The sequence below is a fragment of the Caulobacter vibrioides OR37 genome, assembly GCF_000372645.1.
In the GTDB taxonomy this organism is placed as follows: domain Bacteria; phylum Pseudomonadota; class Alphaproteobacteria; order Caulobacterales; family Caulobacteraceae; genus Caulobacter; species Caulobacter vibrioides_E.
Genome location: NZ_APMP01000012.1, coordinates 1 through 98,692, shown reverse-complemented (window position 1 = coordinate 98,692; position 98,692 = coordinate 1). Strand labels below are relative to the sequence as shown.

The 98,692-nt window shown below is 68.4% G+C and carries 95 protein-coding genes and 1 tRNA gene; 44 read left to right on the top strand and 52 right to left on the bottom strand.

Annotated features, from left to right (window positions below; all coding sequences use genetic code 11):
* The coding region (locus OR37_RS20755; protein WP_054508545.1) for a TetR/AcrR family transcriptional regulator at window positions 1–963 on the bottom strand (963 nt) is incomplete at its 3' end.
* Here OR37_RS20755 and OR37_RS21820 point away from each other — a divergent pair.
* From OR37_RS21820 to OR37_RS11400, 3 genes are all read left to right on the top strand, one after another.
* Window positions 872–1,165 (top strand): hypothetical protein, encoded by a 294-nt coding sequence (locus OR37_RS21820; protein ID WP_165570599.1) that lies wholly within the window; start codon window positions 872–874, stop codon window positions 1,163–1,165. The two genes, OR37_RS20755 and OR37_RS21820, sit on opposite strands and share 92 nt — an antisense overlap.
* A gap of 48 nt (window positions 1,166–1,213) precedes the next feature.
* The gene (locus OR37_RS11405; RefSeq protein WP_054508544.1) at window positions 1,214–3,499 is read left to right on the top strand and encodes a TonB-dependent receptor; all 2,286 of its coding nucleotides are present in this window, start codon (window positions 1,214–1,216) and stop codon (window positions 3,497–3,499) included.
* A 125-nt stretch (window positions 3,500–3,624) separates the two neighbouring features.
* Window positions 3,625–4,719 (top strand): tyrosine-protein phosphatase, encoded by a 1,095-nt coding sequence (locus OR37_RS11400; protein ID WP_004619801.1) that lies wholly within the window; start codon window positions 3,625–3,627, stop codon window positions 4,717–4,719.
* Between the two features lie 7 nt (window positions 4,720–4,726).
* Here the strand turns inward: OR37_RS11400 and pcaF are convergent, their stop codons facing one another.
* From pcaF to OR37_RS11375, 5 genes are all read right to left on the bottom strand, one after another.
* Window positions 4,727–5,929, bottom strand: coding sequence for a 3-oxoadipyl-CoA thiolase (gene pcaF / locus OR37_RS11395; protein WP_004619799.1), 1,203 nt, complete (start codon window positions 5,927–5,929; stop codon window positions 4,727–4,729).
* Between the two features lie 401 nt (window positions 5,930–6,330).
* Complete coding sequence (locus OR37_RS11390; RefSeq protein ID WP_004619796.1) at window positions 6,331–8,559, bottom strand: TonB-dependent receptor domain-containing protein; 2,229 nt, start codon at window positions 8,557–8,559, stop codon at window positions 6,331–6,333.
* A gap of 95 nt (window positions 8,560–8,654) precedes the next feature.
* Complete coding sequence (locus tag OR37_RS11385; protein ID WP_004619794.1) at window positions 8,655–9,182, bottom strand: DUF6702 family protein; 528 nt, start codon at window positions 9,180–9,182, stop codon at window positions 8,655–8,657.
* Window positions 9,179–11,599 (bottom strand): M1 family metallopeptidase, encoded by a 2,421-nt coding sequence (locus tag OR37_RS11380; protein ID WP_004619793.1) that lies wholly within the window; start codon window positions 11,597–11,599, stop codon window positions 9,179–9,181. Before OR37_RS11380 ends, OR37_RS11385 begins: the two co-directional genes overlap by 4 nt.
* Window positions 11,600–11,693: 94 nt before the next feature.
* Window positions 11,694–13,679 carry a TonB-dependent receptor gene (locus OR37_RS11375; protein ID WP_004619790.1) on the bottom strand — a complete coding sequence of 662 codons (1,986 nt, stop codon included), beginning with the start codon at window positions 13,677–13,679 and terminating at the stop codon, window positions 11,694–11,696.
* A gap of 137 nt (window positions 13,680–13,816) precedes the next feature.
* On the opposite strand from OR37_RS11375, the gene OR37_RS11370 reads away from it, so the two are divergent.
* On the top strand, window positions 13,817–14,872 hold the full coding sequence (locus tag OR37_RS11370; RefSeq protein ID WP_004619788.1) for a sterol desaturase family protein: 1,056 nt from the start codon (window positions 13,817–13,819) through the stop codon (window positions 14,870–14,872).
* Between the two features lie 17 nt (window positions 14,873–14,889).
* Here the strand turns inward: OR37_RS11370 and OR37_RS11365 are convergent, their stop codons facing one another.
* Window positions 14,890–15,837: a UDP-glucuronic acid decarboxylase family protein gene (locus OR37_RS11365; RefSeq protein ID WP_004619787.1), complete on the bottom strand. Its 948-nt coding sequence runs from the start codon at window positions 15,835–15,837 to the stop codon at window positions 14,890–14,892.
* Window positions 15,838–16,069: 232 nt separating this feature from the next.
* Between OR37_RS11365 and OR37_RS11360 the strand changes: the two genes are divergently transcribed.
* The 4 genes from OR37_RS11360 to OR37_RS11345 are packed head-to-tail and all read left to right on the top strand — an operon-like array spanning window position 16,070 to window position 19,527.
* Window positions 16,070–17,008 carry an ABC transporter ATP-binding protein gene (locus OR37_RS11360; protein ID WP_004619784.1) on the top strand — a complete coding sequence of 313 codons (939 nt, stop codon included), beginning with the start codon at window positions 16,070–16,072 and terminating at the stop codon, window positions 17,006–17,008.
* 1 nt (window position 17,009) lies between these two features.
* Window positions 17,010–17,756 carry an ABC transporter permease gene (locus OR37_RS11355; RefSeq protein ID WP_004619782.1) on the top strand — a complete coding sequence of 249 codons (747 nt, stop codon included), beginning with the start codon at window positions 17,010–17,012 and terminating at the stop codon, window positions 17,754–17,756.
* Window positions 17,757–17,758: 2 nt separating this feature from the next.
* Complete coding sequence (locus tag OR37_RS11350) at window positions 17,759–18,925, top strand: sensor histidine kinase (RefSeq protein ID WP_004619780.1); 1,167 nt, start codon at window positions 17,759–17,761, stop codon at window positions 18,923–18,925.
* Window positions 18,922–19,527 carry a response regulator transcription factor gene (locus tag OR37_RS11345; RefSeq protein ID WP_004619779.1) on the top strand — a complete coding sequence of 202 codons (606 nt, stop codon included), beginning with the start codon at window positions 18,922–18,924 and terminating at the stop codon, window positions 19,525–19,527. Before OR37_RS11350 ends, OR37_RS11345 begins: the two co-directional genes overlap by 4 nt.
* A gap of 5 nt (window positions 19,528–19,532) precedes the next feature.
* Here OR37_RS11345 and OR37_RS11340 read toward each other — a convergent pair whose 3' ends face one another.
* The 6 genes from OR37_RS11340 to OR37_RS11315 all read right to left on the bottom strand — a co-directional run bounded on the left by OR37_RS11340 (window position 19,533) and on the right by OR37_RS11315 (window position 26,057).
* Complete coding sequence (locus tag OR37_RS11340) at window positions 19,533–20,507, bottom strand: flippase-like domain-containing protein (protein ID WP_004619776.1); 975 nt, start codon at window positions 20,505–20,507, stop codon at window positions 19,533–19,535.
* The gene (locus tag OR37_RS11335; protein WP_004619774.1) at window positions 20,504–21,706 is read right to left on the bottom strand and encodes a glycosyltransferase family 4 protein; all 1,203 of its coding nucleotides are present in this window, start codon (window positions 21,704–21,706) and stop codon (window positions 20,504–20,506) included. The genes OR37_RS11340 and OR37_RS11335 overlap by 4 nt, the downstream gene beginning before the upstream one ends.
* Window positions 21,707–21,872: 166 nt before the next feature.
* Complete coding sequence (locus OR37_RS11330; RefSeq protein ID WP_081612923.1) at window positions 21,873–22,736, bottom strand: nucleotidyltransferase family protein; 864 nt, start codon at window positions 22,734–22,736, stop codon at window positions 21,873–21,875.
* The gene (gene bcerS, locus OR37_RS11325) at window positions 22,640–23,794 is read right to left on the bottom strand and encodes a ceramide synthase (RefSeq protein ID WP_004619771.1); all 1,155 of its coding nucleotides are present in this window, start codon (window positions 23,792–23,794) and stop codon (window positions 22,640–22,642) included. Before bcerS ends, OR37_RS11330 begins: the two co-directional genes overlap by 97 nt.
* The gene (locus OR37_RS11320; RefSeq protein WP_004619769.1) at window positions 23,794–24,858 is read right to left on the bottom strand and encodes an LptF/LptG family permease; all 1,065 of its coding nucleotides are present in this window, start codon (window positions 24,856–24,858) and stop codon (window positions 23,794–23,796) included. Before OR37_RS11320 ends, bcerS begins: the two co-directional genes overlap by 1 nt.
* The gene (locus OR37_RS11315) at window positions 24,855–26,057 is read right to left on the bottom strand and encodes an LptF/LptG family permease (protein ID WP_035017281.1); all 1,203 of its coding nucleotides are present in this window, start codon (window positions 26,055–26,057) and stop codon (window positions 24,855–24,857) included. Before OR37_RS11315 ends, OR37_RS11320 begins: the two co-directional genes overlap by 4 nt.
* A 352-nt stretch (window positions 26,058–26,409) precedes the next feature.
* On the opposite strand from OR37_RS11315, the gene OR37_RS11305 reads away from it, so the two are divergent.
* Entirely contained in the window at window positions 26,410–26,913 is a 504-nt protein-coding gene (locus OR37_RS11305) for a DUF2141 domain-containing protein (RefSeq protein ID WP_035017279.1), read from the top strand.
* On the opposite strand, the gene OR37_RS11300 is transcribed toward OR37_RS11305, so the two are convergent.
* Window positions 26,901–27,809: a metallophosphoesterase family protein gene (locus tag OR37_RS11300; RefSeq protein WP_004619763.1), complete on the bottom strand. Its 909-nt coding sequence runs from the start codon at window positions 27,807–27,809 to the stop codon at window positions 26,901–26,903. The genes OR37_RS11305 and OR37_RS11300 overlap by 13 nt on opposite strands.
* A gap of 160 nt (window positions 27,810–27,969) precedes the next feature.
* Between OR37_RS11300 and OR37_RS11295 the strand changes: the two genes are divergently transcribed.
* Both OR37_RS11295 and OR37_RS11290 read left to right on the top strand, forming a co-directional pair.
* Window positions 27,970–28,899 carry a diacylglycerol/lipid kinase family protein gene (locus tag OR37_RS11295; protein WP_004619761.1) on the top strand — a complete coding sequence of 310 codons (930 nt, stop codon included), beginning with the start codon at window positions 27,970–27,972 and terminating at the stop codon, window positions 28,897–28,899.
* Window positions 28,896–29,771: a hypothetical protein gene (locus OR37_RS11290; RefSeq protein ID WP_004619759.1), complete on the top strand. Its 876-nt coding sequence runs from the start codon at window positions 28,896–28,898 to the stop codon at window positions 29,769–29,771. The genes OR37_RS11295 and OR37_RS11290 overlap by 4 nt, the downstream gene beginning before the upstream one ends.
* A 58-nt stretch (window positions 29,772–29,829) precedes the next feature.
* Here the strand turns inward: OR37_RS11290 and spt are convergent, their stop codons facing one another.
* The 7 genes from spt to OR37_RS21815 all read right to left on the bottom strand — a co-directional run bounded on the left by spt (window position 29,830) and on the right by OR37_RS21815 (window position 37,500).
* The gene (spt, locus tag OR37_RS11285; RefSeq protein WP_004619758.1) at window positions 29,830–31,044 is read right to left on the bottom strand and encodes a serine palmitoyltransferase; all 1,215 of its coding nucleotides are present in this window, start codon (window positions 31,042–31,044) and stop codon (window positions 29,830–29,832) included.
* Window positions 31,045–31,047: 3 nt separating this feature from the next.
* Window positions 31,048–31,299: an acyl carrier protein gene (locus tag OR37_RS11280; protein ID WP_004619755.1), complete on the bottom strand. Its 252-nt coding sequence runs from the start codon at window positions 31,297–31,299 to the stop codon at window positions 31,048–31,050.
* A 78-nt stretch (window positions 31,300–31,377) separates the two neighbouring features.
* A complete protein-coding gene (gene cerR, locus OR37_RS11275; RefSeq protein ID WP_004619754.1) occupies window positions 31,378–32,316 on the bottom strand; it encodes a ceramide reductase in 939 nt (312 codons plus the stop codon).
* 1 nt (window position 32,317) lies between these two features.
* Window positions 32,318–34,036: a fatty acyl-AMP ligase gene (locus OR37_RS11270; protein WP_165570603.1), complete on the bottom strand. Its 1,719-nt coding sequence runs from the start codon at window positions 34,034–34,036 to the stop codon at window positions 32,318–32,320.
* Between the two features lie 5 nt (window positions 34,037–34,041).
* Window positions 34,042–35,382 carry a lipopolysaccharide biosynthesis protein gene (locus OR37_RS11265; protein WP_004619751.1) on the bottom strand — a complete coding sequence of 447 codons (1,341 nt, stop codon included), beginning with the start codon at window positions 35,380–35,382 and terminating at the stop codon, window positions 34,042–34,044.
* A gap of 102 nt (window positions 35,383–35,484) precedes the next feature.
* Window positions 35,485–36,117: an LPS export ABC transporter periplasmic protein LptC gene (lptC, locus tag OR37_RS11260; RefSeq protein ID WP_004619748.1), complete on the bottom strand. Its 633-nt coding sequence runs from the start codon at window positions 36,115–36,117 to the stop codon at window positions 35,485–35,487.
* A 60-nt stretch (window positions 36,118–36,177) separates the two neighbouring features.
* A complete protein-coding gene (locus OR37_RS21815) occupies window positions 36,178–37,500 on the bottom strand; it encodes a DsbA family protein (RefSeq protein WP_165570604.1) in 1,323 nt (440 codons plus the stop codon).
* Between the two features lie 113 nt (window positions 37,501–37,613).
* Here OR37_RS21815 and OR37_RS11250 point away from each other — a divergent pair, with 113 nt between their 5' ends.
* Window positions 37,614–39,266, top strand: coding sequence for a sulfatase-like hydrolase/transferase (locus OR37_RS11250; protein ID WP_004619743.1), 1,653 nt, complete (start codon window positions 37,614–37,616; stop codon window positions 39,264–39,266).
* Entirely contained in the window at window positions 39,254–40,267 is a 1,014-nt protein-coding gene (locus OR37_RS11245; RefSeq protein ID WP_035017264.1) for a formylglycine-generating enzyme family protein, read from the top strand. Before OR37_RS11250 ends, OR37_RS11245 begins: the two co-directional genes overlap by 13 nt.
* 39 nt (window positions 40,268–40,306) lie before the next feature.
* Here OR37_RS11245 and OR37_RS11240 read toward each other — a convergent pair whose 3' ends face one another.
* Window positions 40,307–40,723, bottom strand: a complete 417-nt coding sequence (locus tag OR37_RS11240) for a DUF1330 domain-containing protein (RefSeq protein WP_004619740.1) — start codon at window positions 40,721–40,723, stop codon at window positions 40,307–40,309.
* The gene (locus OR37_RS11235) at window positions 40,720–41,640 is read right to left on the bottom strand and encodes a haloalkane dehalogenase (protein WP_004619738.1); all 921 of its coding nucleotides are present in this window, start codon (window positions 41,638–41,640) and stop codon (window positions 40,720–40,722) included. Before OR37_RS11235 ends, OR37_RS11240 begins: the two co-directional genes overlap by 4 nt.
* Window positions 41,641–41,726: 86 nt before the next feature.
* Between OR37_RS11235 and OR37_RS11230 the strand changes: the two genes are divergently transcribed.
* From OR37_RS11230 to egtB, 3 genes are all read left to right on the top strand, one after another.
* A complete protein-coding gene (locus tag OR37_RS11230; protein WP_004619736.1) occupies window positions 41,727–42,824 on the top strand; it encodes an MBL fold metallo-hydrolase in 1,098 nt (365 codons plus the stop codon).
* A gap of 58 nt (window positions 42,825–42,882) precedes the next feature.
* Window positions 42,883–43,512 carry a TetR/AcrR family transcriptional regulator gene (locus OR37_RS11225; RefSeq protein ID WP_004619735.1) on the top strand — a complete coding sequence of 210 codons (630 nt, stop codon included), beginning with the start codon at window positions 42,883–42,885 and terminating at the stop codon, window positions 43,510–43,512.
* A gap of 309 nt (window positions 43,513–43,821) precedes the next feature.
* On the top strand, window positions 43,822–45,984 hold the full coding sequence (gene egtB / locus OR37_RS11220; RefSeq protein WP_004619733.1) for an ergothioneine biosynthesis protein EgtB: 2,163 nt from the start codon (window positions 43,822–43,824) through the stop codon (window positions 45,982–45,984).
* Between the two features lie 83 nt (window positions 45,985–46,067).
* Here egtB and OR37_RS11215 read toward each other — a convergent pair whose 3' ends face one another.
* Both OR37_RS11215 and OR37_RS11210 read right to left on the bottom strand, forming a co-directional pair.
* The gene (locus OR37_RS11215; protein ID WP_004619732.1) at window positions 46,068–46,271 is read right to left on the bottom strand and encodes a general stress protein; all 204 of its coding nucleotides are present in this window, start codon (window positions 46,269–46,271) and stop codon (window positions 46,068–46,070) included.
* A gap of 23 nt (window positions 46,272–46,294) precedes the next feature.
* The gene (locus tag OR37_RS11210; RefSeq protein WP_165570602.1) at window positions 46,295–46,450 is read right to left on the bottom strand and encodes a hypothetical protein; all 156 of its coding nucleotides are present in this window, start codon (window positions 46,448–46,450) and stop codon (window positions 46,295–46,297) included.
* Between the two features lie 117 nt (window positions 46,451–46,567).
* Between OR37_RS11210 and OR37_RS11205 the strand changes: the two genes are divergently transcribed.
* Complete coding sequence (locus OR37_RS11205; protein ID WP_004619729.1) at window positions 46,568–47,236, top strand: DUF1345 domain-containing protein; 669 nt, start codon at window positions 46,568–46,570, stop codon at window positions 47,234–47,236.
* Here the strand turns inward: OR37_RS11205 and OR37_RS11200 are convergent.
* From OR37_RS11200 to OR37_RS11180, 5 genes are all read right to left on the bottom strand, one after another.
* A complete protein-coding gene (locus OR37_RS11200) occupies window positions 47,233–47,991 on the bottom strand; it encodes a hypothetical protein (protein ID WP_004619726.1) in 759 nt (252 codons plus the stop codon). The two genes, OR37_RS11205 and OR37_RS11200, sit on opposite strands and share 4 nt — an antisense overlap.
* A 117-nt stretch (window positions 47,992–48,108) precedes the next feature.
* Window positions 48,109–49,539 (bottom strand): ATP-binding protein, encoded by a 1,431-nt coding sequence (locus OR37_RS11195; protein WP_004619723.1) that lies wholly within the window; start codon window positions 49,537–49,539, stop codon window positions 48,109–48,111.
* Window positions 49,536–50,300, bottom strand: a complete 765-nt coding sequence (locus tag OR37_RS11190; RefSeq protein WP_004619720.1) for a response regulator — start codon at window positions 50,298–50,300, stop codon at window positions 49,536–49,538. The genes OR37_RS11195 and OR37_RS11190 overlap by 4 nt, the downstream gene beginning before the upstream one ends.
* A gap of 93 nt (window positions 50,301–50,393) precedes the next feature.
* On the bottom strand, window positions 50,394–51,104 hold the full coding sequence (locus tag OR37_RS11185; protein WP_004619719.1) for an MBL fold metallo-hydrolase: 711 nt from the start codon (window positions 51,102–51,104) through the stop codon (window positions 50,394–50,396).
* A gap of 76 nt (window positions 51,105–51,180) precedes the next feature.
* Entirely contained in the window at window positions 51,181–52,800 is a 1,620-nt protein-coding gene (locus tag OR37_RS11180) for an amino acid permease (protein ID WP_004619717.1), read from the bottom strand.
* 179 nt (window positions 52,801–52,979) lie between these two features.
* On the opposite strand from OR37_RS11180, the gene hrpB reads away from it, so the two are divergent.
* Entirely contained in the window at window positions 52,980–55,421 is a 2,442-nt protein-coding gene (gene hrpB / locus OR37_RS11175; RefSeq protein WP_004619715.1) for an ATP-dependent helicase HrpB, read from the top strand.
* A gap of 143 nt (window positions 55,422–55,564) precedes the next feature.
* Here the strand turns inward: hrpB and OR37_RS11170 are convergent, their stop codons facing one another.
* From OR37_RS11170 to OR37_RS11160, 3 genes are read right to left on the bottom strand one after another with little or no spacing between them, the layout of a single operon-like run.
* A complete protein-coding gene (locus OR37_RS11170) occupies window positions 55,565–56,356 on the bottom strand; it encodes a TrmH family RNA methyltransferase (protein WP_004619712.1) in 792 nt (263 codons plus the stop codon).
* 5 nt (window positions 56,357–56,361) lie between these two features.
* Complete coding sequence (locus OR37_RS11165; RefSeq protein ID WP_004619710.1) at window positions 56,362–57,273, bottom strand: class I SAM-dependent methyltransferase; 912 nt, start codon at window positions 57,271–57,273, stop codon at window positions 56,362–56,364.
* Between the two features lie 17 nt (window positions 57,274–57,290).
* Window positions 57,291–58,724 carry a glycosyltransferase gene (locus OR37_RS11160; protein ID WP_165570601.1) on the bottom strand — a complete coding sequence of 478 codons (1,434 nt, stop codon included), beginning with the start codon at window positions 58,722–58,724 and terminating at the stop codon, window positions 57,291–57,293.
* 201 nt (window positions 58,725–58,925) lie between these two features.
* Between OR37_RS11160 and OR37_RS11155 the strand changes: the two genes are divergently transcribed.
* From OR37_RS11155 to OR37_RS11140, 4 genes are read left to right on the top strand one after another with little or no spacing between them, the layout of a single operon-like run.
* Window positions 58,926–59,561, top strand: coding sequence for a TetR/AcrR family transcriptional regulator (locus OR37_RS11155; protein ID WP_004619704.1), 636 nt, complete (start codon window positions 58,926–58,928; stop codon window positions 59,559–59,561).
* Window positions 59,562–59,565: 4 nt separating this feature from the next.
* Window positions 59,566–60,372: an ABC transporter substrate-binding protein gene (locus OR37_RS11150; protein WP_004619702.1), complete on the top strand. Its 807-nt coding sequence runs from the start codon at window positions 59,566–59,568 to the stop codon at window positions 60,370–60,372.
* On the top strand, window positions 60,315–61,355 hold the full coding sequence (locus tag OR37_RS11145; RefSeq protein WP_035017261.1) for a FecCD family ABC transporter permease: 1,041 nt from the start codon (window positions 60,315–60,317) through the stop codon (window positions 61,353–61,355). Before OR37_RS11150 ends, OR37_RS11145 begins: the two co-directional genes overlap by 58 nt.
* Window positions 61,352–62,107 (top strand): ABC transporter ATP-binding protein, encoded by a 756-nt coding sequence (locus OR37_RS11140; RefSeq protein WP_004619699.1) that lies wholly within the window; start codon window positions 61,352–61,354, stop codon window positions 62,105–62,107. The genes OR37_RS11145 and OR37_RS11140 overlap by 4 nt, the downstream gene beginning before the upstream one ends.
* A 108-nt stretch (window positions 62,108–62,215) precedes the next feature.
* Here the strand turns inward: OR37_RS11140 and OR37_RS11135 are convergent, their stop codons facing one another.
* Window positions 62,216–64,324, bottom strand: coding sequence for a lytic transglycosylase domain-containing protein (locus tag OR37_RS11135; protein WP_035017259.1), 2,109 nt, complete (start codon window positions 64,322–64,324; stop codon window positions 62,216–62,218).
* A gap of 257 nt (window positions 64,325–64,581) precedes the next feature.
* Here OR37_RS11135 and dapA point away from each other — a divergent pair, with 257 nt between their 5' ends.
* Entirely contained in the window at window positions 64,582–65,463 is an 882-nt protein-coding gene (dapA, locus tag OR37_RS11130; protein WP_004619694.1) for a 4-hydroxy-tetrahydrodipicolinate synthase, read from the top strand.
* A 2-nt stretch (window positions 65,464–65,465) separates the two neighbouring features.
* Entirely contained in the window at window positions 65,466–65,921 is a 456-nt protein-coding gene (gene smpB, locus OR37_RS11125; protein WP_004619693.1) for an SsrA-binding protein SmpB, read from the top strand.
* Window positions 65,922–66,108: 187 nt separating this feature from the next.
* Here the strand turns inward: smpB and OR37_RS11120 are convergent, their stop codons facing one another.
* The 6 genes from OR37_RS11120 to OR37_RS11095 form a co-directional block, all read right to left on the bottom strand.
* Window positions 66,109–66,501, bottom strand: a complete 393-nt coding sequence (locus OR37_RS11120; protein ID WP_004619690.1) for a hypothetical protein — start codon at window positions 66,499–66,501, stop codon at window positions 66,109–66,111.
* Window positions 66,502–66,826: 325 nt separating this feature from the next.
* Complete coding sequence (locus OR37_RS11115) at window positions 66,827–67,165, bottom strand: hypothetical protein (RefSeq protein WP_004619687.1); 339 nt, start codon at window positions 67,163–67,165, stop codon at window positions 66,827–66,829.
* A gap of 8 nt (window positions 67,166–67,173) precedes the next feature.
* The gene (locus tag OR37_RS11110) at window positions 67,174–67,365 is read right to left on the bottom strand and encodes a hypothetical protein (RefSeq protein WP_004619685.1); all 192 of its coding nucleotides are present in this window, start codon (window positions 67,363–67,365) and stop codon (window positions 67,174–67,176) included.
* Between the two features lie 177 nt (window positions 67,366–67,542).
* The gene (locus OR37_RS11105; protein ID WP_004619682.1) at window positions 67,543–68,538 is read right to left on the bottom strand and encodes a DUF2891 domain-containing protein; all 996 of its coding nucleotides are present in this window, start codon (window positions 68,536–68,538) and stop codon (window positions 67,543–67,545) included.
* A complete protein-coding gene (locus OR37_RS11100; RefSeq protein ID WP_004619681.1) occupies window positions 68,535–69,491 on the bottom strand; it encodes a DUF979 domain-containing protein in 957 nt (318 codons plus the stop codon). Before OR37_RS11100 ends, OR37_RS11105 begins: the two co-directional genes overlap by 4 nt.
* Window positions 69,488–70,162 (bottom strand): DUF969 domain-containing protein, encoded by a 675-nt coding sequence (locus OR37_RS11095; RefSeq protein ID WP_004619678.1) that lies wholly within the window; start codon window positions 70,160–70,162, stop codon window positions 69,488–69,490. Before OR37_RS11095 ends, OR37_RS11100 begins: the two co-directional genes overlap by 4 nt.
* Window positions 70,163–70,289: 127 nt before the next feature.
* On the opposite strand from OR37_RS11095, the gene OR37_RS11090 reads away from it, so the two are divergent.
* The 3 genes from OR37_RS11090 (at window position 70,290) to OR37_RS11080 (ending at window position 74,315) form a co-directional block, all read left to right on the top strand.
* On the top strand, window positions 70,290–71,066 hold the full coding sequence (locus OR37_RS11090) for a class II aldolase/adducin family protein (RefSeq protein WP_004619677.1): 777 nt from the start codon (window positions 70,290–70,292) through the stop codon (window positions 71,064–71,066).
* A 329-nt stretch (window positions 71,067–71,395) separates the two neighbouring features.
* Window positions 71,396–71,854: a hypothetical protein gene (locus OR37_RS11085; protein WP_326972908.1), complete on the top strand. Its 459-nt coding sequence runs from the start codon at window positions 71,396–71,398 to the stop codon at window positions 71,852–71,854.
* Between the two features lie 106 nt (window positions 71,855–71,960).
* Window positions 71,961–74,315, top strand: coding sequence for a pyruvate dehydrogenase complex, dehydrogenase (E1) component (locus OR37_RS11080; protein WP_004619673.1), 2,355 nt, complete (start codon window positions 71,961–71,963; stop codon window positions 74,313–74,315).
* Here OR37_RS11080 and OR37_RS11075 read toward each other — a convergent pair.
* From OR37_RS11075 to OR37_RS11065, 3 genes are all read right to left on the bottom strand, one after another.
* On the bottom strand, window positions 74,312–74,668 hold the full coding sequence (locus OR37_RS11075) for a nuclear transport factor 2 family protein (RefSeq protein WP_004619671.1): 357 nt from the start codon (window positions 74,666–74,668) through the stop codon (window positions 74,312–74,314). The genes OR37_RS11080 and OR37_RS11075 overlap by 4 nt on opposite strands.
* Window positions 74,643–75,401: a nuclear transport factor 2 family protein gene (locus tag OR37_RS11070; protein WP_004619669.1), complete on the bottom strand. Its 759-nt coding sequence runs from the start codon at window positions 75,399–75,401 to the stop codon at window positions 74,643–74,645. Before OR37_RS11070 ends, OR37_RS11075 begins: the two co-directional genes overlap by 26 nt.
* A gap of 84 nt (window positions 75,402–75,485) precedes the next feature.
* Window positions 75,486–76,007, bottom strand: coding sequence for a c-type cytochrome (locus OR37_RS11065; protein ID WP_004619668.1), 522 nt, complete (start codon window positions 76,005–76,007; stop codon window positions 75,486–75,488).
* Window positions 76,008–76,286: 279 nt separating this feature from the next.
* Here OR37_RS11065 and OR37_RS11060 point away from each other — a divergent pair, with 279 nt between their 5' ends.
* The 3 genes from OR37_RS11060 to OR37_RS11050 all read left to right on the top strand — a co-directional run bounded on the left by OR37_RS11060 (window position 76,287) and on the right by OR37_RS11050 (window position 77,731).
* Window positions 76,287–76,790: a GcrA family cell cycle regulator gene (locus tag OR37_RS11060; protein ID WP_004619666.1), complete on the top strand. Its 504-nt coding sequence runs from the start codon at window positions 76,287–76,289 to the stop codon at window positions 76,788–76,790.
* A gap of 55 nt (window positions 76,791–76,845) precedes the next feature.
* Window positions 76,846–77,061 carry a hypothetical protein gene (locus tag OR37_RS11055; protein ID WP_004619664.1) on the top strand — a complete coding sequence of 72 codons (216 nt, stop codon included), beginning with the start codon at window positions 76,846–76,848 and terminating at the stop codon, window positions 77,059–77,061.
* Window positions 77,062–77,203: 142 nt separating this feature from the next.
* Window positions 77,204–77,731, top strand: a complete 528-nt coding sequence (locus OR37_RS11050; RefSeq protein ID WP_004619662.1) for a MarR family winged helix-turn-helix transcriptional regulator — start codon at window positions 77,204–77,206, stop codon at window positions 77,729–77,731.
* Between the two features lie 274 nt (window positions 77,732–78,005).
* Here the strand turns inward: OR37_RS11050 and arfB are convergent, their stop codons facing one another.
* From arfB to OR37_RS11035, 3 genes are all read right to left on the bottom strand, one after another.
* Complete coding sequence (gene arfB / locus OR37_RS11045; protein WP_004619660.1) at window positions 78,006–78,431, bottom strand: alternative ribosome rescue aminoacyl-tRNA hydrolase ArfB; 426 nt, start codon at window positions 78,429–78,431, stop codon at window positions 78,006–78,008.
* Entirely contained in the window at window positions 78,428–78,889 is a 462-nt protein-coding gene (locus OR37_RS11040) for a YaiI/YqxD family protein (protein WP_004619659.1), read from the bottom strand. The genes arfB and OR37_RS11040 overlap by 4 nt, the downstream gene beginning before the upstream one ends.
* A gap of 20 nt (window positions 78,890–78,909) precedes the next feature.
* Window positions 78,910–78,984, bottom strand: a tRNA-Thr gene (locus OR37_RS11035).
* Between the two features lie 123 nt (window positions 78,985–79,107).
* Here OR37_RS11035 and folD point away from each other — a divergent pair.
* From folD to OR37_RS11020, 3 genes are read left to right on the top strand one after another with little or no spacing between them, the layout of a single operon-like run.
* Window positions 79,108–80,001, top strand: coding sequence for a bifunctional methylenetetrahydrofolate dehydrogenase/methenyltetrahydrofolate cyclohydrolase FolD (gene folD, locus OR37_RS11030; protein ID WP_004619656.1), 894 nt, complete (start codon window positions 79,108–79,110; stop codon window positions 79,999–80,001).
* Entirely contained in the window at window positions 80,001–80,360 is a 360-nt protein-coding gene (locus OR37_RS11025; RefSeq protein ID WP_035017256.1) for a c-type cytochrome, read from the top strand. The genes folD and OR37_RS11025 overlap by 1 nt, the downstream gene beginning before the upstream one ends.
* A 10-nt stretch (window positions 80,361–80,370) precedes the next feature.
* Complete coding sequence (locus OR37_RS11020) at window positions 80,371–81,771, top strand: D-arabinono-1,4-lactone oxidase (RefSeq protein ID WP_004619653.1); 1,401 nt, start codon at window positions 80,371–80,373, stop codon at window positions 81,769–81,771.
* Window positions 81,772–81,885: 114 nt separating this feature from the next.
* On the opposite strand, the gene OR37_RS11015 is transcribed toward OR37_RS11020, so the two are convergent.
* From OR37_RS11015 to OR37_RS11005, 3 genes are all read right to left on the bottom strand, one after another.
* Window positions 81,886–82,374: a hypothetical protein gene (locus tag OR37_RS11015; RefSeq protein WP_004619651.1), complete on the bottom strand. Its 489-nt coding sequence runs from the start codon at window positions 82,372–82,374 to the stop codon at window positions 81,886–81,888.
* A gap of 115 nt (window positions 82,375–82,489) precedes the next feature.
* Window positions 82,490–83,272: an NAD kinase gene (locus OR37_RS11010; RefSeq protein ID WP_004619649.1), complete on the bottom strand. Its 783-nt coding sequence runs from the start codon at window positions 83,270–83,272 to the stop codon at window positions 82,490–82,492.
* A gap of 42 nt (window positions 83,273–83,314) precedes the next feature.
* Window positions 83,315–84,400 (bottom strand): DUF2336 domain-containing protein, encoded by a 1,086-nt coding sequence (locus OR37_RS11005; protein WP_004619647.1) that lies wholly within the window; start codon window positions 84,398–84,400, stop codon window positions 83,315–83,317.
* Window positions 84,401–84,563: 163 nt separating this feature from the next.
* Between OR37_RS11005 and glpK the strand changes: the two genes are divergently transcribed.
* On the top strand, window positions 84,564–86,054 hold the full coding sequence (glpK, locus tag OR37_RS11000; protein WP_004619645.1) for a glycerol kinase GlpK: 1,491 nt from the start codon (window positions 84,564–84,566) through the stop codon (window positions 86,052–86,054).
* 68 nt (window positions 86,055–86,122) lie between these two features.
* Window positions 86,123–87,178 carry an SMP-30/gluconolactonase/LRE family protein gene (locus OR37_RS10995; RefSeq protein ID WP_004619643.1) on the top strand — a complete coding sequence of 352 codons (1,056 nt, stop codon included), beginning with the start codon at window positions 86,123–86,125 and terminating at the stop codon, window positions 87,176–87,178.
* Between the two features lie 43 nt (window positions 87,179–87,221).
* Here the strand turns inward: OR37_RS10995 and OR37_RS10990 are convergent, their stop codons facing one another.
* Window positions 87,222–87,899: a uracil-DNA glycosylase gene (locus OR37_RS10990; protein WP_004619641.1), complete on the bottom strand. Its 678-nt coding sequence runs from the start codon at window positions 87,897–87,899 to the stop codon at window positions 87,222–87,224.
* 3 nt (window positions 87,900–87,902) lie between these two features.
* Window positions 87,903–88,499, bottom strand: coding sequence for a LabA-like NYN domain-containing protein (locus OR37_RS10985; RefSeq protein ID WP_004619639.1), 597 nt, complete (start codon window positions 88,497–88,499; stop codon window positions 87,903–87,905).
* Between the two features lie 50 nt (window positions 88,500–88,549).
* On the opposite strand from OR37_RS10985, the gene folK reads away from it, so the two are divergent.
* From folK to OR37_RS10965, 4 genes are all read left to right on the top strand, one after another.
* Window positions 88,550–89,038 carry a 2-amino-4-hydroxy-6-hydroxymethyldihydropteridine diphosphokinase gene (folK, locus tag OR37_RS10980; protein ID WP_165570600.1) on the top strand — a complete coding sequence of 163 codons (489 nt, stop codon included), beginning with the start codon at window positions 88,550–88,552 and terminating at the stop codon, window positions 89,036–89,038.
* An 89-nt stretch (window positions 89,039–89,127) separates the two neighbouring features.
* The gene (locus tag OR37_RS10975) at window positions 89,128–91,173 is read left to right on the top strand and encodes a M13 family metallopeptidase (RefSeq protein WP_004619635.1); all 2,046 of its coding nucleotides are present in this window, start codon (window positions 89,128–89,130) and stop codon (window positions 91,171–91,173) included.
* A 277-nt stretch (window positions 91,174–91,450) separates the two neighbouring features.
* Entirely contained in the window at window positions 91,451–91,810 is a 360-nt protein-coding gene (gene rpoZ, locus OR37_RS10970; protein WP_004619634.1) for a DNA-directed RNA polymerase subunit omega, read from the top strand.
* 98 nt (window positions 91,811–91,908) lie between these two features.
* Entirely contained in the window at window positions 91,909–94,119 is a 2,211-nt protein-coding gene (locus OR37_RS10965) for a RelA/SpoT family protein (RefSeq protein ID WP_004619631.1), read from the top strand.
* Window positions 94,120–94,317: 198 nt separating this feature from the next.
* Here the strand turns inward: OR37_RS10965 and OR37_RS10960 are convergent, their stop codons facing one another.
* Window positions 94,318–94,743, bottom strand: a complete 426-nt coding sequence (locus OR37_RS10960; RefSeq protein ID WP_004619628.1) for an NUDIX domain-containing protein — start codon at window positions 94,741–94,743, stop codon at window positions 94,318–94,320.
* An 80-nt stretch (window positions 94,744–94,823) separates the two neighbouring features.
* Here OR37_RS10960 and pyrE point away from each other — a divergent pair, with 80 nt between their 5' ends.
* The 5 genes from pyrE (at window position 94,824) to rnc (ending at window position 98,267) form a co-directional block, all read left to right on the top strand.
* Window positions 94,824–95,408 carry an orotate phosphoribosyltransferase gene (gene pyrE, locus OR37_RS10955; protein ID WP_004619627.1) on the top strand — a complete coding sequence of 195 codons (585 nt, stop codon included), beginning with the start codon at window positions 94,824–94,826 and terminating at the stop codon, window positions 95,406–95,408.
* Between the two features lie 5 nt (window positions 95,409–95,413).
* Window positions 95,414–96,175, top strand: coding sequence for a pyridoxine 5'-phosphate synthase (locus tag OR37_RS10950; RefSeq protein ID WP_004619626.1), 762 nt, complete (start codon window positions 95,414–95,416; stop codon window positions 96,173–96,175).
* Window positions 96,172–96,573: a holo-ACP synthase gene (gene acpS, locus OR37_RS10945; RefSeq protein ID WP_004619625.1), complete on the top strand. Its 402-nt coding sequence runs from the start codon at window positions 96,172–96,174 to the stop codon at window positions 96,571–96,573. The genes OR37_RS10950 and acpS overlap by 4 nt, the downstream gene beginning before the upstream one ends.
* A gap of 131 nt (window positions 96,574–96,704) precedes the next feature.
* Window positions 96,705–97,550, top strand: a complete 846-nt coding sequence (gene lepB, locus OR37_RS10940) for a signal peptidase I (protein ID WP_004619624.1) — start codon at window positions 96,705–96,707, stop codon at window positions 97,548–97,550.
* 21 nt (window positions 97,551–97,571) lie between these two features.
* Window positions 97,572–98,267, top strand: a complete 696-nt coding sequence (gene rnc, locus OR37_RS10935) for a ribonuclease III (protein ID WP_004619623.1) — start codon at window positions 97,572–97,574, stop codon at window positions 98,265–98,267.
* The last annotated feature ends 425 nt before the right edge of the window (window positions 98,268–98,692 follow it).

Genomic DNA, 98,692 nt, shown 5'->3' with positions numbered 1-98,692 from the left:
GATGACCGCCCCGGCCGCCGCCAACTCCCGCCGCCGGACCGAGGCCAGGAACAATCGCCGACGACGGATAGCTGGACTGGCCGGACGGTCGCCGGCCGAGTGGAAGCGTAGGGCTTCGAACAGCCGTGCTGGCGTCAGGATCTCGTCTATCGTCGGTGGGGCGTTGGCCACGGCCTCCTCGGTCAGGACCTGGACCTGTCCTCGGATGACCCCGGCGACCAGATCCTCGATCGAGCGGAAATGGTGGGTGACCGAGCCCGTCGTCACGCCGGCGCGATGGGCGACCGCGCGATGGGTCAGGCCCGCCAATCCCTTGTCCTCGACCACCTCGGCCGCGGCTTTGGCGATGCGCATCGCGGCCGGCGGCGCCGAACCGTGCGGCCGTGTTCCAGAAGCGTCCTCGGCTTGCGACAACGCCCCGCGCCATGGACGTAAGGGCGCGCCAAGCCAGACATGGGCGAAGTGCTCCACGGTGTCGGATAGGGCCGCATCCTCAAGGGCGGGCGACCAGGTCGACAGGTGATAAAGGGCCTCCGACTCGAAGAACACGTGCATCAAACGACCGTCTATCGGCGCGAGGCCGAAGCGTTCGGCGACCTCCAGCCAGAAATCCCGGAAAAGGCGAGTCCAGTCCGCGGCCGGGCCTTCGCCTGCCCCCGCCGCCAGGGCCTCCTGGTAGAGCAGGGCCAGACGCCGGCCTTCGGTCGTCCAGCTCCTGAGTCCGTGCAGCAGCGCCCAGGCCGCGCCATCGGGTGAGCCGGGCAGGAGGACGATCTCGGCTCTGCGCAGATCCAGCCAGGCGCGGGTCTCGTCAACAGCCAATGCGAAGGTTGACTGTAACAATCGTTCTATGTTGCCGAAGTTGTAGTTGATGGCGCTGGGCGACGCGGCCGCGTTCGCGGCGATCGCGCGCGCCGACGCGGCCGCGATTCCGTCGCGGGCGACAAGGTCGGCGGTCGCCAAGATCAGGCGTTGGCGAGTGTCGCTGGCGCGTTCGATCGCCAGTCTGGCTGGTGGCGCTGCGCTTGCGGGGCGAGAGGGTGGTCTAACGGCCATGGCGCATATTCTCCTGCGGGCGATCGATCGCAAGTCGGTTGCGGATGTGGACGGGGGTTTCATCAAAATGAAACATAACATTCGTTCTAAAGTCATGCCGCGAGCCTAGATGCGCTCCGAGCCCGACGGTCGGTCGGGGATGCTCGGGGTGAAGATTATGCAACAGGGTTTTGACGCGATGGCCCGGCGCGCGGCGCTGCTGGCGGGCGTGGCGACGCTGGCGCTTTGTGGGGCCGCCCGCGCGGCGGAGGGGCCCGCCCCGGCGGCGGCCGATGGCGCCACCAGCCTGGAAGAGGTCGTCGTCACGGCCCAGAAGCGCCAAACCAACCTGCAGGACACCCCGATCGCCATCTCGGCGATGGACAGCGAGGCCTTGAAGGCTCGTCACGTGCAGTCCGTCGAAGACCTCGGCGACGGCTCCATCCCTTCGCTGCGCGTCGCGCCGTTTTTCGCTCGTAAATCGGCTCTGACGATCGGGATGCGCGGCATCGGCGCCCTGGGTGACGCCAACCAGCCAGCCCGCGACCAAGCGGTCGGCGTCTACGTCAACGGCGTCTATCTGGGCCGCGCCCAGGGCCTTGGCTCGGCGCTCTACGACGTCGAGCGGATCGAGGTGCTCAAGGGGCCGCAGGGCACGCTGTTCGGCCGCAACACCGAGGGCGGCGCGGTCAGCATCATCACCAAGGCGCCGACCGGCGTGTTCGGCATGAACACGACGCTCGGCTATGGCGACTACAACGCCTACAAGGCCGAGACGCACATCGACTTGCCGGAATTCCACGATGTCAGCGTCAAGATCGACGCCTTGGTCTCCAAGCGCGACGGCACGATCACCAACCCGACCACATCGGACCAGCCGGACTTCAACAGCTACGACAAGCGCGGGGTCAGCCTGGAGGCGATGTGGCGGCCGTCGTCGAACTTCACCGCCGACTACGCCTTCGACGCCTCGTATGACGGCTCGACGCCTTACTATGTGCAGCTCGAGAAGAAGGGCGCCCTGGCCCTGGCGCCGCTCGCGCCGGTCCAACCCGATCGCGCCAAGGTCGCCAATGTCGGCGTGCCGCTGCAGCTCAGTGAAGGCGACACCTGGGGGCACCGCCTGAACCTGACCTGGAAACTGGCCGACAACCTGGATCTGAAGTCCATCAGCTCGTACCGCAAGCTGAAGCAGACCCAGTTCGACAACGGTGAGGTGGCCCTGTCGGTATTTGCGCCGAACGCGCCGTTCGGCCGCTACAGCATCGCCCGGGTCTGGCAGGACCAGTACAGCGAGGAGCTTCAGCTGGTCGGCAAGACCGATCGGATCGAGTACGTCGGCGGCGTCTTCTACTTCCGGGAAAAGGTCCGGGACAACGCCCAGACGCCCAACTCGCTGCAGTGGAACGCCACCGGCACGGCCTATACGACGCTGTCTCTGGACTTCAACACGATCCCGCTGGACCGGGCCAGCCACGTGACCACCACCAGCTACGGCGCCTTCGGACAGGCGTCGTGGACCCCGCCGATCTTGGACGACAAGGCTCACCTGACCGTAGGCGGCCGTTTCACGCATGACGCCAAGAAGGGCGACCTGGATGTCGTCAACGGCGCGCCGCCCAGCTATGTCGACGCCAACAAGAACACGATCACCGGCAAGATCCCGCTGGACGCGTCGTGGAGCCACTTCGACCCGCTGGTCACCCTGGCTTACGAGGTGACGCCGGACGTCAATGTCTATGGTCGGTGGAGCACGGGCTATAAGGCCGGCGGGGCCAATTCGCGCTCGTTGACCTACCGCGCCTACGACCCTGAGAAGGTCTCGATGTTCGAGATTGGGGCGAAGACGGAATTCTGGAGCCGTCGCGGCCGCCTGAACCTGGCGGCTTTCACCGGCGATGTGAAGGACGCCCAGGTCGACTTCAACGTCCTGATCCTCAACAACAATCGCGGCACGCTGGAGACCACCAACGCCGCGACCGGCAAGACCAAGGGCTTCGAAGCCGACCTCGCGCTCGTGCCGATCCGGGGCCTGACCCTGTCGGCCAGCTACGCCTATACCGACATCAAGCTGTCCAAGGCGTTCAATCCGTTCACGAACGCCCAGGCGACGATCTATCCGCTGTACACCCCCAAGAACGCCGGCAGCGTCGCGGTGGACTACGAGCACCCCGCCCTCGGCGCGACGTTCAAGGCGCACCTTGATGCAAATGTCGCCGACGCCCAGTACACCAGCACCACCGATCCGACGCTGAGCGACAAGTCCTTCACGATGAACGGCCGCCTGACTCTCGCGGACATCCATTTGGCCGAGGGTGCGCCGGCTCTGCAGCTCTCGGTCTGGTCGCGCAATCTGACCAACGAGTCCTACGCGTTCCTGCGCAACTACAACGCCGCCCTGGGGACCTACGCGATCTTCAACGAGCCGCGCACCTTCGGCGTCGAAGCCAACGTGAAATTCTAGAGCGTGACGCCGAAAGTGGGAACCGGTTTCGGCGAGTGTCACGCTCTAAGTATTTGATTTAGAGCCTCATTATCGCGTCAAAACGATTCCGTTTGACGCGCGAGGCTCTAGGCGAGGGGAGCCCCATGAAATCAAAACCCATCGATCGGCGCGCGTTTCTGGCCTCCGTCGGCGGCCTGGCGCTATCGCCGGCCGCCGTCGCCGCCTCGGCCGCGCTCGACGCCAAGGCCGCTCGAACCGCGCCGGGGACCATCCGCTTGGACTGGACCGGCGCGCAGGCGGTGGCGGTTCTGGTCTCGGACAATCCGGACGCCGCGAAGCGGGCCATGCGCCCGCTGGCCACGGCCTCGGGGGCCAGCGTCGATCTCGCCGCGCCGGTGTCGCCGCGTCCGTACTTCCTGGTGACCGCGGCCGACGGTCGTCAGACGCGGGTGGCCGAGCGCTTGCTGCCGTTGGAAGGCGGACGGAACTTCCGCGATATCGGCGGCTATCGCGCCTTCGACGGTCGCCAGGTGAAGTGGGGCAAGATCTATCGTTCGGGCGTGATGAGCGGCCTGACGATGAACGACATCGCCTACCTCCAGAAGCTCGGCATCGTCGCCATCTGCGATCTGCGCAACCCGCAAGAACGCGCCAGCGAGCCGAGCCCGTTTCTGGGCAAGCCTGGCGCGCCGAAGGTCGTCGCGACCGACTACGACATGAGCGCCTCGATGGCGGCCTTCATGGCGATGAAGACCCGCGAGGACGCCATCCAGGGCTTCGCCGACGCCTATGTCGGTTTCCTGGATCTGCTGGTCCCCCATTACACCGACATGTTCGCGCGCCTGGTCGCCAACCAAGGCCCGCTGGCCATGAACTGCAGCGCTGGCAAGGACCGGACCGGCATGGGGGCGGCCCTGGTCCTGTCGGTGCTGGGCGTCCCGCGCGAGACGGTGCTGGCCGACTACGCCCTGACCCAGGTCTACACGCCGCCGTCGGCCTATATGAAATCCATGGCGCAGGGGCGTTCGACGGGCGGTCTGACGCCCGAGCAGGCCCAAGCCATGGCGCGGCTGCCCACCGAGGTGCTGCAGGTGATCATGGGCTCGGACCCGGAAGTGATGCGCCGCGCGCTGGCCGCCGTGGACGTCAAGTTCGGGGGCCCGGTCGCCCTGGCGAAGGCCCGCTTCGGTTTGACCGATGAGAAGATCGCCAAGATGCGGGCGACCTACCTCATCTAGATCCGCTTCAGAGGCGCTCGATCGCCAGGGCCGCGCCCTGGCCGACGCCGATGCAGAGGGTGGCGAGCGCGCGCTTGCCGCCGGTGGCTTCCAGCTGGCGCAGGGCGGTCAGCACCAGCCGCGCGCCGGACGCCCCCAGCGGATGGCCCAGGGCGATGGCGCCGCCGTTCGGGTTCACGTGCGCGCCGTCGTCGGGCAGGCTCAGTTGTCGAAGCACGGCCAGGCCTTGAGCGGCGAAGGCCTCGTTCAGCTCGATCGTATCGAAGTCGCCGATCGAAAGGCCGGTTTTGGCCAGGAGCTTCCGCACCGCCGGGACCGGGCCGACGCCCATGACGCGCGGCGCGACGCCGGCGGTGGCGTAGCCCACGATGCGGGCGCGTGGCGTCAGGCCGTGACGCTTGGCGGCCTCTTCCGAGGCGATGACGAGGCCGACCGCGCCGTCGTTGACGCCCGAGGCGTTGCCGGCGGTCACCGTGCCGCCCTCGCGGACGACGGGTTTCAGCTTGGCCAGCGCTTCGATCGTGGTCTCGCGCGGGTGTTCGTCGCGGTCGACGAGGGTCGGGCCGGCCTTGCCGGGAATCTCGACCGGGGTGATTTCGCCGGCGAGGAAGCCGTTGGCCTGGGCCGCCGCCGCCCGCTGCTGGCTGCGCAGGGCGAATGCGTCCTGGTCCTCGCGGTTCACCCCGTAGTCGGCGGCGACGTTTTCGGCCGTCTCCGGCATGGAGTCGACGCCATAGGCCTTGCGCATGGCCGGATTGACGAAGCGCCAGCCGATGGTGGTGTCGAAGATCTCGGCGTTGCGCGAGAAGGCGCTGTCGGCCTTGCCCATCACGAACGGCGCGCGGCTCATGCTTTCGACGCCGCCGGCGACGACGAGGTCGTTATGGCCGCTGGCGATGGCGCGGGCGGCGTAACCGACGGCCTCCAGGCCCGAGGCGCACAGGCGGTTGACCGTCACGCCCGGGACTTCGACCGGATAGCCCGCCAGCAGCAGGGCCATGCGGGCGACGTTGCGGTTGTCTTCGCCCGCCTGGTTGGCGCTGCCCAGCACCACCTCGTCGATGGCCGACAGGTCGAGGCCGGGGTTGCGGGCCGCCAGGGCCTTCAACGGGATCGCCGCCAGGTCGTCGGCCCGCACCTTCGACAGAGCGCCGCCATAGCGGCCGAAGGGGGTGCGAATTCCGTCACAGATGAAGGCGGCCTGGGTCATGCGAAGCTCCGACTGAAGCGTCAGCTTGGGTCCTGCCGCGCCTCTCGTCCAGTGCGGGCGGGTCGAACGTTTTCCCACAGGCGCCGCTCTTGCCTGTGGACGGAATCAGTGGGCAGCTTGGGGCGTAATCGGCGCGGGAGCTTTGTCCATGGGGCGAACGAGAAACTGGGTGAGCCGCAACTTTTTCGGTGTGTTGATGGGCGGTTGGGGGCTTATCGCGCTCGTGGCCTGGGGGGTCTTCTTCCGCTAGAGCCCTTTCCGATCTGATTGATCCAATCAGATCGGATAAAAAGGGCTCTAAATCAAAAGTTTAGAGCATTTTTCGATCCGATAACCGTTTCACACTTATCGGAAAATGCTCTAGAGGGAGCGGCGCGTCGATCGACGCGCCACCCGCGCCGCTACATCGGGCCAACGCCGCCCGGATTGGTCTGGAAGTCGAAGGCGGGCGCCTGCGGACGGCGCGGACCGGCCCCCGCGCCGCCGAAGCTGTAGGTGAGGCCGACGAACACGGCCCGCAGGTCCAGGTCCATGACCCGGCGATCGCGCAGGGCCGGCGTGTCGATGATCAGGTGGTCGCCGAAGGTCTTCAGAGAGTCCTGAACGGTGACGACGCCCGAGAGCTTGTCGTTGAACTTGTGACGATAGCCGAGGTTCAACATGCCGGTCGGCTCGTGATAGCCCTGCGGCGTCAGGCGCTTGCCGATCGCGAAGCCGCTGATCTGGATGAAGTCCTTCGGCGTCGGATTGATGTTCAGCGCCGCGTAGCCGGACACCGTGAAGGCCGAGCGGGTCTCGGGTAGGCCGAGCGGCGTGGCGCCGATCTCGTTCCAGGCCGCGTTGCCGCTGATCGTGTATGAGATCTTCGGCGTCAGCTTGGCGTTGGCGACCAGTTCCAGCCCGCCGCTGCGGCCGCGCGCCAGGTTGGCCTTGGTGTTCAGCAGCACGCCGCCGCCCAGATCGCGGACGATATCGGTGACCCCGTCGCGCGACTGACGCCAGTAGAGCGTCCCCTGATAGTAGTTGAAGCCCTTGCGCAGCTGGTAGGCGACCTCGAACGAGTCGGTCACCTGCGGCTTCAGCATCGGGTCGCCCTGACTGTAGGTGTAGGGGTCCTGATAGATCCGATAGGGGTTCAGGTCCTGGGCCTGCGGGCGTTGAATGCGGCGGCTGTAGCTGGCGTTGATCTGGCTCTTGTCATCCAGCTGATACTGCGCGTGCAGCGATGGATAGGCGCGCAGATAGTCGTGGCTTTCCTTCAGCGACGACGTGACCTGGTTCGTGTCGACCAGGACCTCCTCGACCCGCAAGCCGGGCATCACCGTCCACTTGCCCATGGGCTTGTTCCAGGTGGCGTAAAGCGCGTGCACGGCCTGGTCGTAGCGAAACCGGTTGGTCAGCGACGGATCGACCGCCAGGCCCGCGGTGCTGGGCCCCCGCGCGCCGAAGTTGTCGTAGTCGTTGTTGTCGACCTGCAGCTCGTAGCCGGCTGTCAGCTTGCCGCCGCCGACCGGCCGCTTGTACTCGGCCTTCAGGCGGCTCTGGGTCAGTTGATCGCCGATACGAATGTCCTCGGCATAGGTCGAGGCGAGTGGCAGCTGGTTCAGCCCGTTGGTCTGGCTGTTCTGGTGGTCATGGGTCCGCTCGACGCTGGCGTGCAGCGTGAACTCGTGATCGTCGCCGCTGAACTTGTGGCGCAGGTCGCCCGAAACCCCGGCCACCGAACGCTTCATCTGGCGTTCGCTCTGGCGCTGATAGCGGACGTTGGGCGCGCCGGTCAGATCCAGGCCCTGGTAGTCCGAGCCCGAACGGGAGTCGTATTCCATGTCGTTGTAGCGGACCTCGGCGGAGAGACGGGTCTTCTTGTCGAGGTCATAATCGACGCCGGCGCGGGCGTTGTGCGACTGGCCCTTGCTGACGAAGCCGATGGCCTGGTGGCTGTCATAATACTTGCCCGAAGCCGGATCGAGGCGTTCGCGGTCGTCGGTGATCGTGCCCTTGGCCTTGTCGCGGCGCCAGCCGGCGTCGGCCGAGAGGGTCAGCTTCTTGGTGTTGCGGGCAATGCTGACGCTGGCGTTCTTGCGTCCCTCCGTGCCGAGGTTGCCGCGCACCGAGCCCGTCGTGCCGACGCCGCGCTGCTGCTTGGTGATCAGGTTGATGATGCCGCCCGTGCCCTCGGGGCTGAACGCGGCCGACGGGTTGGTCATTACCTCGACCCGCTCGAACTGGCTGGCGGGGATCTGTTGCAGCACCTGGCCGCGATTGTCGCCCTTGAACATGCCCGAGGGCTTGCCGTCGATCATGATGGTGACGTTCGGATCGCCGCGCAGGCTGACATTGCCCTGCACGTCGACCTGCACCGAAGGAACGTTGCGCAGCACATCGGCGATCGAGCCGGTCTGGGCTTGCAGATCCTTGCCGAGGCTGTAGCTGCGGCGATCGATCGAGGTCTTGATGTCCTGGCTGCCCGGCGCGGTGATCGTCACGCCCTGCACTTGGGTGTTCGGCTCCTTCTTCGCCGGGGCGGAAGCGGGGGCGGTCGTCGTCTGGGCGAGGGCGGCCGTGCTCGTGCTCAGGGCGGCCAGGCCCGTGGCGGCCAGAAGGGCGGCGCGGCGGGTCGGGAAGGTCATGGATGGTCTCCTTTGTTGCGAGGACCATGCGACGACGACTCGAAACGTTGCAGTGTTGGCGGTCACACCCTTTAGGTGACGTTTGTCATGTCGGCTCAAGGGCGCGAAGGCGAAGCCGCGTCCACCGTCTGCGGATCACCCGCGTTCGAGCCGTTGAAGATCAGGGTGCGCGTCACGCCCAAGCGGCGGACGTTCACCTGATTGACCTCGTCGCCGTAGATGTCGGCGAACATGGCCGCGCGAACCGAGACCGTCGCCGCGACGTCTGCGGTCGCGACCCTTCCGGCGTACTCGAGCCGGACCTCGTCCGCGCCGAGTGTCATATCCTTGAGCGTGAGCGCGACCGGCTTGTCGGCGACCGTCAGATCGAAGCGCTTGGCCATGTAGCGTTTCAGCGCCTCGACCGCCTCCGGATCATCGAGGCTGGTCTGGGCGTCGGGGGCGATGGCGGCCAGGGCCGGCTCGGCGTCGTGCGCCGGAACGCGGTGGCTGACCGTCACCGCGCCGGTCTTGGCGTCGATCTCCACGACGCTCAGGGCGCCGTGGCCGCGGTGCGCGGCCGCCGGGAGCGGGGCGAGGGCCAGCCCCGCCGCCGCGATCAGGACGGCCGCGCGCCGGATCACTTTGAGCCTTCGTCCTTCTTCGGTTCGGCGCTCGGACGCGTGGCCAGGCTGTCGGAACCGACCTCCAGGTTGGCGTCCTTCATCCGGTTGCCGCCTTCCGGAGGCTTGGCGATCTTGAAGGTCGTCCGCGTGATCGGACCGTCATAGACGTTGTTGCCGCGGTCGGCGTCGGCGGTTTCCCACAGCGGATCCAGCTCGGCGCCCTTCAGTTGCTTGGCCGAGACGTATTGCCAGGTCACTTGCTTGGCGTTGTGACGCCAGATTTCCGCCGGGATCCGGACGGTCTCGGACGTGCCGTCGGTGAAGTCCATTTTCAGGATCACCGGCATGACCAGCCCGCCGATGTTGCGGAACGTGAAGCGATAGAGGTTGTCCTTGAAGTCCTGGGCGGCCTGCTCCTCGGGCGTCAGGTCCTCGCGCGCCGCCTTGGCCTTCTTGCGGGCGCCGTCGAACACCGCGAACTCGTCGGTCTGGTCGTAGAAGTCGCGGGTCTTGGGATCCAGCTCCACGACGGTCTTGCCGGTGTTGCGGCTGGCGGTCAGCGACTCCGGCTCCTTGGCGCGCTCGGCCTTGCGGACGGCGGCTTCCGCGTCCGGATCGCCGCTGTCGACACGGCCCTGGACGATCTTGTCCAGCGCGATGTCGACATGGTCGGTCGAATAGAACCAGCCGCGCCAGAACCAGTCGAGATCGACGCCCGACGACTCCTCCATCGTCCGGAAGAAGTCATAGGGCGTGGGGTGCTTGAAGCGCCAGCGCGTCGCGTATTCCTTGAACGCTCGGTCGAACAGCTCGCGGCCCATGACGGTCTCGCGCAGGATGACCAGGGCGGTCGCGGGCTTGGAGTAGCCGTTGGGACCGAACTGGATCACCGAGTCCGATTGGGTCATCAGCGGCACCTGGTCCTGGCTGACCATGTACTCGACGATGTTCTTGGGCTCGCCGCGACGCGAGGGGAACTTCTTGTCCCACTGCTTCTCGGCCTCGAACTGCAGGAAGCTGTTCAGGCCCTCGTCCATCCAGGTCCACTGACGCTCGTCGGAATTGACGATCATCGGGAAGTAGTTGTGGCCGACCTCGTGGATCACCACGCCGATCAGGCCGTACTTGGCGCGGTCGGTATAGGTCAGCTTGCCCGTCTTCTTGTCCTTCACCGGCCGGGGACCGTTGAAGCTGATCATCGGATATTCCATCCCGCCGACCGGGCCGTTGACCGACTGGGCCACCGGGTAAGGGTAGGGGAAGGTGAAGTCGGAATAGACCTTCAAGGTGTGGGCGATCGACTTGGTCGAATAGGCGTCCCACAGCGGCCGCGCTTCCTTGGGGAAGAACGACATGGCCATCACCACGGGGTGCTCGGCCTTCGGATCCGCCTGCTTCACGCCCATGGCGTCCCAGGTGAATTTGCGCGAGCTGGCCCAACCGAAGTCGCGAACGTTGCTGGCCTGGAAGATCCAGGTCTTCTCGGTCCTGGCCTTGCCCTTCTCGGCGGTCACGGCTTCCTCGGGCGTGACGATATAGACCGGCTCGCTGGCCGTGCGGGCCTTGGTCAGGCGGTCGCGCTGGGCGGGCGAGAGCACCGCCGCCGGGTTCTGGAGCACGCCGGTGGCCGAGACCACGTGATCCGATGGTACGGTCAGGGCGACGCGATAGTCGCCGAACTCCAGCGTGAATTCGCCCGCGCCGAGGAAGGCCTTGTTGTGCCAGCCCTCATAGTCCGAATAGACCGCCAGGCGGGGGAACCACTGCGCGGCTTCGAAGATGCAGTTGCCGTCCTCGCCCTTGCCGGTGAAGCACTCATAGCCGCTGCGGCCGCCGATCACCTTGTTTTCGATGAGCGGCAGGCTCCATTCGATAACGAGCTTGGTCTCGCCGCCGCCGCCCTTGACGGCCTGGGACAGGTCGACGCGTAGCAGGGTGTCCACCACCGTGAACTTGAGGTCGCGGCCCGAGGCGTCCTTCACCGACTTGATCGTGAAGCCACCTTCCCATTCCTTGAAACGCTGGATGCGGCGGATTTCGTTGAGGCTGATGCTGTCGCCCGACACCGTCTCGGTCATCTCGGCGATCGAGTTGCGCTTGGCGTTCTGGTCCAGCAGCAGCCACAGATAGGGCAGGCTGTCGGGCGAATTGTTGCGGTAGGTGATCGTTTCGCGGCCGGTCAGGGTCTTGGTGTCTTCGTTCAGGCGAACGGCGACGTCGTAGTCGACCTTCTGCTGCCAGTAGCGATAGCCCGGGGCGCCCGAAGCGTTGCGGTAGTCCGTGGGCGTTGGCCAGTCCTCGCCTTCCAACTGGCGGAACTTGTCCTCGAAGGGCGCCTTGGTCTGGCGGATGGCGTCGGCGTGAGCGGCGGTGGAAGCCGCGAGCGCGGCGGCGACGACGCCGACGACGGCGTATCGGATGGAACGCTTGGACAAGTTGGAAAGCCCCTCGGATCAGAACCCTGACGAATACCCCAGGATGAGCTTGGCGGGAGCGAGGAGGAAAATCACCCCCTTTTCCGCCCAAACGTCACAAATTGATCTTCAAGCCGACACGAAGCGCGCGCGGTTCGACCGGGTGGAAATGGACGTCGTCGACGCCGCCGGCGGGTTCGCCCGGCAGGCGCGAGGCGTAGAAATAGGCGATGTCGTCGCCCTTGCCGTTGGTCAGGTTCAGGATCTCGACCATCAGGCTGGCGCGGCCAATGTCCTGGACGATGAGCGCGTTGAGCAGGCTGGTGGGCCGTGATCGCACCGAATCGTCCTCGATCAGCGGCGCCGCGCCCAGGCGGCGATAGGTGAGCGACAGGGTCGAGGTCGGGCGCGGTTTCCAGGTCGCGCCGGCGCTCACCACCGAGTCGACGGCGTTGGGGATGCGGTCGCCGTTGGTGAAGCGGGCGTGGGTCCCCGCCCAGGATCCCGTCAGGCTCAAGGTCGAGGTGGGACGCCAGTCGGCCAGCAGTTCGACGCCTCGGCGTTGGGTCGCGCCAGCCGCTTCGGTGAACCCCGAGTCTCCGACATAGACGAGCTCGCTGTCGACGTGCAGCGTCCAGGCGGCCGCCGTCAGCGACAAGCCGCCCCGTTTCAAGCGCAGGCCCAGCTCCGCGCCGTCGGTGGGCGAGAGCAGTGGCGCGCGCCGCGCCGGATCGCCGGTGACGGGATCGACCGTGATCACCGCGCCGCGCGCGTCGTTGGAATGGAAGCCGCGTCCGGCGTCGGCGTAGAGCTCGAACCTCCTGGAGACGCGCCAGGCCAGGGCCAGTTTCGGGCTGAGCTGGGCGTCGCTCACCGTTCCGGCGTTGCGCGGATAGCCGGCCGAGACATCCGCGCCGAAGGCGTCGGCGCGCAGGCCGAAGGTGGCGTCCAGCTTGCCAAACCGCCGAGAGGCCTCGCCCCAGACGGCGGTGGACCATTCGGTCAGGGCGTCCTGCCGCACCGTCCGCAGACGCGCGCGGGCGATGGTGCGATAGAGACCGACCTTGCCGATGTCGTCGACGCGGGCCGAGACGCCCGTCCGCGCGCTCCAGCCGTCGCCCAGGCTCCAACGCTTGGTCAGCGAGCCGCCGTAGATCCAGCGCTGGTCGGCTTGCTCGAACTGATCGCCGTGGATCGGATCCTCGAGGAAGTAGGTGAAGTTCGAATAGAGATCGAGCTTGTAGCGCTGGACATAGACCACAGCGTCCAGGCCGCGCAGGAGGTCGCGGCGTCGGGCGGACAGGATATAGCGCGAGGTTGTCCCCCCGTCGGTTGGGTCGATGGCGTCCAGCCGTCCCAACATCCCGTCCTCGACCGCCCGGCGGGGGATCTGATCGGTGGCGTTCCACTTCGCGTCATAGGCCAGGGCGGTGATCGACCAGCCCCGCACCAGGGCGCGCCCCAGGAGGTTGATCTTTCGCAGGTCCTCCGGCGTCGACCAGGCGCCGCGTGAGCGGGTGATGTCTCCGGCGACCAGGACATTGTCGGTCACGCCCTTGGATCCAACCGCGCGATAGTAGGCGTGGTCTCCGGTCCAGGCCTGGACGCCATCGCCGTGCAGGTGATCGGCGGTTTCGAAGGCCACCGCTCCGGCCGTGGCGAAGTCGCCGTTCTCCGCCGCGTAGGGGCCCTTCCGGAAGCTGATATCGTGGACGAATTCAGGCGTCAGGATGTTCAGGTCCAGATAGCCCTGGCCATGGCCGTGGCTAGGCAGGTTCAGCGGCGCGCCGTCCAGCGAAGCGGCCAGGTCCGTGCCGTGGTCCAGATTGAAGCCGCGCAGGAAGTACTGATTGGCCTTGCCCGCCCCGGAGTGCTGGGTGGCGGCCAGGCCCGGCACGGCCTCTATCAGCTCGCCGGGCCGTAGCAGCGGTCGGGCGGCGAAATCGCTGTATGAGACCTTGCCTTCGCTGGCGGAGGTCGCGCGGCCGATCTCGTTGGCGCGTCGCCCCCAGACCGAGATCGCCTCGACCTCCTGGGCGCGGAGGATCCCCGGCGCCGAAGCGGCCACTAGCAGGAAAAAGAGGGGCGCGTGGCGCTTCATGATCGGCTGTTAGGCTGGCGGAACGGCCGGGGCAAGACGCCGAGGCGCTCGCCTTCTCCTTGCGAAGGCTCGAGCCACACCAAGTTTTAACGGCGCCGCGCCATCTATGCGGCCTGCAACCCATGGAGCGGGACGTCGTGAAACCTGCAGCCCTCAGGCCCGCCAGCGAGATCGGCGCCGGCGTTCTCGACGCCAAGGGCGTGGGGCGATCGGCCTTGGTGATCGGCTTCCTGGCCTATGTCGCCGTGGCGAGCGGCGCCTGGTGGGGCGCGCTGAAGGTCGTTCCAGCCCAGCTGGTGCTGCCGATCGTTCACAAGACCCTGCCGCTCCACGACCACCTGAACAATGTCTTCCTGATTTTCCTGCTGCTGCCGACGGCGCTATGGATCGAGAGCATCGTGGTCGGCTGGAACGCCAGTTCGCTGCGCCAGCTGGTGTTGGCGCCGACGGCGTCCATGAAGACGGACCTGGCCGTCTTCATCCTGGGTCAGGGCCATGTTCTCGACGTGGTGGGCCGCTTGCTGCTGCTGGGCGCGTCGATGATTTCGGGCGGCTGGATCCATGACGCGATCCAACGCGCGACCGGCGTGAACCTGGGGCCCCCGCCGCTGCCGTTCGCGGCGCAGATCCCACTTTATTTCGCGGTCTACACCTTCTTCGACTATTGGACCCACCGAACGGATCACACGAGGCTCTTCTGGCCTCTTCATCGCTACCATCACTCGGCCGAGCAGTTCAGCGTGGTGACGTCGGCGCGGCAGCATCCGGCGCCCTTCACGGCGGTCTTTATCGTCAATCTGCCGCTGGCCGTGCTGGGCGCGCCGCCCGAGGTGATGATTTATGTCAACGTGCTGGTGGTCGGCATCGGCTTCCTGATCCATTCGCGGATAGAGTCCGACTGGGGCTTCGTCGGCCGCTGGCTGGTCCAGTCGCCCAACCATCACCGGCTGCACCACAAGCTGGACATGAGCTATCCGACCGGCCACTTCGCGATCATGCCGCTCTGGGATCGCCTGTTCGGCACCTGGTACGGCGATCATCCCGATCCCAAGCTGGCGATCGGCGTGGACACACCCTATCGCCACGGCTTCTTCGTGCCGCGCGACATGCTGCGCGACTACGCCCACTTCTGGATGGGCTGGTTCGGCCGGCGCAATGACGGGCCGGAGTCCGACCTGTTCCGCAAGCGCTAAGGCTAGGCTCGTTCGGATCAGGCCGCCTTCAGCAGCCCGTCGAAATATTCGATCGTCTTCATCAGCCCCACCTTCAGCGGCGCGGTGGGGGTCCAGTCGAGCAGCTGTTTCGCCAGGGTGATGTCCGGCTGGCGCTGGCGGGGGTCGTCGGAGGGCAGGGGACGGTGGACGACCGCCGATCTGCTGCCCGTCAGCTCCAGGACCAGGTCGGCCAGCTGCTTCATGGTGAACTCGACCGGGTTGCCGAGATTGATCGGTCCCGTCACCTCGTCGCCGGTGTTCATCAGCCGGATCAGGCCGTCGACCAGATCGTCGACATAGCAGAACGAGCGGGTCTGGTTGCCGTCGCCATAAAGGGTGATGTCCTCGCCCTTCAAGGCCTGGACGATGAAGTTCGACACCACACGTCCGTCGTTCGGGTGCATCCGCGGCCCGTAGGTGTTGAAGATCCGCGCCACCTTGATGCGTAGCTTGTGCTGGCGCCAGTAGTCGAAGAACAGGGTCTCGGCGCAGCGCTTGCCCTCGTCGTAGCACGAGCGCAGGCCGATCGGATTGACGTTGCCCCAGTAGCTTTCGACCTGCGGGTGGACGGTGGGGTCGCCATAGACCTCCGAGGTCGAGGCCTGGAGGATCTTGGCCTTCACCCGCTTGGCCAGGCCCAGCATGTTGATGGCGCCGTGAACGCTGGTCTTGGTCGTCTGCACCGGGTCGAACTGGTAGTGCACCGGGCTGGCTGGGCAGGCCAGATTGTAGATCTGATCGACCTCGACATAGAGCGGCATGGTCACGTCGTGGCGCAGCAGCTCGAAGCGCGGGTTGGAGAGGTTCTGCGCCACGTTGAGGCGCGAGCCGGTGTAATAGTTGTCGACGCACAGCACCTCCGCGCCGCTGTCCAGCAACCGGTCGCAAAGGTGCGAGCCGACGAAGCCCGCCCCGCCCGTGACCAGAATTCTCCGCGTGTGCATGGACCGCCCCTCCGAGGACTCAGCGTCGAATCCCATTCGTATCAGGTCCGGCGGCGGCTCCAAGGTCGGGCTTCGAAAGCGGACGGAGCGCGGGCGCGGCGCGTCGTCGCGGACGCTCGGCGAGCCCGCGAACCGGTGAGGTGACGTTTGTCATGCCGGCCTCCTGACGGGCGACACTGACGGGGCGCGCTTGGCGGCGGCATGTTGGCTTCACACTGAGGGAGCCAAACACATGTCACCCGGAACCTACGCGCCGCCGATCGCGGTGCTGCAAAAGACGATCAAGCGGCGCGGAAAGACCCTGGCCCTGGACGGCCTGGATCTCGCCATCCGTCCCGGTCAGTGCGTCGCCCTGCTGGGCCCCAATGGCGCGGGCAAGAGCACCAGCGTCGCCCTGCTGACCGGCCGTCTGCGCCCCGATGCTGGCGAGGCCCGGCTCTTCGGCGTCGATCCGCACGACCTCGAAGCCCGTGGTCGTCTTGGGGTCATGCTGCAGGAAGCCGGCCTGCCGCGCACCCTGACCGTCCGCGAGCAGGTCGCGCTGTTTCGCGGCTACTATGAAAAGCCCCGTCCGCTGGACGAGATCATCCGCCTCGCAGGCCTGGAAGGTCTGGAGCGTCGCCGGTGCGGAGCCCTCTCCGGCGGCCAGCAGCGCCGGGTGCAGTTCGCTCTGGCCATCGCCGGCCGCCCGGATCTTCTGGTTCTGGACGAGCCGACCACCGGCATGGACATCGACGCTCGCCGCGCGCTGTGGACCGCCGTGCGGGGCGAGATCGCCCGGGGCGCGGCCGTGCTGCTGACCACCCACCATCTGGACGAGGCCGAGGCCCTGGCCGACCGCATCGTCGTGATCGACAAGGGGCGGGTCATCGCCGATGGATCGCCCGAGGCCATCAAGGCCCGCGTTTCCGGCGTCGCCATCCGCTGTCGCACCCGCCTGTCGGACGGCGACCTGTCGGCTCTGGCGCATGTCACGGGCGTCAGTCGCGACGGCGGCCGCGTCACTCTGCTGACCTCCTCGGCGCCGGCCACCCTGCGCGAGCTGCTGGCGCGCGACGAGACGATCGACGACCTGACCGTCTCCGGCGCTTCGCTGGAGGACGCCGTCACGCGTCTGGTCCAGACCGGCGCCGCATTTCCCCAAACCCAACGCCAGATCGAGGCCGCCTGAGATGTCGCTCTTTCACACCCTGGCCGTCTATGGCCGAGAAGCCCGCACCCAGATCCTCTCGACCTGGCGGACGCCGCAATTCCTGATCCCCAGCCTGGCCTTGCCGCTGCTGTTCTACGGCGTCATCGGCTTGGGTCTGAGCCACGGCCATGAGGAGGCGGCGCACGCCATGCTGGCCAACTATGTGATCTTCGCCTCGATCGCGCCGGCCATGTTCGGCTTCGGCGCGGCGGTGGCGGCCGAGCGCGAGGCCAAGCTGATCGAACTCAAGCAGATCGCGCCGCTGCCGGCCGGCGCCTATCTGCTGGGACGGCTGGCGGCGGCCCTGGCCCTCGTGGGCCTCGCCGTCGGCCTGCTGGGCGTGATGGCCTATTTCGGCGGCGTGGTCATGACGCCCTGGCGCTGGGCGGCGACCTTGAGCCTGGGGCTGGTTTCGGCCGTGCTGTTCGCCCTGATCGGCCTGAATCTCGGCCTGCGTCTGGGCTCGCAGGGCGCGACGGCCTTCGCCAACCTGCTGTTCCTGGCCTTCTGCCTGTTCGGCGGCCTGTGGATCCCCCTGGACGTCATGCCGTCCTGGATCGGCCATATCGCCGAGGTTACGCCGTCATATCACCTGGGCCAACTGTCGCTGATGCTGTCAGGGCTGAAGCCGATGGCGGACGTGCAAGGCCACCTCTCGGTCCTGGTCGCCATCGCCGTGGCCGCCGTGATCGGTTCGCGGATCGCCTGGCGCCGGCAAGCGGCTTGACCATGCCCGGGACCGCGCGCGACATCGCCGGCATGAACCAAGAGACGGCGAGCCTCCGGAAAAGCCAAGCCAGCGTGTCGGAGCCCGACACGCTGGCGACGCCGGGTCATAGTTTCCGGCGTCGCTGGAGCCTTTTGTTCCTGTCCTACCTGCCATTCTACTTCGTCGGCTGGCTCTTCCGAAAACCTGGAACGTTCGAAGTTGTCGCGTCCTGCCTGGCGGCGGCGGGATTCTTGGCGCTCTTCTGGAAGATCTGGCGTCAGAACGGCCGGCCCCATCTGTGGCAGGTGCTGGCGATCTTCGGGATCGGGGTGTCGCTCTCGCCATTTTACACCGGCTGGAGCGTCTACACGATCTATTCGATGTCCTTCGCCGCGCGGCTCATGCCCCGGCGGCGGGCGGTCCAGACGATGGTGGCGCTGGAGGTGTTGCTGCTGCTCGTCGGTCTCTGGCTCGATCGAAATGCCTGGCCTAATTGGTTCGCGGGTTTGATCTTCGGCGCCATCACGGGCTTCGGCGCTCTGATGCAGGCGGATGTCGAGCGCAAGAACCAGGAACTGTCCGTCGCGCACGAGGAGGTTCGGGCCCTGGCCACCATGGCCGAGCGCGAGCGGATCTCTCGCGACCTGCACGATCTTCTGGGGCACACCCTGACCCTGGTGGCCGTCAAGGCCGAGCTGGCCGCCCGACTGGTCAGTCGCGACGCCGAGGCGGCCGAGCGCGAGATGCAGGCCGTGGCCGCCGCCGCGCGCGAGGCCTTGTCCGAAGTCCGTGTCGCCGTCGTCGGCATGAAGGGCGCCTCTCTCGCGTTCGAGCTGGACAAGGCGCGGCAGGCGCTGACCGCGGCGGGCATCATCGCCGAGATCTCGACCGTGACCATCGACGGCTATCCGGGCCAGGAGGCGGTGCTGGCCATGGCCCTCCGCGAAGGGGTGACCAACGTCATCCGTCATTCCGGCGCCACGCGCTGCGAGATCAGCCTGCGGCCCAGCGGCTCGAACCTGGTCCTTAGCATCATCGACAATGGCAAGGGCGGACGTCTGGTCGAGGGCTCCGGCCTGAAGGGAATGCGCGCGCGGCTGGCCGCGATCGGCGGGGCGCTGGAGATCAAATCCGACAGGAAGGGCGCCCAACTGGTCGCCGCCGCGCCCTTGGAGGCTGTGCAGTGATCCGCGTCGTCATCGCCGAAGACCAGAAGATGGTGTTGGGCGCGCTGAGCGCCCTTCTCGAACTGGAGGGGGATATCAAGGTCGTCGGCCGGGCGGCGGACGGCGGCGAGGCGCTGGAACTGGTGCGCGCCGAGAAGCCCGACGTGCTGATCTCCGACATCGAGATGCCCTATCTGACGGGCATCGATGTCGCCACGCGCCTGAAGGCGGACGGGGCGGCGACGCGCGTGCTGATCGTCACCACCTTTGGTCGGCCGGGCTACCTGCGTCGCGCCATGGAGGCGGGGGTCAAGGGCTACCTGTTGAAGGACGGTCCCTCCAGCGTGTTGGCCGCCGCCGTGCGCACCGTCGCCGCTGGCGGCCGCGCCATCGCGCCAGAGCTGTCCGAGGCCATCTGGGACGCTCAGCCAGATCCGCTGACCGACCGCGAGCGCGAAATCCTGCGGCTGGCCGAGGAGGGGCGTTCGAACAAGGACATCGCCGACATCCTGGACCTCTCGCCCGGAACGGTGCGCAACTACCTCTCCGAGGCGGCTCAGAAGCTGGGCGCGGCCAATCGGGTCGAGGCCGGGCGGATCGCGCGCTCCAACGGCTGGCTCTAACGCGCTCAAGCGGCGGGTTTGGTCGTCCGCCAGAGCACCAGGCCGACGCCGCCCAGCGTCAACTCGCGCAGTCGGCGCAGCAGGGAGAGGGCCATGGCCTGGTCCGGCGCGAGGCCCAAGGCGCCGCCCAGCAGCAGATAGCCGCCCTCCTGAACGCCCAGGGCGCCGGGAATGGCGAAGCCGACGACCTTGGCCGCCTGGGCCAGGCCTTCCACGATCAAGGCTTGGGTCAGCGAGGGGGCCAGACCCAGCGCCCACATCGAGACATAGGTCTCCAGAGCTCCCGCGCCCCAGGCGGCCAGATGCCAGGCCCAGGAAGCGACGATCTGTCGGCGCTGCTGGCCGATGGCCCGGAAGGCCTCGCCCAGTTCCCCGATCCGTTCGGCCATGGCGGTCCAACGCCGGGAAAACTGACCCAGGCGTCGATGGAGACCGGCCCTATGGGCGGCGAAGAGGGGCAGGACCAGCGTGGCGACGATGGCGATCACGGCCAGCCCCGCCTGGGCTAGGCGCGAGTCGTGCAACACGAGCATGGCCACGACCAGGCTGGTCAGGATGAACAACGCCAGGCCCACCGTGCTGGCCAGCACATCCACCACGGCCGCCGCCGCGGACTCCGCCCCCGTCAGGCCATTTCGCGCCGCCAGCCTCGCGCGAACGACGTCACCGCCGACCTGGGCGACGGGAAGCAGGGCGTTGACCGCCTCCTTGATCAGGCGAAGGCGGAACAGGAAGCTCAGGGAGGGGCGGCGTCCTGGCGGCAGCAGCACCGCCCATCCGACCGTGGCCAGCAGGGTGACGGGCAGGTGCGCGGCGACCACCAGGACAGCCCGCCAGCCGACCTGAAGAACGATCTCGCGCACCGCGCCCACGCCGTGGGTCGCCAGCAGGACCGCCAGCAGGGCGACCCCGATGGTCAGCAGCCAGCCGCGCCAGGGCGTCGGCTTGGCGACGTCTTGCCCCGCCTGCTCGATCGTCATGCGGCCGTGCGCGCGCGTCGATCGGAAACCGCGCCGAGCTCGCGATAGACATCCAGCACCGCGCCGCTGATCTCGCGCCAGTCGTAGCGCGCGCTGGAATTGCGGGCCGCTCGGCCCAGCCGCAGGCGACGCATCGGCTCGTCGATCAGGCCTTGCAGGGCGGCCGCGTAGGCGCTGGCGTTGGGCTGATCGACCAGCACGCCGTCCTGGCCGTCGGTGATCAGGGCGCTGGTCGAGGGCGCGCGCGGACAAAGCACGGCCAGGCCGGCGGCCATGCCCTCCAGGCTCGCGTTGCCGAAGGCCTCGGTCAGGCTGGGATTGAACAGGACGTCGGCGCTGGAGACCGCGCGGCCCAAGGCCTCGCCGTCCAGATGGCCGGTATAGACCGCGTCCGGCAGCCGCGATCGCAGAAACTCGCGGGCCGGGCCGTCGCCAATGATCAGGGGGCGGATGGGCTGGTCGCGCATCAGGTTCAGGGTTTCGGCCAGAACGTCCAGGCCCTTTTCCATGACGAGGCGGCCGAGGAAGGCGACCGCGACCTGACTGTCGCCGATGCCCATCGCCCGACGCCAGGCGGTGTCTCGTCCCGCCGGCGAGAACCGCTGGCGATCGACGCCGCGTCCCCAGACGCGGACCCGGTGGCCCATGCCGCGCTCGCCCAGCAGCTCGGCCAGCGGCGCGTTGGGCGCCAGCACGCGGTCACAGGCGCGATAGAAGCCGTCCAGATAGCGTTCGGCGCTGGGGCGCAGCCAGTCCAGGCCGTAATAGGAAAGATAGGTCTCGAAACGCGTATGCAGGCTGGCCACCACGGGCAGGCCGCGCCGCCGGCCCCAGCGACCGGCCTGGACGCCCAGCAGATCGGGGGCCGAAAGGTGGATCAGGGTTGGCTTGAAGCGCTTGAGGTCGTCGCGCAGCGCCGGGGTCAGGCCCAGCGCCAGACGGTACTCCCCGCGGCCGGGCACGCCGATCGAGGGCGCCGAGACGAGGTCTCCGATCGGCTCGAACGCCGGCGTCCGGGTGGTCGGAGAATAGACGCGCACCTGGGCTCCGGCCTCGATCATGAAGCCGGCTAAACGGTTCAAGGCCTGATTGCAGCCGTCACGCGTGTAGTTGTAATTGCCGGAAAACAGCGCCAGGCGCAGGCCCTCGGCGGGGCGTTGTTCCGTGGGGTGACGAATCGATCTCTCGGCGAGTTGCACGACGCCTCCGTAAGAACTGGTCTCGAGGCCCCCGCCCAAACCCTGAAAGTGACAATGGCCATATGGTGGAATGGTTCAGTTTCCGGAAGAGGTCGACCTTAACCCGAGCTAACGGTCCACAGATTATAGCATCCCGCGCGCGACCGGCGCGAGGCGGGACGGTTCGTCAGGCCTCTTCGACCAACTGGCGGACGAGGTCGAGATCGGCGGGCTTGTCGACGTCGATGGCGGTCCGACCGTCGCGAGCGCGAACCGCCGCCGCCTGGACGCCGGCCAGCTTGCCCAGGCGCGCCACGGCCTGGTCCAGCGTCAGCACGCCCAGCAGGTAGCGCGCCAGAAAGCCAGGCCCCAGCATGGCGGCGATCTTCCAGGGCTGCTTGCGCAGCGCCTCGACCTTTCGCCACAGCTGGACCACGCCCATGGCGCTCTCGTCGCGCAGCAGGAAGAGGTTGCAGCCCGAATAGCGGCCGTCGCGGAACTTCAGATAGGTCCGCTGGGTCCCGGGCGCGGCGGCGCGGACGCGATCCTCGGGCGCCAGCAGCACGGCGGCGTTGGCGAAGTCGGGGGTGTCCGCCAGGAACTGGCGAATCCAATCCGATCGAAGCAGGGCGTGGTCGACGGTCGTCACCAGCAGCGGAAAACCCAGCTGGCCGGCGGCGTCCTGGACGCTCTGGCTCGGCCCGGCGGCGGTCGGCAGGAGCCTGACGTCCGTCCCGGCCAGGGCCGCCCGGATGGCTTCGTCATTCGCCGACACGCCGATGCTGGCCGCGCCCGCGCCGCGCGCGGCGTCCAGGACACGCGCCAGGAGCGTGCGGCCCTCCAGCACGATCAGGCCCTTGTGGGCGACGCCGGCGTAGGCGGCGACGGGATCAACCTCGCCGCCGCGCGACCCCGCCAGGATCAGGACGTTGAACGGACGCTCAACGCCTTGACTCACAACGCCTTCTCGTAGACGCGGTAGGTCTTGTACTTCACCCCACCCACGGCCTCGGCGATGCGGGTCATCGGGGTGTTGTCCTCCAGCACCCACGAAATCTCGAACCTGTTGTAACCCAGGTCCACCGCCGCGTCGCGACCGGCCTTCATCATCCAGAACGGCAACATGCGGCCCCGCTGGCTGGTGGCGAACTTGCGCTTGACGCCCATCAGCGGAATGCGCGCCGACTTCACGCGCTTGACCTTGAGCCGCCACAGAAGCTTGGCCCAGCCGAACGGCAGCAGCTTGCCGTCGAGATCGGCGATGGCCTCGTTGACGTTGGGCAGGAAGACCAGGAAGCCGGCCGGTTCGCCATCGATCTCGGCGAACCAGGTCAGCCGCTTGTCGATGACCTGCTTCAGCGCCTTGGCCAGCTGGCGGGTCTCGGCCTCGGTGGTCGGGGTGAAGCCCCAGTTATCCTTCCAGGCGTCGTTGAGGATGTCGGTCAGGGTTTCGACTTCCTCGTCATAGCGGCTCATGTCCAGCTGGCGCAGCACCACGCCTTTCGGCAGGCCGCGCTCGACCCGACGCTGGGCGATGGGCGGGATGTCGCCGTTCTCGTCGGCGATATAGGCGAAGACATCCTTGGCCTTGACGTAGCCCTGCTCCTCGACGCGGCCGCCGACATAGGGTTGGTCGTGACCCATCATCACCATGGGCGGGGTGTCGAAGCCCTCGACCAGCAGGCCGACCTCTTCGTTGATCGAAAGGTTGAAAGGGCCCAGGGCGTGGGTGCGGCCTCGCGCGCGCAGCCAATCCTCGGCGGCGCGGAACAGCGCCTGGAACACGGCCGGGTCGTCCTCGGCCGCGATCATGCCGAAGTGGCCGTCCAGGCGGCCCGGCATGGGCTGCGGGGTCAGCTGGTCGATCTGCGCGCTGATCCGCCCAACGTCCCGTCCGCCCCGCGTGGCCAGGAACATCTGGACCTCGGCGTGGTCGAAGAACGGGTTGGTCTTGGGCGACAGGGCCTCCGTCCGCTCCATGATCAGCGGGGTGATCCAGTTGCGGTCCTTGGCGCTCAGCCGCGCGGGCAGCGCGATGAAGCGCTTCAGTTCATCGGGGGTGCCGACCGGGACGATGGTCAGGTCGGCGTTCGCGGAGTCGAAAGGCATCACCCCTCCAGGGCCAAGAAGGTGCGGACGGCGAGGGCGCCGAAGATCGCGGGAGCGGCCCAGACGGCCAGGAACGGGGACAGGGCGCCGGACTCGCCAAGCGCGGTCAACATGCCGTTGGCCACCAGGAACAGCAGGCCCGCCGCCAAACCGCCCGTCAGCAGGATCGCGCCTTGACCGCTTCGGAAATTGGCCAGGGCCACGGGCGCGGACAGCAGCAGCATGACCAGGGCCACGAAGGGGTTGGCGAAGGCCGCCTGCAGGTGGGTGGCGTAGAAGCTTTCCGGCCGATCCGAGCCGCCGTTCTCAAGCGCCCGGCGGGCGGAGGCGGCGGTGGGCAGGGCGTCGCCGCCGAACAGGCCCTGAACATCCTGAGGGTTCAGCCGGTTGGGCCACCGCGCCGAGTCGGCCGTGGAGGTCTGGGCGATCTCGCCGGTGAAGCGGGTCGTCTTGGGCTGCCGCAACATCCAGCCGCCCCCGGGCTGGTATTGGGCGCTCGGGGCCTCCAGCTTCTCGGTCAGCAGACCCTTGGCGTCGCGACGATAGATGGTGATCTGGCTGAGCTCGCGGCCGTCGGCCGAGGCCTGCGCCGCCGTGACGAGGTCGCCGCCGGCGCGGAAGGTGCGCGGAGCGGGCGTTTTGCGTTCGGCGACCGGGGTGGTGTTCTTCCACCAGTCCGCCAGGGCCGGATCGGCGCGCGGGGCCAGGACCTGGGCGCACAGCACGTCCAGCAACATGACCGCCACGGCGGCGGGCACGGCCATGCCGACGATGCGATAGCCCGAGATGCCGCTGGCGCGCATGGCGACGATGGCGCTTTCGCGGGCCAGGCCGGAGAAGGCGAACAGGCCGCCGGCCAGCACGCTGATCGGCGCCACCTGTTCGAACAGGCGCGGCAGCCGCAGAGCGGCGTAGTAGGCCACGCCCGCGACGCCGAGCCCGCGATCGAGGATGTCGGACGTGACGTCCAGAAGATCCAGGATCTGCAGGATGGACATCAGGATCAGCGCCGCGGCGAAAATCTGGATGGCGACGGTCCGCAGGATATAGAGCTGCAGCTTCATGCGGCCTTCCGCTTCTTGGGCTGGGGCAGGGCGCGGACCATGCGCGCGACCAGATTGTTGATGCGCCGGACCAGACGCGAGACCGGGGTGTCGCCGGGACGCGTGCGGCTGCCGACAAAGAGCCAGACCCCCAGGCCCGCGAAGATCGCGAACGGGATCCAGATGGCGGGGAAGGGCGCCAGCTTGCCCGATTTGGCCAGGCCCTGGCCCAAGAGCAGGGCGTGCTGGAAGGCTAGAAGCAGCAGGCCCGCCATGATCAGGCTCGGCGCGCGATTGCCGCGCTTGGCCGCCAGGCCCAGCGGGAACGCCAGCAGGGGCAGGAAGGGCAGGAACGCCGCCCGGGCCAGGCGCCCGTAATATTCTCCCATCAGCGTGCCCTTGGAGACGACGGGATGGGCCGACCTGGCCTGCTGGGAAAGCTCGCCCATGGTCAGTTCGCGTTCGTCGCCGCCCCGATCGCGCAGCAGGGCCGCGGCGGCCGCCAACGGAGTCTGGGTCGTCAGGCTGGTGAAGGCCAGGTTCCTGTAGGCGCCGTTGACGTCGATGCCGATGCGGCGGCCGTTTCTCAGGTCCATGGTCACGGTCTTGCCCGCAGGATCCATCTTCAGGTCGGCGGTGGCGGCCGTGATGATCTCCTCGTGGCCGCGAGGGTCCAGACGGCGGATGAACACGTGGGTCAGCCGTTGACCGCTCATGTCGGCGCTGTCGGCGGTCATCAGCGAGCCCTTGTCGTCGATGAAGGCGCCGCCGGCCAAGCGCCCGTTCCAGCCGGCGTTGACGGCCGCGTGCATCACGGCCCGGAACGTGTAGCGACTGTAGGGCTGCAGGTAGCCGAACACGACGAAGCTGAAGATGCTGAGCGCGACGCCGACCGCCAGAAAGGGCGCGGCGATCCGCTCCAGCGACTGGCCGCTGGCCAGCAGGGCGTCGATCTCCGAGCCGTCGGACAGGCGCGCGATGACGATGAACAGCGCCACAAAGAAGGCCACGGGCAAGGCCAGGCCCAGATAGTGCGGCGTCAGATTGGCGGCCAGTTGGGTCACATAGCCGAAGCGGGCGCTGCTTTGGGACAGCTCGTCTAGGAGCCGCAAGATCCGTTCAAGCAGGAGGGCGACCACGGTGACGCCCAGGCAGCCCAATAGCGGCCATATCAAGAGGCGCAGCAGATAGCGGTCCAGAAGACGGAGACCGAACGACATCTCGGCCGCGCCAGACCTCGCGGCGCTCATGCCGGGCTCCCGATCGGGGAGGCGAAACGGCCATGGTCGCCCCTCCGGCGCGAAAGCGCGTGGCAAAGAGCGTCGTCATCGACCATCATGGACGTCAAGGCGGCGAGACTCATGTTCTGGAGGGCCTGAGCGGCTTCCTGGCACATCGAGACCAAACGCCCAAACATCGGTTGCGCTAGACGAGCGAAAATCGGCTTGCCATGGGTGTCCGCGATCTCGAAACGGGGACGGCCGGACGCCGGTGCGGTGGGATTGGTCATGAGTAAGCCGGAACCGAGGGCCTATGTCGCCCGCGCGTAACAATAGGGACCTGGCGTTTTACATGGAAGCACGATCCGTTCTCGTGGGCGCGATGATCCTGGCGTGGGCGGCGGTTGGGCCGGCGAGGTCGGAGGGCGTCGCTCCGGCGCCGATTACCGTGGCGGACAAGGATTGCGTGGGACGCAAGACCGGAACGCGTCTCGTCGTCCAGGTCGGGGCGCTCCGCTCCGACGCTGGCCAGGTCGTGGTCACGATCTTTCCGTCGAATCCCGACCGGTTCCTGGCCCCTCGCGGCAAGGTGGCGCGGCTGCGCGTGCGAACCGCGGCCCCGATGACCCAAGCCTGCTTCAACCTGCCGGGTCCCGATGTCTACGCGGTGTTCGCCTATCACGACGCCAACAATAACAAGGACTTCGATCGAGGGGCTCAGGGCGTTCCGGTTGAAGGCTATGGGTTCTCGAACGACGCGGTGACCAAGTTCGCGGTCCCCTCGTTCGACGCGGCCCGTTTCACCGTGAAGCCTGGCGACAACGTCATCAGGATCAAGATGCGCTATCCGCGCTGATCCACGTCCGAAAGGCGATAGCGGCCCAGTTCCGCGACGCCGGCGGCGCCCGGCCGAAGTCCGCGGACCACGATCCTGGCCTGGAACCCGCCGCCCGGGCGGCGCTCGATCTCGATCGCGTGCCAGCGCGCCGGCGAATGGCCGCTCGCGGGGGCCGAGGCCGAGGGCGCGCCCAGCACCGGGATCGCCGTTCCCCCGGGCCCAGGGACCGAGCCGACCAGCGCTTCGTGCGCGTGGCCGTGCAGGACGAGGTGGACGCCGCGCCGGCTCAGCACCGCGCGCAGGGCTTCCTGGTCGTCCAACGCCTTGCGCCGCGAAACGGCGCCTCGGGTCGGCGGATGGTGCAGGACGACGATCCGGAACCGGTCGGCGTGGGCCGGATCCGCCAAGGCCGCGTCGAGGCGCGCGAGCTGATCCTCGCCCAGGCGGCCCGTGGCCAGGTGCGGCGCGGTCGGCCTGGCCGAACACAGGTTGAAGAGCGCGACCGGCCCCCTTACCCGAACCTGTGGGAAGGCGGCTTCGCCCGTATCGCCTAACCAGGGCGTCCAGGCCGCGAAGCGCTCGGGGCCGCCTGGGCCAGCGAGAGCGTCGTGATTGCCGGGGCTGACCGTGAAATCGGCCGGCGAGCCCAGCGCGCTTAGCCACTCGCGCGCGGCCTCGATCTCCGTGTACGAAGCAAAGTTGGTGAGATCGCCACTGATCACCACATGGTCGGGAGCGGCGGCCTTGAGGTCGGCGACCAGGGCTTCCAGGATTTCGGGCCGGTGAACCTTGCGCTTACGGCGCCAGGCGATGCGGCTGATCAGGCGCTTTGTGAAAATGTCTCTCCAGCCGAAAGCGCCAGGCGGCGGCGGGAGGTGAGGGTCGGACAGGTGAGCGATGCGGTATGTGGACAAGACTATGCGGGTCGTTCTGGTCGAAGTTCGCGAAGCTGCTTATCAATCGCCGCGAGATTCAAGGGATTTGTGTGTCTTTGCGTAGCGCAGTGCAAATTGGATGGCGATCGAGGCCGCGCGCATCAAGCGCGCGAGCCCTTGTGAGCGCGGGTTTCGCGCTATGCTGGCTGTCGCCATGACGCGCGTCGGGGTCGTTCGCAATCCTAGGAGCCATGGCAATCGGGCCCATCCCCCGGGGTTGCCGCCCGCTGGCGTGCGCCTGGTCGAGCCGCGCGGGCGTGACGCCTTGAAAGGCGCCTTGGACGATTTCGCGCGCGACGGCCTGGATCTGTTGGTCATCGACGGCGGGGATGGCACGGTTCGCGACGTGATCAGCCTCTTGCCCCATACGTTCGGCGAGACCTTGCCGCTGCTGGCCGTACTGCCGTCGGGCAAGACCAATGTGCTGGCCATCGATCTGGGCACGCCCCAAGACTGGGGGCTGGAGGAAGCTCTGGCCGCCGCGCGGCGGGCCGATCCCCGGGTCAAGTCGCGCCCGCCGCTGCGGGTCAGCTGGGCCGATGGTCGGCCTTGTCTGCAAGGCTTCTTCTTTGGCGTCGGCGCGGTGGTGAAGGCCACCAGCCTGGCGCAAAAGGCCCACAAGGTCGGTTTCTTCCACAACATGGCCGTCGGCGTGACCATACTGTCCGCGGCCGCGGGGGCGGTTTTCGGAGGCGCGCGGCACGAGTGGCGCGAAGGCGTGCCCGCGAAGCTGGCCTTGGATGGCGAGGCCCAGCCGGGCGATGAGCGCTTCGCCGTGGTGGCCACGGCGCTGAAACGCCTGCCGTTCGGCCTGAAGCCTTTCGGCGCCCCGCGCGAGGGCCTGAAGATCCTCGACGTCGACGCGCCGCCTCGGCGGCTGCTCAAGGCCTTGCCTTTGGTTCTGAGCGGCAAGGCCGAGCCGGAGCTGGAAGACATGGGCTATCGCCGCCGGGACCCCTCGCTGGTCAGCCTCGGCGGCGGCGCGCCTTTCGTGCTGGACGGCGAGGTGTTCGAGGGCGGCGATCTGACGATCGGCCTAGGGCCCTCGCTGAGGTTCCTGGTCGGATGAGCCGCCTGCGTGACCTCGTCGCGGCGGAGCTCGCCACGCCGACGCCGGCGCCGATCGCCGCGTTCGCGCAAGAGCTGGCGGCGCGCTTTCCCGGCGCGCGGGCGGTCCTGTTCTATGGCTCGATCCTGCGCACGGGCGATCTTTCCGGCGTCCTGGACTATTACGTGCTGACCGCGCGCCCGCCGGAAGGCTGGCGCGGCGTCTTCTCGCGCATCCTGTGGCCGGACGTCAGCTATCACGAGATCCAGCACGCCGGCGCGACCCTGAGGGCGAAGGTCGCCTCCATGACCGTGGCGCAGTTCCAGGCCGCCGCCACGGGCGCGCGGCTGGACACGACCATCTGGGCGCGCTTCGTCCAGCCCAGCGCCCTGGTCTGGGCCGCCGACGGCGCCCGGGACGCGGTGATCGACGCGGTCGCGGACGCGTGCCGCACGGCCGCCGGCTTCGCCCAGGCCCTCGGACCGGTCGGCGCGGCGCCGGGCGCGCTGTGGACGGCGCTGTTTCACGAGACCTATCAGGCCGAGTTGCGCGTCGAGAAGTCGGGTCGCGAGGTGTCGATCCTGGCCTTCGATCCCCCGCGCTATGAGCGCGTCATGGACGCCGCTCTCGCCGATCAGGGCGCGCCGATGAGCGAGGGCGAACGCGCTGCCCGGCGGAAGGCCTGGCGGACGCGCAAACGGATGGGCAAGCCTTTGAATGTGGCGCGGCTGATGAAGGCCGCCTTCACCTTCCAGGGCGCGTCCCGCTACGCCGCCTGGAAGATCCAGCGGCACACCGGCGTCGCGATCGAGATCACCCCCTGGCGCGAGCGCCATCCGATCCTGGCCGCGCCGCGCGTGCTGCTGAAGGTCTGGAACAGCCGTCGCGGTTGACAAGCAAAAACGCCCGGGGGTGAGCCCGGGCGTTTGCGTTTCAACGGACCAAGCGCCCTTAGGCGCGCGCGCGCTTCAGGGGTTCGATGACGCCTAGAGCCGCGCCGATCTCGGCGAAGGTCTTCAGGACCGCGTCGATCTGCTCGTCGGTATGCGCGGCGCTGACGCTGGCGCGCAGCAGCGGACGGCTGTCCGGCGTGGCGGGCGGCAGGGCCAGGTTCAGATAGACGCCCGCGTGCAGCAGGGCGTTCCACATGGCGATGGCGCGTTCCTGGTCGGGCATGGTCGTGGCGACGACCGGGCTGGCCGTGGGACCGGTATGGAAGCCCATGGCGGTCAGGCCGTCATAGAGGCGCTTGGCGTTGCGGTTCAGCCGGTCGCGCAGCTCGGGCTGCTCGACCATGCGGCGCAGGGCGGTGACGGTCGAGGCGACCACGGCCGGCGGCAGCGACGCGGTGAACATGTAGGGGCGACAGACGACGCGCATGACGTCGAAGTCATCCATGTCCGAGACGCAGAAGCCGCCGATGGCGCCCAGGCTCTTGGAGAAGGTGCCGACGATGAAGTCGACGTCCTCTTCCACGCCGGCCGCTTCGGCCAGGCCTCGGCCCGTGGCGCCCAGCACGCCCATCGAGTGGGCTTCGTCGACCAGCAGGTAGCCGCCCAGCTCGCGCTTCACGGCGGCGATTTCCTTCAGCGGCGCGACGTCGCCGATCATCGAATAGACGCCTTCGACCACGATCAGACGCTCGCCGGGCGCGTCGCCCAGGCGGCGCAGGCGCTTGGCCAGATCCTCGGGGTCGTTGTGGCGGAAGCGGATGACCTCGGCGTGGCCGAGCCGCGAGCCGTCGTAGATCGAGGCGTGGCTGTCGGCGTCGAGGATCAGGTGGTCGCCGCGACCCACCAGGGTGGACAGCACGCCGAGATTGGCCTGGTAGCCGGTCGTGAAGACCATGGCGTGCTTACGGCCATAGAACTTGGCCAGTTCCTGCTCGAGCTCCACGTGGGCCTCGAAGCTGCCGTTGGCGATCCGCGAGCCGGTCGTGCCGGTGCCGCGCTCCTGGACGGCCTTAACCGAAGCGGCGATCGCCTCTTCGTCGAAGGTCAGGCCCAGATAGTTGTTGGTGCCGAGCAGGATCGTCGGGCGACCCTCGACGACGCCCTCGGTCGGCGAGATCACGGCGTCGAAGCGAACCTTGAAAGGATCGGCGCCCGCTTGCTGGATGGCCTTGTACGCATCGCGATAGGCCAGGTGCTTATCGAATAGCCCCATTAGTTAAGCCCTAGTCCGGAGATCGTTGATCAGTTTGGAAAGGTCGCCCGCGGTCTCGACGGAGGCCAAGCGGTCAAGCGGAATGGAGATGTCGAAGGTGTCTTCGAGCTCCATGATGATGTTCATAAGGGCAAGAGAGTCCACGGCGAGGTCACGGCCGATGTGCGACTCGGCGCGCACCTCGACAGGCCGGCCCAGAACCTTGGCCGCCGCCACCCCGATCTCGCGCAAGCTGAGATCCGTTACCGTTTCCATTCTAAATCAAACCTCCGGGAGCCCCACCCGTGACACTAACTGTAACGGCGAGTCTGTCAGTTTTCCGCCATATTCGAACTAGGCGCCGATATTTTCGGACAACCAGCCTTCCGCCCGGTACCACCCGACGGTGTGAGCGAACCCGTCGACCAGCCCGAAAACGCTGGGTACTCCCTCCGATATCGGAGCGCTAGATAGGGACCAATCGGCGTGAAGCAACTCCCGAGCCTTGCCGGACCCGAAAACAGTCGGGCTTCCAGAGGCCAAGGACCAAGCATCCGCTAGGGTTCCCATCAATATCAAAGCCTTGTCTGGCACTCTTACCAAGCGGGGCTTTGCGCCTATCGCGGTCGCGGCGCCAGTCATAATTTCTGTCCAAGTGTAACCGTCGCGCCGCACATCCGAGACCTCGACCACGCCGACAACCGGGTCGCGACAGAAAGCGACGAGCTTGGCCGCGGCGTCCTGGACGTGAATCAGCGCCACCCGCGTGGCCGGCGAGAGCACGGGCAAGACCGGACTCCTGGCCGCCAGATCGAACAGCGGCAGCGTCGCCGTGTCACCTGGTCCATAGATCGCGGGGGGGCGAACGATCAGGGCGTCGGGCAGGACCTCGCGCACCGCGTCCTCGCCGGCGCGCTTGCTGGCGGCGTAACGCGACAGGCCCGGCTCGCGCGCCGCCAGGCTCGAAACCAGGATGAAGCGGGCCCCGGCCGCCTTGGCGGCGAGGGCGGCGGCCCGGGCGCCGTCGCGGTTGACTCGGTTGAACCCCTCCAGCGAGGCGGCCTTGATCAGGCCCGCCACATGGATCACCACGGTCGCGTCCTTGCACAGCCGCTCCAGCGCGCCCGGCGTCGACAGGTCGCCGGTCACCAGTTCGAACTCGACGTCCCGCCAAAGCGGATGGACGGGATCGCGGCGCGCCAGGATCCGGGGCGTCCAGCCGGCCTCGGCCAGGGCGCGGACCAGGTGGCGCCCCAGGAAACCGGTGGCTCCGGTGACGGCGACGATGCTCATGCTAGTCGCCGTAGGTCCCGGCCAGATAGGCGGCCTTGGCCTTGGAACGGCTCAGCTTGCCCGAGGAGGTCTGGGGCAGGGCGTGGGCGCCGACCAGCTTGACCTTGGCGTCCACGCCATGGCGGGTGCGCAGCAGGGTCGTCACCTGCTCGACCAGTGCCGCGCGGCTTTCCGCGTCGCCGCCGCGCGCCTGCACCAGCACCACGATCTGGTCTTCGGGCTCGGCCGGGATGGAGAAGGCGCAGACGTCGCCGCTGCGAAGCGTCTCGATCTCGTTATCGGCCGTCCACTCCAGGTCCTGCGGCCAGATGTTGCGGCCGTTCAGAATGATCAGGTCCTTGGCGCGGCCGGTGATGACGATCTCGCCCTCGATCTTGAAGCCGAGGTCGCCGGTGTCCAGCCAGCCGTCGGCCGAGAGCACGCGAGCGGTTTCCTCCGGATTGGCGAAATAGCCGCTCATCACCGAGGGGCCCTTGGCGAAGATCCGGCCGACGCCGCGCTCGGGCAGGACCTGGCCGTCCTCGCCGCGCACCTCCAGGAAGTGGTCGGGCAGGGCGGGGCCGCAGCGGGCGAAGTCGCGGGCGCGTTCGGAGCCTTCCGGCGCGTCGACGGCCAGGGCGTCGCGCTCCAGGCGCTCGACGTCGAGAGTTTCGGCGCGCAGCCCCTTGCCCAGCGGAGCCATCGACAGGGCCAGGGTCGCCTCGGCCATGCCGTAGCTGGCGACGAACGCCTTGTCGGAGAAGCCAGCGGGGGCGAACGCCTCGACGAAGGCCTTCAGCGGCGGCATCCGGATCATGTCGCCGCCGAGGCCCGCCTGGCGCCAGTGGCTCAGGTCGTAGGTCTCGAGCGACTGCCCCTGGACCCGGCGCGCGCACAGCTCGTAGCCGAAGGTCGGGCTATAGGCGGTGGTGGCCTTGTTGCGCGAAATCAGGTCGATCCACAGCAGCGGTCGGCGCACGAACGCCCCGGTCGGCAGCAGGTCGACCGACATCTGGCAGGACAGGGGCGCCAGCAGGAAGCCGATCAGACCCATGTCGTGATAGAGCGGCAGCCACGAGATGGCGCGGTCGCTGGGCGCGACTTGAAGGCCATCGCGCGTGATCGCCACGCAGTTGGCCATCAGCGCCTTGTGACGGACCAACACCCCGGTCGGCGTGCGGGTGCTTCCCGACGAGAATTGCAGGTAGCAAGGATCTTCGGCCGTGATGGCGGGCAGGGCCGCGCCGCCATCTTCCGGCAGGTCGGCGAGAACGCCCGCGAAGGCGAGGCCGGCGCCCTCGCCGATCTCGGCGACCCACTCCTTCAGGCCGACGGGGCCGATCAGGATCTTGGCCTGGGCGGAGGTCGCCAGGGTCTTGATCTGCTCGATATAGGCCGGACGGCCGCCCAGCGGGGTCGGCAGGGCCATCGGCGCGGGCAGCAGGCCGGCGTACTGACAGGCGAAGAAGGCGCGGACGAAGTCGCCGTCGGTCTCGGCCAGCAAGGCCACGCTGTCGCCCGGCTTGGCGCCCGTGGCCAGAAGCCGGCGCGCCAGGACCAGGGCGTCCTCGCGCAGCTTGGCGTAAGGCAGCGCCTCGACCAGCTCGCCGCGCAGCGAGTACAGGTTGACGCCGGTTTCGCCCGAGGCGGCGAAGTCGAGCGCTTGCGTCAGCGTCGGGAAGTCGGCGAACCGGACGGTGCGTTCAGACGCCGTGGGGGTTATCATCACTTCGGCCTTCATCGTCTTTAGTCAGCAGCGGCGAGACCTTCGTCCGCCGCGAGTCGGGCGAGCCTGAGCCGCGCCATGAAATACATGCCCAGGCCCAGAGCCAAAGCGGACGCAACCAGAGCGGCGCCCGCGCCCGCCAGGCCGAACGTCCGTATCAGGGGGAACAGGGCGGCGAAATAGGCGATCACGACCACCAGCCGGACAATCAGCGCGGCGCCGGCCGCGCGCATCGACACCAGCATCGGCTCCAGAGGCAGCGTCATGACCCCGATGGCCGCGGCGGCGACCTGCCAGTTCATCACGCCGGCGGCCGCGCCGAAGGCCTGGCCCATCACGGTTTCCAGGATCCAGCGGCCGGCGAGCAGGCTGACCATAAGCAGTACGCCGGCGGCCGCGCCGCCGATCAGGGCGATCTGAATGGCGAGCCTGGTCATGGCCCGCTGGCCGCCCGCGGCGCGCAGCTTGGCTAGCTCCGGGTAGAGCGCCGGGACCATCAACCGCGCGGGCTTGGCCATGCCGTCGGCCACCTGCTTGCCGATCCGCCAATAGGCCGCCTGGACCGGACCCAGGATGGCGCCGACGGCCATGGTCAGCACGTGGGTGAAGCCCACCTCCAGCGTGCCGGAAAAGTTTGTCGACAGGGCGAAGCGCCAGACGCCGGGCAGGCCCCGGCTTGTCGGTCCCCATGGTCGAAAGCCGGTCAGGAGGCCGCGCGCGCGGAGGTCTCGAACGGCGACGGCGGCGATGTAGAAGAACGAGGCGAACGCGCCCGCCGCCCAGGCCAGCAGGAAATACTGGATCGGCGCGTGGGCCAGCGCGCAGATCGCGCAGCCGATCATCCGCACGAACGAGCTGACCGCCTGCTCGGCGGCCAAGTAGCGGAAGCGGTCGAACAGCCGCAGCAGGCCAACGCCCGTCGCGGGGGTCATGACCCCGATCGAAAGGGCGTAGAGCGCGCCATAGCCGCTCATGCCGGGCGGCCAGCGCAGCGCCTCCCAGAACAGCCACGCGCCCAGGACGCCCAGGGCGACGCCGACGACGCTGCTGATCAGGTCCAGCAGCAGGGACAGGCGCAGCACCTGCTGGAATCTGGGCAGATCCTTATCGGCCAGCGGCTTGGTCCCGTAGGCGATCACCGTCTGCCAGGACTCGAAATGCGCCACGTCCCCCAGGAACTGGGCGAAGGCGTTGATGATCACCAGCACGCCCATCGTTTCCTTGCCCAGGCTACGGGCGGTCAGGGCGATATAGGCGAGGCCGACGACGGCGTTCACCGCGCGGCCGCTCAGCAGCTGTCCGGCGTTGGCCAGGACCCGCCGGATCGGCGTTCGAGGCGCGGCGGGCGCGACGGCCGTCATGCCGTCGGCGCCAGGCGCGCGAAGCCGGCCGCCGTCAGGCCCGATCGGACCCGAGAGCGTGACGGAAAGTCGGCGAGGCGGACGTGTTTGGCGGCGGCCACGTCAGCGCTGGCGCTCCAGCCGAGTGTGGACGCGGCCCTTCAGCACGACACGGTCGCCCTTGTCGGTGACGTTATAGCTGTTGGCGCGCGTGCTGCCCTTCGGGCCCCCGCCCGCGATGCCCGACTGTCCGCTGACCTCGCCGGTGCGCGTGTCGATCAGCGCCTGGGGGGCGTCGAACACATAGCCTTCCGCGCTGGTGATTCTCACCGCGTCGGACAGCAGCAGGGTATGGGCGTCCTCGCGATAGGCGCCGGACTTGGCGGTCGCCTGACTGGCTTCGGGCGAGCCGTATCCCCGGATCAAGACCGGAGACACCAGGTGCACCAGGTTTTCGTCCTTGGCGTCGCGCTCGGCGCTGTCGGCGGTGATCAGGAAGGCTCGACCGTCCTTCAGCGTGCCGGAAAAGCGGGGCTTGCCCAGCTGCAGGGCGGGGCCGGTGGCCTGGGTGTCGGTCTTCTGCGCGACGAAGCCGCGCCAGGACGCCTGGCCCACGACCGCGACGCCCACGGCGATCGCGAAGAGCGCCAGGCCCAGGCGCAGGCGACGGACGGGCGTCCGCCGGTGATTGCGGGCCCGTTCAGCGGCGCTGGCGGAGGCCGGGAGGGCCGCGGTGCTGTCGGTCTGGGTGAGCATCGGCGAATGGATAGTCCCACGTTGTCATTCGCCCAAGCGCTTTTGAGCGGCAACCGCTCATCACGGCCTTGCGTCAGCCCCAGGGGCTTCGGCCGGGGGCGAGGATTTCGCGGCGCGCAGGTCGTCTTCCAGCATCCAGAGACGGTCCTGACCCCAGTAGGCCGGTTTGCCGGCGATCCGGAAGCTCGGCGCGCCCCAGAGGCCGGCGTCGAGGAGCGCGGCGCGATTGACCTCGGCGCGCTGGCGCCAGCTTTCGTCGGCCAGGGCGGCGGCGGTTTGCGCGTCGGTCAGACCGGCGGCGCGGGCCACGCCGTAGAGGCCCTTGTCCTCGGCGAGGGCGTCGCCGTCGGCGAAAGCGGCCTTCAGGCCCAGTTCGGCGAAGGTCTCGCCCACGCCCAGATCGATCGCGTGGTGCAGCACCGCCAGCGCTCGCGCGGCGCCCGCGCCGACCGGATCGACGATCTTGCCGAACGGCAGGCCCAGACGCTCGGCCTCTCGCTTGCAGTCGAGGGTGATGTAGAGCGTCTTGATGCGCGGCACGGCCAGGCCGCGCATGACCATCGGCAGGATGGGACGCAGCTCCAGCTTCGCCCCCCAGGCCTGGGCCAGGGTTCGCGCGCGCGGCAGGGCCAGCCAGGAATAGGGGCTGCGGAACGAGAACCAGAGCTCGACGGTCGGCGCTGGGCCTTCGCGGGGCCCCTCCAGGCGCGGCTCGAAGGCGGGGGCGATGGCGGGGCAGCCCGGCTCCCGGTCGAGGCCGCGGTTCGCCAGGCGGGCTTCCAGATGACCCAGGCGATCGACGCCCCAAAACCATTCGCCCTCGAAATGGAACATGCCGCCCAGATAGTGGCCCAGGCGCTGGCGCTCGTGTTCGCCTCGCTTCAGAAGGTCATCGAGCGAGGCCGTGCTCTGGTTCTTTAGGTGGGGCGCGAGACGGTTCAGGGTCTCCTGATCACCGGCCCACATCGCGGTTCCGGCGGCGAGCGCCGCCTCGTCGAAGCGATCGTGGCGCAGCGCCTCGGCCAGCACGGCTTGCAGCTGGCGGACGGTGTCGGGGGCGGGCAGGGCGGCGTCGGACGGGAAGTCCAGGCCCCGGGCGCGCGCCAGCCGCTGGGCGTCCCTCAGGCCGTAGGCGCGCAGCCTGGCCCGGTCCGGCGCCGCCGAGTCCTCGGGCGGTGGGACCAGACAGATCTCGATCCGCGCGGCGTAGCGCGCGCGAAGCCGGGGCAGGACCTGGGCCGCGAGATGGGAATAGGGATCGTCGGCCTGGTGGAAATAGCGGATCGTCGGGGTCTCGCCGCGAAGACGGGCGCGCAGGGCGGCGAGGTCGCGGGCCATGCGTCGGCGAGCCGGGCTGGTCAGGGCGGCGGTCGCGCTTCGCATGAGGACGGTGCGCAGGGACACGATATGTTGCCTCCGAAATGTCGTGCGGATGACATCTAGCGGCACGATGAATGTCAATATATGCTTCGCGTCGACAACGAGGGGAGGCCCCGATGAAGGGTTGGAAAATAGCCTTGGCGGCGGTCGCCGTTCTGGTCGCGGCGGGCGCCGCCCTTTGGCACTTCCGCTTTGACCTGATCATTCTGGCCGCGCGGGCCAAGCAGCCGAAGATCGAGGCCTACCACCCGGTGGCCTGGGCGCAGGGGCCCAGCGAGGCGCCGACGGGCGAGCGGCCGCCGAACGTCGTGTTCATCCTGGCCGACGACCTCGGCTACAATGACATCACCCTGAACGGCGGGGGCGTCGCCAATGGCGCCGTGCCCACGCCCAATATCGATTCCATCGCCCATGACGGGGTGACCTTCGCCAACGGCTATGCGGGCAACGCCACCTGCGCGCCGTCGCGGGCGGCGATCATGACCGGCCGCTACGCCACCCGGTTCGGCTTCGAGTTCACGCCCACGCCGGTGGCCTTCTCCCGCGTCGTCGGCGGCCACGCGGGCGATCCGCTGCATCCCTCGCGTTTCAACGCCGCCGAGGTGAAGAACGCGCCCCGGGACGACAGCAGCGAGGCCGTGCCCTCGACCGAGATCACCATCGCCGAGGCGCTGAAGCCGCGCGGCTATCACACCATTCACCTGGGCAAGTGGCACCTGGGCGGGGTCAAGGGCTCGCGGCCCGAGGATCAGGGCTTCGACGAGAGCCTGGGCTTCATGGCGGGCGCCTCGCTGTTCGCCCCGGCCGGCGATCCCTCGGTCGAGGAGTCGCGTCAGGACTTCGACCCGATCGACAAGTTCCTGTGGGGCGCGCTGCCCTATGCGGTGCAGTACAACGGCTCCAAGCTGTTCCATCCGAACGCCTACATGACCGACTACCTGACGGATCAGGCGATCACGGCGATCGACAAGAACAAGAACCGGCCGTTCTTCATGTATCTGGCCTACAACGCGGTGCACACGCCGCTGCAGGCGCCCAAGGCCGACTACGACGCCCTGCCGCGGATCAAGGATCACCGCCTGCGGGTCTATGGCGCCATGGTCCGCAACCTCGACCGCAATATCGGACGCGTGCTTCAGACGCTGAAGGACAAGGGCCTCGACAAGAACACCCTGGTGATCTTCACGTCCGACAACGGCGGGGCCAACTACATCGGGCTGCCGGACATCAACAAACCCTATCGCGGCTGGAAGGCGACCTTCTTCGAAGGCGGCATCCACGTGCCGTTCCTGCTGCGCTGGCCGGGGCAATTGCCGGCGGGCGGGATCTATCGCAGCCCGGTCGGTCACGTGGACATCTTCGCCACCGCCGCCGGGGCGGCCGGCGCTCCCGTGCCCAAGGATCGGGTCATCGACGGCGTCGACCTCGTCCCGTTCGTGAAGGGACAGACGACCGGAGACCCGCACAAGGCCATGTACTGGCGCTCGGGCCGCTACGAGGTCGTGCTGTCGGGCGGCTGGAAGCTGCAGGTCGCCCAGGAGCCAAACAGGGTCTGGCTGTACGATCTGTCGGCGGACCCCACGGAGCGCCACGATCTCTCCAAGTCCAACCCCGAAAAGGTGCGCGAGCTGAAGGCCACGCTGGCGCAGTTGGACAGTCAGATGGCCAAGCCCTCCTGGCCCTCGCTGCTCTCGGGCGCGATCTATATCGACCATCCGGGCGGCCAGCCGGCCAAGAAGGACGACGAGTACATCTATTGGGACAACTAAGAGCGCTTTTCGTCCTGGTGGCTCTGGCGCTGGCGAGCTGCGGCAAGCCGACGCCCAAGGCCTGCCTGAAGGACGTTCCGGTCCCGGACCCGGCCCACCGCACGGCGGGCATGGTCCGCCTGCCGGGCGGAACCTTCGCCATGGGCGCGGCCCCGCTGCGGGCCGAGGAGGGACCTCCGGAGACCGTCAAGGTCGCGCCGTTCTGGATCGATCGGACCGAAGTCACCAACGCCGCCTTCGCGCGGTTCGTCGCCGCCACGGGATACCGCACCGTGGCCGAACGGCCGCTCGACCCCGCGCGCTACGCCCGCGTGCCGGCGGCCCAGAGGGTCCCGGCCTCGCTGGTCTTCGTGGGGGCGAAGGCGGCGAGGTCGGACGACCCTTCCCAGTGGTGGCGGGTGATCCCGGGCGCCGACTGGCGTCATCCCGACGGGCCGCGCTCCAGCATTCGCGGGCGCGAGGCCTGGCCGGTGGTCCACATCGCCTGGGAAGACGCCATGGCCTACGCCAAGTGGCTGGGCCGCGATCTGCCGACCGAAGCGGAGTGGGAATACGCCGCGCGGGGCGGCCTCGTCGGCAAGCGCTATACGTGGGGCGACCAGCCCCAGACGCCCGACCACCCGCGCGCCAACACCTGGCAGGGCGTGTTCCCCGCCCAGGATCTGGGGACGGACGGCTTCAAGGCCCAGGCCGCGCCCGTCGGCTGTTTCCCGCCCAACGGCTATGGCCTGGTCGACATGGCCGGCAATGTCTGGGAGTGGACAAAGGACTGGTTCCGGCCCGGACTGGCCCCCGCCAGCGTCATCGAAACCGGCGGCCCGCCCGAAATCCGCGCGCTGGATCCCGACGAACCGAATACGCCGAAGCACGTGATCAAGGGCGGGTCGTTCCTGTGCTCGGACGACTTCTGCTTCCGCTACCGCCCCGCGGCGCGTACGCCGGGGCCGCCCGACGGCGGGGCTTCGCATATCGGCTTCAGGACCGTGCTGCGGCAGGGGTGAGGCGCCGGGCATCGCGCGGTCCTCACCCCGCGCGATGCCCTAGAAACCCGGGCCGGGCTTCGTGCGGATGTTCAACTGCCCGGCTAGGCCCGCCTTCCGGTGATGTTCGATGGCGTGCATCTCGGGCGACAGGGCCATCTTCTGGAACGCGGCCAGCGAGGGGTATTCGGCCAGGGCGACGGCGTCCCACGGCTCCTCGATCTCGCCGATCATCAAGCCCGTGACCGCGCCGCTGTAGCGGATCTTGCCGCCCAGGGCCGTGACCAGCTTGGCGACCTCGACCCCATAGCGATTATAGGCCTCGCGCCCCGGCAGATCCGGCTCGGACCCGTCCTCGTACTCGGCCTTCTCCTTGAACTTCAGGAGGTTGACCATGACGAACGGACCATCCTCGGGGGCGCCGAAGAACGACTGGAATTGCTCGGGCGTCGGGAAAACAGCGTTCAAAACGTTCATGCGACGGGCTCCTGGGACGGAAGGGAGGCGACCAAGCCGTCCAGCAGGGCGGCGATTTCGGACGGGCTGTCCTCCTGGATGAAGTGGCCGCCCTTCAGCGTGACGTGCGCGGCGTTTCGCGCGCCGGGCACCCGGCTCTGGAACACCATCTCGCCGCCGCGCGTGATCGGGTCGGCGTCGCTGAAGGCGGTGACGAACGGCTTTTCGAACCGTTCCAGGACCGCCCAGGCGGCCTTGTTCTCTTCCACCGAAGGATGTTCGGGGGTGATCGGAACCAGGGCGGGGAAGATCCGGGCGCCTTCCTTGTAGGTCTCGTCGGGGAAGGGGGCCTCATACGCGGCGCGTTCGGCGTCCGAGAGCTCGCGCGCCGTGCCGCCGTTCAGGATGAAGCCGATCGGCAGCTCCGGCGTATTCTGGCTGAAATTCAGCCAGGCCTCGAAGCCTTCGCTCTTACCCACCCCGATCGGCAGGCCGGTGTTCGAGGCCACGACGGCGGCGAAGCGCTCCGGAAAGGCCGCGACCAGGCGCAGGCCGATCAGTCCGCCCCAGTCCTGGCAGAACAGGACGATGTCCTTGAGATCGTTCTGGACCAGCCAGGCGCTCATCCAGGCCACGTGGCGCTCGAAGGTATAGTCGGCGCGGGCGGCGGGCTTGTCGGAGCGCCCGAAGCCGACCAGGTCCGGGGCGACGGCCCGTCGGCCGCGCGCCGTCAGGTCGGCGATCACCTGACGATACAGATAGGCCCACGACGGCTCGCCATGCATCAGCAGGATCGGCCGCTGATCGCGCGGACCTTCATCGACATGGTGGATCCGCAGCTCGGTTCCGTCCGCGTCGCGCACCTGAGTGTAGCGCGGCGCGTAGGGCCAGCCGGCAAGATTCTCAAACCGCTCGTCCGGCGTGCGCAGCACGTCCATGGCGTTCTCCCGTGGTTCGTTACGACTGTTGATATTGGCATAATGAGTGTCATTATAGCTGCTCGTGGTCAAGACGGGAGGCGGTCGTGCGGAAACTATGGATCGGATTGGGCGCGGCGGCGGCCGTGGCGCTGCTGGGACTGGGCGGCGCCTGGCTGTTCCGCGAGCGTCTGGCTGAAGCCACCATGCGTCAGGCCTACAAGCAGATCCTCGCCAGCGACCCGCTGGCCCAGCTGCCGGATGGTCTGCACGTGGGCCTCTGCGGCTCGGGCGCGCCGATGGCGGACCCGGGACGGGCGGGGCCCTGTGTCGTGGTGCTGGCGGGCAAGGACCTGTTCGTCGTCGATTCCGGGTCCGGCTCGACCCGCAACCTGCTGATCATGAACCTTCCGCCCCCGCGGCTGCAGGCGGCGTTCATCACCCACTACCACTCCGATCACATCGGCGATCTGGGCGAGCTGATGCTGCAGCACTGGGCTGGCGGCGCGGCCAAGGCTCCGCTGCCGATCTATGGGCCCCAAGGCCTGGATCAGGTCGTCCAGGGGTTCGAGACCGCCTATACGCTGGATCGCGGCTATCGCATCGCGCACCATGGCGAGAGCGTCGTGCCGCCGTCGGGCTTTGGCGGCGCGCCGCATCCGTTCACGGCCGATCCCAATGGTCCCGACGTTCTGGTGCTGGAGAAGCCGGGGCTGAAGGTCTGGGCCTTTCCCGTCCAGCATCATCCGGTCGAGGGCGCGGTGGGCTATCGCTTCGACTACAAGGGCCGCAGCGTCGTGATCAGCGGCGACACCGGTCCCTCCGAACGGCTTGTTCGCGCGGCCAAGGGCGTCGACCTGCTGGTCCACGAGGGTCTGGCCCCGAACCTAGTGGCCGTCCAGCGGGAGGTGGCGATGGAGGGCGGGCGCTCCAACTACGCCCACATCTTCCATGACATCCTGAGCTATCACACCGCGCCCGAGGTCGCGGCGCGCGAGGCGAAGGAAGCGGGCGCGCGCGAGGTCCTTTTCTACCACATCATCCCGCCGCTGCCGACGCGGGCGCTGGAAGGGCCGTTCCTGGGCCGGTCGCGCGCGATCTTCGGCGGGCCGATCAAGGTGGGCCACGACGGGGACTTCGCCTCGCTGCCGGCGGGGTCGAAGGAGATCCGTTGGTCCAACCGTCTGAACCTCTTCAAGTTCTGATGTAGCCGCGCGGCGGCGCTCGGTCTAAGCACGGACGGAAACAAGGAGAATCCAGGTCGTGAGCTCCGCCGTGCGTTATCTTGGCCCCCCCAGCGAGACCGGCGTCGAGGAGCCCGCCGCCGATGGCCGTCGGCGGCGGTCGCAGGACAGTCGCGCCCGCATCGTGCAGGCCATGCTGGACCTTGTGCGGGAAGGCGATGTCTCGCCGTCGGCGGAGTTGGTCGCGGCCCGCGCCGATGTCGGTCTGCGCACGGTGTTCCGCCACTTCAGCGACCTGGACAGCCTCTATCGCGAGATGTCGGCAGTGATCTCCTCGGAGCTGATGGCTTTGGTCGAGACGCCGTTCAAGGGCGGGACTCCGCGAGAGCGCGTGCTGGAACTGGTCGAGCGGCGCGGGTGGGCCTACGAGAAGATCGCCGCTTTCAAGCGGGCGTCCGAGGTGCATCGCCACCAGTCGCCGGCCCTTGTGGCCGACAGCGAGCGCATGGTGCGCGTGTCGCGCGACATCCTGCGCGGACAACTGCCGCCCGAGCTGGCCAAGGACAAGGTTCGCTTCGAGGCGATAGATCTGATGCTCAGCTTCGAGGCCTGGAGCCGCCTGCGTCGCGAACAGGCCTTGTCGCCCAAGCGCGCGACCGAGGTGTTGCGGCTCGTGATCTCGGGCCTGCTGGACGAACCAAACGCTTGATTTCGCGAAAATTCGAGGGGGAATGGCGCCGGTCGAGGCTGCTCAATTCCCCGACCGGCAGGCGCGTCGACCCGTAAGGGGCTGGCCGACGTCCTCCGTAAGAGAGACGCTCTCGGAAGCGGGGACCCTCCATGCGCGGCTGAAAAATTGAGGCCAAAATGTGTCGGGCGGTGGCGGCGGATCTTGGCCGCCAACTCCTGACAGCCGCTGGCAGCAGGACGCGCCATGGCGTCTTGCCTAAGGCAAGAGGAACACCGAGGTTCCGGGAACGTTGTCGTCGCTCGGGCCGCGAGCCCCACAGGAGAGCTCATGACCCCGGACGACCTGCCCGCCCTGGACGAGGCCGACATTTCGGGCGACGCCCTTCTGGAGCGCTATCGCCGGACCCGTTGGCGCACCGAGTCGCTGGCTGGGCCGCTCTCGCCGGAGGACCAGTCGGCGCAGTCCATGCCCGACGCCAGCCCGACCAAGTGGCATCGCGGCCATACGACCTGGTTTTTCGAAACCTTCGTCCTGACGCCGTTCTTGCCCGGCTACGCGCCCTATGACCAGGCGTTCGGCTATCTGTTCAACTCGTACTACGAGGCGGCCGGACCTCGGCAGCCGCGCCCCCAGCGCGGCCTTCTGACCCGGCCCTCGGCTCAGACGGTCGGCGCTTATCGCGCCCATGTCGACGCGGCCATGGCGCGCGTGCTCAAGGGATCGCTGACCGAGGAAATCCGCGAGCGGGTGGAACTGGGTCTGAACCACGAGGAGCAGCACCAGGAGCTGATCCTGATGGATATCCTGCACCTCTTCGCCCAGTCGCCGCTGAGCCCGGCCTATCAGCCGGGCGCGCCTTCGGCGCGCGTCGACGCGGGGCCGCAGCGTTTTCACCGGTTCGCCGGCGGCTTGGTGGAGATCGGGGCGGGGGAGGAGGGTTTCGCCTTCGACAACGAGCGTCCGCGCCACAAGACCTATGTCGCGCCGTTTCGCCTTTCAGACCGTCTGGTGACCAATGGCGAGTGGATGGCCTTCATCGAGGCGGGCGGCTATGGCCGCGCCGATCTGTGGCTTTCCGAAGGCTGGGCGACGGTGAAGGCCGAGGGCTGGGAAGCGCCTGGCTACTGGCGGCGCGAGGCGGACGGGACCTGGACGACCATGACCCTGCGCGGTCGCCATCCGGTCGATCCGAACGCGCCGGTCGTCCATGTCAGCTATTACGAGGCCGCCGCCTACGCCGCCTGGGCCGGGCGCCGCCTGCCGACCGAGGCCGAGTGGGAAGCCGCCGTGACCGCCAGCGGAAGCGCGTCCCTTCGGCAGGTGTGCGGCGCGGCTTGGCAGTGGACCGCCAGCGCCTATTCGGCCTATCCCGGCTTCAGGCCCAGTCCCGGCGCGCTGGGCGAGTACAACGGCAAGTTCATGGTCAGCCAGATGGTGCTGCGGGGGAGCTGCGAAGCCACGCCGCCGGGCCATTCGCGAGCGACCTATCGCAACTTCTTCCATCCGGGCAGCCGCTGGATGTTCGCGGGCCTGCGTCTCGCCGACGACGATCGCCTCACCGAGGTGACCCCGGAAAACACTTTCCTGAAGGACGTCATCGCGGGTCTGTCGGCCCAGCCCAAGACCCTGTCGGCCAAGTATTTCTACGACGCCGAGGGCTCGCGCCTGTTCGAGGCGATCTGCGACCTCCCGGAGTACTATCTGACCCGAACCGAAACGGCGTTGCTGCGCCGGATCGCGCCGGAGATCGCCGCGCGCATCCCGAGCGGCGCGGCGCTGGTCGAGTTCGGCAGCGGGGCCAGCACCAAGACCCGCATCCTGCTGGACGCGGCGCCGAATATCGCCGTCTATGCGCCGATCGACATCAGCCCCAGCGCGCTCGAGGATGCCGCCGCCAGCCTTCGCAAGGCCTATCCGGACCTGGCCGTCACGCCCCTGGTCGACGACTTCACCAAGGCCATGCGTCTGCCCGACGGCGCCAAGGGGCGCACGCCGGTGGGCTTCTTCCCCGGCTCGACGATCGGCAATTTCGCGCCGGCCGAGGCCGAGGCGCTCTTGCGCCAGGCCAAGGCGTTGCTGGGGGAGGGCGCGCTGTTCATCGTCGGCGTCGACGTCGCCAAGGACCCCGCCGTGCTGATCCCGGCCTATGACGACGCCCAGGGCGTCACGGCGGCGTTCAATCGCAATATCCTGGTCCACATCAATCGCGAGCTGAGCGGCACGTTCGATCCGGCCGCCTTCGCTCACAAGGCGGTGTGGAACGCGGCGGACAGCCGGATCGAGATGCATCTTGAGAGCCTGCGCGACCAGATCGTGATGGTCGGCGACCACGGCTTCCGGTTCGCGGCGGGGGAGACGATCCACACCGAGAACTCGCACAAGTATCCCGCGGAGGCCTTCGAGGCGATCGCCGCGCGGGCCGGCTGGACCGTGTCCCAACGCTGGGTCAGCCCTCAACCCGAATTCGCGATCTACGCCCTGACCGCCTGACGGCGGCGTCCGACACGCCAAAACGCGCCGGCTCCGAGCATTTCGGAACCGGCGCGCTGGATCCGAAGATCCGCTACGTCCTTTTAGAGACGTTCGCCTGGTCGACCGCCGCGCGAGGACGAACCGCCCTTGCGTCCGGCGTTCGCCGCCAGATCGCGATCCTTGGCGAAGCTGCGCTTTTCGCTGGGCACGCTAGCTCCGCCCTTCCTGGCGATTTCGCGGCGGCGTTCCGGGTCCATGGCGGCGAAGCCGCGACGACCGCGGGGACGTTCGCTATCGGTGTCCATGTGGGGCTCCTAGTCGGGACTGGTCACAAGGCGGTACGGCGGGGCGCGGCGTCATAGGGACGATCGTCCCCTGGATCGACGGGCGGCGGCGAGGTGGGGGGCTCCTCGACGGGCGTGACGCCCGGCTCGTACTCGGGCGGCTTGGGCTCGGGTGGCGGCGGGGCGTCTGGGTCGGTCACTGGCGTCGTTTCCTGCGCGTTCCGGTGAAGTAACCAGCGAAGACGCTTTCGGTTCACCGCGCGATCGCACTAATTACGCCGCACAGGGATTGGACCCGTCCGAGGAGTCTCCACAGAATGGCCCGTAAGACCAAGCAGATGGCGGATCGCACCTTCGCGCACTGGCGCTTGCCGGCCGCGATGGTGGTCGGGGGACTCGCCTGGGTGATCTTCAAATTCGCCGGCGCGCCGCGCGCCACCCATCTGCTGCTCGCCTGGGATAGCGGGGCGGCGGCCTATCTGCTGACGACCTGGACTCTGTTTCTGCGCGCCGACGAAGCCGAGGTCCGGTCGCGCGCCGCCGCCGAGGACGAGGGCGTGCCGGTGCTGCTGCTGATCGTATTGGCCGCCATCGCCGCCAGCCTCGGGGCGGTGGTGGACGCGATGATCGCCGCGAAATCCGCCGGCCCCAGTCTCAAGTTCATGATCGCCACCTGCGCGGGGGCGACGCTGATGCTCTCATGGTTGGTGCTGCAGTCCGTGTTCACCCTGCATTACGCCCACCGTCATTTCGGCAACGGCGCGGGGAAGCCCGGGATCGACTACCCGGGCGAGCCTCCGACCAGCTACATGGACTTCGCCTACCTGTCCTTCAGCGTCGGGGCGACCTTCCAGGTCTCGGACAACAGCATCCTGACCTCGCAGTTGCGCAAGCTGGTCACCGCGCACGCCGCCACGGCCTATTTCTACAACACCGCCATCCTGGCGCTGGGCATCAACATCATCGCGGGCCTGGTGGGCGGCTAGGGCGTAGGGCCGCTGCGTCCTCCACGACCGCCGCCGTGACCGCCGCGTCCGCCGTGGCCGCCGCCTCCACGGCCGCCGCGCCCGGCCGCAAGGCCCGTCTGGGCCGGCGTCTTGGGCAATTCGTCTAGCTTCAGCACCCCGTCCTTATTGACGTCCAGCAGGGCGAAGCGGGTCTTTGCCGCCTTGATCGCCTCGTCCTTGGTGATGCGGCCGTCAAAATCGCTGTCGGCGGCCATGATCGGCTCGGGCTCGGCGATCAGGCCGAACAGCGCCGCGCCCTGCAGGACGTTGGTTCCCTCGGGCCTGCGACGCGGCGTGTCGCCATCCTCGTCCTGGCCCAGGCCCCGTGGGCCGCGACGCATCGAGGGCGCCGCCCCGCCAATGATTTCGGGCGCGACATGGTTCTCGTAGTTCGAGACCTCGAACCCGTCGAGAACGCCGTTGTGGTCCAGATCCAGCACGTTGAAGAAGCGCACGGAATCCGCGACGAACTCGTCGCGGCTCAGCGCGCCGTCGTGGTTGGCGTCGGCGCCGTTGAACCAGTCGACCACGGGATAAGGCGCGCCGGGCGGGGCGCGAAAAGGTTCGCCGGCCGGACTGATGAACAACTGAGGGCCGCCACCCATGGGGCCGCCGTCTCTCTGGCCGTGGGGATGATCATCGCGTGGCCGATCCGGACCATGTCCTGGCGGTCCGCTGGCGCAGGCGGTCAAGGTCAGGGCCAGGGCTGTCACGCCCAGCGAGCGAACTATCATCCGGAGAGCCTCCAATCGGCCAAGCTTTGAAGCCCGGCCCGATTGCGCGGCGATGTCAGGAGAGCCGACGCGCTTTGCACGGCGGCAACAAGTCCGCCGAGCTTGTCCTCGATCCGGTCAGGCGGGAAGGCGCACGCTGGCGCGCAGGCCGCCGCCCGGACGGTTGATCAGCACCACGTCGCCGCCATGGGCGCGGGCGAGAGAGCGCACCACGGCCAAGCCCAGCCCAATTCCGCCCGTTTCGCGATTGCGCGAGGGCTCGCCGCGATAGAAGGGCTCGAAGACCCGCTCCAGCTCGGCCGGCGGCACGCCCGGACCATCGTCGTCCACCTCGATGATCGCCATGCCCGGCTCGGCGAAAACCCGCCCCCGCGCCGCGCCGCCGTATTTCAGGGCGTTTTCCACCAGGTTGGCGACCAGCCGTTTCAAGGCCACGGGATCGCCCTGGATCACCGTTTTCTCGACGCGGTCGACGCTGGCGTCGCCACCTGTCTCGGCCGCTTCGTCGATGACGCTCTCCAGCAGCGACGAGAGTTCCAGCTTGGTCCGCTCGGCCGGACGATTGGTGTCGCGCACGAAGCCGAGCGTGGCGGCGATCATGGCCTCCATCTGGTCGATGTCGGCGGCCATCTTGGGGCGGATGTCGTCCGGCACCGCCTCGATGCGGAATTTCAGGCGAGTCAGCGGCGTGCGCAGGTCGTGGGCGATCGCCCCGACCATGGCCGTGCGGTCCTCGACATAGCGGCGCAGCCGCTCCTGCATCATGTTGAAGGCGGACGCGGCGGCGGCCACCTCGGCTGAGCCGGAAAGGCTGAGCGGCGGCGTGCGCGGATCCTTGCCCAGGCGCTCGGCGGCGTCGGCGAAGGCGGTGATCGGCTGAGCCAGGCGTCGGGCGAACAGCCACGCCAGCGGCGTCACCGCGATCACGGACAGGATCAGGATCAGCAGGACGCGCTGCTGCCAGCTGTCGAAGCGGAAGGTCGGCTTAGGCTCGACCACCAGCCAGTGGCCGTCGCTCTGGCGCACGCCCAGCTTGAAGTCGCCGAAGATCAGCGGCTCGTCGCGGCCCTGGCTTCGCCCGCCTGGCGCCGCGCCGGCGCCGCGCTCGCCAGGTTCGCGCGCGAAGGGCTCGCGGGGGCCGCCCCGCTCGCCCTTTGGGCCGTCGTCCTGGGGCTTGGGCGGCGTCACGGGATTGCGGCGCACGAAGAAGCGCGGGCCGTTGTCGATCTGCAGTTCGATGCGATCGGTGGGAACGTCGATGGCGCGCCCGATGCCGGCCTTGAAGTCGGCCCGCTTGGGGCTGTCCGGACCAGAGCTGACACCGAGCGACGCGCGCTGCTTGATGACCAGCAGGCGGCCGTCGCGAGGCTGCACCGGCTCTCCGGTCTTCAGCGCCTTGATGATCTCGGCCGCGCGATAGAATTCCGGCGGCGGCGGCGGCAGGGTGAAGATAACCGCGATCGAGATCAGCTGGGCCGCCACCAGGGTGACGATGACCAGGCCCAGCGCCTGGACGAATAGCGGCGCGCCGCGCCGGATGACGCTCATGGGGTGCGCACGACCTTGGCGGTGAACATGTAGCCCTCGCTGCGGATCGTGCGGATCAATTCGCTGCCGCCGCCGTCGTCCAGCTTGCGGCGCAGACGGCTGATCTGAACGTCTATGGCGCGGTCATAGGCGTCGCTGTCGCGGCCGCGCGCGAGGTCCAGAAGCTGGTCGCGGGTCAGCACGCGCTGAGGACGCTCGACGAACGCGCGCAGCAGCGAGAATTCGCCGCTGGACAGGTTCACCACGACCGACTGCGGCGAGCGAAGCTCGCGGCGCACAAGGTCCAGCCGCCAACCGGCGAACTCGCAGGCCGCGCCCATGGCGTCGTCGGCGGCGCGGGGTTCCTGGCGTCGGCGCAGCACGGCGCGGATGCGAGCCAGAAGCTCGCGAGGATTGCAGGGCTTGGGCAGGTAGTCGTCGGCGCCGAGCTCCAGCCCGACGATACGGTCGGTCTCCTCGCCCATGGCCGACAGCATGATGATGGCGGGGCCGTCGCCGGCCGACGACAGGCGCCGACAGATGGCCAGGCCGTCCTCGCCAGGCAGCATGACGTCGAGAACGATGAGATCGATCGGGCCGCGCGCCAGGGCCTGTTCCATCGTGCGGCCGTCCTGGGCGGTCTCGACGGCATAGCCGTGGCGGCCGAGGAAGTCGGACACCACGTCGCGAATGCCCGGATCGTCATCGACGATCAGGATGCGCGGGGCGGCCCCCCGCGAGGCGTCGAGATCGGTCTGGGCGGTGGTCTGGAGATTTTCCATGTGAACTTTCCTGTCACGGCCCCGTCACCTTCAGATTTCACGCCTGAAACAGCGACGCAACCCGCGTGCGATCCAGTGTCGCATCGCCGTGGCTCACCCCGGGGAGTGGTTCTGGGGCGTCTGATAGGCCGCGCCCTGCGCCTTCATCGCCGCGATCACGCGATCGCCGACGAAGGGGTTGTTGGCGCGCTCGGCGGCGAAGCTGGACATGCCGCCGTGGCCGGGCACGAAGCGCACGTCGCCCCCTAGGGGCCACAGCTTCTGGGTGATCGAGTCGATCAGGTCCTGGTGGTTGCCCAACGGGAAATCGGTGCGGCCGATCGAGCCCTGGAAAAGCACGTCGCCGACCTGGGCGAACTTGGTCTCGCGATGGAAGAACACGACGTGGCCGGGCGTATGACCCGGGCAGTGGAAGACCTCGAACTCGGTCTCGCCCAGGGTGACCTTGTCGCCGTCCTTCAGCCAGCGGTCGGGGACGAAGACGCGGGCCTCGGGAATGCCGTACATCTCGCCGGACTGCTGGATGCGGTCGATCCAGAACTGGTCGTCCTCATGCGGGCCCTCGATCGGCGCGCCGGTGCGGACCTTGAGCTCGGCCGCGCCGCCAGCGTGGTCCATGTGGCCGTGGGTGATCCAGATCTTTTCCAGCGTCAGGCCCTTCTCGGCGAGGGCCTTGACCAGCCGATCGACTTCGCCGCCCGGATCGATGATCGCGGCCTTCATCGTCTTGGTGCACCAGACGATCGTGCAGTTTTGCTGCAGCGGCGTGACCGGCGCGATCATGGCGGCGATGGGCATGGTCATCGGAGAGGCCTCCAAAACGAAAAGGGCGGGAGCCGAAGCGCCCGCCCTCCATGACCTAAAGCCTATCGGCTGGAGATCAAGAACGCTCTTCCTTCGAGCCCGGGGCCGGAGCGCCCGGCATCGGGGCGACGCCCGTGGGCGGCGCGTCGGCGGCCAGTTCCGGCACCTCGACGAGGCCGAGGCGCACGTTCGACTTCCAGAAGCCATAGGCGAAGTAGAAAACCAGGCCGATCGCGGTCCAGACGTAGAACACAGTCTTGGATTCCTTGCCGAGGCTGAGGAACAGCACCACGCAGCCGATGATCGACAGCGGGGCCACGACGAACAGCAGCGGCGTGCGGAACGGACGCGGGCGGCTCTTGTCGGTCAGGCGCAGGATCATCACGCCCAGCGACACCGCCGCGAAGGCGAACAGCGTGCCGGAGTTGGAATAGTCCGCCAGCTGTCCGACGGGCAGGAAGGCCGCGGCGATCGCCACCGCGACACCCGTGATCAGGGTGATGATCCACGGCGTCTTGAACTTGGCGTGCACGGCGCTGAGGCCCTTGGGCAGCAGGCCGTCGCGGGCCATCACGAAGAAGATGCGGGTCTGGCCGTACATCATCAGCAGCACGACGGAGGGCAGGGCGATCGTCGCCGCCAGGCCGACCATGTAGCCGGCGAGCGGATGGCCGACTTCGCGCAGCACGTGGGCCAGGGCTTCCTTCGAGCAGACCAGGGGCGCGTGGGCGCTGGTGCAGGCGGCGCTGGCGTACAGCGCCGGCGAGCCGTCGGCGAAGGGCTGGCCCGTCGCCGGGTCGATCAGCGGCTGGGCGCCGAAGGAGCCGATCACGCCGCCGGCCACCAGCAGGTAGAAGATCGTGCAGATCAGCAGGCTGGCGATCAGGCCGATGGGAACGTTGCGTTGCGGGTTCTTGGTTTCCTCGGCCGCGGTCGAGACCGCGTCGAAACCGACATAGGCGAAGAAGATCGAGGCGGCCGCGCCTAGCACGCCCGTCCCCGACGAGCCCAGGGGATTGCCCCAGCCGCGCGGGGTGAAGGGGTGGAAGTTCGCGCCGTGTCCCAGCGCGATGGGCAGAGTCAGGACCACGAACAGCGTCAGTGCGGTGACCTTCACGGCCACCAGCAGGGCGTTGAAGTTAGCGCTTTCCTTGGTGCCCAGGATCAGCAGGGCGGTGACGACCGCGGTGATCACCACGGCGGGCAGGTTCACGACGCCGCCGACTTCGCCGCCTTGGATGAAGCCGCCGATCGACAGCTTCGGACCCACGGTCAAGGCATGGGGTATGTGGATCCCGACCGCGTCGAGGAACCCGACGATGTGCCCGGACCAGCCGACCGCCACCGCGCTGGCGCCCAGGGCGTATTCCAGGATCAGAGCCCAGCCCACCAGCCAGGCGACCACCTCGCCCATGACCGCGTAGGAATAGGTGTAGGCCGAGCCGGCGACCGGAACCATCGAGGCCAGTTCGGAGTAGCAGAGCGCGGCGACCGCGCAGACCAGGCCGGCGATGATGAACGAGATCATCATGCCCGGGCCGGCCTTTTGAGCGGCGGTGGCGGTCAGAACGAAGATGCCCGTACCGATCACCGCGCCGATCCCCAGCAGCGTCAACTGGATGGGACCTAGCGAGCGATGAAGGGATTTTTTCTCGGCCGTCGCTAGGATCGCATCAAGCGATTTTACGCGCCACATAGTTCCTCCTGGATAGGCAAGACTCCCCCTGGGGTCGCCTTTGGAAAATTTTGCGGACCGTGACCCTTTTATGAGCATGGGGTCAAGGTCGAGCGGTGGATGCGCGTAAATGTTCTCCGCGCGCCTGGCTAGTCCAGCGATGCTTGGCGAGGTGGGCCTCGGACGTTAAAGCGGGCGCGATGTTGCCCATTTTCGAGGCCCTTCCGGCGCTGAAAGGCGCCCTCGCCGAACGGGAGACCGCCGTTCTCGTCGCGCCGCCTGGCGCGGGCAAGACGACGGCCGTTCCCTTGGCGCTCCTGGACGCGCCGTGGGTCGAGGGGCGCAAGATCATCGTGCTGGAGCCCCGCCGGCTGGCCGCTCGGGCGGCCGCGTCTCGGATGGCCGCCAACCTCGGTGAATCGGTGGGCGAGACGGTCGGTTTCCGCGTGCGCCTGCAGTCCAAGGTTTCGGCCCGGACCCGCATCGAGGTTGTCACCGAGGGTGTCTTCACTCGGATGATTCTCGACGACCCAGGTCTGGACGGCGTCGCCGCCGTGCTGTTCGACGAGTTCCACGAGCGCAGCCTGGACGCCGATCTGGGCCTGGCCTTCGCCCGCGACGCGCAGGGAGTGCTGCGCGACGACCTGCGCTTGCTGATCATGTCGGCGACCCTGGACGGCGCTCGCATTTCGGCTCTGCTGAACGATGCGCCGGTGGTCGAGAGCCAGGGGCGGATGTTCCCGGTCGACACCCGCTATCTCGGCCGCGATGAGCGCCAGCGGCTTGAGGAGCGGGTCGGCCGCGCCGTCGAGCGGGCCTTGGCCGAGGAGACGGGATCGATCCTGGTCTTCCTGCCGGGCCAGGGCGAGATTCGCCGCGCCGAGAGCTGGCTGAACGAGCGGCTGCGCCGACCGGACGTCGACGTGACGCCGCTGTACGGGGCCTTGGAGCCGGCCGCCCAGGACCGCGCTATCTCGCCGTCGCCCGCCGGGCGTCGCAAGGTGGTGCTGGCCACCTCGATCGCCGAAACCAGCCTGACCATCGAAGGCGTGCGCGTGGTGATCGACGCCGGCCTGGCCCGTGTGCCGCGCTATGATCCCGCCAGCGGCATCACGCGGCTGGAGACCGTCCGAGTCAGCCGCGCCGCCGCCGACCAGCGGCGAGGCCGCGCGGGGCGCACCGAGCCCGGCGTCTGCTACCGCCTGTGGGACGAGCCCGAGACCCGCGCGCTGCCGGCCTTCGCGCGGCCTGAGATCCTGGAGGCGGATCTCTCGCGCCTCGCGTTGGACCTGGCCCGCTGGGGCGCGCGCGATCCGTCGGGCTTGACCTTCCTGGACCCGCCGCCGGCCGCCGCCTTCGCCGAGGCGCGAACCCTGCTGACCCGCATCCAGGCGCTGGACGGGCAGGGGGATCTGACCGCCCACGGCAAGGCCCTGGCCGACATGCCTCTGCCGCCGCGCCTCGCGCACATGGTGGTCCGCGCCGCCGCCTCGGGCCAGGCGCGCGAAGCCGCCGAGATCGCCGCCGTGCTCACCGAGCAGGGACTGGGCGGCAGGGACGTCGACCTGCGCCGCCGGTTGGAGACCCTGCATCGCGACCGCTCGCCCCGAAGCCGCGACGCCATGGCCCTGGTCGAGCGCTGGAGCCGCGCGGCCGGCAAGCCATCCAAGGCGCCCGAGCTCGAGATCGGCCTGATGTTGGCCGAGGCCTATCCCGAGCGGGTCGCCAAGGCGCGGGGCAAGCCCGGCGAGTTTCAACTGGCCGGCGGGCGCGGGGTCTATCTGGAGCCGACCGATCCGCTGGCCCGCGAAGCCTGGCTGGCGGTTGGCGAGCTGGGCGGCGGCGACAGCCGCGACCGCATCCTTCTGGCCGCCGCCGTCGACGAGGCGGACCTTCGCGAGGCCTTCGCCGAGCGCCTCGTGGCCGAGGACCGCCTGGAGACCGCCGGGGGCAGGGTGCGCGCCAAGCGGCTGCTGCGCCTGGGCAAGCTCGTCCTCGAAGAGCGCCTCATCGAGAACCCGGACCCGGCGATGATCGTCGGCGCGCTGATGGACCAGGTCCGCGCCGAGGGGCTGTCGGCCCTGCGCCTGGGCGAGCAGGGCAGGGCGCTGCTGGATCGCGTCGCCTTCCTGCGCGCGGTCGATGGCGAGGACTGGCCCGACCTCTCCGAAGCGACTCTGATCGCGCGGCTCGACGAATGGCTGGAGCCGCTGCTGGCCGGACGTTCCTCGCTCTCCAGCCTGGACGAGGGGACCCTGCACGACGCGCTCAAGACCCTGGCGCCCTGGGACCTGCAGCGAAAAATGGACGCCCTGCTGCCCGCGCGGTTCGAGGCGCCGACCGGCAATACCTTCGCCATCGACTACGCCGCCGAGGGCGGACCCCGCGTCGAGGTGCGAGTCGGGGAGCTCTATGGCCTGGCCGAACATCCCAGCGTCGCCGGCGGTAAGGTGCCGCTGACGCTCGCCTTGCTCTCGCCCGCCCACCGCCCGATCCAGATCACCAAGGACCTGCCGGGCTTCTGGAAAGGCTCCTGGCGCGAGGTGAAGGTCGAGATGAAGGGGCGCTATCCCCGTCACGTGTGGCCTGATGATCCGGCCAACGCCGCGCCGGTGACGCGGGCGAAGCCTCGGGGGACGTGATCATCTCATCAGATGCTCCCCCGCGACGCGGGGGAACTGCCGGCGGAGCCGGCTGAGGGGGCAAGCTGCCCGCCCGCCGCGTTAGCCCCCTCCGGCCCTCTGGGCCACCTCCCCCGCGTCGCGGGGGAGGATCTGAGATCCGTCTACCCCGTCACCGTATAGATCATGATCCCGGTCGCCACCGACAGGTTCAGGCTGTCCGCCCGCCCGCGCATCGGGATCTTCACGTTCACGTCGCACGCCGCCGCCAGCTCGGGCGGCAGCCCCTGCTGTTCGTTGCCCATCAGGATCAGCGAAGGCTTCACATAGTCGGCGGACTTGTGGTCGACCGTGGCGGTCAGCAGGGTGCCGACCACGCTGCCGGGCCATTCCCCGCGCCAGGCCAGGAACTCGGGGATGGTGGCCTTGGCGATCTTCACCCCGAAGATCGAGCCCATGGTCGCGCGCACGCCCTCGACCGAATAGGGATCGACGCAGTCGCCGACCAGGATCACCCCGCCGCAGCCGGCCGCGTCGGCGGTGCGGATGACGGTGCCGAGGTTGCCGGGGTCGCGGACGGCCTGCATGGCCACCCAGCACGGCGCGCTCTCGGGCACGATCGCCGACAGCGGCGTGAAGACCTGCTTGAAGACGGCGACCACGGCCTGCGGGTTGTCGCGGCGCGAGACCTTCTCCAGGATTTCCCTATTGACCTCAATGACTTCGCCGCCGGCCTTCAGGCACGCGGCGACGGCCTTCTTCAGCATCGGATGGTCGGCGGCGTCGGGGCCGTACATGACGATCTTGGGCGCGTGGCCGCAATCGATCGCCTCGATGACGATCTTCAGCCCCTCGGCCAGGAAGAGGCCGCTCTCCTCGCGCTCCTTGCGCATGTGCAGGGCGCGGACGGCCTTGACGGTGTTGTTGGTCAGGGAGGTGACGGTCTTGGTGTTCATCGCCGTTACCCTTCCGACGACCAGCGGGCGAAGAAGGACAGGCCGATCTGGCGGTCGCCCTTTTCCTCGACCAGCGCCAGTTCGCCCCAGTCGATGACGCCGCCCCGGCCTTGCAGTTCCTGGGCCAGCAAGCCCGACATCGCCGCGCCGGAGACGCGAGCCGCATAGGCGTTCATCAACAGGAACGAGGCGTCGTCCGACAGCAGCGCCGCGCAGTCCTTGGTCAGGACCGCCAGGTCCTCGAACAGTCGCCAGACCTCTCCGTCGGCGCCGCGTCCGAACTTGGGCGGGTCCAGGATGACGCCGTCGTACTTGTTGCCGCGCCGCACCTCGCGGGCCACGAACTTTCGGGCGTCCTCGACGATCCAGCGGATCGGCTTGTCGGCGAGGCCCGCGAAGGCGGCGTTCTCGCGGGCGAAGCCGACCGATTTCTTGGAGGCGTCGACGTGGGTGACGGCCGCGCCGGCGGCGGCGCAGACCAGCGAGGCCACGCCCGTATAGCCGAACAGGTTCAAGACCTTGGGCTGAGGACCTGACGCGCCGGCAAGCGCCCGGACCCGCTCGTCCTGCCAGGCCCAGTTGGCGGCCTGTTCGGGGAAGAAGGCCAGGTGCCGGAAGGGCGTGAACTGGCCGTGGAACCTGGCCGCGCCCCAGGCCAGATCGAACTTCTCGATCGGCTTGCCCTTGAAGCGCCAGCGACCGGCCTCGTCCTCGTCGGTCGGGTCGAAGACCGCGTCGGCGTTCTCCCAGACCTTGGTCGCGAGACGCGGCTCCCAGAAGCACTGCGGTTCGGGCCGCACGACGGTGTAGCGGCCGTAGCGCTCCAGCTTCTTGCCGTGACCGCTGTCCAGCAGGGCGTAGTCCGCCCAGCCGGTGGTGCGCATGACAAGGGGGGCGGGAGCGATCTTCGGAGCCATCGTCCGCCCATACCGTTTTAGGGCCTCATGCGTCCAGAGCGCGGGGCGTGAAGGGTCTTGTCCCAGTGGTGCGGCGCGGTGACGAACTGGTGCAGGGCCTTGCCGGCCGCGACGCTCTGCAGGATCCAATAACCGGCCATGCCGAACAGGTGCAGCGACTTGGGCTGGGCGCCGGCCCGCAGCATCCCGCGCGCCCCGGCGATCGCGGCGGAACCCCAGCCCAGGACGTAGAGCATCAGGTCCCACACCGGAAAGCTGAAGGTCCCGTCCGGCAGGTAGTCGGCCATGGCCATGATGATGGCGGCGCCCATCACCGGCCCATGCAGGTGCGAGGACGCAACCGATTGGGCCAGGGTCAGGACCATCGACAGCGCGTTGCGCGGCTGGCGCGCGACAAGGCCGCGTCCATGCACCGCCAGGGTCTGCATGTGACCCTTGATCCAGCGCGCCCGCTGCGGAAACCATTGGCCCCAGGTGGTGGGCGCGGTCTCCCAGGTGGGGCGCTGGATGACGCCCAGGCGATAGCCGGCCGCCGCCAGGCGAAACCCGACATCCGCGTCCTCGGTGACGTTGTAGGGATCCCAGGCGCCGATTTCCCGCAAGGCGGCCGTCTTGAAGTGATTGCTGGTGCCGCCCAGCGGGAACACCAGTCCCCAACGCGCCAGGGCCGGCAGCAGAACCTCGAAATGGGCGGCGTATTCCAGCCTAAACTGCGAAGGCAGGAACAGAGGGAACGCCGGCGCCTCGATCCGCAGCGGCGCCTGCAGACAGGCCAGGCGCGCATCCGAGGCGGCGAAGCGGGCGGCGGCCTCGCGCAGCTGCCCGGCGTCGGGCATGTCCTCGGCGTCGTAGATGACCACCAGCTCGCCGCGCGCTCGCTCCAGCGCGTAGTTGCAGGCGCGCGGCTTGGTCTTCGGCGCGCCGGGCGGCGCGATCAGCACCTGGACGAAGGCGGGCAGGGCGATGGCCCTGACCGCCGCCCGCGTGACCTCGTCGTCGGCCTCCAGCACGATCAGCGCCTGCAGGCGATCGCTGGGATAGTCGAGGGCCGAAAGATGCTCGACCAGTTCGGCCACGACCTCGGCCTCGCGATAGAGCGGCGCGATCAGGGTGTAGGCGGGCAGGTCCGCGTCGGCCAGAGGCGGAGCGCGCTCGGGCCTCAAGGGCGTACAGGCGGCGGCCAGACGCGTCAGCCCGCCGACCAGAAAGATCGCGAAGAAGCCGTGGTGGATGGCGACGCCCGCGAGGGCGGGGTCCAGCGCCACCCCAATCGCGGCCAGCAGACCCGCCAGCGTCACCACGAACGCCTGCGTCCTCGACAGCGTCCGATGGGCGCCGTCGCGGTCGACGGCCACAGTTCCGATGGCCTCGTCGGACATCGACTCCGTCGCGGACATGGGGTGGCTTTCCGGCGCGAACGCCGGGTCAAGTCGTCTTTCCTCGCGCGGCAACGGAAGCCCCCGATACGCTTGCTCGCCTCAACGCAGCGGATAACGGAATCTCAACCTGAAAGTGTCAAATAGAAAAATATCAATCTCGGGGCGATTTTTCGGCGGAGCGCCTCCGATATTCTCCTGAAACGCACGTTCTTGCGACGGCTGAGTGATTCCCGTTTAGTGTTCCCTCGGGGACAGCGAGGGGAAGCCAAGTCCGTGACGGTCGTTCTGAAGAAGCCTCAAAAATCGGCCAGAAAGCCCAAGGGCGACGGGCACATGCGCCGGGGAGAGATCCTGGCCGCGGCCGAGAAGATCTTCATCGCCGAGGGTTACGCCGGCGCGACGATCCGCAAGATCGCCGACGCGGTCGGCGTGTCGTCGACGGCGCTCTACATGCATTTTCGCGACAAGGACCAGATCCTGATGGAGATCTCCAGCGGCGCGATCGAGCGTTTGCTGGACCTGAACACCCAGATCGCCTCCCGCCCCGTGGATCCGGTCGCCCGCGTGCGGCTGATGCTTGAGGCCTATATGAAATTCGCCCTCGACAACCCCAACACCTACCAACTGGTGTTCTGCGGCGGCGGCGACCAGATCTCGCCCGACAAGATCGCCGACGTCCTGGCGCTGGGCGATCGCTGCTTCGAGAAGTTCAGCGAGCCGGTGCATGATATCGCCGCGCGGGGCCGGCTGCGTTCGGGCTCGCCGGTCGAGGCGGCCGAGGTGCTGTGGAGCGGCTGCCACGGCCTGGTCTCGCTGCTGATCACCAAGCCCTCGCGCGGTTGGTCGAACCCCGACCAACTGATGAAGGTGATGCTGGACGGCTTGCTGCACGGCCTGGTCACGGACTGATTTCATGAATGCCGCCAAGGCCTTGCGCGCGCTTCTGGCGGCGGTTTCGCTCGCGCCGGCCGTCGCCGTCGCCGCGCCGCGCGTGATGTCGCTGGATTCGTGCGCCGACCAGTACGTGCTGGCCCTGGCGCCGCGTGACAGCATCGTCGGCCTTTCCTATCGCGCCGTCGCCTCTGACAGCTACATGCGCGCGGCCGCCAAGGATCTGCCGCTTCGCCGCGCGACGTTCGAGAGCCTGGTCGCCGCGCGGCCCGACGTGGTGGTGCGGCTGTGGGGCGGCGACGCGCGCCTCTCCAACGCTTTAGGAAAAAAGGGTGTGACCACGGTGGCGCTGGACGACGCGGCCGACTTCGACGGCGTCCGCGCCAATGTCCGCAAGGTGGCCGCCGCCCTGGACCGTCGGCCGCAAGGCGAGGCGCTGGTGGCGCGGATGGACGCCCAACTGGTCCGGTCGGCCGGGGCGGGGAAGGGCAGGCCGGCGCTTTACCTGACGCCGGGCGGCTATACCTCGGGCTCCGGCACCCTGATCGATGCGATGCTGAAGGCGGCGGGCTATTCGAACGCCGCCAAGACGCCTTCCTTCGCGCCGGTGTCCCTGGAGCGGATGGTCATGGAGCCGCCGGCGGCGGTGGTGCTGGGCCTGTTCGACCTGATCAAGGCCGGATCCGACCGCTGGGGGCCGGGGCGGCACGCGGCGCTGCGCCAGGCGCTGGCGGGACGCACGGTCGCCTCGCTGCCGGCATCGGTGGTCGGTTGCCCCGGCTGGTTCGCGGCCGAGGGCAGCGCGATGCTGGCGCGGTCCAGCCGATGAACCTGCTCCGCCTGTGTCTCTTGATGCTGCTGCTCCTGGTTGGCGCGGCGGCGCTGGCGGTGTCGCTGGGCGAGACTCCGCTCTCCCTGACGCAATACGGCCAAGCGCTGAGCCATCCCGCCAGCCCGCCGGGCGAGGTGCTGTGGAGCATCCGCGCGCCGCGCGTCGCCGTCGCCATTCTGGTGGGCGGCGCCCTGGGACTGTCCGGCGCGACCATGCAGGGCCTTCTGCGCAATCCGCTGGCCGATCCGGGCGTCCTCGGCGTTTCGGCGCTGTCGGGCCTGGGCGCGGCGGTCGCGATCGCTTCGGGATTGGCGGCCGCGCCGGGCGCGATCGAGCTCTCGGCCCTGGTCGGCGCGCTGCTGGCCGGCGGCATGGTCGTGGCCCTGGCCGCGCGGTTTCGGGAACCCGAGACGCTGATCCTGTTCGGCGTGGCCCTGTCGGCGTTCGGCGGCGCCCTGACGGCGCTGGTGTTCAACCTGTCGCCCTCGCCGGTGGCGACGGCCGAGATCATGGCCTGGCTGATGGGCTCGGTGCAGAACCGCGACTGGATCGACGCGGCGCGCGCCTTGGTTCCGATGGCGCTCGGCGCGGCCCTGTGTCTGCGCGCTGGTCGGGGCCTGCGGATGTTGACCCTGGGCGAGGAGGCCGCGCGCCTCTCGGGCCTGCCGATGACCCGCCTGCGGGTGTTCGCGGTGGCGGGCTCGGCCCTGCTGACCGGCGCGGCCGTGGCGGCGGCGGGGGTCATCGGCTTCGTCGGTCTCGCCGCGCCGCATCTTGTCCGGGCCCTGGTCCGAGACGATCCCAAGCGCATCCTGTGGCCCTCGGCGCTCGCCGGGGCGCTGCTGCTGGTGCTGGCCGATCTGGCCGCCCGCCTGATCCCGACCGAGCAGGAGCTGAAGCTCGGCGTGGTGACGGCCCTGTTCGGCGCGCCGGCCTTCGCTCTTCTGGCCTGGCGCGCTTCGCGGAGCTGGCGGTCGTGAGCGCGCCCTGGACCCTGACCGGCCTGACCGCGCGCCATAGCCGCCGCGCGGTGCTGGAGCAAGCCTCCCTGACGGTCGCCGCCGGCGAGGTGGTGGGCGTCGTTGGTCCCAACGGCGCCGGCAAGACCAGCCTGCTGCGCGCGGGCCTGGGCTTGCTGGCTCTCGATGCGGGCGAGGCGCGTCTGTCGGACCGGCCCGTAGGCGCGCTGGCGCCCGAACAGCGCGCGCGCCTGGTCGGCTATCTGCCGCAGGATCGCCGCCTCGCCTGGAACCTGCCGGCCCGCATGGTCGCCGCCCTGGGCGCGAACGACCTGGTCGAGGACGCGGCAGACGCCCTGGCCTTGGACTGCTTGGCGCGTGTGGGCGGCGAAGCGCTGGCCGATCGCGGGGTGCTGGACATGTCTGGCGGAGAGCGGGCCCGCGTACTCCTCGCGCGACTGCTTGCGACCCGCGCGCCGCTGCTGGTCGCCGACGAGCCCGTGGCGGGACTGGATCCGGACGCTCAGTTGCTGACGCTCGATCTGCTGCGCGCCGAGGCCGACCGGGGGGCGGCGGTGGTCGTGACCCTCCACGACCTGGGCCTGGCGGCGCGCGCCTGCGATCGGATCGTCGTGGTCGATCACGGCCGCATCGTCGCGGAAGGGCCGCCGCGCGAAGCGCTGTCGCGCGACGTTCTCGGTAAGGTCTTCCGTCTCGACGGCGAGCTTGTCGAGACGCCGGCCGGGCCGTTGCTGGCGGCCAAACGCCTTTAGAGCCTTATCCGCTCGAATGGAATCATTCGAGCGGAAAAATAAGGCTATAAATCAAACATTTAGAGCGTGATAACCGCCGAAACCGCTCACACTTTCGGCTATCACGCTCTAGGGCTGGGCCGTCGGCGTATAGGCGGCCGCGACCGTGGGCGAATAGACATAGCCGCCGCGCTTGAGATCCTGCGACAGGGTCAGCGGCGCGACGCCGCCATTCAGGCGCGCCCGGTACACCATGGTCGTCTCCATGGTCCGCATCACGTAGTTGCGGGTCTCGGAGAACGGGATGCACTCGATGAAGTCCAGCGGGTCGGTGGCCGCGCCGCGCGGGTCGCCGCAGAGGCCCGCCCACTGGGCCGGACGACCCGGGCCGGCGTTGTAGGCGGCCGAGGCCATGATGTACGAGCCGCTGAAGCTGTTGATCATGTCGCCCAGGTAAACCGAGCCCAGGCGCATGTTGTACGAGGCCTCGGACAGACGCTCGACGCTGTGGGGCTCGCCCAGCTTGCGGGCGACGATGGCGGCGGTGGCCGGCATCAGCTGCATCATGCCGCGCGCGCCGACGGCCGATCGGGCGGCGGGGTCGAAATTGCTCTCCTGGCGCGAGATCGAATAGACGAAGGCCGTCTCGGCCGCGCCCGGGCCCGGCGTGAAGTGGTGGTCCAGCAGCGGATACCCCCGCTCGGGCAGGATGATGCCGCGCTGGGCGGCGGTGCGCACGGCACGCATGGCCAGGTCCTGATCGCCGTAGCCGCGCGCCATGTCGACCAGCAGGGCGCTCTCCTCGGCGTTGGGCAGGGTGTCGTCGATATAGAGCACCAGGCTTCTGAACAGGTCGCGGATACCGGCGTCGGCCAGGATGCGGGCGGCGCGGATCTGCTCGCGGCCATAGAAACGGGCGCGATCGGCCTGGGTGATCAGCGGGTCGTGGTCGAGGCGCAGTTCCTTGATCCCCGCCTTCTCGGCCGACAACTGGCCATAGAAGGTGGTGATGTAGCGCGCGCCCTCGCCATAGAAGGCCTGGGCGGCGATCAGGTCGCCCTGAGCCTCGGCCGCGCGGCCTTGCCAGTAGAGGGCGCGGCCCTTGGTGATCGGCGAGGCGCCGACGGCGGCGATATTGGCGAAGTGAGCCGCCGCCGCGTCGGGGTTCTTCAAGCGGGTCAGGGCGATCCAGCCGGCGTAGAACTCGCTCTCGGCGATGTCGGCCGGGGCGATGGCCTGGGCGTTGTTGGCGGCGGCGTAGGCGCCGGGGCTGTCGCCGGCCTTCAGCGCCGCCACGATCAGCTGCTTGCGCTCCTTCCAGATCGCCGTGGAGGCCTCCTCGGTCGGCGGAACCGGGAAGTTGGCGACCATGGGGATGGCCAGGGTCTCCATGCCCTTGCGGCGCAGATAGGCCGCGCGCTCGAACACCACGCCCGGCGAAGCCTGCAGGTCGGGCGTCAGGCCATTGTAGAGGTCGTTGGCGCTGGCGGAATTGGCGCGATAGGCCATGCGCACCTTGGCGGCGGCCTGGCCGGTGTCGGACAGCATGGCGACGATTTCCCGCGCGGCCGGCCCTTGCTGACCGTACAGCAGGATATCGGCGCGGCGGGCGTAGTCGTCCGGCGTCAGCATCGCGCCGAAGCGGGCGATCATGGCGCGCTGGGCGTCGGCCTCGAAGACCTTGTCGCGGAAGACGCGGCGGATCAGGTTCGTGGCGTCCTGGGGCCGGTTCATCGCCTGATAGGCGCTGGCCAGGGCCATGGCGCCCTCGGCCGTCGCCGGCTGCGCGCCGCCGAACCAGGCGACGATCCGGGCGGGATCCAGGCCCGAGGTCGACAGGGCCTTCTCGGTGGCGGCGTCGCGGCGCGCGCCACGCGGCCAGCCGGCCAGATCCCGGCGCGCGGCGTCCAATTCGAAGAAGCTCAGCGCCTCGGCGTTGCTGTCCACCAGAGTCCACTGGGCGATCTTGCGCGCGATCGGATCCTCGAGGCTCTGCATCGCGGCGCGAGCGCCGGAGACGTCGCCGCGCTTGGCGGCCGAAATCGCGGTTCTCAGGTTGGCGGCGTCGGTGTCGGATAGCGATGAGGAGACCGCCGTCGGCGGCGTGGTGATCAGGCCGCCGCCCGGTTGGGCCGCGCCCGGGGTCGCATAGGGCGACGCCGTCTGGGCGTCCGCGACGCCGACCGCGGCCACTATGCAAGCCCCTCCAAGCAGCAGACGACGCAGCACTGAAACCAAAACGCTCTCCTCGCCAGACTCTTAAGTCCGGATTTTACCTGAATCTCGTCTCCGTCCCTATGCGACGATTCAGGCCCTAATAGGTTTTAAAGTCGGGTTGGCGGGCTTGACCGGGCGCGGTTCCCCCATCAAATCCCGGGCTGCCCCACGAACCGCGCCGGCCGGCGGTTGCGGAACGGCGGGGCAGAGACATATTGTCCGCCCCCATCCTCCTGCCGCAACACCCCGCGGCGCTTCCTCACGGCAATTTGCAAGTCATGGTCCAGTCTCACTTCAAGGGCGTTCTTCCTGCCCTCGTCACGCCGTTCCGCGACGGTGAGGTGGACGAAAAAGCCTTCGTCGCCCTGGTCGAGCGCCAGATCGCCGGCGGCGTTCACGGCTTGGTGCCGGTGGGCACGACGGGCGAAACCTCGACCCTCTCGCACGAGGAGCACAAGCGCGTGGTCGAGCTGTGCGTGAAGACGACGGCGGGCCGCGTGCCGGTGATCGCCGGCGCGGGCAGCAATTCGACCGACGAGGCCATCGAGCTGGCCGCCCACGCCAAGGCCGTGGGCGCCGACGCCTGCCTGGTGGTGACGCCCTATTACAATCGTCCCAGCCAGGAGGGCATGTACCAGCACTACAAGGCGATCAACGACGCGGTCGAGCTGCCGGTGTTCGTCTACAACGTGCCCGGGCGCACGGGGGTCGACATCTCCAACGACACCCTGGCGCGTTTGGCCAAGCTGCCCAATATCGTCGGGATCAAGGACGCCACCGGCGACCTGACGCGCATCAGCCTGCAGCGCCTGACGTGCGGCCCCGATTGGATCATGCTGACCGGCGATGATCCAACCGCCCTGGGTTACATGGCGCACGGCGGGCATGGCGTGATCTCGGTCACGTCGAACGTCGCGCCCGACGCCTGCGCCGCCTTCATGAACGCCTGCATGCAAGGGCAGTGGGAGACCGGGCTCTACTGGCAGGATCGCCTGGTGCGGCTGCACAAGGCGCTGTTCCTGGATTCCTCGCCGGCCCCGACCAAGTTCGCCCTGGCCCAGCTGGGCCTCTGCCTGGAAGACGTCCGCCTGCCGATCGTGCCCTGCGCCGAAGCCGTGCGTCCGACGATCCTGGCGGCCATGCGCGAGGCCGGTCTTTAGGAATGACCAAGCCGATCGCGGAGAACCGGCGCGCCCGGTACGACTACTTTATCGAGGAGACGTTCGAGGCCGGCATCATGCTGACCGGCACCGAGGTCAAGTCGCTGCGCGTCGGACGGGCCAACATCGCGGAGTCCTACGCCTCGGTCGAAGGGCGTGAGATCAAGCTGATCAACGCCGACATCCCGCCCTACGGCCACGCCAATCGCTTCAATCACGAGCCGCGCCGCCATCGTAAGCTGCTGCTGCATCGCAAACAGATCGACAAGCTGATCGGCGCGGTGCAGCGCGATGGCCGCACGATGATCCCGCTCAAGCTCTATTGGAACGACAAGGGGCTGGCCAAGCTGGAGATCGGCTTGGCCAAGGGCAAGAAGCTGCACGACAAGCGCGAGACTGAAGCCGCGCGCGACTGGCAGCGCGACAAGGCGCGCCTGATGAAGGGCGATCGCGACTAGAGCCTTATCCGCTCGAATGGAATCATTCGAGCGGAAAAATAAGGCTCTAAATCAAACATTTAGAGCGTGATAACCGCCGAAACCGCTCACACTTTCGGCTATCACGCTCTAAGGGAACGCCGGTGGCGGGCCGAGAGCCGTCTCGCGGCCCGCCATCGGCTGGCGGGCCGCGTTCTCCGTCCGGTCTCTAACCCTGGTACTGCGCGTCGCGGATGCGGCCGGCCAAATCGTCCAGTCGCGCCGAGATGCGGTTGAAGTCGTAATCAGGCAGGAAGCCGCGGTGTTCCCGCGCTTCCCGGAACGTCCAACCCCGAATGCCGTCCAGTTCGCGCCTCAGCCGGGCGGCCCGCCAGTCGTCGATCCGCTCTTCGTCCTGGCTGTTGCGGAGCCACTGATCGATCCGGCGTTCCCGCTCGAAGAGGTCGCGCGCCGGACGGCCATAGGCGGGCGCGTCATAGCCCGACCAGGGGCGATAACCCCATCCCCAATCCTGGGCCGAAGCCGGCGCGGCGGCCGTCAGGGCGGTCAACGAAGCTAGGGCGGCGGCCGCGGCGACCGCCAACTTTTTCGAGGTAACCATCGCTCGCATTCTCCTTGCTCGACGTGAGCCAGGCGAATGTGGCGCGTCCGACATGAACTCGTCGGGAGCCGGCCGGTCAGGTTCGGTTCATTTTGGAGGAAGGCGACGGCCCTAGAGCCTTATCCGCTCGAATGGAATCATTCGAGCGGAAAATAAGGCTCTAAATCAAACATTTAGAGCGTGATAACCGCCGAAACCGCTCACACTTTCGGCTATCACGCTCTAAACGGGATGGGCGCTAAATCCGATCAGCAGGCCCAGGGCGAAGGCCACGCCGCTGATGACCAGATAGACGCGCAGACCTCTTGGAATCATCGGCCGGTCCTCAACCACGGACGTGGTTCCTCAAGCCGCGCCGCAGGAAGAGGTGGGCGCGGCCGGTCAGGGCCCAACCCTTGGGCCCCACGGTAATCATTTCCGGAAGGTCCAAACTCGCCGCATGGCCGCGATGCAGCTCCAGCGCCAGGGCCAGTTCGGCGACCAAGGCCGCCGACGCCCGGCGGCCGCCGCGTCGCAGGGCCACGGTGTCGGCCACCAAGCTGGCGCTGGCTTGTCCGCCCAGGGTCAGCAACGCCTCGACGATTTCGCCGATCAGCGGCGAGGTCAGGCCCTGGCGGACCAGACGGCGCCGCCGAGCGGCGGCGATGTCGTTGGCGGCGATCACGGGAGCGTTCAGGCGGCGGCCGGCAGCTCGTAGACGCGGGAATGGACGCCGCGTTCGAAGAGTTCGCCGCATAGGGTCAGCGCGTGCTGATAGGCCTTCTCGACGGACTCGAACTTGTTCAGCGCCTTTCCGGCTTGGCGCACCTGCCAGCCGTCGGCGACCGGCGCGATCTCGATGTCCTGATAGAGCGCTTCCCTCATGGCGCGTACTCCATGCTGTGCACGACCCATGCGGTGGCCGCGAATTCATCATTAACGCGTGGGGGCGTCCAGGCATTGTCAATCAATGTAAACAGTGATCTGACATTCTCGTCGCGAGCGAATTCTCGCGAAATCTCGCCATTACGGCGCGCGAAAAGCTCGTTCGGCGAGCTTTACCTAGCCGTTTTCCAGCGCCAGCAAGGCGTAGGTGGCCAGCCAATGCTCGCCCATGTAATCACCGGAGACATGAGGGATCGCCGCCGCCAGATGATTCAGGGCGGCGTTGATGGCCCGGGGTTTGGCCGGATCGGTTTCGGGCAGGGCGATCGCGAGGGTCCGCCAGCACCAGGCGCGAGAGAGGTTCAGGCCGTCCAGGTGCGCGATCTTGCCGTCGCTGCGATCGCTGACCCGCGCCGGCGTGAACAGCGTCGCCGGCTGGCCGCGCGCCAGGTCTGGCAGGAAGCGCGGGAACCACAGCTCGAACCGCTCGCGCGGCAACAGACGGCGCATGGCCTCGGCCTCGATCAAGGCGGGCGAGAGGAAGTCGTCGCCCGACGGCTCCCAGGCCTGGCAGGCCGCGTCCTGGCCGTACCAGACGAGCGCGCGGGACCGCAGGATCTCGCGGAAGGCCTCGTCGCCCGTCATGTCGGCGTATTCGCTGGCCAGGACCAGGGCGAACGCGGTGTTGTAGTGGGTGCCCGCGCGCACGGGATAGTCGGCCAGCGGCAGGAAGGCGCGGAACCGGTCGGCGAAGGCGGCGGCCAGCGGCGCGTGTGTTCTGGCCCAGGGACGGTCGTGGCGCAGCAACTCGGCCTGCAGCATCAGGCTCCAGGCCCAGCCATAGGGGCGCTCGAAGCCCCGGCTTTCGGGACGGGCCAGATACGCGGTCTCGACGGCGACCTTGTCGTCGGTGAAGGCGTCGTCGAACAGGGCGATGATCTGCTCGGCTTCGGCCATCTCCGGGCGCAGGCGCAGCAGGGTGGCCAGCAGCCAAAAGCCGTGCACGCAAGAGTGCCAGTCGAAGCTGCCGTAGAAGATCGGATGCAGCGCGCGCGGCGAGCGGACGTCGTCCGCGCCGCCCATCACGTGGTCCAGCTTGTTGGGATATTCGCGAGTCAGGTGGCCCAGCGCGATCCGGGCGAACCGCGAGGCGGTGTGGCGGGCGAGGCTCATCGGCGGAAGGCGAGGGTGTTCATCAGGACCACGTTGACGATCAGCATCACCGCCGCAGTCGGCGCCTGGGCGCGGATCACGGCGTAGCGGTCCTTCAACTGTAGCAGCGCCGCCGGCACAAGGTTGAAATTCGCCGCCAGCGGCGTCAGCAGCGTTCCGCAGAAGCCGGACAACATGCCGATGGCGCAGACGACGGCCGGATCGCCATGGAAACGGCCGATGACGAGGGGGAGGGCGACGCCCGCGGTCAGGACGGGAAAGGCCGCGAAGGCGTTGCCCATCATCATGGTGAAGACGGCCATGCCCAGGCAGTAGGCGGTGACGGCGGCCAGGCGGCTGTCGACCGGGGTCACGTGGGCGACAAGGTCGCCGATGGTCTTGCCGACGCCGGCGACGGCGAAGACCGCCCCCAGGGCGGCCAGCATCTGCGGCAGCAGCGCGGCCCAGCCGACCAGGTCCATCAGGCGTCGGCCCTCCTGCAGCGGGGCCGACGCCGGCTGACGGAACAGGATCTTGGCCAGCAGCGTCGCGGCCAGAGACGCCAGGACCAGGGCGACCAGCGTCGCCTGCTTGGGATCGACCAGCGGCGCGCCATGCACGGAAAGACGCTTCAGGGTCAGGGCGCCGACCAGGACCGTGACGGGAATGAGCAGGGCGGGCAGGAAAAGCTTGGCGCCGTGAACCCGCGCCAGACGCTCCCGCTCTTCGCTGGTCGTGGTCCGAGGCTTGCCGACGCCCAGCTGGCCGGCGCCCGCGATCAGGGCCAGCGCCAGGGCCAGGACGCCATTGCCAAGATCGCCGAGACGGTCTCCCACCAGGAAGCAAACGGCGAACAGGCCCCAAAAAACGGCGTTTCCCAAACGCTTCGGGTTCTCGCGGTCGAAGGCGCTCAGCGCCGCGAAGGCTCCGAACACCAGACCGGCCAGCGGATATACGAACGTCAGGCCGATCATTCGCCCACCTCGTCCTTGACGAGGCCGCGGTCGAACAGCAGCAACCGCGCGCCATGGACGACGAAGGCGGCTAGGGCGCTGGGGATGGCCCAGACCGACAGGGCCAGCGGCTCCACGGTCAGGCCGCTCTGGTCCAGAAAGCCGACGATCAGCAGGATCGAGCCGATGGCCAGGAAGATGTCCTCGCCGAAGAACAGGCCGACATTGTCGGTGGCCGCGCTCATCGCCCGAACGCGCTCGCGGCTGTTGTCGGACAGGGCTCCTCCGGCCCGGGCCTCGGCGGCGGCCTCGGTCATCGGGGCCAGCAGGGGCCGCACGGTCTGGGCGTGACCGGCCGCTTGGGTCAGGCCAAGGGCGGCGGACAGCTGGCGCAGGGCCAGATACGCGATCAGGATCCGCCCCGCGCTGGCCGCCTTCAGCCTCAGGATCGTCGTCCGAGCCTGTTCCTTCAGGCCCGCCCGCTCCAGAACGCCGACAGCCGGCAAGACCAGCCAGGCGACGCTGACATAGCGATTGGTCCGGAACGCCTTGCCAAAGACGGTCAGCACCTCGATCGGCGACAGCCCGGCGGCCAGGCCCGAGGTCATCGCGGCGGCGATCACCACCAGAAGCGGATTGAAGCGCAGGGCGAAGCCCAGCATCACCACCAGCACGCCCAGCAGGGTCAGCATTCCCTCGACTCCCCCCGAATCCGTCGTGGACCGTCGGACGCGCGGACGCCGCTGGCAAGACGCCCCTTGACGCCCCGCCAGCCCGGCGCGACGCTAAGTCAACAATGATAACTTATGGGAGGCCGGCATGGCCGATGGGACTACGCCCATAAACTCGCTCAAGGGCAAGGTCAGCGAGGCTGAATGGCAGGCGCGCGTCGATCTGGCGGCCCTCTATCGGCTGGTCGCCCTGCATGGGTGGGACGACATGATCTTCACCCACATCTCGGCCCGCATTCCAGGCCCCGATCATCACTTCCTGATCAACCCGTATGGCATGTTCTTCGGCGAGATGACCGCCTCGTGCCTGGTCAAGGTCGATCTGGACGGGAACATCGTCGACAAGACGCCGTACTTCATCAATCCGGCGGGCTTCACGATTCACTCGGCCATCCACGCCGCGCGCGAGGACGCCCATTTCGTCATGCACCTGCACAGCGACCAGGGCGTGGCGGTGTCGGCGCACAAGGAAGGCCTGCTGCCGCTGACGCAACATGCGCTAATCGTCTTGCCTCAACTCGCCTATCACGATTATGAAGGCATTGCTCTCAACTTGGACGAGCGAGAACGGCTGGTGGCCGATCTCGGTCCGACCAAGAAGCTGATGATGCTGCGCAACCACGGCACCTTGTCGGTGGGCGGCAACGCGGCCGAGTGCTGGTTGGGGATGTTCTTCCTGGAGCGAGCGTGCGCGCAGCAAGTGATGGCGCTTTCGGTCGGACGCGACAATGTTCTCCTGGCGCCCGAGGCGGCCCAGGAGGAGGTACGCAGGCAGACCGGCATGGGCATGGGCATGATCGGCGGCTTGGCCTGGCCGGGCGCGTTGCGCCAGCTGGATCGCGCGCTGCCGGGCTACGCCGAGTAGCTGTCGCTTCGACAGTCTCGAAGGCCGCCGCGGTCCTGGCGATCGCGGCGGCTTTTTCGTGTCTGGCGAAAAGCGCGGCCACGGCCGGCGCCTGGCCGATCGCGCCCGGGCGGGCCCAGGTCATCGCCAAGTACGAGCGCACGACCGCCGACCAGGGCTATGACCCGGGCGCGGTTCTGGTCGATATCGACGGGCGCGAGGACGAGAGTTTCTCGGTCCTTGTCGAGCGGGGCCTGACGTCGCGCCTGACTCTCCAGGCCAAGGCCGGGGTGACGCGCGGCCACGACCGTTGGGTGTCCTATTCCGGACGGGGCCCCGTCGAGCTTGGCGTGCGCTGGACCGCTTGGCGCGGCGAGCGGTCGGTCGTGGCGTTGTATGTCGGCGCGGCCGAGGCCGGCGCGGGCCGAAACGCCGGCTACGCCGCCCCCGGTCAGGGGAGCCTCGATCTCGAAGCCCGCGCCCTGGTCGGTCGCTCGGCCATCTGGCGCAGGCGCGAGGTGTTCGTCGATCTCCAGGTCGCGCGCCTCAAGCGCCAGGGTCTTGCCGACGAGACGCGCTTCGACGCCACCCTGGGGCTGCGCCCGGCCAGGCGTTGGCTGCTCCTGGCGCAGACCTATGCCGGCCGCGCCGACCGCGGGCCCATCGACGCGCGCTGGGTCAAGACGGAATTGTCCGTTGTCAGATCATTTGGCGATTGGAGCGCCCAGGCCGGCTGGCGCGACACGACCATGGGGCGTGAGACCGCCCGCGACCAGGGCGTCACCCTGGGCCTTTGGCGTCGCTTCTAGATCTGGAGCGCCGCCGGAGTGGACGACCCCATGGCGGAAGGCGTATGAAGCCCGCGAAAGGCCGGGCGAGGGGCAAACCTCACCCGAGCGAACCGGGCGAGGAAGCATGGCTGATGTCTCTCTGGCGGCGAAGCGGCAGGAAATCGCCCTTCTGCGCCGCCTCGAGGAGCGCATTCTCTGGCTGGCCTCGTGGACCATCCACAACGCCAACCATCTGCGCGAAAGCCGCGATGGCCTGAAGGTCGGCGGCCACCAGGCGTCCAGCGCCTCGCTGACCACGGTGATGACGGCGCTCTACATGAAGGCGCTGCGGCCGCAGGACCGGGTGGCCGTCAAGCCGCACGCCAGCCCGGTCTTCCACGCCATCCAACATCTCTTCGGCCGTCAGAGCCTGGAAAACCTGAAGCGGTTCAGGGCGCTGGGCGGTGCGCAGTCCTATCCCTCGCGCACCAAGGATGTCGACGGCGTCGACTTCTCGACGGGGTCGGTCGGCCTGGGCGTCGCCATGACCGCCTTCGCCTCGTTGACCCAGGACTATCTGGCCGCGCGCGGTTCGGTGAAGCCCGAGAAGATGGGCCGGATGATTTCGCTGCTGGGCGACGCCGAGCTGGACGAGGGCAATATCTATGAAGCCCTGATCGAGGCCTGCAAGCACGACATCCGCAACACTTGGTGGATCGTCGACTACAACCGCCAGAGCCTGGACGCGACCACCCAGGACCGGATGTTCACGCGCTATGGCGAGATCTTCGAGGCCGCCGGCTGGACCGTCGAGACGCTGAAATGGTCCAAACGCCAGCGCGAGGCCTTCGCCAAGCCTGGCGGCGAGGCGCTGCGCGAGTGGATCGAGACCGCGCCCAACGACCTGTTCGCGGCCCTGACCTATCAGGGCGGGGCGGCCTGGCGCGAGCGTCTGAGCGCCGACCTGGCGTCCAATCCCCAGACCCTGGCGCTGATCGCGTCCTACAAGGACGCGGACCTGGCCGAGCTGATGACCGAACTGGGCGGCCACTGCCTGGAGACGCTGCTGGAAGCCTTCGAGCGGGCCGGACAGGATGACCGGCCGCGCTTCTTCATCGCCTATACGGTCAAGGGGCTGCGCCTGCCCTTCCAGGGGCACAAGGACAACCATGCCGGCCTGATGACGCCGGCGCAGATCGCCGAGCTGCGCGAACGCCTGGGCGTGGTCGAGGGCGAGGAGTGGGACCCGCTGTCGGGGCTCTCCGCCGCCGAGCGCACCGCCCTGAAGGGTCTCGTCGCGCGCGCGCCCTTCGCCGCCGAGGTCGAGCGCGAGCACACGGCGCCGACCATCCCGACCCCGACCGCCGATGAGCTGCTCATCGCGGTCGCCGGCGGGGGCGAGCAGTCGACCCAGGCCGCGTTCGGCAAGGTGATGTTCGAGATCGCCGCGCGGAAGGACGAGTTCGCTGGACGCGTCGTCACCACCTCGCCCGACGTCACCGTGTCGACCAACCTCGGCGGCTTCGTGAACCGGCGCGGCGTCTTCCAGCGCCGCGCTCACGAGGACGTCTTCAAGCGACGCCGCATTCCGTCGGCCCAGGTCTGGTCCAAGGCCGAGACTGGCCAGCACGTCGAGCTGGGCATCGCCGAGAACAACCTGTTCATCGCCCTGGCGGCCCTGGGCCTGACCGCGCCGCTGTTCGGCGAGCGCCTGTTTCCGGTCGGCACGCTGTACGACCCCTTCATCGCCCGCGGCCTCGATGCGCTGAACTATGCCTGCTATCAGGATGCTCGTTTCCTGCTGGTCGCCACGCCGTCCGGCCTGACCCTGGCGCCCGAGGGCGGCGCGCACCAGTCGATCAATGCGCCGGTCATCGGCATGGCGCAGCCGGGGCTGGACACCTACGAGCCGGCCTTCGCCGACGAGACCGCGGTGCTGATGGCCCATGCCTTCGATCGCATCCAGGCCAAGGACGGCGCCTCGACCTATCTGCGTCTCTCCACCCGCGTGATCGCGCAACCCGAGCGGATGGACGAGGTCTGGCGTCGGGGCGTGGTCGATGGGGCCTATTGGCTGAAGCCGCCGGCCCCCGGCGCGCGTCTGGCCCTCGTCTATAGCGGCGCCCTGGCCCCGGAGGCCTTGGCCGCGTTCGAGGCGCTGTCCGAGGACATGCCGGAGGCCGGCCTGCTGGCCGTCACCTCGGCCGATGTGCTGCACCGCGACTGGACCGCCGCCGGTCGCGCGCGCTGGACCGGACAGGAAAGGCGGACCTCGACCATCGAGGCCCTGTTGGCCCCGCTCGACCGTGACGCCGGCCTCGTCACCCTGACCGACGGCGCGCCTCTGGCCCTGTCGTGGCTGGGATCGGTGCGCGGCCAGAGGGTGCGGGCCCTGGGCCTGGAAGCGTTCGGCCAGTCCGGCGACCTGCCGGACCTCTACGGCAAGTATCGCCTCGACGCCGAAGCGGTGCTGGACGCCTGCGCCGATCTTCTGACCTAAAACCCACTCAGGATGGTCATGCCGGCCAGGAGACCGTCCCGGAAGTGGTAGGTTAGCCGAGCCCGGGTGTCCGACCAGACTTGGCCAGCGCGGCTCTCGACCGCGTACTGGGCGTCGACGGTCAGGGCGTCGGTCGTTTCCTGGATCACCTCGATCACGTGGATGTTCGGCGTCATGGTCGCGAACATACGGCCGAAATGTCCCATGACGGCCTCCTTGCCGACCAGCGGCGAGCCGTCCTCCAAGGTGTTGGGCCAAGTCGCCTGGGGATGGACAAGCGGCCGCAGACGCGCCAGATCCCGCGCGTTGAAGGCTTCATAGGCCTGCTCAAGTACGGTCAGCAGCCTGCTCATGGCTTGTTTGGTCCCGACCGCTGTCGTCGACGTCCTGTGTGACGATCAGACCCCGTTCGAGACGGTACCAGATTAAGATAACGTCGTCCTGCCAAAGTCCGCCGCCGGGGCCGCGCGTCTCGATTCGCGCTCGCATCCGCACGCGATCATCGGTCTCGATCCTGTAGTCGATCAGGTCCATCCTTATACGGATCGTATCGAATAGATGGGCTAAATGCGCGCGAAGGTCGTCTCGACTTTCGATGACCCCGCCTTCGAAACTGTCGATGAAGCGCGCGTCGGGGGCGAAATAGGCCAGGGCGCCCTCGACATCGCCGGCGTTCAGGCGCGCCATCAAGCCGGCCAGCATGGCGTCAATGCCGGGGAAGGTCAGGTCCTGGTGGTTCTGCTCGATCTCGACGCGCGCGACGAGGTTCTCGCGCACCGTCCACCGATGCAGAACGCGGGTGCTGGACCATAACGAGCCGTCGGCGGCGCTGGCGATCAGCTGCCTGGCCAGGGCGGCGATGCGTCCATCGGCCTCGACGTGGAAGGCGATCGGGACATAGCGGGCGATCAGCGGCGCGGTGGTCTCCAGCGCGTAGACCCGAATGGCGTCGCGACCGATGAGAACGCGATCCTCGGCTTCGTCGGGCCATTCGACGTCTGGCGTCAGCATCGCCAGAAAGCCCTCGAGGTCGCGGGCGTTGAAGAGATCGTAGAGTCGAGCGATCGGAAAGGCGTCAAGACTCATGGGCTTCGGTCCGCTTTCCAGATCTCCGAAGGAACGCGCTTCACGCGCCGGCCCGGTGGGCCCGGCGCGCGGCGGCGAAGGCTCCTATCCCGCCGGCTTGGCGCTCGTCTCGGCCTTCAGATAGGCGATCAGGTCGATGCGGTCCTTGGGGTCCTTCAGGCCCGCGAAGGTCATCTTGGTGCCCGGAAGATCCTCGCGCGGGCTGGCCAGCCACTTGTCCAGATGTTCGGCATCCCAAGTGAAGCCGGCATTCTTGACGGCGTCGCTATAGGCGTAGCCGGCCTTCGAGCCCGCCTTTCGCCCGAAGATCCCGTGGAGGTTCGGCCCCGTCAGGTCCGGACCGCCCTCGGTGGCGGTATGGCACGAGCGGCAGAGGGCGAACTTGCTCTGGCCGTTGGCCAGGTCGCCGGTGTTGTAGGGCGCGGGAAGTTCGGCGACTAGGGCGGCCTTGGCCGCGTCGGTCGGGGGCGGGGCGGTCGCCGCGGCGGGCGAGGGCGCGTCGGCCGGCGCCGAGGCGGGGGCTTCGTTGGAGCTTCCGCCATCCTTGGAGCAGGCCGAGGCGGCCAGGCACAGGGCCGCGGCGGCGGCCAGTTTCAACATACGCATGATCGTTCCCGGCTGACGTTTGGTCGCAGGTCCTGCGACGGCGCGACACATTCCAAACCCTTATAAAATCTGGCCCGCGACCTTGTCACGGAACAATGATCGTCAGGACGCGCTCAAGCGTGGCCCTGCGACAATTGCCGGTATCTACGTGATTCTTCTGCCAAAAAGTGGAGTTGCAAACCGTGGGTCCGCACATAACCGTTTGACGGGAATTAACCATAAATCCTACCCCTTTTGTCACGGAACGGGCTGGTTCCGGATGGGTTGGGAAACAAGACCATGGACTGGAGCGAAGAGCGCACCGCCACCCTGAAGAAGCTGTGGCTGGAAGGCCTGAGCGCGAGCCAGGTGGCGCGCCAACTGGGCGGCGTCAGCCGCAGCGCGGTGATCGGCAAGGTGCACCGTCTGGGCATCACCGTTCGCGAGGTTCCCGCCCGACAGCGAGCGACGACCGCCGTTCGCGCCCCTTCGCGCCTCCAGATGCGTCGTCCGGCGCGCGAGACGACCGCCGCGCCGCGCGTCGCTCCGCGTCTTGCGCGCACCGAGGAAGACCTGCTGCCGACCTCGGGCATCCTGGACCTCGACGTTCATTCGTGCCGCTGGCCGATCGGCAACCCGGAGGGCGACGATTTCGGGTTCTGCGGTCGTCCCAAGCTGACCGCGCGGGGCTCCTATTGCGAACAGCATACCGCCGGCGCCTTCCGTCGGCTGTCGGGCGGCCAGGCGGTCGAGGCCTGGGCCTTGAAGGGCCTGAAGGAGCGCGTCCGGCCAAACCAGATCTGACCCGTCGCCGCCTTCGAAAGCCTCATCACTTCTCTTAAGATCGTCGAGCAAATCCATGACCATGGTCCTGATCGAGAACGCCGCCGGCAGCAGCCAAGTGATCACCATCGTCGAGGAGTTCGCCGGCCATTCGGTGTCGCGCGATCTCAACCCGGGCGACCACGCCAGCATTCCGGTCACCCAGTTCAAGTCGATCACGGTGCGCGAGACCTATCCCGACGACTGGTTGACCAGGGGGCGCAATCGTAACCGCGCGGCGACCGACGCCTGAAACGCGAATTTCTCTCATAGATTGCAAATAATGACCCCGCGAAGCCTTTCGCGGGGTTTTTCTTTTTCGATCTACCCCCGTCGATTGCGCGGCCGTTAACCTTATGAGACACAAAGCCCCGTTTTTGGGGGCGGAAACGATTATGGTTCAGGAGGATGAGCGCGCCGAGGTGGTTCAGGACCACGCGCTGCCGCTGCCGAGTTATCTGAGCTACCTGCTTTATCAGACCGAACAGCATCGCCGGGCGATGGCGGCCGACCTCCTGGCTCGCCACGGACTGACCTTCGCCAAGTGGGTGGCGATGATTTCGCTGCGTCGGTTCGGCGATCTGTCGATGACGCGATTGTCCAAGCTGGCGGCCACCGATCGCACCACCCTGACCCGTTCGATCGACAGCCTGATCGCCGACGGCCTCGTGGTCCGCGCCAACGCGCCCCACGATCGCCGCATCGTGGTCATCCGCCTGACCGAGGCGGGCCGCGCCCTGCTGGAACGCATCCGCTCCGAGATCCGCCCGCTGAACCGCGACATCTGCGGCAACCTGACGACGGAAGAACAGGCGGCCATGACCGGCTATCTGCAGAAGATGCTGGCGGGCCTAATCGTCGAGCCCGACTGGAAGCAGGACGTCATCGCGTTTTCCACGCCCGCGCCGCCGGAGACGGTTTAAGGGGGGCGGGGTTGCCTCTGTTCATGGTTTGATCTAGCATTCTGAATCGCAACGTCGGATGACGTCGCGTTCCCTTGATGGAGACCAAAATGGCGAAAATTGTTATCACTCAAGAATATACGCCCTCATTCAACATTGAAGGGCGTTGGATTCGGTTACCCTCGGCTAGCTGTGAAGCTGAAGCTGAGCGTATGACCACCGACTTCATGAAACTTAATGCGCGCTTGGTTCGATGGACGCGCATAGTCTATTCTTGGACGATACGCTTGGTAAGCTAGTCGTCGAACCGCACCCGCCCGCGCCCCGACTTCACCGTGCCGCGCTTGGCCTTGCTGTCCAGGCGCTTGAGCTTGCTGGAATAGGTCGGCTTGGTCGCCTTGCGCGGCTTGGGCTTTTCGGTGGCGCGGCGGATCAGGTCGATCAGGCGCTCGCGGGCGTCCTGGCGGTTCATTTCCTGCGAGCGCGAGCCTTGCGAGAACAGCACCAGCACCCCGTCCAGGGTCAGGCGGCTGCCGGCCAGCGTCTCAAGGCGCGCCTTGACGTCCTCGGGCAGGGACGGGGAGCCCCGAACATCGAAGCGCAGCTCGACGGCGGTGCTGGTCTTGTTGACGTGCTGTCCGCCGGGACCCGAGGCGCGCGTGGCCTTCCAGACCAGCTCGTCCTCGTCGACGCGTAGCCAACTGGTGATCTCCAGGGTCATTTGGCGACGACCCGCTTGGCCTTGACCACCAGTTGATCCAGGGCCTGTAGGAACCGCGAGCGATCGGCGTTGGCGAAGGCGGCGGGGCCCTTGGTGACCTCGCCCATCGAGCGCAGGTGCTCGCCGATCGAGCGCGAGGCCAGGGCCGAGCCGATCATGTCGTGGCTGAACACGCGTCCGTTCGGCGCCACGGCCGCGCCGCCGGCCTTCAGCACGCGGTCGGCCAGGGGGATGTCGTTGGTCACCACCACGTCGCCGGGGCCAACACGCTCGGCGATCCAGTCGTCGGCGACGTCCGGGCCGGCGTCGACCACGATCTGCTCGATCACGGGCGTTTGGGGCACGCGGATCCAGCTGTTGGACACCACGAAGGTCTTGAAGCCATGCCGGGCCGCGACCTTGTAGGCCTCGTCCTTCACGGGGCAGGCGTCGGCGTCGATGAAGAGGGTGGCGGTCATCGCGCTCGCCTGAAGTAAAGTGGTGCCGGCTGAGGGGATCGAACCCCCGACCTTCGGTTTACAAAACCGCTGCACTACCGCTGTGCTAAGCCGGCCTTTGGGCGGGTCGATGACCCGAGGTCAGCGCTTATGCCGTTTGCCGGGGCGGACGGCAAGGTGGTCGAGCGTTGCGAGTCTTTCCGTCAGCCGTTAGGGACGGGCCGAGCAGGAGAACTCCGATGGCCCTGGGCAAACTGATCGACGGCAAGGCCTTCGCGGCCGATCTGCGGGCGAAGGTCGCCGCGGAGGTGGCGCGGCTGAAGGCGCAGCACGGCCTGACGCCCGGCCTGGCCGTGGTGCTGGTCGGCGAGGACCCCGCCAGCCAGGTCTATGTGCGCAACAAGGGCGAGCAGACCGAGGCCGCCGGCATGTATTCCGAAACCCACCGCCTGCCGGCCGAGACGACCCAAGAGGCGCTGCTGGAGGTGGTGGCCAAGCTGAACGCGGATCCCAAGATCCATGGCGTGCTGGTCCAGTTCCCCGTGCCGGCGCACATCAACCAGACGGACGTCGTGGCGGCCCTGTCGCCCGACAAGGACGTCGATGGCCTCACCGTCACCAACGCCGGGCGCCTGGCCAGCGGCCTTCCGGCCCTGACGCCCTGCACGCCGCTGGGCTGCATGATGCTGCTGAAGGACGTGGTCGGCGATCTGAAGGGCAAGAACGCCGTGGTGATCGGCCGCTCGAACCTGATGGGCAAGCCGATGGCCCAGATGCTGCTGGCCGCCGACTGCACGGTGACCATCGCCCACTCGCGCAGCCAGGACCTGCCGTCGATCGTGCGCCGAGCCGATATCGTCGTGGCCGCCGTCGGTCGGGCCGAGATGGTCAAGGCCGATTGGATCAAGCCGGGGGCCGTGGTCATCGATGTCGGCATCACCCGCTTCCCGGCCCGCGATCCGGAAGCCGCGGCGGCGGGCAAGACCCGTCTGGTCGGCGATGTCGCCTTCGACGAGGTGCGCGAAGTGGCCGGCGCGATCACGCCGGTGCCGGGCGGGGTCGGGCCGATGACCATCGCCTGCCTGCTGGCCAATACCGTCACGGCCGCCAAGCGCCTGTCGGGAATCGAATGATGCGCCGGGCGATCGTTCCGGCCGCGTTCGCCCTGGTTCTTTCCGCTTGCGGACCCAAGGCCGCTCCGCCGCCGACGCCGGCGGAAGCGCTGGCGCTGCGGCCGGCCGACGCGCATCTGGCGGGCCTCTACGAGACCTCGTGCCACGCCTGCCATGCCGTGGCCGGGACGGGAGCGCCGCTGGTCCACGACCGCGCCGCCTGGGATGGGCGCTACAAGCGCGGCGAGGCCGTGCTGCTGGACCACGCCATCCAGGGCTTCAACGCCATGCCGGCCGGCGGCCAGTGCGCGGCTTGCGCGCCGGACGATTTCAAGGCTCTGATACGCTTCATGGCGGGGCGTGAAGATCCCGCGAAATAGGGCGGGCGACATGATCTCCAGGCGCGGAGCTCTGATCTGCGGCGGCGTGGGCGCCGTCGTGGCGGCCGGCGGCGCGGGTTATGCGATCGCCACCGGGGACAAGCCCGAGCCGCCCGCGCCGCCGTCCGTCGATGCGCACGGCCGGCTGCTCTGGCGCAACTGGTCGGGCATCCAGAAGGCCTATCCCGCCGCTCGCCTGGCGCCCAAGGACGACGCCGAGCTGGCCTCGGCCCTGAAGGCGGCACAGGCGCCGATCCGGCCCGTGGGGGCTGGGCATTCGTTCACCGCGCTGGCCCCGACCGACGGGACCCTGGTCTCGCTGGACGCTCTGTCCGGCGTCGTCGGCTGGGAGGGCGACGAGGCGATCGTGCGCGCGGGCACGCGCCTGGGCGCCTTGGGGCCGATGCTGGCCGAGAAGGGGCGGGCGCTTCCGAACCTGCCCGACATCAACAAGCAGTCGCTGGGCGGCGCCCTGGGCACGGGCACCCACGGAACTGGCGCCGCGATCCGCGCGATCCATGGCGACGTCACGGCCCTGCGACTGGTCGCGCCCTCGGGGCGGGTGATCGACGCCGACGCCGCCAGAAACCCCGAGATCTTCCAGGCCGCCCGGGTCTCGCTGGGGACGCTGGGGGTGATCACCCAGGTAAGGATCAAGACCAGCGCCAACCGCCGCCTGCGCCGCAGGGTCTGGCTGGAGCCGTTCGAGGAGGCCTTGGCCCAGGCCGAGGCGCGTTGGGCCCAGCATCGCAATTTCGAGTTTTACGCCGTGCCCTTCACGGGTCTGGCCGCCAATATCAGCCACGACGAGACCGACGATCCGGTCCAGGCGCGCGGTCCCGACCAGGACGCGGAGGTGCTGCGAGCGCTGCGGGCGCTGCGCAATCTGCTGGGGTTCGCCACGCCTCTGCGGAAGGCCGCCGGTCATGCGCTGCTGTCGACGGCCAAGCCCGAGACCGCCGTCGACGAGGGCTGGAAGCTGCTGTCGACCGAACGACCGGTGCGCTTCAACGAGATGGAGTTTCATCTGCCCGTCGAGAACCAGCTGAAGGCGCTGGCCGAGGTCGTGCGGGTGATCGAGAAGGAGCGGCCCGACGTCTTCTTCCCGATCGAGACTCGCCGCATCGCTCCGGACGACGCCTGGCTGTCGCCGTTCCAGGGCGGACCGCGCGGCTCGGTGGCCGTCCACGCCTATTATCGTGACGATTTCAGCTTTCTCTATGAGCTGATCGAGCCGATTTTCCGCCGCTACGACGGTCGGCCGCACTGGGGCAAGCTGCACAGCCTGAACGGGTCGCAGCTCGCGGCGATCTATCCACGCTGGAAGGATTTCCTGGCCGTGCGCCAGGACCTGGACCCGGAAGGCCGGATGCTGAACCCATACCTAAGGGGGCTGCTGGGCCTGACCTAGAGCCTTATCCGCTCGAATGGAATCATTCGAGCGGAAAAATAAGGCTCTAAATCAAACATTTAGAGCGTGATATCCGCCGAAACCGCGTACACTTTCGGCTATCACGCTCTAAGGTTAGGCCGTCGCCGATCCCAGATATTGCGCCACGCGCGCCTCGAGCTCGGTGACCAGCGCCTTGCCCACCGGGTGGGTGTCGACCTTGATGCCGTCGCGGACGCAGGCCTTGATCGCGTCGATATGGGCGTCCACCAGGAACATCGGGGCGTTCAGGCGGGTGTTCGGGTCGTCGATCAGCTTGCAGAGCGAGGCGGCCAGTCGCGTGATCAGCGGAAACTCGTAGGTGGCGCCCAGGCCCTTCAGGTCGTGGGCGCGCAGATACAGGCTCTCGACCGTCTGGGCGGTCATGCCCTCGACGCGAACGGCCTGACGCGCGGCGTCCAGCTTCACGATCTCGTCGTTAAGCCATTGGGCGAAGTTGCCCGAGAGGCTCTTCAGAGCGGCCTCGGCCTTGGCGACCGCGGCCATGTCGATGCCGCCGCGCCCTCCGACCTTCAGTCTCAGCGTATTCGGCACCTGAATCACTTCAGCCGTCTTGTTCGTCACGGGCGCCTCCCCAGCGGCGGATCGTCGGGTAACGGCTAACATAGCAGGCGTTAATATTGAATGAGACTGGGATCTTGCCGCGACCTAACGCCTCATGCCTCGCCGGAAGTCTTCATCAGGCCGAGAATTGTTCGGCTAGAACCCGCTCTTCGAGGCTGCGGCCGGCGTCGAAAAGCATCGACAACGACGTGCCGCGATCCTCGGAAATGTGGACCTCCAGGACGTCGCGGACCTCGAAATTGTCGGCCACGGCGCTGACCGGACGCTTATCGGCCTCGAGCACCTCGAAAGTCACGCGCGCCGACTGCGGCAACAGCGCGCCGCGCCAGCGGCGAGGGCGAAAGGCGCTGATGGGGGTCAGCGCCAGAACCTGTCCGTCGATCGGGATGATCGGCCCGTGGGCCGACAGGTTGTAGGCGGTTGAGCCGGCCGGGGTGGCCAGCAGGGCGCCGTCGCAGACCAACTCGCCCATTCGCACCTTGCCGTCGATCGAGATGCGCAGCTTGGCGGTCTGGCGGGTCTGGCGCAGCAGCGAGACCTCGTTGATCGCCAGGGCCCGATGCTGGGTTCGCCGCGAATCGATCGCCACCATGGCCAGCGGATGGATCACCGCGCGTTCGGCGGCGTTGATCCGCTCCAGAAGATCGTCCTCCGAATACTCGTTCATCAGAAAGCCGACCGAGCCCCGGTTCATGCCGTAGATCGGCGTCTGGCTGGCGATCGCCTCGTGCAGGGTTTCCAGCATGAAACCGTCGCCGCCCAGGGCGACGATGACCTGGGCGTTCTCCTCGCCCACGTCGCCGTAGCGGGCGGCCAGCCGGTCCTTCGCCTCGATGGCCTCGGGGCGGTCGCTGGACTTGAAGGCCAGACGGGTCACGAACGGTTGCGGCTGGTACATGGCGCCAAGAGGCGGGAAGCCGCCGCCCTTGTCAAAGCTTGATTAGGCCTGTCCGACGGCCTGGCGGAACGCCATGCCGGCGATGTCCGGCGTGAAGGGGCCAAAGGCGCTGGCGGCGCGGCGCAGGCCCTCGTCGCCGCCGCCTGGACGGCCGCCGTTCAGCTGGCGGACATGCTCCAGGATGGTCGGGAAGACGCTGCGATCGATGGCCACCGCCGAGCAGGCGAGGGCCAGCAGTTCGGGGCGGCCGCCATCGATGGCGCGTCGAATCTGGGCGGGTTCAAAGCGGCCAAGCCGCGCCAGGGCCATGACGAAGAGCTGCAATCGCCCCTCGCGCAGCACGCGCAAGAGATACCCTGGGCGTAGCTGTCCCGCCGAGTCGAGTTTCTCGATCAGCAGGCGCTCCATCTCCTCGCGATCCTCGTCCGGATCGGCGGGGCCGGCCTCGCCGTCGGCCTCGCCGCGATGGGCGGCGCGCAGCGCGTCGTCGAGCGCGGCCTGCATCTTCTCGGGATCGAGGTGAAACCGCCCGGTGAGGGCGTCGCGCAGCGCCCGGCCGACCAGCACATAAAGCTGTTCCGCCAGATCACTGGAAAGGCGGGGATGTTTGGCCAGGGGCGAGCGCAGGGCGACGACCTCGCGCGCCCGGCCCACCAGCCGGCGCATGGCGTCGGGCGAAATGTCGGCGGTCTCGTTCGAGGCCAGGGCGGTCAGCACCGCCGGCTCGTCGCGGCTGATGATCGCTTCGACCACCGGCGCCGGCAGCTTGGGCCGTCGGGCGATTTCGATCTGGTGCTCCAGCGTGGCCTGCACCAGCAGGCGGATCAGGTCATGATCCTGCAGGACAGAGCAGCGGGCGATGATCGGCCGGGCGATCTCGATCTCGTCCAACGCCATGATGTTGACCAGGGCCGGCGGGGCCCAACCCGCGTCGGCCAGGCGTTCCGAAAGACGGCGACGGATGTCGCGCTCGGCCTCGACCACCAGGGTCATGAAGATGGAGTTCAGCAGGGCCTGGATATCGGGGTGAGCCGGCTGGCCGCTGGCCTGGTTAGCCTCGCAAAGGTCGATGATGCCCGTCAACAGGCGTTCACGATCGCCCGGCTCGCGGCTGCGAGCCAGCGTCATGAGCGATGCGATCTCGACGGCTTGGATGGCGCGCCTCCTCGAATCCCGAAGACCCGACGAGGATGAGCTTGCCGCGCTCAAATGAAAACATGCTTAAACGGGACCAGGACGCCGCCGCCGGCCGCGGCGAGACGTCGAAAGTTTCTGCGGAGGACGCTTAAAGATGGCGCAAGACCTGATCCTGGCCCTCGACCAGGGCACGACCAGCACCCGGGCCATTCTGTTCGACCGCGCCGGCCAGCCGCTGGCCGAGGCCTCGCGGCCGCTGCGCCAGAGCTATCCGCGCGACGGCTGGGTCGAGCACGACGCCGAGGAGATCCATGCCGCCTGCGTGGCCGTGCTGCGCGAGGCGACCGAGGCCTCGGGCCGCGCGGCCGATGTCGCGGCGATCGGGGTCACCAACCAGCGCGAAACGGTGGTGATCTGGGACAAGGCCACCGGCCGTCCGATCCATCCGGCGATTGTCTGGCAGGACCGCCGCACCGCCGAGGTCTGCGCCCGGCTGAAGGCCGAAGGCCACGAGCCCCGGGTCACCGAGGTGACGGGGCTGTTGCTGGATCCCTATTTCTCGGGAACCAAGATCGCCTGGATCCTGGACAAGGTCCCCGGCGCGAGGGCTCGGGCCGAGGCGGGCGAGCTGCTGGCCGGCACCATGGACACCTGGGTCATCTGGAAGCTGACCGGCGGACGCGTTCACGCCACCGACGCGACCAACGCCTCTCGCACCCTGCTGTTCGACATCGTCGCCCAGGACTGGTCGCCAGAGATGCTGGACCTGTTCGATGTGCCGGCGAGCTTGTTGCCCAAGGTGCTGGACTGCGTCGACGACTATGGCGCGACCCAAACGCAGATCCTGGGACGCGAGACGCCCATTCGGGGCGTGGCGGGCGATCAGCAGGCGGCGCTGATGGGGCAGGGCTGTATCGCGCCCGGACAGATGAAGGCGACCTATGGCACGGGCTGCTTCATGCTGATCAATACCGGCGAGGCGCGATGCGTCTCGCGCGCCCGGCTTCTGACGACCGTGGCGGCGCGGGTCGGCGGCAAGACGACATACGCCCTGGAAGGCTCGATCTTCGTGGCCGGGGCGGCGATCCAGTGGCTGGGCGAGGGCTTGGGCGTCACGGGCGGGCCCCGGGCGGCCGAGGCCCTGGCGCGCGCGGCCAAGCCCGACCACGCCGTCGTCGTGGTGCCCGCCTTCACCGGACTGGGCGCGCCCTGGTGGGACGCCGAGGCGCGAGGCGGAATCTTCGGCCTGACCCGCGACGCCGGCCTGCCCGAGATCGCCGCGGCCACCTTCGACAGCTGCGCTCTGCAGAGCCGCGACCTGATCGAGGCGATGCGGGCCGACGCACCCTCGGCGTTCGGCGACGCCGCGCAGCTTCGCATCGACGGCGGCATGTCCCAGAGCGCGTGGTTCTCCCAGCGCCTCGCCGATCTCACCGGTCTGCCGGTGCGCCGGGCCCGCTATCAGGAGATCACCGCCCTGGGCGCGGCCTTGTTCGCCGGGGTCGGGGCGGGACTCTACGGGTCCCTCGAAGAGGCGGCCGAGGTCAGTCCGGCCGCCGACACCCTTTCGCCGGCCCTGGACACCCATGCGCGCGAGGCGGCCTATGCCCGCTGGCTGGACGCGGTGCCGCGCGTGCGACTTTAGTCTAACCCGCGTTGCCATGACATCGTTGTCATGGTCTGTGGGGCGCTTCACCGGAACCGGAGACCGCCATGACGACACGCCGAGCCGCCTTGGGCGCCGTGGTAGGGGCCGGCGCGGCCCTGATCGGCCGACAGGCGTTCGCCCAGGCCGACGCGCCGGTCTATCCGGCGATCGGTCGCGTCCGTCGTCTGTCGCCTAAGCTGGACGGGATCATTCCGCCCGACGCGGTGATCGAACAGCTGGCCGACGGGATCACCTGGGCCGAGGGGCCGACCTGGGTCCGGGAGGGCGGCTATCTGCTGTTTTCCGATGTGCCGGGCAACACGATGTACCGCTGGAGCGCCAAGGGCGGGAAAGAGGTCTTCCTGAAGCCGTCGGGCTATGACGGCCCGCCCACTCGGATCTTCCGCGAAGCCGGCTCGAACGGCGCGATCGTCACCGTTTCCGGCGACCTGGTGATCGCCGACTGCGGCAATCGCGGCCTGGCCAAGGTCGACCCGCTGACCAAGCGCAAGACGGTTCTGGCCAGCGCCTATGGCGGCAAGAAGTTCAACAGCCCCAACGACCTGGTGGAGATGCGCGACGGTCCGCTGCGCGGCGCGATCTATTTCACCGATCCGCCCTACGGCCTGGAGGGTCTGGACGCCTCGCCCGCCAAGGAGATGGCCTTCAACGGCGTCTATCTGCTGCGGCCCGACGGCCGGGTCATGCTGGTCGACGACACCCTGACCTTCCCGAACGGGATCGCCTTGTCGCCCGACGGCAAGCGGCTGTACGTCTCGGTGTCGGATCCCAACCGGCCGGTGATCATGGCCTACGACCTGGGGTTCGACGGCCTGCCCAACGCCTCGGAAGTGTTCTTCGACGCCGCCGAGCTCGTGAAGGCCGGCGGGCCGGGCCTGCCCGACGGCATGAAGGTCGATGTCGACGGACGTCTGTTCGCGTCCGGACCTGGCGGCCTGATGATCCTGACCCCGAGCGCCGAGTTGCTGGGCGTCATCGAGACCGGCGGGACGGTGGCCAACTGCGCGTTCGGTGACGACGGCCGGATGCTCTATCTGACGTCCAATCACATCCTGGCGCGGGTGCGCACCAGGACGCACGGTCTGACCAGTCGAGCCTAGAGCGTGATAGCCGAAAGTGTGAGCGGTTTCGGCGGATAAGGCTCTAAGCCGTCTCGTCGAGATAGGCTTTCACCCGCTCGAACAGGGCCTCGAACATCGGCGTCGTCAGGCGGCCCGTGTTCGTGTTCAGGCGCGAGCAATGGTAGCTGTTGAAGATCCGGTAGGGGCCGGCCTGAAATTCCGAGCCATGGCCTGGAATCCCCGCCGAGGCCTTCAGGCCCAGCGTTTTCAGCACGTTGCGCCGCGAGACGTCGCCCAGGGTGACGATGGCCTTCAGGTGCGGGAACATCTCAAGCCGCGCCTTCAGGAACGGGCGGCAGGTGTTCTCTTCCAAAGTCTCGGGCTTGTTGCCGGGCGGGGCGCAGCGGACGGCGTTGGTCACGGCCGCGCCGACCAGTCGCAGGCTGTCATCGGGACGCGCCTCGAACCGGCCGGTGGCGAAGCCGTACTTGATCAGGGTTTCGTAGAGCAGGGTCCCGGCATAGTCGCCGGTGAACGGTCGGCCCGTGCGGTTGGCGCCCTTGCGTCCGGGCGCCAGGCCCACGACCAGCAGCCGCGCGTCCTTGTCGCCAAACGACGGCGCCGGCCCGTTGAAATAGTCCGGATAGAGCGCCTGGTTCTCGCGGCGATAGGCCACCAGGCGCGGGCACAGCGGACAGTCGCGCGGCGGCTCGGCGGGGTTTGGGACGGCCTCGCCGGCGATGTTGGACGCTTGCGCCATGCTTTAGTACTCGTCGTCCGCGTCGCGCTCGGCCGGGGTGCGGCTGTCGACGACCTGACGCGGTTGAACGCGCTGCGGACGGCCGATGATCTGGCCCAGGTCGGCGAGGTCGACGAAGTTGTCGGCTTGGCGGCGCAGGTCGTCGCTGGTCATCGGCGGCTGGCTCTTCATCGTCGAGACCACAGTGACGCGGCGGCCCTTGCGCTGGACCGCCTCGACCAGGGCGCGGAAGTCGCCGTCGCCGGAGAACAGCACCAGGTGATCGGCGGCTTCGGCCATCTGCAGCATGTCGACGGCGATCTCGATGTCCATGTCGCCGCGCCAGCGCTTGCGGCCCTGGCTGTCGGTGAACTCGCGCGCCGGCTTGGTCACCAGGGTGAAGCCGTTGTAGTCCAGCCAGTCGACCAGCGGGCGGATCGGCGAGTAGTCGTCGTTCTCGGCGATGGCGGTGTAGTAGTAGGCCCTGATCAGGACGCCGCGCTTTTTGAACTCGTCGAGCAGCTTGCGGTAGTCGATGTCGAAGCCCAGGGCGCGGGCGGCGGAGTAGAGGTTGGCGCCGTCGATGAACAGCGCCAGGCGGTCGGTCGGGTAGAAGGTCACGCGGTAATCCCTTGAAAAATATCGTCGCTCGAAATGACTTGGACGAGGCCGTGATCGTGGCGCTCGGCGGCAATCTGCCCGGACCCTATACGAGTCGCGAGCGCTTGTTGGAAGCGGCCCTGGAGACCTTTCCGGAGTTTGGCCTGGAGGTGACGGCGCGTTCCTCCTGGTGGACGTCGGCGGCCTGGCCCGATCCCACCGGCCCGGACTATCTGAACGGCGTGGCGATCGTCGCCACGGACCTTTCGCCGGTCCGGACCCTGGCGGCGCTGCACGCGATCGAGGCGCGGTTCGGGCGGGCGAGGGGAGAGGCGAACGCGCCGCGAACGCTCGATCTGGATCTGATCGCTCACGGCCGGACCGTTTTGAACGGCGCGCTGGTGACGCCCCATCCGCGCGCCCACGAGCGCCTGTTCGTCATGGGGCCGTTGGCCGAACTGGCCCCGGCCTGGGTGCATCCGGTCCTCGGCGAGACGGCCCAAGGTCTCGCCGCCGCCGCCGCGATCGGTCGCGACGCGCGCTCCATTACCAAAGCTTAATGTTCGCCGACGGCAAGCTCCGCCCATAGTCCGGCCCATTCTTGAGCCGATCGCCCCAATAGGAGGGCGTGACGAGGAACTTTGATCCCATGAGCCTGACCCGTTCCCTGCTCGCCTGCGCCGCCGTCCTGGCGCTGACGGCCGCCGCGCCCGCCGCCTTCGCCGGCGACAAGAGCGGTATCGACCTCACCTCGATCGACAAGACGGTGAAGCCGGGCGACGAGTTCTGGACCTACGCCAACAACACCTGGATCAAGGCCCACCCGATCCCGGCCGATCGCAGCGGCTATGGCATCGGCGCGGTGATGGTCGACGAGGCCAACAAGCGCACCGTCGATCTGATCCAGGCCGCCGCCAAGGGCGGGGCGGGCGACGGCAAGAAGGTCGGCGACTACTACGCCACCTATATGGACGAGAAGGCCATCGAGGCGAAGGGGATCGCGCCGCTGAAGCCCGGCCTGGCCCGCATCGCCGCGATCAAGGACAAGACCCAGCTGGCCGCCGTGCTGGGCGGCAACATCCGCGCCGACGTCGACGCGCTGAACGCCACCGACTTCTATACCGACAACGTCCTGGGCCTTTGGGTTTCGCCGGCCTTCGACGACACCAGCAAGTACGCGCCGTTCCTGCTGCAGGGCGGCCTGGGGATGCCCGACCGCGAGTACTACGTCTCCGACAAGGCCGCCATGGTCGAGGCGCGGACCAAGTACCTGGCCCACGTCGAGAAGGTGCTGACCCTGGGCGGCGTGGCCAACGCCTCGGCCAAGGCCAAGGCGATCGTGGCGCTGGAGACCCGGCTGGCCCAGGCCTCGGGCACGCGGGAGGACAGCGTCGACGTTCAGAAGGCCAACAACAGCTGGGCCCCGGCCGACTTCGCCAAAAAGGCCCCGGGCCTGGACTGGAACGCTTTCTTCACGGCCGCCAAGCTGAACACCCAGCCGCGCTTCATCGTCTGGCATCCGACCATGGTCGTGGGCCTGGGCAAGGCGGTGAACGAGGTCCCGCTGGCGACCTGGAAGGACTACCTGACCTTCCACCTGATCGAGCACTACAGCAACGTTCTGCCCAAGGCCTTCGTCGATGAGCGTTTCGCCTTCTACGGCCACGCGCTGCAAGGCACGCCGCAACTTTCGCCGCGCTGGAAGCGCGCGGTGAACTCCACCAACGCCGTGCTGGGCGAGGCGGTCGGCAAGCTCTACGCCGAAAAATACTTCTCGCCGGAGGCCAAGGCCGCGGTCACGGCCATGGTCGACAGCATGAAGGCCGCCTTCGAGAAGCGCATCGACGCCCTGGACTGGATGGATCCGGCCACCAAGGCCGAGGCCCGCAAGAAGGTGGCGGTGCTGAAGGTCGGCGTCGGCTATCCCGACCACTGGCGCGACTACGCGGCCTATAAGGTCGTGCGCGGCGACGCCGTGGGCAATCTCGCGCGCTACGAGGCGTTCGACTACGCCCAGGCCCTGGCCAAGCTGGGCCAGCCGACCGATCGCGGTGAGTGGGTGATGACGCCCCAGACCGTCAACGCCGTGAACCTGCCGATCCTCAACGCCCTGAACTTCCCGGCCGCCATCCTGGCCCCGCCGAACTTCGACCTGAAGAACGACATGGCCGCCAACTACGGCGCGACCGGCGCCACGATCGGCCACGAGATCAGCCACAGCTTCGACGACCAGGGCGCGCAGTTCGACAGCCGGGGGCGGCTGCGCAACTGGTGGACGCCGTCCGACTTCGAGCATTTCCAGAAGGCCGGCAAGGCCCTGGCCGACCAGTTCGACAGCTATAAGCCGTTCCCGGACTTGGCCGTGAACGGCAAGCAGACGCTCAGCGAGAACATCGCCGACGTCGCCGGCCTGAACGCGGCGCTGGACGCCTATCACGCCTCGCTGGGCGGCAAGCCGGCGCCGGTGATCGACGGCATGACCGGCGACCAGCGCTTCTTCCTGGCCTTCGCCCAGAGCTGGATGGACTATTCGCGTCCCGCCGCCCTGCGCCAGCAGTTGATCACCGACGGCCACGCCCCGGCCCAGTACCGCGCCTTCACGGTCCGGAACCTGGATGACTGGTACGCGGCGTTCGGCGTGAAGCCGGGCGACGCGATGTACCTGCCGCCGGAGAAGCGCGTGAAGGTCTGGTAGGGGCTTTTCAGCGCCCACTCCGTCACGAGGCTCCGCCTCGCGCCACCTCCCCCGTTTCACGGGGGAGGAAGATGTTCTTCTCCTCCCTCGCTCGCGGGGGAGGTGGATCGGCGCCGATAGGCGGCGAGCCGGAGGAGGCGCTCGCTACGCCCTAGACATTGACTTGCGAACGCGGCATAAGCGCGCCTTCGCGAAAGTCAGGACGTTCGTGCGCGGCGTTGCGTGTCGCCGCACGGAAGCCTATTTTGCGATTGCTCATCGGCAGCCCGAGGAACTCATGGCCCGCGTCACCGTCGAAGATTGCGTCGAGAAGGTTCCGAACCGCTTCGCGCTCGTCCTGCTCTCGGCTCACCGCGCCCGCGGCATCTCCGCCGGCGCCGCGCTGATGGTCGACCGCGACAACGACAAGAACCCGGTCGTCGCCCTGCGCGAGATCGCCGACGACGTGATCGATCACGAGGGTCTCAAGGAGCACCTCATCACCACGCTGCAACGCGTCGATGAGCACACCGAGGCCGAGGAAGAGGCCGAAACCCTGGCCCTGCTGGCCGATCCCAGCCACATGCAGATGAGCGAGCTGGAACTGGTCCGCGCCCTGCAGAGCGACCGCGACGGCGGTCAGGAGGAGCGGTACTGAGCCCCGAAGGCGCAGACCCTCTGACCCTCGAAGCGGCGACTTCCACCACCGCTCCATCCGAACGCGCGCCCGATTCCGAATCGGGCGCGTCGTCGTCCGTGGCGCCCGCCGCGGCCGAGGCGCCCAAGCCGCGCCCGAAGTTCCTTCGCCAATACGAACTGATCGACCGGGTCCTGGCCTATGACCCGACGGCCGACGAGGCGCTGCTGAACCGCGCCTATGTCTACGCCATGCGGATGCACGGCTCGCAGACCCGGGCCAGCGGCGACCCCTACTACGCCCACCCGATCGAGGTGGCCGGCATCCTGACCGAGTACCGCCTCGACACCGCGACCATCGTCACGGCCCTGCTGCACGACGTGATCGAGGACACCCCGGTCACCAAGGACGAGATCGCCAAGCTGTTCGGCGAGGAGATCGCCGAGCTGGTCGAGGGCGTCACCAAGCTTTCCAAGCTTGAGCTGCAGGCCGAGCACATGCGGCAGGCCGAAAACCTGCGCAAATTCATCCTGGCCATCTCCAAGGACGTCCGCGTCCTGTTGGTGAAACTGGCCGACCGTCTGCACAACATGCGGACGCTGCACTTCATCAAGAACCAGGCCAAGCGCGAGCGCATCGCCCGCGAAACCCGCGACATCTACGCGCCGCTGGCCCGCAACATCGGCTGTCATCGCATCTGCGTGGAGCTGGAGGAGCTCAGCTTCCAGCACACCAATCCGGTGGCCCGGGACGCGATCATCCGGCGCCTCGACGCTCTGCGGGAAGAGCAGGGCGGGGCGGTGGCTCTGGTCAGCCAGGAGATCGCCGCGCGGCTGGAATCCTCCGCCCTGCCGGCTCGCGTGTTCGGCCGCGAGAAGTCGCCCTATTCGATCTGGCGCAAGCTGCAGCGCAAGTCGATCGGCTTCTCGCAGATGTCCGACATCTATGCGTTCCGCGTGATCGTCGACAGCGAGGAAGACTGCTACCGCGCGCTGGGCGTCGTGCACCGCGCCTGGTCCAGCGTGCCGGACCGCTTCAAGGACTACATCTCGACCCCGAAGCGCAACAACTACCGCTCGCTGCACACCACGGTGGTGGGGCCGCGCGGGATGCGCATCGAGATGCAGATCCGCACCGAGGCCATGGACCGCGTCAACGAAGAGGGCGTGGCCGCCCACTTCCGCTACAAGGACGCCTCCTACGGCCTGGATCTGGAGGGCATGGAGGCCGCCGCCGGCCGCGACCCGCTGGCCAACCTGCGCCAGCTGGTCCAGGTGCTGGAGCACGGCGGCGACAGCGAGGAACTGGTCGAGCACGCCAAGCTCGAGATGTTCCTCGACCAGGTGTTCGTCTTCACGCCCAAGGGCAAGCTGGTCAGCCTGCCGCGCGGGGCCATGCCGCTGGACTTCGCCTACGCCGTCCACACCAGCGTCGGCGACACCTGCATTGGCGTGAAGATCAATGGCGAGCTGAAGCCGCTGCGCACGCCGCTGGTCAATGGCGACGTGGTCGAGGTGGTGCGGGGGTCCAAGCCGGTGGTGCCGCCGGACTGGCGCTCGCTGACCGTGACGGGCCGGGCGAGATCCGCCATTCGGCGTCACATCCGCCAGACCGAGAAGGAAGAGTTCCTGCGCCTGGGCCGGGCCTCGCTGGAGCAGGTGTTCGAACGCGCCGGCAAGAAGCTGAAGGACGTGTCGCTGCGGCCGATCCTGGAGCGGTTCGCGCTGGAGAACGACGACGCGCTGTTCGACGCGGTCGGGCGCGGCCGGGTCTCGCCCAGCCAGGTGCTGGAGACGGCCTATCCGGGCATGAAGGACTCCGAGCGCGAGGCCGCCACCGCCCGCCGCAAGATCGAGGGCGGCAAGAACGCCACGCTCTATGTGCGCGGCGGCGGGCTGACGCCGGGCGTGTCGCTGCACTTCGCCCACTGCTGCAGCCCGGTGCCGGGCGACCGCATCGTTGGCATCCTGCGCGAGGACGGTGAGGGCTTGGACGTCCACACCATCGACTGCCCGCGCCTCGCCGAATACGAGGATCGCGAGGAGCTGTGGCGCGACCTGAACTGGACGCCCGAGGCCGAGCGCTCGACCATCTCGCTGACCCGCCTGCACGCCACGATCCAGAACGCGCCGGGCGTGCTGGGCCTGGTCTGCACGATCATCGGCGAGGCCGGCGGCAATATCGTCAATCTGCGGATGCACCACCGCCAGAGCGACTTCTTCGACACCGACATCGACGTCGAGGTCCGCGACGCCAAGCACCTGACCAACATCCAGGCGGCGCTACGGGCGTGTCCGTCGGTCGAGACGGTGGACCGGACGCGGGGGTAGGGGCGGTCAGCGGCGCGCACCGGAATCCCTCTCTCGTGGAGAGAGGGAGGGGCCCACGCCAAAGGCGTGGGAGGGTGAGAGGATAAAACCCCTCCGGATAAGGCGTCGAAGAAAAGCCAGCTTCACGACTCGGAATTTCAGAGCGGGCTCCGTAACCACTCACCCTCCCACCGCTTCGCGGCGGGTCCCTCCCTCTCTCTAAGAGAGAGGGATTCCGGTGTGAGCCCTCAAAACCGCCACCGCGTCGATTGTCGCTGCCGTCAGGGGCTCCGGCAGGGCGTCCAAAGGAAACCAGCCCCATTCGTGCAGGGCGTGCTGCTCCTGGATCGCCGGCTCGCCCGCCCAGCTTTCGACCGCGTAGGTGATCGCCACCCAGTGATAGTCGTCGGCGACCATGTCCGTGACCGCCAAAACCCGACCCGCCTTGATCATAATCCCGAGTTCCTCGTGGATCTCGCGCTCGGCGCAGGTTCGCGCGGCCTCGCCCCAGTCGAGCTTGCCGCCGGGCACGCCCCAGTGGTCGGCCTCGGGGCTCTTGACCCGCTTGACCAGCAGGAGGCGGCCCTGGGCGTCGAGGATGGCCGCGCCGCAGCCGACGCGGGGGCGTTGAACGTCTTCGGTCATGGGGCGGGTAGAGCCCGAAACGCCCCTTATGGGCAAGCCGGCGTTTGTAGACTCGCCCGCGTGCTCTATATCCAGCCTTCATGACCAACGACGACGTCCTCGACGAATTCCGCGCCGCCGGCGCTCTGCGCGAAGGCCACTTCGTGCTGTCTTCCGGCCTGCACAGCCCGGTCTTCCTGCAGAAGAACCTGGTGTTCATGCGGCCCGAGCGCTGCGAGCGGCTGTGCAAGGCCCTGGCGGAGAAGATCCTCGCCACGGTGGGCGCGGTCGACGTCGCCGTTTCGCCGGCCGTCGGCGGGATCATCCCCGGCTACGAGACTGCCCGCCACCTGAACGTGCCGTCGATCTATGTCGAGCGCGAGGGCGGGGCGTTCAAGTTCCGGCGCGGCTTCCACCTGGAGCCCGGCCAGAAGGTCGTGATGGTCGAGGACATCGTCACCACGGGCCTGTCGTCGCGCGAGTGCATCCAGGCGATCAAGGACGCCGGCGGCGACGTCGTGGCGGCGGCCTGCATCGTCGACCGCTCGGGCGGCAAGGCCGATGTCGGCGTGCCGCTGGTGGCCCTGGCCAGCCTGGAGGTGCCGGCCTATCCCGCCGACGCCCTGCCGCCCGAGCTGGCGGCCATCCCGATCGAGGATCCGGGCTCGCGCCGGCTGAAGGGCTGACCGCCATGCTGCGTCTGGGCGTCAATATCGACCACGTGGCGACGATCCGGAACGCGCGCGGTTCTTCCTATCCCGAGCCCGTGAGGGCCGCCGAACTGGCCCTGGCCGCCGGGGCCGACGGCATTACCGCTCACCTGCGCGAGGATCGCCGGCACATCAGCGACGCCGACATCGCCGTCCTGACCGACCTTTGCCACAAGCGCGGCAAGCCGCTGAACTTCGAGATGGCGGTGACCGACGAGATGGTCGGCATCGCCCTCGGCGCCAAGCCGCACGCCGCCTGCCTGGTGCCCGAGCGCCGCGAGGAGGTCACCACCGAGGGCGGCCTCGACGTCGTCAAGGGCCAGGACCGCATCGCCGCCGCCACCGCGCGGCTGCGGACCGTTGGGGCCCGCGTGTCGCTGTTCATCGAGCCCGACCCCGCCCAGATCCGCGCCTCGGCCGCCGCCGGCGCCCAGGTCATCGAGCTGCATACCGGCGCCTATTGCGACGCCGCCCGCGCGGGCGAGACCCAGCGCGCCGAAGCTATCCTCGAGCGCCTGAAGGCCGGGGCGGCCCTGGCCGGCGAGCTGGGCCTGGAGGTCCACGCGGGTCACGGCATCGACTACGCGACGGTCAAGCCGATCGCCGCCATTCCCCAGGTGGCCGAGCTGAACATCGGCCACTTCCTGATCGGCGAGGCGATCTTCGTGGGCCTGCCGCAGGCCATCCAGCGGATGCGGGCGCTCATGGACGCCGCCCGCCTCGAAGCCGAGGCCGCCGCGTGATCATCGGGATCGGCTCGGACCTGTGCGACATCCGCCGGATCGAGAAGTCCCTCGAACGCTTCGGCGACCGGTTCACGCACAAGGTGTTCACCGAGATCGAGCGGTCCCGGTCCGAGCGCAAACCCGACCGCGCCTCCAGCTACGCCAAGCGCTTCGCCGCCAAGGAGGCCTGCTCCAAGGCCTTGGGCACGGGCCTGAAGCGCGGCGTGCATCTGGCCGGCATGGGCGTGGTCAACCTGCCGTCGGGCAAGCCGACCCTGGCCCTGACCGGCGGGGCGCTGGAGCGCCTGAAGGCCATGACCCCGGAAGGCATGGAGGCGGTGATCCACCTTTCGCTGACCGACGACCATCCCTACGCCCAGGCCTTCGTGATCATCGAAGCCCTGCCGAAGGCGTGAGGTCCAATATTCGCCTCGAGGCCAAGCTAACGCGCCGCGCTTGACCGGCCCACTTGCCCCCTGGGCCAAGCCCGTCTAGCAAAGCCAAACCGGTTCGCCGGACACCCCTTTTCGAAGAGCTCCGCGCCCTTATGACCGACGCCGCCGACCAGACCTCGCCGCCCGAAGAGAAGGGCGCGGTCGCCGAGTTCATCGAGATCATCAAGACCGTCGCCTACGCCCTGGGCATCGCCCTGGTGCTGCGGGTCCTGCTGTTCCAGCCCTTCACGATCCCGTCGGCCTCGATGGAGCCCAACCTCTATCAGGGCGACTACATCATCGTGTCCAAGTTCAGCTACGGCTGGAGCAAGCACTCGATCCCGTTCAGCCCGCCGATCATCAAGGGCCGCATCTTCGGCCGCGCCCCGACGCGGGGCGACATCATCGTGTTCAAGCTGCCGCGCGACAACCGCACCGACTATATCAAGCGCCTGATCGGGATGCCCGGCGACAAGGTCCAGGTGCGCGGCGGCCAGGTGTTCATCAACGGCAAGGCCCTGCCGCAAAAGCCCCTGGCGCCGGCCCTGGTCGACACCGGCTATGGCTTCACCCAGCAGGTCCAGCGCTTCGAGGAGACCAATCCGGAAGGCCGCCAATACGCCACCCAGGACTTCGGCCCCGACAGCCGCGGCGACAATACCGGCGTCTATACCGTGCCGGCCGGCTGCTACTTCTTCATGGGCGACAACCGCGACAACTCGGCCGACAGCCGCTTCGATCCAGGCGTCTCGCCGTTCAAGGACAGCGCCTGCAAGTGGAACTACGAGCTGGACCAATATATCGGCGACGAGGTCGGGGTCGGCTTCGTGCCCGCCGAGAACCTGGTCGGCCGCGCCCAGATCATCCTCCTGTCGTGGAACGCCGAGGCCAGCCTGTTCAAGCCGTGGACCTGGTTCCTGAACGCGCGCCCCAGCCGCTTCTTCCACGTGCTGAAGTGATCAGCCGGAGCCTGCAAGCCAATGGATAGACGGGCCGCCGCCGTCGGCGACCTGGAGCGCCGCATCGGCCACAGCTTCGAGGACCGCGAACTTCTGGAGCGCGCCCTGACGCACGCCAGCGTCGGGGACGGGGCCAAGAAGGTCCGCGACAACGAGGTCCTGGAGTTCATCGGCGACCGCGTGTTGGGCCTGCTGGCCGCCGAGGCCCTGGCCCTGCGCTATCCCAAGGCCAAGGAAGGCGAGCTGGCGCCACGTCTCAACGCCCTGGTCAGCCGGGAAACCTGCGCCCGCGTGGCTCGCAAGGCGCAGCTGGGGCCGGCCCTGCGCCTGTCGGCCTCGTCCAGCAAGATCGGCGGCCGCGAGACCGACTCGATCCTGGCCGGCGCCACCGAGGCGCTGATGGCCGCGCTCTATCAGGACGCCGGCCTGGGCGCGGCCCGCGCCGTGTTCCTGGATCTGTGGGCCGACGAATTCGAGCGCGCCGGCGAGGGCCGTCCGCGCGACCCCAAGACGGCGCTGCAGGAGTGGGCGCAGGGCAAGGGCCGTCCGCTGCCCACCTATCGCGTCCTAGACCGCACGGGCCCGGACCACGCGCCGGTGTTCACGGTCGAGGCCACGGTGGTCGGCGTCGACCCCGCCATCGCCAAGGGCAAGTCCCGTCAGGAGGCCGAGAAAGCGGCCGCCAAGGCGCTGCTGGACCGCGAAGGGGCCGTCTGAATCCCTCTCCCGTCGGGAGAGGGCGGGGCCCGTCCCGACGAAAGTCGGGATGGGAGGGTGAGGGATTTCACCGCTGGCCGGGAACACACGGATCTTTCCGCGCGGCGGATCTTCGAGGCCTTGTTCGGAAAGGGCGTGGCCCCTCACCCTCCCGCGCTTCGCGCGGGTCCCTCCCTCTCCCCCGAGGAGAGGGCGGTATGGGGATTGAAGGCGCTCTGTCCTCGGAATTCGCGACCTAGGACCCAGTAAAATCAATCGCTTGTCAATTTTACACCCCCGCCAATCCTCGGCGTTCAGCGCCGCTCCATAATCACAGCCATCCCCGTCGCGGGGGAGGGCGTTTGGATCCGGCCCAAAACGGCGGCGGGGCTAGGTTGAGCGGGGCCGCGTGGTCTCGAAGCGGTTTCGAGCGGGGTCTGTTCGTT

What these genes read in the sequence shown, in the direction of transcription:
- OR37_RS11005 (WP_004619647.1), bottom strand. Translation starts at nt 84,400, where the DNA reads ATGACGCTGGCTCGCAGCCGCGAGCCGGGCGATCGTGAACGCCTGTTG.
- OR37_RS11025 (WP_035017256.1), top strand. Translation starts at nt 80,001, where the DNA reads ATGCGCCGGGCGATCGTTCCGGCCGCGTTCGCCCTGGTTCTTTCCGCT.
- OR37_RS11060 (WP_004619666.1), top strand. Translation starts at nt 76,287, where the DNA reads ATGGACTGGAGCGAAGAGCGCACCGCCACCCTGAAGAAGCTGTGGCTG.
- OR37_RS11305 (WP_035017279.1), top strand. Translation starts at nt 26,410, where the DNA reads ATGGAAGCACGATCCGTTCTCGTGGGCGCGATGATCCTGGCGTGGGCG.
- OR37_RS11340 (WP_004619776.1), bottom strand. Translation starts at nt 20,507, where the DNA reads ATGACGATCGAGCAGGCGGGGCAAGACGTCGCCAAGCCGACGCCCTGG.
- egtB (WP_004619733.1), top strand. Translation starts at nt 43,822, where the DNA reads ATGACCCCGGACGACCTGCCCGCCCTGGACGAGGCCGACATTTCGGGC.
- OR37_RS11375 (WP_004619790.1), bottom strand. Translation starts at nt 13,679, where the DNA reads ATGAAGCGCCACGCGCCCCTCTTTTTCCTGCTAGTGGCCGCTTCGGCG.
- OR37_RS11360 (WP_004619784.1), top strand. Translation starts at nt 16,070, where the DNA reads ATGTCACCCGGAACCTACGCGCCGCCGATCGCGGTGCTGCAAAAGACG.
- OR37_RS10960 (WP_004619628.1), bottom strand. Translation starts at nt 94,743, where the DNA reads ATGACCGAAGACGTTCAACGCCCCCGCGTCGGCTGCGGCGCGGCCATC.
- OR37_RS11180 (WP_004619717.1), bottom strand. Translation starts at nt 52,800, where the DNA reads ATGTGGCGCGTAAAATCGCTTGATGCGATCCTAGCGACGGCCGAGAAA.
- pcaF (WP_004619799.1), bottom strand. Translation starts at nt 5,929, where the DNA reads ATGACCCAGGCCGCCTTCATCTGTGACGGAATTCGCACCCCCTTCGGC.
- OR37_RS11200 (WP_004619726.1), bottom strand. Translation starts at nt 47,991, where the DNA reads ATGATAGTTCGCTCGCTGGGCGTGACAGCCCTGGCCCTGACCTTGACC.
- OR37_RS11270 (WP_165570603.1), bottom strand. Translation starts at nt 34,036, where the DNA reads ATGAAGGCCGAAGTGATGATAACCCCCACGGCGTCTGAACGCACCGTC.
- OR37_RS11195 (WP_004619723.1), bottom strand. Translation starts at nt 49,539, where the DNA reads ATGAGCGTCATCCGGCGCGGCGCGCCGCTATTCGTCCAGGCGCTGGGC.
- OR37_RS11265 (WP_004619751.1), bottom strand. Translation starts at nt 35,382, where the DNA reads ATGACGGCCGTCGCGCCCGCCGCGCCTCGAACGCCGATCCGGCGGGTC.
- bcerS (WP_004619771.1), bottom strand. Translation starts at nt 23,794, where the DNA reads ATGCCTTTCGACTCCGCGAACGCCGACCTGACCATCGTCCCGGTCGGC.
- OR37_RS10990 (WP_004619641.1), bottom strand. Translation starts at nt 87,899, where the DNA reads ATGGCGCAAGCGTCCAACATCGCCGGCGAGGCCGTCCCAAACCCCGCC.
- OR37_RS11390 (WP_004619796.1), bottom strand. Translation starts at nt 8,559, where the DNA reads ATGACCTTCCCGACCCGCCGCGCCGCCCTTCTGGCCGCCACGGGCCTG.
- pyrE (WP_004619627.1), top strand. Translation starts at nt 94,824, where the DNA reads ATGACCAACGACGACGTCCTCGACGAATTCCGCGCCGCCGGCGCTCTG.
- OR37_RS11185 (WP_004619719.1), bottom strand. Translation starts at nt 51,104, where the DNA reads ATGACCATGCCCATCGCCGCCATGATCGCGCCGGTCACGCCGCTGCAG.
- OR37_RS11075 (WP_004619671.1), bottom strand. Translation starts at nt 74,668, where the DNA reads ATGAGCAGGCTGCTGACCGTACTTGAGCAGGCCTATGAAGCCTTCAAC.
- OR37_RS11065 (WP_004619668.1), bottom strand. Translation starts at nt 76,007, where the DNA reads ATGCGTATGTTGAAACTGGCCGCCGCCGCGGCCCTGTGCCTGGCCGCC.
- cerR (WP_004619754.1), bottom strand. Translation starts at nt 32,316, where the DNA reads ATGAGCATCGTCGCCGTCACCGGAGCCACCGGTTTCCTGGGGCGCCAC.
- rpoZ (WP_004619634.1), top strand. Translation starts at nt 91,451, where the DNA reads ATGGCCCGCGTCACCGTCGAAGATTGCGTCGAGAAGGTTCCGAACCGC.
- arfB (WP_004619660.1), bottom strand. Translation starts at nt 78,431, where the DNA reads ATGACCCTGGAGATCACCAGTTGGCTACGCGTCGACGAGGACGAGCTG.
- OR37_RS11355 (WP_004619782.1), top strand. Translation starts at nt 17,010, where the DNA reads ATGTCGCTCTTTCACACCCTGGCCGTCTATGGCCGAGAAGCCCGCACC.
- OR37_RS11405 (WP_054508544.1), top strand. Translation starts at nt 1,214, where the DNA reads ATGCAACAGGGTTTTGACGCGATGGCCCGGCGCGCGGCGCTGCTGGCG.
- OR37_RS11215 (WP_004619732.1), bottom strand. Translation starts at nt 46,271, where the DNA reads ATGGACACCGATAGCGAACGTCCCCGCGGTCGTCGCGGCTTCGCCGCC.
- OR37_RS11295 (WP_004619761.1), top strand. Translation starts at nt 27,970, where the DNA reads ATGCTGGCTGTCGCCATGACGCGCGTCGGGGTCGTTCGCAATCCTAGG.
- OR37_RS11400 (WP_004619801.1), top strand. Translation starts at nt 3,625, where the DNA reads ATGAAATCAAAACCCATCGATCGGCGCGCGTTTCTGGCCTCCGTCGGC.
- OR37_RS10975 (WP_004619635.1), top strand. Translation starts at nt 89,128, where the DNA reads ATGAGCCTGACCCGTTCCCTGCTCGCCTGCGCCGCCGTCCTGGCGCTG.
- OR37_RS11290 (WP_004619759.1), top strand. Translation starts at nt 28,896, where the DNA reads ATGAGCCGCCTGCGTGACCTCGTCGCGGCGGAGCTCGCCACGCCGACG.
- OR37_RS11010 (WP_004619649.1), bottom strand. Translation starts at nt 83,272, where the DNA reads ATGTACCAGCCGCAACCGTTCGTGACCCGTCTGGCCTTCAAGTCCAGC.
- OR37_RS11165 (WP_004619710.1), bottom strand. Translation starts at nt 57,273, where the DNA reads ATGGCTCCGAAGATCGCTCCCGCCCCCCTTGTCATGCGCACCACCGGC.
- OR37_RS11280 (WP_004619755.1), bottom strand. Translation starts at nt 31,299, where the DNA reads ATGGAAACGGTAACGGATCTCAGCTTGCGCGAGATCGGGGTGGCGGCG.
- OR37_RS11205 (WP_004619729.1), top strand. Translation starts at nt 46,568, where the DNA reads ATGGCCCGTAAGACCAAGCAGATGGCGGATCGCACCTTCGCGCACTGG.
- OR37_RS11235 (WP_004619738.1), bottom strand. Translation starts at nt 41,640, where the DNA reads ATGGACGTGCTGCGCACGCCGGACGAGCGGTTTGAGAATCTTGCCGGC.
- glpK (WP_004619645.1), top strand. Translation starts at nt 84,564, where the DNA reads ATGGCGCAAGACCTGATCCTGGCCCTCGACCAGGGCACGACCAGCACC.
- OR37_RS11050 (WP_004619662.1), top strand. Translation starts at nt 77,204, where the DNA reads ATGGTTCAGGAGGATGAGCGCGCCGAGGTGGTTCAGGACCACGCGCTG.
- folD (WP_004619656.1), top strand. Translation starts at nt 79,108, where the DNA reads ATGGCCCTGGGCAAACTGATCGACGGCAAGGCCTTCGCGGCCGATCTG.
- lptC (WP_004619748.1), bottom strand. Translation starts at nt 36,117, where the DNA reads ATGCTCACCCAGACCGACAGCACCGCGGCCCTCCCGGCCTCCGCCAGC.
- dapA (WP_004619694.1), top strand. Translation starts at nt 64,582, where the DNA reads ATGGTCCAGTCTCACTTCAAGGGCGTTCTTCCTGCCCTCGTCACGCCG.
- lepB (WP_004619624.1), top strand. Translation starts at nt 96,705, where the DNA reads ATGACCGACGCCGCCGACCAGACCTCGCCGCCCGAAGAGAAGGGCGCG.
- OR37_RS11100 (WP_004619681.1), bottom strand. Translation starts at nt 69,491, where the DNA reads ATGATCGGCCTGACGTTCGTATATCCGCTGGCCGGTCTGGTGTTCGGA.
- OR37_RS11150 (WP_004619702.1), top strand. Translation starts at nt 59,566, where the DNA reads ATGAATGCCGCCAAGGCCTTGCGCGCGCTTCTGGCGGCGGTTTCGCTC.
- OR37_RS11055 (WP_004619664.1), top strand. Translation starts at nt 76,846, where the DNA reads ATGACCATGGTCCTGATCGAGAACGCCGCCGGCAGCAGCCAAGTGATC.
- OR37_RS11320 (WP_004619769.1), bottom strand. Translation starts at nt 24,858, where the DNA reads ATGAAGCTGCAGCTCTATATCCTGCGGACCGTCGCCATCCAGATTTTC.
- OR37_RS11095 (WP_004619678.1), bottom strand. Translation starts at nt 70,162, where the DNA reads ATGCTGACCCTGCTGGGCGTGCTGGTGGTGATGCTGGGCTTCGCCCTG.
- rnc (WP_004619623.1), top strand. Translation starts at nt 97,572, where the DNA reads ATGGATAGACGGGCCGCCGCCGTCGGCGACCTGGAGCGCCGCATCGGC.
- OR37_RS11070 (WP_004619669.1), bottom strand. Translation starts at nt 75,401, where the DNA reads ATGAGTCTTGACGCCTTTCCGATCGCTCGACTCTACGATCTCTTCAAC.
- spt (WP_004619758.1), bottom strand. Translation starts at nt 31,044, where the DNA reads ATGGGGCTATTCGATAAGCACCTGGCCTATCGCGATGCGTACAAGGCC.
- OR37_RS11090 (WP_004619677.1), top strand. Translation starts at nt 70,290, where the DNA reads ATGGCCGATGGGACTACGCCCATAAACTCGCTCAAGGGCAAGGTCAGC.
- OR37_RS11170 (WP_004619712.1), bottom strand. Translation starts at nt 56,356, where the DNA reads ATGAACACCAAGACCGTCACCTCCCTGACCAACAACACCGTCAAGGCC.
- OR37_RS11315 (WP_035017281.1), bottom strand. Translation starts at nt 26,057, where the DNA reads ATGTCGTTCGGTCTCCGTCTTCTGGACCGCTATCTGCTGCGCCTCTTG.
- OR37_RS21815 (WP_165570604.1), bottom strand. Translation starts at nt 37,500, where the DNA reads ATGCGAAGCGCGACCGCCGCCCTGACCAGCCCGGCTCGCCGACGCATG.
- smpB (WP_004619693.1), top strand. Translation starts at nt 65,466, where the DNA reads ATGACCAAGCCGATCGCGGAGAACCGGCGCGCCCGGTACGACTACTTT.
- OR37_RS10950 (WP_004619626.1), top strand. Translation starts at nt 95,414, where the DNA reads ATGCTGCGTCTGGGCGTCAATATCGACCACGTGGCGACGATCCGGAAC.
- OR37_RS11040 (WP_004619659.1), bottom strand. Translation starts at nt 78,889, where the DNA reads ATGACCGCCACCCTCTTCATCGACGCCGACGCCTGCCCCGTGAAGGAC.
- OR37_RS11120 (WP_004619690.1), bottom strand. Translation starts at nt 66,501, where the DNA reads ATGGTTACCTCGAAAAAGTTGGCGGTCGCCGCGGCCGCCGCCCTAGCT.
- OR37_RS11240 (WP_004619740.1), bottom strand. Translation starts at nt 40,723, where the DNA reads ATGAACGTTTTGAACGCTGTTTTCCCGACGCCCGAGCAATTCCAGTCG.
- OR37_RS11190 (WP_004619720.1), bottom strand. Translation starts at nt 50,300, where the DNA reads ATGGAAAATCTCCAGACCACCGCCCAGACCGATCTCGACGCCTCGCGG.
- OR37_RS11080 (WP_004619673.1), top strand. Translation starts at nt 71,961, where the DNA reads ATGGCTGATGTCTCTCTGGCGGCGAAGCGGCAGGAAATCGCCCTTCTG.
- OR37_RS11110 (WP_004619685.1), bottom strand. Translation starts at nt 67,365, where the DNA reads ATGAGGGAAGCGCTCTATCAGGACATCGAGATCGCGCCGGTCGCCGAC.
- OR37_RS10995 (WP_004619643.1), top strand. Translation starts at nt 86,123, where the DNA reads ATGACGACACGCCGAGCCGCCTTGGGCGCCGTGGTAGGGGCCGGCGCG.
- OR37_RS11250 (WP_004619743.1), top strand. Translation starts at nt 37,614, where the DNA reads ATGAAGGGTTGGAAAATAGCCTTGGCGGCGGTCGCCGTTCTGGTCGCG.
- hrpB (WP_004619715.1), top strand. Translation starts at nt 52,980, where the DNA reads ATGTTGCCCATTTTCGAGGCCCTTCCGGCGCTGAAAGGCGCCCTCGCC.
- OR37_RS11105 (WP_004619682.1), bottom strand. Translation starts at nt 68,538, where the DNA reads ATGAGCCTCGCCCGCCACACCGCCTCGCGGTTCGCCCGGATCGCGCTG.
- OR37_RS11350 (WP_004619780.1), top strand. Translation starts at nt 17,759, where the DNA reads ATGCCCGGGACCGCGCGCGACATCGCCGGCATGAACCAAGAGACGGCG.
- OR37_RS11365 (WP_004619787.1), bottom strand. Translation starts at nt 15,837, where the DNA reads ATGCACACGCGGAGAATTCTGGTCACGGGCGGGGCGGGCTTCGTCGGC.
- OR37_RS21820 (WP_165570599.1), top strand. Translation starts at nt 872, where the DNA reads ATGGCGCTGGGCGACGCGGCCGCGTTCGCGGCGATCGCGCGCGCCGAC.
- OR37_RS11020 (WP_004619653.1), top strand. Translation starts at nt 80,371, where the DNA reads ATGATCTCCAGGCGCGGAGCTCTGATCTGCGGCGGCGTGGGCGCCGTC.